The following is a 115,343-nucleotide window of genomic DNA, read 5'->3' as shown; positions in this document are numbered from 1 at the left end:
ATGGGTGAGCCTGTTACCTTGCCACTTTTATGTGCGGGAGGGCTGATGGCGGCCGGAATATGGCTTCATCTGATAGAACACCACGAACATTTGCACACTCACAAGCCGATCGAGCACGATCATGAACACATTCACGACGAGCACCATCAGCACCGGCATAATTTTGCTGTCATGCCCGGCGTCAAACATAGCCATAGACACAAGCACGAGCCTATAAGCCATACGCACGCCCATTTTCCCGACCCACATCATCAACATGATCATTAGGAGAAGCTCACGGGTAAGCGTACGAGCTTTGGACCAGTGCGCTTGAATGGTAGCGAAGGAGGGATTCGAACCCCCGACACAAGGATTATGATTCCTCTGCTCTAACCTACTGAGCTACTTCGCCCCACATTTCATCGCGACCCGTCAATGGTTTGCCTGCAAAGGAGACCGGAGGTGCGCGCTGTCATTCACTTCAAGCGGGTGACAGGGACGTGGGCGGATATATGTGGGGAGCAACAGCCTGTCAAGCGATCTTCTGGAGCAATCGCAGATGAATGACCAAACGGCCATATCGCGCTGCGGGCCTGTTGTGCTACCAACCACGCATCATGATTTTGCCAGCCTGCTGCGCAATTGCTCACATCCAACACTTGTCATCGTTTCCGGCTCCAGATAATGGATGCCGTCATGAACAAGGCTGAAAAGATGGCTCCACGGATTGCAGTGCTGGGTTGTGGTTATTGGGGCAGCAACCATATCCGTACATTAAAGAGCCTCGGTGCTCTTTATGCCGTCTCCGATCAGAACAGCGATCGCGCTGCGGGCTTTGCCGCCGAGCAGGGCGTTTTACACATCGAAGCCGACGATCTCTTCACTCACCCGGACGTAGACGCCATTGTCATGGCATTGCCGCCGCAATTTCACGCGGAAGCTGCAATCAGGGCCGTGACCAATGGCAAGGACGTGCTGGTTGAAAAGCCGATCGCCCTGACGGTGCCCGATGCGGAACGCGCCGTAAAGGCTGCGCACGACAATGGCCGCATCTTCATGGTCGGGCATGTGCTGCGCTTTCACCCCGCCTTCGAGAAATTGCTGGACCTCGTCAAGGCCGGCGACCTCGGGAAAGTGCGCTACATCCACTCGCACCGCCTTGGCCTCGGCAAATTCCATACGGAGAACGATGCGCTCTGGGATCTTGCCCCGCACGACCTTTCCATGATCCTTGCGATAACCGGCACGGAGCCGCTGGAAGTGCGCGGCGAGGGCGCTGCCGTGCTCGATCACCTCAGTGATTTCGCCCATCTGCATTTGAGCTTCCCCAACAATGTGCGCGGCCATCTCTTCGCCTCGCGGCTCAACCCCTACCGCGAGCGCCGCCTGGCCGTCGTCGGAACCAAGGCCATGGCCGTGTTTGACGATATGGAGCAATGGGACAAGAAACTCGCGGTCTACAAGCATTCGATTTGGCAGGACAACGGCCAGTGGGCTTCGACCACCGAAGAGCCGACCTATATCAAGGTCGCGCAGGGCATGCCGCTGACGCGGGAATGCCAGAATTTCATCGAAAGTATCCAGACGCGCGTTCAGCCAAAGACGGATGGCGAAGAGGCAATCCGGGTCTTGCGGATTTTGACGGCGGGAACTGTCGCGCACAATAAGAGCTGATAGCAACAAGCGCTTGTCGAGGGGCGAACCACGCATTGTGGACATGCAATCGCATTGCCCTGCGTTTCAAGCGTTGTTACAAGGCCCACGCCTTGTTAAAGGATGAGGCAAACTTTGAATGGCGGCCTCTGGCAGACCTCGAGCTGCCATTTTAAAGAGCTGGCTTGACCGTTGTCCGCGGCAGATTCGCGGCGACATTTGATATTGGAGCAATGATGCAGTTCATCGATCTCGGCGCACAGCGTGAACGGATTAGCGGCAAACTCGATGCGGCGATCGCTAAAGTCGTGCGCGAAGGCAAGTATATTCTCGGACCGGAAGTAGCCGAGTTCGAAAAACGCCTGGCCGACTATGTCGGCGTCGAGCATGTGATTGCCTGCGCCAATGGCACCGATGCACTGCTGATGCCTTTGATGGCAAAGGGATCGGTCCGGGCGATGCGGTGTTCTGCCCGAGCTTCACCTTTGCGGCGACAGCGGAAGTGGTGGCGCTTGCCGGCGCGGAACCGGTTTTCATCGATGTCGACGCCGACACCTACAATATCAATGTGGAGCAGCTCGAGGCAGCGATTGCCGCTGTACGCGCCGAGGGCCGGCTGCAGCCGAAGGCGATTATTCCGGTCGATCTGTTCGGACTTGCGGCCAATTACACGTCGCTTTCCGCCATTGCGGCGCGGGAAGGCCTGTTCGTGATCGAGGATGCGGCGCAGTCGATCGGCGGCAAGCGCGACAATGCCATGTGCGGCGCCTTCGGCGATGTGGCGGCGACGAGCTTTTATCCGGCCAAGCCGCTCGGCTGCTACGGCGATGGCGGCGCGATGTTCACCAATGATGGCGCGCTGGCGGAGGTGCTGCGTTCGGTGCTGTTTCACGGCAAGGGCGAGACGCAGTATGACAATGTGCGCATCGGGCTGAATTCTCGCCTCGACACAATCCAGGCGGCGATCCTGATCGAAAAGCTCGCCATTCTCGAAGATGAGATGGAAGCGCGGCAGGCTGTGGCGAAGCGCTATGCCAATGGGCTGAAGGATGTGGTCAAGGTGGCGCATATGCCGGAAGGCTCGCGTTCGGCCTGGGCGCAGTATGCGATCGAAACGAAGAACCGTGACGCGCTGAAAGCGCACCTGCAGGCCAACGGCATTCCGTCGGTGATCTATTATGTAAAGCCGCTGCATCTGCAGGTGGCCTACGAGCACTATATGCGCGCGCCAGGCGGTCTGCCGGTTTCGGAGACCCTGCCGAAGAACATTCTCTGCCTGCCAATGCATCCTTATCTTGGCACGGCCGACCAGGATCGCATCATCGGCACGATCCGCGATTTTCTTGGCGAGTAGGCGGACGCTGGTGCTGGCTTTCTCTCCCGCAAGGGAGAGAAAAAGGCGCTAGGCCGCCGCGTGCCCCTGCTGCGCCAGGCGCTTGAGCATGGCCTCCGCCTGCGGTGCGCGTTCAGAACGGCCAATGAAGCCGCCGCCGAAGACGCGGGCGGTATTGCTGTCGTCCGAATAGAGAACGCAGGCCTGCCCCGGTGCGATGCCGCTTTCGCCATCGACCAGTTCGACCCATGTTTCACCGTTGTGGTTGTGCAGGACGGCCGGGCGCGGCGGGCGCGTGGAACGGACCTTCGCATAAACCTCGACCCCGCCTTCCGGAATATCCGCCAACGGGCCATCGCCGAGCCAGTTGACGTTGCGCAAGAATACTTTGCGGGTTTCGAGCGCTTCGCGCGGGCCGACGACCACCCGTGCATTGGCTGCGTCGAGATGGATGACATAGAGGGGATCGCCAGTGGCGACACCGATGCCGCGGCGCTGGCCGATCGTGTAATGGACGATGCCTTCATGACGGCCGAGCACGCGCCCATCGATGTGAACGATATCGCCGGGGTTGGCCGCTTCCGGCTTGAGCTTGGAAATGATGTCCGAATACTTGCCCTGCGGCACGAAGCAGATGTCCTGGCTGTCCTGCTTGTTGGCGACGGTCAGACCAAGCTCCTCGGCAATGGCGCGGGTTTCCGGCTTGGTCAGTCCGCCGAGCGGGAAGCGCAGATAGTCGATCTGCTCCTGCGTCGTGGCAAAGAGAAAATAGCTCTGGTCCTTGTCGGTATCGACCGGGCGGAAGAGGGCGCGATGCGCACCATTGGCATGACTGCGGATATAGTGGCCGGTTGCCAGTGCATCAGCGCCAAGATCGCGCGCAGTCTGCAGAAGATCCGCAAACTTGACGGTCTGGTTGCAGGAAACGCAAGGGATCGGCGTCTCGCCGCTGACATAGCTCGCAGCGAACGGATCGATCACGGCTTCGCGGAAACGGGCCTCATAATCGAGCACATAATGCGGAATGCCAAGACGCTCTGAAACACGGCGCGCATCTTCGATATCCTGACCGGCGCAGCAGGAGCCGGCGCGGTGGGTCGATGCGCCATGATCATAGAGCTGCAAGGTGACGCCGACCACATCATAGCCCTGGCGTTTCAAGATGCCCGCCACGACGGAAGAATCCACGCCGCCAGACATGGCAACGACGATACGGGTGTCTTCCGGCTTTCCCGGCAGATCGAGATTATTCAGTGTCATAAGCGGATCCGGTTCTTTGCAGCGGCATAAAGGCGCAGCGCACTTGTCGGCTCTATATAGGTTATTGACCTTCGCTTGCCAACAGGAAGTCGCAACCGGGGCGCTTTTCTTGATCCGTGGGAAAGGCAGACTTTCGCTATCAAAACGCGGATAGTCCGGACGATGCGCCAAAGCTCAATGAAAATACTGCCGGTCCGTTAACTGAGGTTACCAGAGAGTGACCAGGCGTTTAGGCAATTGTTAAAGCCCTCACTGTAATGTCGGCTGCGATAGGTCTTGAAGTTTAGTGTAGAGAGTACAATGACCGATCTTGTTCGACCGAGAGTAAAATACGTAATCGGCCCGGATGGCAGCCCGCTGACCATCGCCGATCTTCCACCCGCGAACACGCGGCGTTGGGTTATTCGCCGCAAGGCTGAGGTGGTTGCCGCTGTGCGCGGTGGTCTTCTTAGTCTTGAGGAGGCTTGCCAACGCTACACTTTAACGGTGGAAGAGTTCCTGTCCTGGCAGTCCTCGATCTCCGATCACGGGCTGGCTGGTCTTAGAACGACCCGGATACAGCAATATCGTCATTAGATGATGGTGCAATGAGTGAGGAAAAGGCTGGTCGCGAGACCGGCCTTTTTCGTTTGCAGATCTATGCGGCAGTTTTTTCTTCCCGCGCGATGAAATGTGTTGCTACCGCCGACAATATTGCGGAGGCGGTGAAAAACCACAGGCCCGGCTGGGCGATCGCAGTTGCGAGCCCGCTGGTCTTGGCCCCGAAAATGACGAGGGCGACGAGCAGTACATCCAGCATCGACCATTTCGACAGGATAGTGATCCAGCGATGCAGAATATGTGTGGCGGCGGTCACTTGCGCTGCCGCCAGCTGCGCGACTGCCAGCTTGGCGATCGGCAGGATCACGGAAAACAGCGTCACGATAACGGCCAAAAGCCAGTCGCCGTCCCTCCAGAGGGTCGTGACAATAGCGAGGAGCGAAGGGTTCTCGTCGAAGAAATACAGCTTGCTGACATTCATCAGCGGCATGGTCAACCCGAGCGCAAGGGAGAAAGTGGCGATGAAGAGAAAGATGGGAATAAGAAATCTTGCCGGCATGCTGATCCCGAACCAAAGCTGATCGAGGATATGCATGGAGGAAACAATTGGTGCACGTCAAGGACGAACGATGGTAAGGACCGCCTTATCACATTCGCTTGTACCCGATTGACGCTTCCCATGGATGAAATCCATACTAGGGTTCTTGGGTGTGTCGATATTCACGCCATGGCGGCTGCAAATGGCGCTTTTCTGCGATCCGGGGCTCATGTATGGGAATGTACACTGCGCCCGATCGTCAAAAACCGCCATTTCCGCCTTGCTTGACATGAAACTCGACGCGTCCTTGAGCGCCGCCCCATTGCCGCCAGTTATTGAGAATATCTGAATTCTTGATGAATTGATCGACACAGAACATTGGATTGAAGCCCTTTATGCGTACCAAATTCGCCTTGCTGTTTGTTTTGCTGGCCTTTGTTTCCTCCGCCCAGGCGCTGGAGACCGGTTCGCCGCCAGTGCTGGCGCCGGTAGAGGACCAGGCGAAGGCTGCGCATCTGAGCGCGCAGATTCTGTCACATTACCACTATAAGAAGGTGCCTTTGGACGACGCCTTGTCTGCCAAGATCATCAGTCGTTACATAGAATCACTCGACCCGGAGCGCTTTTTTTCCTGCAGTCCGATATCGATCAGTTCATGGCCAGTAGGGATAAGATCGATGATGCCATTTACAGCGACGATCTGAGCATCCCGTTTGCCATCTTTAATGTGTATGAGCAGCGCGTCGTAGAGCGCCTGAGTTTCGCCCGCGAATTGCTCAATAACGGCTTCGATTTCAGTCAGAACGAAGACTATGTGGTCATGCGCGAAAAGGAGCCCTGGCCGAAATCCGAAGCGGAGAGCCGGGAATTATGGCGCAAGCGCGTGAAGAACGACTGGCTGCGCCTGAAATTGGCTGGCACGGCCGACGCAAAAATACGCGAGACCCTTGGCAAGCGGTATGGAAACTTGCAGGCACGGGCCTACAAATACCAGAGCAATGATGTCTTCCAGACGTTCATGACTGCCTACACGACCTCGATCGAGCCTCATACGGACTATCTTGGCGTAGCAGCGGCATCGGATTTCGACATTTCGATGAAGCTTTCACTGGTGGGTATCGGTGCCGTGCTCCAGGAGCGTGACGAATACACGACGATACGGGAGCTGGTGCCGGGTGGTCCGGCACAGCTATCGGGCCAGCTCGCGGTCGGCGACAGGATCGTTGGCGTGGCGCAAGGCAAAGACGGCACATTGGTGGACGTCGTCGGGACGCGCGTGAACGAAGTTGTAAAATTGATACGGGGCGAGAAAGATACGGTGGTCCGGCTGGATATATTACCCACGGACGCCGGGCTCGACGGCAAACATCGCCTGGTCACGCTGGTGCGAGACAAGATAAATCTGGAGAAACAGGCCGCCAATAAAAGCGTCAAGATCGTAAAGGACGGCGATATCGCGCGCAAAATCGGCGTGATTTCGCTACCCACATTCTACGAAGACTTCGATGCGCGGCGGCGTGGTGACAAGAACTATCGAAGCGCAAGCCGCGATGTCGCCAAGCTGTTGGATGAACTGGAGGAAGATAAGGTCGATGGCGTGGTTATCGATCTGCGCGACAATGGCGGTGGTTCGTTGCCGCAGGCCATCGAGCTGACCGGCTTGTTCGTGGGCAAGGGCCCGGTTCTGCAGCAGCGCAACGGCGACGGCGAGATCAAAGTAAATGGAAACACCCGTGGCAAGGCGCGCTGGACGGGTCCGCTTGCCGTTCTCATCAATCGCGGATCGGCCTCTGCTTCCGAGATTTTTGCCGCAGCCATACAGGATTACGGCCGGGGCGTCATTATTGGCGAACCGAGTTTTGGCAAAGGCACGGTTCAAACAGTGGTCGATCTGGATGAGGAGGCGCGCAATGCGAAGCCGGCGTTCGGTGAGTTGAAGATGACGGTAGCTCAGTTTTTCCGCATCAATGGCGGTACCACGCAGCTTCGCGGTGTGACGCCGGATATCAGCCTGCCTGGATTCGCGGACGAGGAAAAGCTGGGAGAGTCGAGCTATGACAATGCCTTGCCGTGGCTGCAAATCAAGCCAGCGGATTATTCGCCTCTCGGTGATATCAAGCAGGCGCTGCCAGAACTTCAAAGGCGCCACGATGCCCGATCCAAAAATGACAAGGATTTTAGCGATCTGGTGGAAGACGTGAACGAATTGAACGAGTTGCGCCGGAAGCGCGTAATCTCACTCAATGAGACCGAGAGGCGTGTTGAACGAGACCGTCAGGTAAACCGTTTGAAGGCGCGCGAGGCAGCTGAGGGCAAGGGTTCCGTGTCACCGGCCGATCTTGTATTCCAGGAAGATGGAATGCAGGCCAACGAGCGCAGCTTGAGCGCCGATATCGCGAGCGAGAAGGCACTGAAGGATGCTAAAGACGTCCTCCTGGACGAGACCGTGCATATTCTCAATGACGCATCAGAACTCCTGAAAATCCAGTCGGCAAAGAACAATTGAAACAACACGTCAGGCAGCGCGCCAAAGTTGAGCGCTGTGCCGCAATATGAAAGATAGTGCAACGATGGCAGGTCAGATCAAGATCGACAAGCAGGAGACGGAAAAGGGCGGGCGGTACGTCACGGTCGTGTCAGGCCACGAAGCCGAAATGACATTCTCGCGGGCGAGCCCGCATCTGATCATCGTCGATCATACCGCCGTGCCGGATGCGCTGCGCGGTCAGGGTGTTGGCCAGGCTCTCGCGCTGCATGCGGTGGAAGATGCACGGGCTGGGGGATGGAAGATCATCCCGCTCTGTCCGTTCATGCGCGCGCAATCGCTTCGGCATGCGGAATGGGCGGATGTGATTCAGCAACGATGAGGGCTTTTGATAATTTCGATCTGACGAGGATTCTGGGTTTCCCCGTGCTCGGAGAGAAACAAATCCGTTGCGTTCCGGTCCTCGCAATCTACACCAGCTGATTCTTCAGGCTCAAAAGCGCTCGGGCTAACCGATCATCGCGCGCCTGTCGGCAACGGGCATTTCTTCATCGCGCGGCTTGCCGTCCCGCTGTTCGAGCGCTTCAGCCTTGGCAAGTTCCGCTTCCGATTCGGCAAGCGCCGCTTCGGCGTCATCTTTCTGCGTTTTCAGATCGCGGATCAGAATCAAACAGATTGTCGCGGCGCTGGCGGGCAGCCTTGGCGAATGTCGGATAAGCGAAATGCGAAATGTCGGTGATGCCGGCCTTTTTTTCCTCGGACAGGATCTGCGCGTCCAATTCAGCAGCCATACGTTCGAACTCACCCATCATCAGATCGAGCTGACCGAGCTGGCGGCGCTTTTCCTTGACCTGAAAGAGCTTCAGCCGAACCAAACCTTCATGCGACTTCATACTCACTACCCCCTAAACGCTCATCCTGAGGCCGGTATTGTGATGTCACCAAAAGCATTGGCGAGGGTCACCCGGCTGGCGTTTTACCCGAATCACTTCGGGAAAATGAAACAAAAACTTAAAGGCTGCCCCGTCTGGTAACCTTTCCTTTACGTTCAGCATTAATCATACGCCTTAAGACTTAAAGCTCGGTAAACCGAAACCTGAAGTTTTTAGGAAGAGATTTTATCGAGTCGAATGAGTCGCTTAGACCCTGAACCTCAAGCTGTGCCTGATGGTTTTTGACTGGCGACTTGACCTTATGAATCAATGCTGTGCCCGCGATCTTTAATTTAAGAGTCAAAGGCACTTGCAAAGCGGAATTAGATTTTGTTAACCATTCGGTGGCAATCTTAACGTTATGGAAACGGCTTGTTTCGCGACCTGGCTTCGGGATTGCCCTGACTGAGGTTTATTGGGCAACCCATTTCAGCGGCGGGAAAAGGGGAATGATATGCGGGTTCTTTTAATCGAAGACGATAGTGCAACGGCCCAGAGCATCGAGTTGATGCTCAAGTCGGAAAGCTTCAATGTTTATACGACGGATCTGGGCGAAGAGGGCGTCGATCTCGGCAAGCTCTACGACTACGATATCATCCTCCTCGACCTCAACCTGCCGGACATGTCCGGTTATGAAGTCCTGAGGACCTTGCGCCTGTCGAAGGTGAAGACACCGATCCTCATCCTCTCGGGCATGGCCGGGATCGAGGACAAGGTTCGTGGCCTCGGCTTCGGCGCTGACGACTACATGACCAAGCCTTTCCATAAGGACGAACTGGTCGCCCGTATCCACGCGATCGTGCGCCGTTCGAAGGGCCATGCCCAGTCAGTCATCACTACGGGCGACCTGATCGTCAATCTCGATGCCAAGACGGTCGAAGTCGCAGGCCAGCGCGTTCACCTGACCGGCAAGGAATACCAGATGCTGGAGCTGCTCTCGCTCCGCAAGGGCACGACGCTCACCAAGGAAATGTTCCTGAACCACCTTTACGGGGGCATGGACGAGCCGGAACTCAAGATCATCGACGTCTTCATCTGCAAGTTGCGCAAGAAGCTCGATTCGGCATCGGACGGCATCAATTACATCGAGACCGTCTGGGGCCGCGGCTATGTGCTGCGCGAACCTGACGCGACAGAAATGCGCGAAATCGCCTGATCCATTCGTCGGGAACAATCAAAAGGCTCCGTATTGCGGAGCCTTTCGTGTTAGATCCAGATGTCGTTCCGGGCTGTACGCTCACCACCTTCGTGGCCGGTATTCAGGACTCCGCGCGGCTCGATCAGCATCAGCTTGACCTCCCTTTCGGCGAACGGCTTGTGCTCGACGCCCTTGGGAACCACGAACATTTCTCCGGCTTTCAAGCAGACGAAGCCGTCACGGAAATCAATGCGCAGCTCGCCGTCGAGGACGATGAAGGCCTCGTCTGTCTCCGGATGGTCATGCCAGATGAAATCTCCTTCAAGCCGCGCAATCTTGAATTGGTAATCATTGAGTTCAGCCACAACTTTCGGTAGCCATTGCTCTGAGAAGAGTCCGAACTTTTCGGAAAGGTTGATAGCACTGTAGGTCCTTGTGGCTCTGTTCGTCTGCATGATGCCTCCAGTTGGTTGAGTACCTGGAATTCTTAATCCGGCCTTGAAACCCGGGTCTTGTACGATTGTGCAAATCAGGAGCGAGGCATTCATCCGGAATTTTTGGCGCGCCGGAGCGTTCAGCCTGCAAATGCAATGAGATTTCCGCCGGGGTCCCTGACAATGAAGGTGCGCGCACCCCAAGGTTCGGCTTTCAACGTCTGGTGAAACAGAGCGCCCCGTTCCTGATATTCCAAGTAGAGAGACTTGACGTCGTCGAGCACGATTGTCGCCGAGAGCAAGTGTTGTTCGGATCTCAAGCGGGTATCAAAAACAGGACCTTCCACCTGCCGGAGATTGAGCCTGACGGCGTCTCGAGCCAATTGGCAATAATAAGGCGGTTCGCCATGGATGAAGCGGGTCTCGAAGCCGAGCACGATACGATAGAAGTCACAGGATGCCTCGATATCAGAGACAAAAAGCTGTGGCTCAACGATGGCGAGAAAGGGGCGTGATGCGTCTGGAACGGCTAAATCGGGCATGGTCTGGGTTCCTTTGTTCAGCGCCTCCCAATTTTCGAAATCGGCTTTCCTGGCAACAAGCTCCTGGGCCTCGCCGAGCCGGAAGGTCTGTTCCAGAATCTGATCATCGCTCAGGCTTCGAAATCGGGTCAAGAACATCCTGATCTCGGTTGCCACCGGATGATATCCATCGCGATGCCATCGCAGATAGAGCTTTGCTTGCTTTTTCAGGTTTTCCAAATTCCGCATGGGCGCGCACTACGTTCGACGTTGTCGTAGGCGGGCGTTGCCCCTCCGGCCGAAAGCCGATGCGCCCTACAGCAGCGGATCTACGCTACTGTGACGCAGACTGGTATGTCAAGATTCTGGAAGAGTGACCGTTCAACCCGTCATGGGTACCTGAGGGAGGATTTCGGCAATCGATGCGCGGTTGAATGGCTTCAGAAGATATCCGGCAGCGCCGGCGCGCTTTGCCCGCATGATCTTGGTAACGTCGATTTCGGGCAGGCAGAGATAGATCTTGCTGTTCTCGCCACCAGGCAAGGCACGTATCTGCGCGATGATATCTGTGGCAGGCATATCGGCCAGGGCGCTGTCCAGAATGATCAAATCGGGCATCTCGACGCTGCAGGCGGCAACCGTCTGAAAGCCGGTATCGGCCGTGGTCACGACGGTCGTGTCGCCGGCGATGAGACGACGCGCAACCTTCCTGACGACCGGCGATCCGTCAACGATCATGCAACGTAGCAATGGAAATTTCTCCTGCGCCATGAGGCCCATTTTTGCTGTTTCGGGCGGAAGACTAGCAGGCCCTGGGTGAACAAATACCCAAGGTTGATGGTAAATTTTGGCGCAACTTTTAAGAAAGTATCACGCGGCGGTGAAAACGATCTCTTCCGGCGAGGCATGGATCGAGATGGTCATTCCGGCTTCCTGCGCGAGGAGGAGCGTATAATACGGCTGCACGGCATGGGCATCAATCGGTTCTTCAGGGACCTTGCCGCTGTGAAGCTCGAGAAATTTCGGCGGCACGCGCAGCGTGGGTCCCCGTGACGTCAGGACGAAACGCGGTTGCGTTTCCGGAGTCTCCAGGACCACTGACAATGTGCCACCGCGCGGCAGCGCTGCGTTGGCGATCAGCACCAGATTGAGCAGGAGCTTCACCTTGTTCTTCGGCAGAAGCACGCGAGTGCCTTCCCAGGAAAATTCCGCCTTTTTCGCCCTTCATGTATTCGTTGGCAACGTTCTGGGCATCGCCTGTGTCGATCTGGACGCCGGCGGAACCCGCAGCGCCGAAGGCAATGCGCGCGAACTGCAGCCGTGCAGAAGCGCTCCGTGCGCTGGATTTGATCAGGTTCATTGCGTCTTCGTCGGCACCACCTTCCTCAAGGAGTTCAAGGCCGTTATTGATCGCGCCAACCGGCGAAATGATGTCGTGGCAGATGCGGCTGCTGAGGAGCGCTCCTAGGTCCGTTGCCGAGAGAATAACGGGCAATGTCATTGGGGAATCTCCTGAAATTTGTCTGGTTGGTTCAGGCGTTGCCGCAGAATCAGTACCTAACGCAGATCACTCTGATTTCTGATCCATTTGGATACATAGCCTGATCCCGATCGGCAAGAACGTCGTGGTAAAAGCGCCGAAAATGCTGAAATTCGTGCGTTTTTGCCAATCTTTGCAAGTCATTGAAATGCCAAGATCGATTCATAAACTTTTATACAAGGTTTAGCGCCTTAAATAGCGTTCAATTAGAAAGCAGGCGCAAGATCTGCACACATCCGTATCAGGCGTCAGGCAAAGAAGCGAACAGCCAAAAGGAATTATGATGGCGTCTCTACTCTTGTCTTTGAACCGTGGCTTTCTTCTCTTTCTGACCATCGTGTCGCTCGTTGTCGCGCAAGCGCAGACGGCGCGGGCGCAGGAAACCTATACGATGGAGGAGATCGTCAACTCCGGCCAAAGATTCTTCGGATCAACATCGGGCGGGCTCGCCACGGCTGTCGAAAAGGTGTTCCAGAGTTACGGCTTGCCCAACGGCTATGTCCTTGGCGAAGAAGGCTCCGGCGCGCTTATCGGCGGCCTGACCTATGGCGAAGGCTCGCTGTATACAAAGAATGCCGGTGACCACAAAACTTTCTGGCAAGGGCCGTCCATCGGATGGGATTTCGGCGGGCAGGGCTCGCGCGTCATGATGCTCGTCTACAATCTCGACGATATACAAAATCTGTATGGCCGTTTCGTCGGCGTCGCCGGTTCCGCCTATCTCTTTGCAGGTGTCGGTTTCAACGTGCTCAAGCGCAACCAAGTCTTGCTCGTGCCAATCAGGACGGGTGTGGGCGCTCGTCTTGGTGTCAATGTCGGCTATCTGAAGTTGACCCAGACGCCAACATGGAATCCATTTTGATCCATTAAGCCGATATTTGCCAACCAGGACGCGGGCTTATCGCCCGCGTCTTTGTGTTGGCCGGCTGGTCTGCTAATACACGCTGTACCAAAAAGGACGTTCTCCGCTCTAACAGGACCTCGATCGTGATCCAGTCTGCACTATATTTCGCTCTTGGATTTCTGAGCGCCGTCTTGCTGGCGCTGCTCGTTGCACCGCCAATCTGGCGCCGGGCGATGCTGATTACCCGCAGAAATGTCGAGGCAGAGACGCCGCTTACCCTCAACGAGATACAGGCACAGATGGATGGCATGCGTGCCGGACATGCAGTCGCCGAGCGCAAGCTGGAATTGACCCTTCAAGATGAAAAGGAAAAGGCAGCATTGCAGCTGGTGGAGCTCGGTGCAAGGGAACGCCTGGCACGCAATCTGAAGGCTGACCTCGCGGCGCGCGATGAAACCATTGCCGCGCTATGCGCCAGGCTTGCGGATCACGAACAGAATCTCGAGAAATCCACCAAGAACCTGTCCGGCACGGAAAAATCGCTCGAGCAGCGTTCGTCAGAACTTGAGCTCCTCAATCGCCGTATGTCAGAATCTTGCGATCAATTCCGACAGTCTGCAAATCGAATTGGCTGCGCAATCGACCCGGATCGAAAACCTGTCGGACGAATTGAAACAGGCGCGTCAGGGCAAACGCGACAGTGATGAGCAGCGGCGGAAGGTCGAAGCCGATCTGCAAGCCCTGCAGCATTCATCGGCGCAGGAAGCCAAACGCTGTGCTGAATTTGAGAAACAGGCGCACGGGCTAATGGCCAAACTGTCCGATACGGAAGCAAGGCTCTCCCGCCGCGAGAAGGAAATAGAGCGCATCAACGAGCGACTGCGCAAGGTGCTTGCCGAAGGACGCAAGCAAGGCTCGTCCGTCCTCGACGTGCCGCGTGGCAAGCAGGCGGTGGTCGAGGCCCAGGAGGCAAAACTCCTGCGAGAGGAGATGAACGCCCTGGCATCGCAAGTCGTTGCCATGGTCGCAAGACTGGAAGGACCGGCATCCCCGATCAATGAACTGTTGGCCAAGGCCGGCAATGATTTGCCTCGCGTCCATGACGAAAACGGCGAGTTGATCGTGAGCCTTGCCGATCGTATTCGCGCGCTACAAGCCGCGGCGTCCGAGGCTGGAAAAACGGCTGAATCGCGATAGGGCGATGCCTGAGGCAGTCGCGACATTCAGACTGTCGAAGCTGCCGGACATCGGAATTTTCACTGTTCGCAGCTGTTGCAAAAGCGCTTTGGGCAAGCCTTCGCCCTCGGTGCCAAGCAGCAGTGCCGTACGCGGTGAAGGCTCGGCGTCGTAGATGCTTGTTTTGCCCGACGGGCTGAGAGCAAAGAGTTCGAAACCGGCATGCCGCAATCCGTCTACGATCGTTTCGATCGATCCTTGCCGGGCAAAGGGAACCTTGAGAGCAGCTCCGACTGAAACACGGATCGCCTTGCGGTAGAGTGGATCACAACTGGTCTCGTCCATCAGGATGCAATCCGCCTCGAAAGCGGCGGCGTTGCGAAAGATCGAACCCATATTGTCATGGTTGGAAATGCCGCAAAGAACGACGACCAGAGCCTTTTCAGGCAGGGTTTCCACGAGCATTTGCAGCGAATGGGGCGCGCTGCGCCTGCCTACGGCCAGGATGCCGCGGTGCATCGGGAAGCCGGCAATCGCATCCATAGTTTCGCGCGATACGCAGAAGACGGGCACATCGGCCGGACAGCGCTGCAATTGCTCCGTGAGCCCTACGAGCCTGTTCTCCAGTATGAGGAGCGACTCTACTGCAAATGCCGGATTGGACAGCAGCACATTGAGGACGACCTTGCCTTCGGCGATGAAGCGGCCCGCGCGACCTACCAGATCGCGCTCGCGCACGTTGCGGTAAGGCGCAAGACGCTCATCGCCTGCTTCGGAGACCCGGGTTACCCTGCGCTCCAGCCACTGACAATCCGGAGACCCGGAAGATGTCATGTGGAGGGGTGCGAGGCGCCCAGCCCGGCCCGCGCTTCCCCGGCCATGCGTACCAGCGTCATATGCATATCCTTTGCCGAGGTCAGCGGCTCGGGGAAGAATATGCGCAGCACGTCATCTCCATCGGCCAAATCGAAACCGTCGGCATCGATGCCGGTCAGCCGCCAGTTACTGTCCGCCGCCCTGGCAAAAAAACGGGCGTAGAGCGCGATGGCATCCGCATGATCCCGGTTCATGTGTTCGACCGCACTTTTTTCGGCCGCCGCAAGCTCATCGTTTGCCGGGCTGAGGCTCAACCATTCACTTGCAGCCAGCTGATAGGCCCGGCCAAACCCGCCATTCAGTCTCACGTGATCCGGTTCGAGCCGGAAGAAGCGAAAATCGCCAAGGCTGACGTAAAGCTTTGATTTGGGCAGGTGAGACAAATAACGCCATTCAATGCGCGCATGCTCGGGCGCATCGCGCGATATCTCCCGGGCTCGCGCGGATATGGTCATGCGTGGGGAAGCGAGCGGATCGCCCTTGCCAGGTTCGCCAACCAGGAGCGAGCAGCGCGGATCGGCAAGAAGCGCCGGCGTGTGGGCGGCGAGGGCGGAAACAAGAATAATGGGCGCGCCGTCATGGTCGGTGGAGAGGCCAACGCGGGTGGCAATTGGATCTCCGGTCTGGGGATCCAGCGTGGCGATGACCGCGTGGCGGGCGGTACGCAGCAATGTGCGGGCCAGACGGATTGCGCCATCGTCAATCTCGCGCAAAACATCCTTATTTTCGGTCACGGCTGCTCCTTCATCCTGGCGTGCATCAGATTGATAGTTCGTCAGGGGAAAGCGAACAAGTTATTTGAAGGCGGCGCCGGAAGATCAGGCAGCGATGGAGCGATTGTCGCTGAGGCCGATATCATTCATGCAATCGGCGAGCAGATCCAGATCGACCGGGCCGATCGTGCAGAGAACCGGCGCGACTTCTTCGGCAGGAACCTGAAGCACCATCAACTCTCGCAGTGCCTCCATCAGTGATTCGCGGGTATCATACCGGGCAGCAGGCGTGCGCATCAGATTGCCTTTTGAGCGTGATCAGTTGCATCAAGCTTAAGGCAAATACGGTAAACAAATTCTTAATTTTGCCATTATTGAAAATTTTTGCTCGTGAACTGAATAAAATAACCTCATAATTTCAAACGGATGCTATCGTCATGTTGCACAATAATCATACTTGCCATTGTTTGGCCCCAAATGGGTTCATTCTGTGGGCACCTTCACCAGCAGGAACAACAGCGATGAGAATTGCTTCGTGATCGGCTTCGCTAAGTGGAAAATCCATTCTATTGCGGGCATTGTCGCAGCCGCCGGGCTTGTCAGTGGTTGTACACAGACCGGTCAACATTCCAGTAAGCTTACCGCCAATCTGACGTCGCGCACCAGCGGCAGCAAGACATATGCCTATACACCCAAGGACAAGGAATGCCTTGAACGGGCAATGTTCTTCGAATCAAACCGCTCCAGCCAGGACGGATTGCTTGCAGTCGGCACAGTGGTGATGAACCGGCTCGATTCCGGCAAATGGGGCAACACCATTTGCGGCGTTGTCGGCCAGAAGGGGCAGTTCGCTCCCGGCGTGCTTTCCCGTCCAATGAAATCTGCCGCCCTGCCGGATGTACAGGCAGCTGCAGACGCCGTCCTCAAGGGTGAACGCAATCCCAAGGTGAAAAACGCAATGTTTTTCCACACGGCGGGTCTCCGCTTCCCTTACAAGAACATGCACTACACGGTGGTGGCCGGCGGCAATGCCTTTTATGAGAAGCGCGACCGTTATCATACGGCCGAGATTGCTTCCAAGGACGCGAGCATTGCGATTGCCAATGCCTATGTAGCCAGCACAAGAATGGCCGGTGCAAAGTCCGCCAATACTGTTCTGGTTGCAACCGCATCGCAACCGGCACTTGCGACAACGTCAACACCGACTGGCGGACGTGTGACCAGCCGGCCCGTTCTCGTTGCGCAGGCGGACATTGCTCCGATGGCATTCGACACCACGAAGGTCGCCGTACCGATGGATCCGCCGCCTCAGGCGATGGATTACAGGTCGTCGACTGTGCAGACTGTGCAGGTTGCTCAGCCGGTACAGTCTTCGCAGACGACGACGCAGCCCGGCCTGATGGCTTATGAGGCGCCAAATGGCAAGGCTGTCGATGCGATCGGCCAGATGCTGCTGGCGCAGGATCGTCCAAACTCTCTCTGAAGATCGGGTATGATTGAGGGGGTTCGGGCGCCTAGCCCGAACCATTCACGGTACCAGGTAATGGTGGGCCCACTCGTTGTGGGGAACCATCTGGCCGATGGCATATTGAAACGTCAGGATCGTCATGTGGTCAGGCAAGGTCGAGCAGGTATAGGACAGATGATACCATTCGCCCTTGCTGCGGAACGCAGCGCCCGCTGAACGGATCTTATCGCCCTTGATCCTGGGCTCCTCAAAAGCATAGGCGACGAGTTCGTCCGGAACGAGCCGTGCCGGATCCTTGTGGATGCGTTCCATCGCCTCAAGATCGCAGCGCTGCTCCAGCCGCGTTTGCGGGTCGAGCCGTTCCAGCTCCTCGGCAGCGCCAGAATCCATGGCTCGGGCTGGGCTGGCCAAGGCGGCCGACAGCAAGAGGATCACGCTGATTATTCTCATTCCTGACCGGCTTTCAAATTACAAGGGATGCATCGGCATTGCTACCAACTTGCCGCGCTGGTTGAATCACACGCTGGCGCGCCCGCTAGATACCAATCGGATTGGGTCCAAATTATGAAAGGGCGGTTGTATTCAAGCAATGGCCTCTAGCCGGCAACTTTCCGTTCTTTATCGCCGTTGGCTTCAATAAAGGAATAGATGTACGAGAAGGATGGTTGCGACCGATTGGCGGGTTCGACCATGCCTGCGACACTGCCAAGGGTGGCGGCAAAATTGTTGCAATTGAAGCCGAACATCCTCCACTTCGGGGGATTGGCGAGGTTGGCCCGGACCTTTTCCAGCAACTGCTGGTATTGCGGTTCGGTCAGCGAAACGCGATAAGCGGCGTTTGGCGTAAAGCGGCAATCCTCAAAACTCGGGGCCAGGTCTGCTGGCACAGGCACTATTGCACCGCCATAAAGTCCAATCAGGCTACCTCTTGGAAACAGACCGATGTATTGGCGTGTGACCGGCTCGCCCTTGGCGTCCAGCCTGCCGAAGACCACATAGACATGACCACTCGGGATGCTGGACGAGAAACGCTGGCGAAATTCAATATAGGCCGGATCACCGGTTTTCTCGCGATTGGCGGTGAGCTTTGCGTCCGTACCATTGGGTTTTCCGTGGGCCGCGCAGGTAAGCTGTGGGATCTCCGGAACAGAGGTTGGTATGATTTTCGAATTGGTTGCCGCCATTGCCGGCTGAAAGACGGCCAAAGCGATTACCGTGAGGCCCGCCAATAATTGGTTGAACGGGGACGATGCGGCTTTTCGCACGATCAAAGTTCTTTCGATCCGGAATCAGTAGAGATAGGGCAGGACGCGCCAGGTGCGAGCGCGATATCGATGATATTCTTCTCCGAAAGCCTCTTCCATCATCGCCTCCTCCGGTCCTATGCGGGAGAAAAACAAAAAGCCAAAGCCAACGACACCGGCGAGACCTGCGACATAATTGGGCAAGAGCAGGGCCTGGGTCAATGCCATCAACCAGAAGGCTGTATACATCGGATGGCGAAGGTACTTGTAAATGCCGGTTGTGATGAGTTTGTGATCCTGCTTCAGTTGCAACGAAACGGACCACATCTGACCGAGCGCCTTGTGTGTCAGCCGAAAGAGCACGAGTGCGGTGACAGCGGCGCATATTCCCGCGACAAAAAGCAAAGGGCTCGCCGGGTACGACGCTGAACGCGGCTGGCCTGTAGCAACATAGATCAACGGGATGACGCCAAGGCCCGTGGCAGAGATGGCAAGACGAATGGTATCGGCGCCCTTCCTCCGGTCGATTGTCAGACTTGCCCGGCGTGCGCGCCGATCGAATGGACGGCGCAACAGATACCAGCCGGCCACAAAGGCCACCCAAACGACTTTTCCGGCGGTCACAAGTGAAATCATGATGCGGCAGGTTCAGATAATTTGAGTGGAAGAGGAGCAGAACGCTCGCAAGGGAGCCCCCCCTTCATCGCGATGTCGGCAAAATGCTCCGGCCCGCACAGGATGGCGTGCCAGGAATAGTGCGTGCGCCTTTCGACCCCAAAGACAAACTGGCGGTGCACCCTGAAAAAATCATGGCGAATAGCCTTGTATGCTTCATCGCAAAGCTGGCTGCGAAATCGAACCCTGACAGGAACAGGCGATGTGCCATTGGCAATCCCGAGATCGCGCACAGGGTCGGATTTGTAGAAATTCATCGGATCGGTTAGCGCCTGAACATCGACCCAGATAGTATTGCTACGCGCGACCGTCCCGACCTTTTGGCGTAGTGCCCGGGCGGCAGGGTGCAGCGCCACTTTCAGAAGGCTCGAACCAACGGTGAGAAGGCCGTAGTTTCTGGAAGCATCCTGACTGAGGGCAGCGTCAAGTATCTGGAGCGCGCAAATCGCGCCGAGGCTGTGTGCGGCTACAAGGATTTCGGTGTTTGGCGGTGTATTACCGATACGAGCCGCAGCATCGGCGACGACTTTTTCCACTCTGGCCAAGACTTCGGGCCGCCGTCGACGCGCCATATCGTGAGCGAATGCCCAATCATCCATAATGAGCAAGAAGTGCATTTTGCTGGCCGCAAACCAGAACAGCGCGACCACGGAGAGGAACGAAAGGATAAGCGGGATGATCGGTCCGTCCGGGCCAATAGCGGTAGCGGCGCTGCCAATACCGTATGATAATGCGAGGATGATTGCGATCAGAACGATCGGGTACAGGAAAAACAGAGCATAGCGCCAGCTGGTCGCGACAAAGCGGAAGAATGTTCCCGTCACAATGAAGTCGAGGAGTGCCACGATCCCGCTCAACAGCCGCACAAGCGGATTGCGCGACGCATAGAACATGGTGATGTCGCCGAGGCCATAGAGAATGAAATCCGTTCTCGTCGTCCAGTTTTCACCGGAGGACGTAAGACTGAATTGACCCGTAGCTACTGCATCACCGGCTGAAGAAACATCGAGTGGAGCAGTCTCGGCCATTTGAATATCATAGACCGGCGCCGTTTTTTGCGCCTCGCGCATGAAGCGCCGGTGATGTGCCTCGACCGGCATGTGTTCAAAGCCTGGCAGTAAAATTACGAGACGCTCGGCAACGGACATTTGCCACCTTTCAGGAACCGGTGAATTCGGATCAGTGATCAGCGCAATAGCTCAGCAAGAACGAGTTTAGATGGCCGATGTTAACAGAAAATAGCCGGCAACGCATTCCGGTCACTTCATACATCCGGGGTTCTATTTCGGCGCCATGCGAATTGCGCCGTCGAGCCTGATGGTCTCGCCATTCAGCATCGGGTTTTCAATAATATGCAGCGCCAGTGCCGCATATTCCTCGGGCTTTCCGAGCCGGGAAGGGAAGGGGATGGAGGCTGCAAGCGAGATCCTGTACCTCCTGCGGCATGGCAAGCAGCATTGGCGTGCCGAAAATTCCCGGTGCGATCGCCATGACGCGAATGCCGAAACGCGCAAGTTCGCGGGCGGCGGGCAGGGTGAGGCCGGCGATGCCTGCCTTCGAAGAAGCGTAGGCGGCCTGACCGATCTGGCCGTCAAAAGCAGCTACAGAGGCGGTCGAGATGATGACGCCGCGTTCGCCTGTTTCCAAAGGTTCAAGCTTTGCGGCCACATCGCTGACGAGGCGCAGCATGTTAAACGAACCGATGAGATTGACTTCGATCACGCGGCGATAAAGTTCAAGATCATGCGGACCGTCGCGGCCAACGATGCGGCCGGCATTGGCAATACCTGCACAATTGACAAGGACGCGCGGTGAGCCGAGTTCATCGACGACCCGTGATACGGCTTGCTCGGCATCGCCAGCGCTCGAGACATTGCAGGCGAGGGCAAGGCCGCCGATCTCGTCAGCAAGTTTCTGTGCCGCTTCGAGATTGATATCGAAAAGCGCAACCTTGGCGCCTTTTTCGGCCAATGCCCGTGCGGTGGCAGCCCCGAGACCCGATCCGCCTCCTGTTACAATGGCCGTCTGGCCCTGAATGTTCAAAATGCCACTCCTTGTGCTCTTTCATGTCTTCTTGCATGAGTTTTGGCGCATATCCAGACAGAGAACCGTTTTTGGGCACCAGAATTCGTCTTATTCGCGGCAATTTGAAGACTGATCGATACCGCATACCGGAAGTCAGTGGACGAATTTTTAGTGGATTTCACCATTTTTTCTTTCTGGTGGGAGATTTTCCCCAGAATCGACAATTATGCGGCCTTTGACGGGTTGACTGCGAATAAATCTGCTTGCATTGCGACATTGCAAAGGCTTCCATGCAATCTTCGTTGCAGGCATGGGGGCCTGCAACACAAAAAAACCTCTGAAGGTGGAAAAAATGAATACCTACAAGAAACTCCTTGCGGCCAGCGCGCTCGCATTGATGACCAGTGGGCTGATGGCAGGTGGAGCCTCGGCCAAAACCTTTGTTTTTTGCTCGGAAGCTGTCGCCGGAAGGGTTTGACCCCGGCCTTTACACGGGCGGCAATACTTTCGACGCAGCAGCGCATACAGTTTACAATCGCCTGCTTGAATTCAAGCCCGGCACGACGGAGCCGGAAGCTGGTTTGGCCGAGAGCTGGACGATTTCCGACGATGGCCTGCAGTACACGTTCAAGCTGCGTCCGGGCGTCAAGTTCCAGACGACCGAATACTTCACGCCGACTCGTGAACTCAACGCCGATGACGTGATCTTCTCATTTGAACGTCAATGGAAGACGGACAATCCGTGGCACAGCTATGTTACGGGCACCTCCTGGGAATATTTTGCCGGCATGGGTTTCCCCGAACTGCTCCAGTCGATCGAGAAGGTCGACGACATGACGGTCAAGTTCACGCTCAAGCGCAAAGAAGCGCCGTTCCTGGCCAATGTGGCGATGCCATTCATCTCGATCCTTTCCAAGGAATATGCCGACAAGCTTCAAGCCGATGGCAAGATGAACCAGATGAACCAGATGCCGGTAGGCACGGGTCCATTCATCTTTGTCGCCTATCAGCAGGACGCGGTCATCCGCTACAAGGCCAATCCGGACTATTGGAATGGCAAGCAGAAGATCGATGATCTGGTATTCGCGATCACAACCGACGCATCGGTTCGCTACCAGAAGCTCAAGGCCGGCGAATGCCACTTGATGCCTTATCCGAACCCCAGCGACGTGGCGTCAATGAAAGCCGATCCACAGCTGAAGGTGATGGAGCAGGAAGGCCTCAATGTAGCCTATCTGGCCTACAACACACTCGTCCCGCCGTTCGACAAGGTTGAGGTACGTAAGGCACTCAACATGGCGATCAACAAGCAGGCCATCGTCGATGGCGTGTTCCAGGGGCTGGCGACTCCAGCCACAAATCCGATCCCGCCAACGATGTGGTCCTACAACAAGTCGATTGAGGACGACAAATACGATCCGGAAGCAGCCAAGAAGATGCTTGCCGATGCGGGCGTGAAGGATCTTTCGATGAAGATCTGGGCGATGCCGGTTGCGCGGCCATACATGGTCAATGCACGCCGCGCTGCCGAGTTGATGCAGTCCGATCTTGCGAAGGTTGGCGTCAAGGCCGAGATCGTTTCCTATGAATGGGCCGAATATCTCGACAAGTCCAAGGCCAAGGACCGCGACGGCGCTGCCATTCTCGGCTGGACCGGCGACAATGGTGATCCGGATAACTTCCTTGATACCTTGCTTGGTTGCGACGCTGTCGGCGGCAACAACCGCGCGCAGTGGTGCAACAAGGAGTTTGACGACCTGGTGACCAAGGCCAAGGAGACGACTGACCTGGCGGAACGCACCAAGCTCTACGAGCAGGCGCAGGTCGTCTTCAAGAAGGATGCACCCTGGGCAACGCTTGATCACTCGCTCTCGCTCGTGCCAATGCGCAAGGGTGTTGAGGGCTTCCATCAGAGCCCGCTCGGTGACTTCGCCTTCGACGGCGTCGACATTGTCGAGTAACAAGCGATAAGTGGTATGAAAGGCGCCCGTCTGGCGGGCGCCTTTTTTTGCTTCCGTGCGAAAACAGTAATAAGAGCCGGAAAGCAGGGCCGCGTTGCGGCAAGAGGGTACGACATGTTCAAATTTTTTGTAGGGCGCGCATCGGTCATGATCCTGACCTTTATCGGGGTTTCGATCATCGCCTTTTCGTTCATTCGCATGCTGCCGGGCGATCCGGTGGCGCTGCTTTCCGGCGAACGCGTTATGTCACCGGAGCGGCATGCCGCGATTTCGCATGAACTCGGCTTCGACCGGCCGATAGTCATCCAGTATCTCGACTATCTGTGGGGTGTCATGCGCGGTGATTTTGGCACGTCGATCGTAACCAAGCAGCCGGTTCTCGACCAGTTCTTCCAGCTATTCCCCGCAGCGCTGGAGCTTTCGCTCTGCGCAATCACCTTTGCGGTTCTGCTGGGGATACCCGCCGGTGTGTTTGCGGCAATCAAGCGCGGCTCGTTCTTTGATCAGGCAATCATGGGGACTGCGCTGATCGGCTTTTCCATGCCCATTTTCTGGTGGGGCCTGCTCTTGATCATGCTTGTCTCCAATACGCTGCATTGGACGCCGGTGTCGGGACGCATATCTCTAATGTTTTTCTTTCCGTCGGTCACGGGCTTCATGCTGATCGACTCGCTGATTTCCGGACAAGCGGGCGCCTTCAAATCGGCGATCAGCCATTTGATCCTGCCAACAATCGTGCTCGGCACGATCCCGCTCGCTGTCATCGCGCGTCAGACCCGCTCGGCCATGCTCGAAGTATTGTCAGAAGACTATGTTCGCACCGCTCGCGCAAAAGGCCTGTCGCCACTGCGTGTCATCGGCATTCATGCGCTGAGAAACGCCATGATCCCGGTCGTAACGACCATCGGTCTGCAGGTCGGCGTTATGCTGGCTGGAGCGATTCTGACCGAGACGATTTTCTCCTGGCCGGGCATTGGCAAATGGCTGGTCGATTCCGTCAGCCGCCGTGACTACGCAGTTATCCAGGGTGCCCTGCTTATCATTGCCGCCACCATTATGTTGGTTAACCTTGCGGTCGACCTGCTTTATGGCCTGATCAACCCGCGCATTCGCCACTAAAGGATTTAGGGTATGGCCGAAACAACCGTTCATGGTGGCTCTTCCACCGATTCGTCGCTCCGGCGGCGCCTGTTTGAGTTCTGGTACTATTTTTCCGAGAACCGCGGCGCTGTCATGGGGCTGAGCTTTTTCGTTCTGCTGGTCTTCGTCGCTCTGCTGGCCCCATGGATTGCGCCGCACGGACCGGCCGATCAGTACCGCGATGCCGTGCTTCTGCCGCCATTCGGCCAGGAGGGCGGGAGACTGACCTACCTGCTCGGCACAGATGCCGTTGGCCGGGACATCTTCTCGCGTCTGATCTATGGTGCCCGCTATTCATTGTTCATCGGCGTCATCGTTACCACCATCGCGCTCGTTGGCGGCATTTTTCTTGGCGTCATCGCCGGTTACTTCCGCGGATGGGTCGATACCCTAATCATGCGGCTGATGGATATTATCCTCGCCTTCCCGTCATTGCTCCTGGCGCTGGTTCTGGTTGCGGTCCTTGGACCGGGTCTGGTCAATGCGATGATTGCGATTGCACTGGTGTTCCAGCCGCATTTCGTGCGGCTCACCCGTGCCGCTGTCATGGCCGAGAAGACCCGTGACTATGTCGTCGCGGCCAAGGTGGCCGGTGCCGGTCCGCTCCGGTTGATGTTCAAGACGATCCTGCCCAACTGCATGGCGCCGCTGATCGTGCAGGCAACACTGTCCTTCTCCAATGCGATTCTCGATGCTGCGGCGCTCGGGTTCCTGGGCTATGGTGCGCAGCCGCCAACGCCGGAATGGGGCACCATGCTTGCCGATGCCCGTGAGTTCATTTCCAGTGGTCATTGGTGGGTGGTAACCTTCCCCGGCCTTGCAATTCTCATTACGGTGCTCGCTATCAATCTCATCGGTGACGGGTTGCGCGATGCCCTCGATCCCAAACTGAAGAGGAGCTGAGATGGCGCTTCTTGAAATCAAAAACCTCTCGGTTGGCTTCGATACGAGCACGGGCCAGTTCATGGCCGTGCAGGGTATCGATCTTTCGGTCGATGCCCGCGAAGTGCTGGCAATCGTTGGCGAATCCGGCTCGGGCAAATCCGTGGCCATGCTTGCCGTGATGGGCCTGTTGCCGAAGTCAGCGACGGTGACGGCCGACAGCATGACCTTTGACGGGCACGACATGCTGAAAATGACCACGAAGCGGAAGCGCGAAATCGTTGGCCGTGATGTCGCCATGATCTTCCAGGAGCCGATGGCAAGCCTCAATCCTTGCTTCACCGTCGGTTTCCAGCTGGAGGAGGTCCTGCGCTTCCATATGAAGATGGATGCAAAGACACGGCGCAAGCGTGCAATCGAATTGCTGCAACAGGTGGGCATCCCAACGCCGGAAGAGCGATTGAGCTCCTACCCACACCAGATGTCCGGCGGCCAATGCCAGCGGGTCATGATCGCCATCGCCATCGCATGCAATCCGAAATTGCTTATCGCAGACGAGCCGACCACGGCGCTGGATGTGACCATCCAGAAGCAGATCCTCGACCTTCTCGTCAGCTTGCAAGCCAAATACGGCATGGGCCTGATCATGATCACCCATGATATGGGCGTGGTCGCGGAAACCGCCGATCGCGTCATTGTTCAATACAAGGGCCGCAAGATGGAGGAGGCTGATGTGCTTTCCCTGTTTGAATCGCCCAAGAGCCCCTATACGCGCGCTCTTCTCTCCGCCCTGCCAGAAAACGCGACAGGCGACCGCCTTTCGACAGTTGCGGACTTCATGAAAAACGAAGCGGCGATTTCAGGAGCTCCGTCATGACAGAGATCGTGCTCGAAGGGCGCAATATCGTTCGGGATTACCATGTCGGTGGCAGCTTCTTCGGGAAAGCCAAGACCGTTCGCGCCGTCAAGGGCGTGAGCTTCACGCTTGAGAAGGGCAAGACGCTTGCCATCGTCGGGGAAAGCGGATGCGGCAAATCCACTCTCGGACGTATATTGACGCTGATCGACCCGCAGACATCTGGCGAATTGCTGATCGACGGCAAGGCCATAAACATAGCAAAAGACCGCGTTACATCCGAAATGCGCCGCAAGGTGCAGATCATTTTCCAGAACCCCTATGGCTCGCTCAACCCGCGCCAGAAGATTGGCGAAGTGCTCGGCGAACCGCTGTTGCTCAATACCAAGAAGACTGCAGCCCAGCGGCGCGACCTTGCCATGGAAATGCTGGTGAAGGTTGGTCTCGGACCGGAACACTACAATCGCTATCCGCACATGTTCTCCGGCGGGCAGCGCCAGCGTATCGCTATTGCGCGCGCACTGATGCTGAGCCCGAGCCTGCTGGTGCTCGACGAGCCCGTTTCGGCGCTGGATCTTTCGGTTCAGGCGCAGGTCCTCAATCTGCTGGCCGACCTGCAGGACGAGTTTAACCTCACCTACGTCTTCATCAGCCATGACCTGTCGGTGGTGCGTTATATCGCCGATGAGGTGATGGTGATGTATTATGGCGAAGTGGTCGAATATGGAACGCGCGACGAGGTGTTCTCCAATCCGCAGCACAGCTACACAAAGACGCTGTTTGCCGCGACACCGAAATCCGACGTCGAGAGCATCAAGGCGCGCCTCGCCAAGAAGAAGGTAGCTGCCTGAGGAGGATCACCGTAAGGGTCTGCTGCGGCGGTGATTTGACGCGATTTTCGGCGTTTCCGGTGCTCACGTGGTTTATGTACGCTGCGCTCCGGTTCTCGAAAACCACGCCAGCTCTCACCGCAGCGACTTCCGAAACGGACTCTTGGATAATTGAAAGAATATCATGAGCAAAAAGCAGGCGATTTCGACAGCGCCGAAGGACGGCAGCAAGGTTCAGATTTTCTGGACCGATGAGGATGGGCAGGAGAACAGAATCCATCGGGCAGTATCGCTCTCTGGACCGGCTGAAAGCCACCGGTGGACAGTGGGACGAAACCGATGCCGGCTGGTGGATCTTCACGGATTCCAATACGCAGAAGAAGGTCGCACCGCACTCATGGCAGCCGGCCGGCAAGGCCGGCGAAGATGAGGGCGATGGCAGCGACGAATAGAGCGCAATTTTCTTTAGTGTCTCTGGTGCTTTAGCAGGCCTCGCACAATGTCGTCGGCAGAAATCATGCCAAGGATCGTGCCCTTGTCGACAACGCCAACATCTCCATTGTTCTTCGCCACCGCCTGCATGACTTCGCGGACCGGTGTCTCCGGTCGTGCGGTCGCAGCAAAGGGCCGGTCGGCAGAACGCGAACGGTCAAGCGGCACCATGATATCGCCGGCGGTCAAAACCCCGAGCGGGTTCATGTTGGCGACAAAATCCGCCACATAGTCATTGGCGGGATTGAGCAGGATGTCCTGTGCCGTACCACACTGGATAATCCGACCGCCCTCCATGATGGCAATACGGTTGCCGATCTTCATCGCCTCATCGAGATCATGGCTGACGAATACGATCGTTTTCTTCAAACGCTCTTGCAGGCTGAGAAGCTCATCCTGAAGGCGGGTGCGGATCAGCGGATCGAGCGCAGAAAATGGTTCGTCCATGAGAAGGATCGGCGCGCCAGTTGCGAAGGCGCGGGCGAGTCCGACGCGCTGCTGCATGCCGCCGGAAAGTTCGCCAACCTTGCGCTTGGCCCAGTCCTTCAGATTGACCAGTTCCAGCTGCTGTTGCACTGCCTTGGCGCGTTCCTCCTTTGGAATGCCCGAGAGCTCAAGGCCGAAACCGACATTCTCTTCCACCGTGCGCCACGGCAGCAAACCGAATTGCTGAAACACCATCGATACGAGATGCTTGCGCAGGTCGCGCAGCGTTGTCTTGTCGGCTTTCCCGACATCGATCGATCGCCCGCTATTGTGGACCACGACGGAGCCGCGCGATATCGGATTAAGGCGATTGATGGCGCGCAGCAGGGTCGACTTTCCCGAACCGGACAGTCCCATGAGAACGACTATCTCGCCTTCGGCAATGGTGATCGAGCAATTGTGCACGCCCAAAACATGGCCGGTTTCGGCCTGGATGTCGGAGCGGCTCTTGCCCTGATCGGCAAGCGAGAGAGAGTCGTCGGTTTTCTTGCCGAAAATGATACAGACGTTTTCCAGTGTGATCGCGGTCATTCACCTGGCTCCTTGCCGGGACGGAAGATACGGTCGAGCACGATGGCAACGACCACGATGACAAGTCCTGCCTCGAAGCCCAAGGCGGTGTTGACCGAGTTGAGCGCACGAACAACGGGAACGCCAAGTCCGTCCGCGCCGACCAGCGCGGCAATTACGACCATGGAGAGCGACAGCATGATGGTCTGCGTGAGGCCGGCCAGAATTTGCGGCATGGCGTAGGGAAGTTCGATTTTCCACAGGAGCTGACGCGACGACGCGCCAAAGGCCTCGCCTGCTTCAACCAGATGCAGCGGTGTCGATGAAACACCAAGATGGGTCAGGCGGATGGGGGCGGGGAGTACGAAGATTGCAGTTGCCAGCAGGCCCGGGACCATGCCGATGCCGAAGAAGACGATCGCGGGAATCAGGTAGACAAAGGTCGGCAGTGTCTGCATCAGGTCGAGAACCGGCCGGATGGCCGCGTAGAATTTTGGCCGGTGCGCGGCAATGATGCCGATCGGAACGCCGATGCCCATGCATAGAATGCAAGACGACAAGACGAGTGTCAGCGTCTCCATTGTCTCCTGCCAATAACCCTGGTTGAGGATGAAAAGGAAGCCAAGAACCGTCAGGACGGTGACACCGATGGAACGCCGGAGCGCATAGGCGATGGCGGCGAAAATCGCGACCATGATCAGCGGATGCGGGTACTTCAGAAGGAACATGAGTCCATCGATGAAACCCTGCATGAGCGTCGCCAGACCATCAAAGAACCAGGCGAAGTTGTTCGTGAGCCAATCGACGATACCCTTCGCCGTCCTGCCAACCGGAATCTTGTCTTGCGTTAACCAGTCCAAGCGGAACTACCCCTCTGTCGGAATGAGCGGAGAAAGCCGTCCGGCCGGTAAACCGGGCGGCTTATGTTCTTATGTCTTTCAGCCGGCGTAGCTGCGTATCGTGCTTTAGAGCCCCAGCGCCGACTTGACCGCGGGAAGGCCTTCCTTGCCGTCAAAAGTTGTTACACCGGCAAGCCAGGTATCCAGGATTGCCGGATTGGCCTTCAGCCATTCAGATGCTGCCTTTGCGCCGTCCTCGCCGTCGTCGAGGATCTTGCCCATGATCTCGTTTTCCATCTGCAGGTTGAACTTGAGATTGGTCAGGAACTTGCCGACGTTCGGGCACTCAGCCGTGTATCCGGCGCGAACATTGGTATGGATAATTGCGCCGCCAAAATCCTTCCCGAACACGTCATCGCCGCCGGAAAGGTAGGCGAGCTTGAAGTTCGTATTCATGGGGTGCGGTTCCCAACCAAGGAAGACGATCGGCTTTTCGCTCTTCGTCTGTTTGGCCACCTGCGCCAGCATGCCTTGCTCGGACGATTCGGCCAGTTCAAAACCCTTGAGCCCGAACTGATCTTTCGAGATCATGTCGAGGATCAGCCGGTTGCCGTCGTTACCGGGCTCGATGCCATAAATCTTGCCGTCGAGATCGTCCTTGAACTTGGCGATATCCTTGAAGTCCTTAAGGCCCTTGTCGTAGAGATATTGCGGTACGGCGAGGGTATATTTCGCACCGGTCAGATTGGGGCCGAGATCGTCGACGGTCTTGTTCTCCAGATAGGGCTTGATGTCCGCAGCCATGGTCGGCATCCAGTTGCCCAGAAATACATCAATGTCCTTTTTGCCGAGCGAGGCATAAGTCACCGGCACGGAAAGTACCTTCGTGTCGGTCGAATAACCGAGACCTTTCAACACCTCGCTCGTCGCGGCCGTAGTCGCCGTGATATCCGTCCAGCCCACATCGGCGAGATCGGACTGTCTTGCAGCTCTCCGGCTCGGCGGCAAAAGCGGTGCCTGCCGAAAGCACCAGGGCGAGCGATATGGTGAGTTTGGATAGTGCGTTCATCGTTAGTTCTCCCTCTCCGGGTTTTCCCGGTCGATACTTGCAAGAACCAAGCACCAAATCGGCAGGCATTCAAGCATAGGCGCGCATAAATCCAGTCAAATAGCGACAGTTGTTGAAATTCCGACAAAAGTTACGGACAAGGACTACGAGAGGCTTCATGTGCCGGCTCAATTCTGGTTAAAGCACGCTATGGCAAAACTCTACTTCAGCTATTCGGCGATGAATGCCGGAAAATCCACGCTTCTGCTGCAGGCTTCCTACAATTATCAGGAGCGAGGCATGCGGACGATGCTGTTTACCGCCGCACATTATGCCGAGAACGGGGCTGGAAGAATCACCTCGCGCCTCGGCGTCAGCGCGGAGGCAGAGCTTTATCACGAAAGCGACATGCTGTTCGAGCGAGATCGCTGCAACGCATAGTGAGAGCGAACTAAGCTGCGTGTTCGTCGACGAGGCACAGTTTTTGACCAAGGATCAGGTCTGGCAGCTGGCGCGTGTTGCTGACCGGCTCAATGTTCCGGTCATGTGCTTTGGACTTCGCACCGATTTTCAGGGCAAGCTTTTCCCGGGATCATCCGAGCTCCTCGCTATTGCCGATACGCTGCGTGAAATCCGGACAATATGCCATTGCGGTGCCAAGGCCACCATGGTCGTGCGGCGTGACCCGGAAGGCAAGGCGCTGATCGAGGGTGATCAGGTGGCGATTGAGAAATCAGTTTATGTCTCGCTTTGCCGCAAGCACTGGGAAGAAGAAACCGGACGGATTTCAAAAACCTCCAATTGATCCACTGACACGCGCCGGATGCAATAATCTGCGCTCCGGTGTCCATGATCCCAAACGCTCGGGCTGACCGTCAGACTGAATTCTCAGCGGGGCGCCCAGGTCTGTTTCAATATATTCTGACAAATATAACACTGGATATCTGTCGCGTCGCGTTATATTCAGAAAAATATCTCGAACTAACCGGAGGCTGGGTATGGGCATTCATCGTCGTCAATGGATCAAAATGGCTTTTGCTGGACTCGCGGCGGCATGGTTCGGCCTGTCGCCGACAGCAGCACCAGCACAGGCAGCTGAAAAGGTCACCGTGTTCGCGGCGGCCAGCCTCAAGAATGCTCTCGATGACATCACTGCGGCGTGGGGGCAAGAAACCGGCAAGGAGGTAACAATTTCCTATGCCGCGAGTTCGGCTTTGGCGAAGCAGATCGAGTCGGGTGCGCCAGCGGATATCTTCATCTCGGCCGATCTGGACTGGATGGACTATTTGGCGAAGAAGCATCTCGTCAAAGAGGACACGCGCAAGAATCTTCTCGGCAATCGCATCGTTCTGGTTGCATCGAAGGACAAAACCGAACCGGTTGATATTAAAAATGGTTTCGAACTTGCAAAGCTGCTTGGCGATGGTCGCCTTGCCATGGGTGCAGTTGACTCTGTTCCTGCAGGCAAATACGGCAAGGCTGCCCTGGAATCCCTCGGTGTATGGTCGTCAGTTGAGACCAAAGTTGCCGGAGCCGAGAGTGTACGTGCCGCACTGCTGCTCGTGTCACGCGGGGAAGCGCCGTATGGCATCGTCTACCAAACCGATGCGGCCGCGGACAAAGAGGTTACAATCGTCGGTACTTTCCCTGAAGACAGCCACAAACCGATCATTTATCCGATTGCCATTCTGGCCGAGAGCAGGAATGCCGATGCGGTGTCGCTGTTTGACTACATCAAATCGGAGAAGGCTGTGCCATTCTTCGAGAAGCAGGGATTCACTGTGCTCGAATAGGGCAATGGACGCGCGGGGCGCTGTGTTTTGAACTGGTTGTCACTGAGCAATGAAGAATGGACCGCCGTTCATCTCACACTGCGCATTGCCTCTGTCGCGATGCTCGTCAGTCTGCCTTTTGGCATTCTCGTCGGCTGGTTGCTGGCGCGGGGGCAATTCTGGGGCAAATCGATCCTCAACGGGCTCATTCACCTGCCGCTGATCCTGCCGCCTGTCGTCACCGGGTTCATCCTGCTGATCCTGTTTGGCAGGCGGGGGCCGATCGGCGCTTTCCTGGCGGAGCACTTTGGTATCGTCCTCTCCTTCCGCTGGACGGGTGCGGCGCTCGCCTGTGGGGTCATGGGCTTTCCGTTGATGGTGCGCAGCATCCGGCTTTCGATCGAGGCGGTGGACCGCAAGCTCGAAGACGCGGCGGGAACCCTCGGCGCGAGCCCCCTGTGGGTTTTCACGACAGTGACGCTGCCGCTGATCCTGCCGGGCATCATCGCCGGGATGATCCTTTCTTTCGCCAAAGCCATGGGCGAGTTTGGCGCGACCATCACATTTGTCTCCAATATCCCGGGGGAAACGCAGACCTTATCTGCTGCCATCTATACCTTCACCCAGGTGCCCGGCGGTGACGCCGGCGCGTTTCGCCTGACCATCATATCCGTCGTCATTTCCATGGCGGCGCTGATGGCCTCGGAATTCATGGCTTATCTCGTTGGGCGCAGGGTGGATATCGAATGACCCTCGTTTTTGAATCACGTCATGCGCTCGGCAGGTTTGTCATCGATGCTGCCTTTACCTCCAATCGCGGCGTCACGGCACTGTTCGGGCAGTCCGGTTCCGGCAAGACGTCGGTCATCCGAGATCATCGCCGGTCTGACGCGGCCTGATCAGGGAAAAGTCGAATTCGACGGCACCGTACTCGTGGATACGCGGAAGGGCATATTTGTGCCCAAGCACCAACGCCGTTTCGCGACTGTGTTTCAGGAAGGGCGGCTGTTCCCACACCTGACAGTCCAGCAGAATCTGAATTATGGCCGCTGGTTCGCCCCAAAACCCGAACGTGCGGAAAGCTTGGCAAAGATCGTAGATCTGCTCGGTATCGGGGGATCCTGCACCGGCGTCCGGAGAAACTGTCCGGAGGGGAAAAACAGCGTGTTGCCATTGGCCGCGCATTGTTGTCGTCACCGCGCCTGCTGCTGATGGATGAACCGCTCGCCGCGCTGGATGAAGCGCGGAAGATGGAGATACTTCCCTATCTCGAAACCCTCCGCGACGAGCTCGACATTCCCATTGTCTATGTCAGCCATTCAGTCGCGGAAGTCGCCCGGCTTGCTGATCACGTCATCGTCATGAGCGATGGCAAAGTGGCTATGGCCGGGACAGCTTCAGTCGTTTTGAGCCAGCCTTCCATTTCAATCGCCGCCGGTCGCAGGGAAGCCGGTTCGCTCATGGAAGGCAGGGTCGAGCATTACGATATGCGGCACCGTCTTGCGACCATCGCATTCAAGACGTCGAGAATTTATGTTTCGGGTGCCGAAATTGCCGAAGGAAAGTCAGTTCGCGTCCACATCCTGGCCAAAGACGTGATGCTCTCGACTGTCCGGCCGGAACAGTTGAGCGCGCTCAACATCCTCGAGGGGAAAATCAGCGCGATCAACTCTGACGAGGCGTGCACGGTTGACGTTCAGGTTGATTGCGACGGGACGCTGGTTTTGGCGCGGATTACCGAATTATCTTGCAAGAGGCTTGGCCTCCTGGAGGGAATGCATGTCTTCGCGATCATCAAGACGGTTGCGCTGGAACCTTATTGATCGCCCGTTGCTTGTTTCGCGCGATTGGCATCGAGCCAGCCGAGATCATCTGCCACCGCTGTTTCGATTTTCTCTTCCATCGCCCGAAAGCGGCTGAGCAATTCCTCGCCGAAGCCTGTAACGACCGCACCGCCGCCCTGCTTGCCGCCACGCTGCAGATCTACGACCGGAAGCGAGAACATGCCGTTCATCGCGCTGACCAGCAACCAGGCCCGACGATAGGACATGTTCATCGCACGGCCTGCAGCTGAAATGGAACCGGTCGAACGAATGTGTTCCAGCAGCTGCATCTTTCCGCGACCGATTCTTTCCCCGTTTGGAAAATCGATGCGAAGGACCGTTTTCAGGTCACTTTGTGAGGATGTGCCCATTGTCATGACCGCGTTGTTATATTGCCGAAATCATCTATAGCAAGGCCCCCGATGATGTACATCGGCATGGACTACACTGGTCTATTGAAAACGCCAAAGCTCGAATTCTCCGCATGCAAGTTTACCCTCGGACCTTTCATTTGCCAGAAGGCTTTTTTTCGCACAGTGGCGTGTCTATATTCGCACAGCGCGGCAGGAACTAATTTTTGGGAAATAGGGGTAGAGGGTGATGGCGAGTTTGCAGAGTTTTGATTCCGAGATCGAAAAGACCAGGACGATGGTCAATGAGATGCGGACGAAAATAGATCAGTCCAGCGTTGTTCTCGACAAATTCGCCAAGGCCGATGAAAAAATCGGCGCCTCTGATTTCGACATCGAAAACGCGCGCATCGCCGATGTACTACGCCAGCAAAAAGTGATGGAAGGCAATATTGCCGAACTGATCATCGGGCTTGAGGATGCCACCAATGTTTTCGGCTCGGAGTTCGAAAGCATGAAGGGCTTTTCCGGCTGGGAAAAATTCGTCGGCGTCTTTTCGAAGCAAAAGGCGCAGCGCCTGCGGTCAGACCGCGTCCGCAATATGTCCCTTGCAGGGAACCTGCAGGAGCTTCTTTCCAAATCGGATCGCATCGTCGGAATCCTGAAAGAACAGAAGGCCGTTCTGGATGAGCGCTACAAAACCTCCGAGACGAGCCTTGCCACGGTGATCGAACGCCGCAAGACGACTATTGCGAGATCTCGAAGCGGCCCAGAAGCGCATAGAAGAACTCAACCCGCTGCTGCTCGACATCGAAAACCGCATTGCGGCTTCCACCGATCAGGGCACACGCACCGAGCTCGAAGGCCAGCGGTCGAAGCTTGCGACCGAATATAATGAGCGCCAGGCCAAGGAACAGGAGCTTCTGGCGGAAAGCCAGACACTGGAACGCTACACCTCAATGTTCCAGACCTTTGTCGATTCGCTCAACAACCAGATCGCGGCACAGAGCACCCTGATCAACAAGCTCGCCATCGACACCGAACAGCGCATCGTGCTGTACAAGGCGCTGGAAGATTCGTTGAAGACAGCAGCGCAGCAGGATGTGGCGCACAAGATCAACACGCTTGGCAGCAAGGTGGATACCGCGGCGGAAGAAACCATGGCGGGTGTCGGCGCGGCAGCTCAGAAACATATCGGCGATCTTCTTGAAATGCACGAGAAGAACATGGTCAGCTCGCAGGACATCCAGCGCCGCAAGAAGCTGGCCGATGATGCCTTCTCGCGCCGGTTCTCCGAAGTCCTCAAGAAGCACAATTCTGCCGATTACGCTAAAAGCTAATCGATGACCGACAACACAGATATGGCAGCAGCAGAACGCTATTTTGGCGCCATCCGCGCTGCGCTGGATGGGCTGGGCGTCTTCCTGAACAATCAGGACTCGCCATTCTACAAGCATGATCTGGTTGCGCAGACTGTATCGGAGTACTTGCAGCGGCTCGATGCTTCTTTCGAATGCTGGCGAAACCGGCTCGGTTTTGCCGAGCGCTTTCGCATTTCGAAAGCGGAAAGCGGATTTCCGGTTTTCCAGAACGTTCTCGAGCTCGAGAATGACAAGAAGGACGCCAAGGAGAGGCTCGCCGCCATTCCGCCAGCAGAAGCGCTGCGCGGCGAGATGGCGGATTTCATTCTGCGCAACCGCGAATTCCCGCGCGATCTGCAAAAGACAATGGCAGAGCGGATCTATCTGGAAGCCGTCAATCAGGGTGAAGTCTTCTCGCCTTTCCTCCTGCCCGTGACCATACGGGTTTCGGTCAATCCAAAGACGCTGCGGCCATTCTACGTGGTGCATTGGGGAGCATTTGACGGGGCGTCCAATTTACCGTTGATCTACATGGCCATCATAGAGGATTCTTCGGAAAACATGGTGGAGACGCTGGTCGACAAGGACGGCAAGCTCAATAACAAAGTGAGGATTCCTCTCCCTGTTGGCGGCCTGCTCAATCCAGACCTTGCCCGCCGCTTCGATGATTTTGCCGCGAAGAACTCCGCCTATTCGTTGTCGCCTGTAACCATTGCGACGAGCCTTGATCAGGATTTTCCGGAACTGCATCCGAAGCAATTGCGCCGGGTCGTGCTCGGACCATTCTATACGGCCGGGATCACCGAGCATAACCAGAAGGTCGCCGATGTGCTTGAACAGGTGCGCGAGCCGGAGGATGCCTGGCTCTTGACCTGGACATTGCAGGAGGTTTTTTCCAAGGCCGAAAAGCCTGGCAAACGCGGGCTATGGTCGTCGGAACCGGCGCGCGAGGAATTCCATATCAATACCGATGATCTCGAAGCGGCGCGGCAAGGTGTCAGCCATTATGAGAAACACGCACTTGTACCGCATGAAGCCTATCAGGCGCTCTATGCCTCAGGTGAGGCGGCAGAAATTTTCAAAGGCTTTGAGACGCATATCCTGTCCAACGGCCAGGTGATCAGCGGCATTTGAGACCGATTTGAGGAGGAAAGAATCATGGATATCGGTCTGACCACGATTGAGGAAAAGGACATCGTCAAGCATCTTGCCGTTGCGCAGGCAATGGTGACGCGTTTCATTTCCCTGGATGCCGGCGACGCGAAATCGGGAACCGGGATTGCCGGGACCGGCCGGCGGTTTGTCCCGACTGTTTCCTCCGGCGGCTTGCGCAAGACGCGCGAAGTCGAGCTGACCAAGACGATCCAGACCGTGCGGCCAGACGATCAGATGCTCTCCATTGCCCAGCATACACTGCTGTTTCGGGCACGGCGCGGTGTAGCGATCGCGTTGGCGATCGGCGACGTTTTTGGGCGCCATAGCGATCTTGAAGCTTTGATGGCACGCAATGCTTCGGCTCCATTGCAGGGTGAAGATGCGAGCCATTTCAAACGGCTTCTTTCCGCCGCGTCCTATGTGGGCGCCTTTGCGCTTGCAGCCTATCTCGCGCAATTGATCGAGTCGGACTCCGAGCCAGCGAACGATATTGCGGCGCCGGAATTCCTCTTCGACACGACGCAGGATGCGCTGAAATCCGTGATCGCCGGACTCGACCGGGCAATTTCCGGCGCGAGCGATGAGCAGGCGATGCTGTCGCGTGCCAAGGCCTACTCGGCGCTGGCGATAGACGGGCTCTTGCAGCGCAAGGGCCGTTTCGACGGGCTCGGCAGCTTCGAGGATATGCATCTGCGGCTCGACAGCGATGATTTCACACTCGACGGATTTGACGTCGCGCCGTCGAAGAAGCGTACGCCGCTGGTGATGACATTCAAAAAGCCGAATGAGGTCGTCGGCAACCACATTGCCAAATATCAGGCGTTGAAGCTTTCGAAGATGCTGATGGCCTATGATTTCGACCGGCAGCTCAATCCCTTTGTTGAGCTCGGCGGGTTCCTCTTCACCTTTATCGGCGATGGTGCACCGGGTACGGGCAAGACCACACTGATCCAGATGATCGCCGGGCTGGTCAATGATTATTGTCAGGTCGCAGGATACGCCTTCCATTACGAGAATTTTGGTGTCGACCAGATTTCGTCCTATCAGGGTAAATCCGGACAGAATTGCAAGCAGTTCGTTACCAATGTACTCAATCCGCGGGTGATTGGTTTCGGCACGATCGACGATATCGATCAGGTGGCGGCAAAACGTTCCGACGACCGTGCGTCTTCTGGACAGCACGAAATCACCGGTGTGCTTATGGAAGCCTTTTCCGGCGCATCGACTGTCGTGCGCGGCAATTGCTCGTTCGGCATGTTTTCCAACTATCCGGAAAACGTCGATGACGCATTGCGGCAGCGTGCTGGCGCGCGCTGGCTCGTGAACGGCCCGCAGACGCGCGACGACTATATCGACATTTTCACGCTGCTGGCGGGCAAGAACCACAAGATCCCGCTTGGCGATCACAAGCTCTACGAGGCTCAGCAGATCGAAAGGGCGGTGGAGACGGCCTATGGCGAACTGTCGAAGCCGCAAGAGGAGGGACTGAAGGCCGTATACGACCGCTTCATCAAGGAGAATGGCGAGCCGGAGACGCTGGCCGATGTCGGCACCTATCTGCATATGATCAAGGAGCGAGAGCCGCGCTTCACCGGCCGGGCCATCAAGAATGTCACGGATGCGATCAAGATGCGGGCTATGGATGTGGAATTGCCGGATGAGTGGTTTGAGAAGCCCGAAATGTTCATGCACAAAAGCTATGATGACAAGAAGGCGATGATCGAGGAACTGCGCAAGCCATTTACGATGGAGATGGTGCTGCAGGAAACCAACCGCTACGCGGATTCGGAATTCCGCTATGCGGACAAATCCGATGATGCCGCCGTGGACAAGATGGTCCGCGATGCGAGACTGCGCGAACGGGCGGTGCGGGAAGTAGAGGGGCTCAAGGCCAAGGGACAGTGGGACGCCTGATGGACCTTCTTTACGAAAACGATCTGATCTACGGGCGCTTGCTGACGGTCGACCAGCCGCACCTGATCGAGCGCTATAACCGGGCGCTGAAATCCTTCGGGTTTCCTGCGACAAAGCTCAAGAAATTCGACATTGACCGGACCGGCTTTTCGCCGGAAATCGCCAAGGAACTGAAAGACCGGTCCTACCTGGATCCAAATGGCGTCAACCGGCGCTTCATCATTCTAACACCGGCGCAGGCTGACCTGCCGGTCGTGCACACACAATTCTCCAATACATCGCAGCTGATGTATGAGTTTTTCTCCAGCAATTCCCGGGCGATCAATGCGTTGACGATCAAGGATGTGCTCTACGGCGAGATCGAGGATTCGGTTTCGGTTGTCAGCGACATCGAGGATTTGCTGTCGATAAACCAGGTCGAATTCCGGGTCCTTTCGGCTGAGAACGTCATGGGGCAGGCCGCGGAACTGCGGCTGCTGGTCGACCGGCTGGAGAACGAGCCGGACGCCTGGCGCAACAATGAACTTCTCAACCGCATGGTGGAACTCGCCAAGATCACCGGCGACATACGCGAGAATTCGCTGGTGCCGGACAAGGTCATGTTCCGGCACCGCGCCTTCTGGACCAGCCATTTCGGCGGTACGTATATATTCGTCGACGATAATACCACCACGGTTATCGGCGACCCGTCGGCACCGGGGTTCAGGCGTTCACGCCCCTGGCAAGTCAATTACATTTCCATCAAGGATGCCGAGCAGGTCTTTCAATTTCTTGCCTCCACCTCGCGCATCGAATTGCCGCGCGCCTCATGGATCGAGCAATCCGGCTATCTGGAAAATCGCGGCGAGATGATCATCCGCCACCTGATCCAGGCACTGGAACCCGAACGGGACCTGACCAATATCGACCGTATCTGGCTGCAGACATGGATCCACGCCAATGCCGCCCTGATCAATCATGACGGCACCTGGCCGTTCCTCAATGCGGTCAAGCGGGAGATCGGCCAGACCGGCCAGCTCAACATGGCCGAGATCGATCCCAAGCGCCGGTTCCTTGTCGTCCGCGCGCTGCCCCGCCATCCGGATGCCTGGCTGGTCAACCATCTGATCAGCGATTTCGTGCCGTGGGATTTCCTGTCACGCTATGTCTTCAACAAGCCGGGATTTTTTGCGGACTATGAAAGCTGGAACCCGCCCTATCAGCAACATGTCGTCGAGACTCTGAAGACGATGTATTTGAACGACAAGGAAGGGCTAAGGAAGCGGTTGTATGGATTTAATGAGTGAACAATCAATAGCGGGCACGTTGTCGATATTCCCGAAACAACCTATGTGAATGACCAAGAGGGCTGCTGAGGCGGCCTTATGGACTTGAACAGCGAAGGAAACAGAATGCTCGAGCCCGTGATCAATTTCTTCAGCCGGATTTTTTATTACATTGGACGCGGTATCGGCTTTCTGGTCGGCATCATTCTGTGGCCGTTCCTTTGGCTCGGCAGCTGGTACGGGCAGCGCGGCATTGTCCTCAAGGCTGTTCTCGGCGTAGTGGCGCTCGTGTGGCTCGGCCTCTACGGCTATTTTTTCTACAACACGCAGGCTTGGACCAATTTCAACCCCGACTACATTTCGGTCTATGATTTCAAGAACCGCAATGTGCCTGCGGGCGAGCCTGTCGCCGCGCAGGCGGCCGGAACGCCCGCGAAAAGCTGCGCCCGGTCGGCCATTGTCGAGGTGACGGCGGATCTGACGGATTTCAACGTCAACCAGAATGCGTGGATTTCATCCATGCTGCTCTATAAACTCGGTTTCTTCGGTGTCGACTGGGACAATACGCCATTTCTCGATAACAAGGCGTCGTTCCAGCGCGGCATCAATTCCGCGGTGCGGCGCACGGCGGTTGAGCTGGTCGATACGCTCGGCCGCGTTCGCGGCACGTCGCAGATCGATGCCGATCTGCAGAAGGCACGCGGCAATCTGCAGTTCACCGAGGATGCCTGGTACTTCGGCGTCAACCCGTTCGGACCAAAAACGCCGACGCCGAGCTATTACCGTTCGGCCGTCAGGGATTTGCGGACTTTCAATTCCAAACTCGAGAACTGCAACGCCATATTCGATGCCCGTGCCGATAATCTCATCCAGTTCATTGACCGTATTGCCAATGATATCGGCGCGACCTCGGCCATTCTGAAGGATCGCTCGGAGAACAATAATTATGGCTGGTTCGATACCCGCGCCGATGACCGGTTCTGGTTCGCCTATGGCCAGCTTTATGCGTATTACGGCCTCATGAATGCGGCCCAGGTCGATTTCAATCAGGTCTTGCAGGAAAAACATCTGACACCGCTTTGGGACGGTATGGATGGCCAGCTGCGCGCCGCATTGAATATCAAGCCGTGGATCATCGCCAATGGCAAGGAGAGCGGCTGGCTGTTGCCGAACCATTTGACGACGATGGGTTTTTACATTCTGCGCGTTCGCTCGAACCTGATCGACATCAAGCAGGTGTTGCAGCAGTAGGCGGCGTCAATGCAGCCTGCCGGTCACACCGGCAGGCTCGACGTTTCCTTGACCTCTTCCATGACTGCGTAGGTATGGGATCTCGCGTACGCCTGGCAGGGAGAGCAGTGCGTCCGAGAGAAAACGCCGGTAATGTTCCATATCGGCGACACGCGCCTTGATAAGATAATCGAAACCGCCAGCAACCATATGGCACTCCATGACATCCGGATTTCGGCGCGTTGCCGCCGCGAAGGTCGCAAAGACGTCTGGCGTCGTCCGGTCGAGCTTGATCTCGACGAACACAAGCATTGCACGATCAAGCTTTTTAGGCGACAATTTTGCCGTGTAACCAAGGATATAACCATCACGGGTGAGACGCTTGACGCGCTCGGTCGTTGCGGTTTGTGACAGGCTGATACGTTCGGAAAGTTCCGTGTTGGTAAGGCGCCCGTCCTTTTGCAGCTCGCGCAAAATCCTGCGATCGAGGCTGTCCAGATTCTTCATCACTAAATTATTCCCCATTCTTAGTTTTTTGCGCCAATTCCCTCACATTCATTGGTGAGAAGAACCATATGGAATAGATTATATGGGAAAAATCAATAAGGGGAAGCCTGATGACCGTTCAATTGCCAGCGACTAATGATTTTTCTGCACCCTATGCAGTCGATGACCAGCAACTGGTCGCATCGCTGCTGAAGACGATTGCCCTTCCGGAGGATGTGAATCGCCGCATCGATGCGCGCGCCAGCAAGTATATCGCGACCATCCGCAAGGAAGCGAGCGGCATCGGCGGCGTTGAAGACTTCCTGCGCGAATACGGGCTGTCGACGCGCGAAGGCTTGGCGCTCATGGTTTTGGCAGAGGCCCTGCTGCGCGTGCCGGATGCCGCAACGCAGGACAAGCTGATCGAGGACAAGCTGAAGCAAGGCCACTGGTCCGAGCACGAGCCGAGCGGCGATACCTGGTTCGTATCGGCCTCCGCCTGGGCGCTTGGTCTATCGGCAAAGGTCATCAAGCCGGGCGAAACGCCGGAAGGCGTCATTTCCTCGCTGGTCAAGCGAATTGGTCTACCGACCGTACGCACCGCGACCAAGCAGGCCATGCGCTATCTTGGTCATCACTTCGTCCTTGGTGAAACGATCAAGGATGCGCTCAAGCGGGCCAGCACCAACGAGGCCAAGGGTTACCGCCACTCCTTCGATATGCTCGGCGAGGGTGCCCGCACCCGCAAGGACGCGCGCGGCTACTTCAAATCCTATTCCGACGCCATTGACGCCATTGGTCGTGCGACTGGCAACAAGAAGCTGCCGGATCGCATGGGCATTTCAGTCAAACTCTCGGCGCTGCATCCGCGCTACCTCGCCACGCATCACGACGAGGTCATGGCGGAACTGGTACCCGATCTGCTGGCGTTAGCGCAGAAGGCAAAATCCTATGATCTCAACTTCACTGTAGACGCTGAGGAAGCTGACCGGCTGGAACTGTCGCTGGACGTGATCGACCGCGTTTTCGCTGACGCCTCGCTTGATGGCTGGGACGGGTTCGGTCTTGCCATTCAAGCCTATCAGAAGCGTGCCCTCGATGTGATCGATCATATCGACCGGCTCGCCGCACGCCACAACCGCAAGATGATGGTCAGGCTGGTGAAGGGCGCTTATTGGGATACTGAGGTGAAGCGGGCGCAGGAACGCGGCCTTGCCGATTACCCGGTATTTACCCGCAAACCCGCGACCGATGCTTCCTATCTTGCCTGCGCCAAGCGCATGCTCGATGCACGTCCGCGAATATTCCCGCAATTTGCCACGCATAATGCGCTGACAGTCGCGATGATTCTGGAAATGGCAGGCGCCGACAAGACTGGCTTCGAGTTCCAGCGCCTGCACGGCATGGGCGAAAGCCTTTACAAGCAGATCACCGAAAAAAATGACAAGATCGCCTGCCGCATCTACGCGCCGGTTGGCGGCTACCGCGATCTTCTGGCCTACCTCGTGCGGCGCCTTCTCGAAAACGGCGCAAACTCCTCGTTCGTTTCAGTCGTGGGCGATAACGATATACCGATTGCCGACCTGCTGATCCGTCCGGCCGACAAACTCAATGACGGCAAGGGGTACAGGCATCCGCATATTCCGCTCCCATCGAAGCTCTATGGCAAGCGCACCAATTCTTCAGGCATCGAACTGGGTGATCGCAAGGAACTGGCCGCACTTCTCGGTGGTATCGCCAAGGCGCCGCGCAGCGTCAATGCGATCCCGTTGATCGACGGCGTAAAGGTTCACGGCAAACCCCAGAATGTCGTCTCGCCGGTGAATGGTTCAACTGTTGGTACCGTCGTATTTGCCACGGCTGACGAAGCTGCAAAGGCTGTCGGTATTGCTCGCAAGGGTTTTGCGTCATGGTCGCGCCTGCCGGTGGATACACGGGCGAGGGCGCTGGAAAAGGCGGCTGATCTGCTGGAAGAAAATCGCAATCAGCTTCTGGATCTTCTATCGCGCGAAGCCGGTAAGACCATCGATGACGGTATCGCCGAAATCCGTGAGGCCGTTGATTTTTGCCGCTATTACGCCGCCGAAGCACGCCGGCAGTTTGGGGTCGACAAGGTCATGCCCGGGCCAACGGGCGAGGACAACAAGCTGCGGCATCGCGGCCGGGGTGCCTTCGTTTGCATCAGTCCGTGGAATTTCCCTCTGGCGATTTTCCTCGGGCAAGTGACAGCAGCATTGGCGGCGGGTAATACCGTTGTGGCCAAGCCCGCGGAGCAGACACCGCTCATCGCTTACGAGGCCATTCGCATCCTGCATCAAGCCGGGGTGCCGAAGGACGCCGTGCTCTATGTCCCGGGCGATGGCCCGGTTGGCGCGGCCTTGACGTCACATGCGGAGATTGCCGGCGTTGCCTTTACCGGTTCGACCGATACGGCTTGGGCTATCAACCGGACATTGGCTGCGAAGAAAGGACCGATCGTCCCGCTGATCGCCGAGACCGGCGGTTTAAATGCGATGATCGTCGATGCAACGGCATTGTCCGAGCAGGTCGCGGATGACGTGGTCATGTCGGCGTTCCGTTCGGCGGGGCAACGCTGTTCGGCACTGCGCATTCTCTATCTGCAGGAAGATATCGCGGACAACATGCTCGAAATGATCGAGGGAGCAGCAAAGGAACTTACCCTTGGCGATCCGGCACTGCCTTCGACCGATGTCGGACCGATCATCGACGAGGCACAGCGCGATATGCTCTCGAACCACATCGCGGCGATGCGCAAGAGCCAGAAGGTGCGCTATGCAGGCGAAGCGCCCAGGGAGGGCCTGTTCTTCGCGCCGCATATCGTGGAGCTTAACCGGCCGGATGCATTGGAACGCGAGGTATTCGGTCCCGTGTTGCATGTGGTTCGCTGGAAGGCCAAGGACCTCGACAAGGTGCTCGACCAGATTGCCTCGACGGGTTACGGCCTGACCTTCGGCCTGCATACGCGCATCGAAGCCACGGTGACCAAGGTGATCGACCGGCTCGATATCGGCAATGTCTATGTCAACCGCAACACGATCGGCGCGGTTGTCGGCACGCAACCCTTCGGCGGATCGGGCCTTTCCGGCACCGGGCCAAAGGCCGGGGGGCCGGCCTATCTGGCGCGCTTTGCGCTGGAGCAGGTGGTTTCCGTCAACACGGCCGCTGCAGGTGGAAACGCGAGCCTTATCGCCATGGGCGAATAGGCGTTGCCGGATTACGCTGCAGCTGGGGATAGTCAGTTCGGGCTATCCCCATTTGGCTTGTAGAATGCTATTTGACGTACTTCCGATACGGGGGAACGTCGATGGCTATCGTCAAATCCGATATTGAGATTGCGCGCTCGGCGGCGAAAAAGCCGGTGCTTGAGATCGGCGCAAAAATCGGCATACCGCCTGAACACCTTGCGCCCTATGGTTATGACAAGGCCAAGCTTTCGGCAGAATTTATTCGCTCGAAGCAGGGCGGCAAGGATGGCAAGCTTATCCTGGTGACGGCCGTCAGTCCGACTCCGGCTGGCGAGGGCAAGACCACTACGACCGTTGGACTTGGCGACGGGCTCAACCGCATCGGCAAAAAGGCAATCGTCTGCATTCGAGAAGCATCGCTCGGTCCCTGTTTCGGCACCAAGGGTGGCGCCGCAGGTGGCGGCTATGCGCAGGTGATCCCGATGGAAGATATCAACCTGCATTTCACCGGCGACTTCCATGCGGTCACCGCTGCGCACAATCTGCTCGCGGCGATGATCGACAACCATGTCTACTGGGGCAATGAGCTCAATCTCGACACGCGCCGCATCACCTGGCGCCGTGTCATGGACATGAACGATCGGGCCCTGCGCGACATTGCCTCATCCCTTGGCGGCGTCGCCAACGGGTTCCCGCGGGAATCGGGATTCGACATCACGGTGGCTTCCGAAGTGATGGCAATCCTTTGCCTGGCTACGGATCTGAGCGATCTGGAACGACGGCTGGGCGAAATCATCATCGGCTACCGCTTCAACAAGACGCCGGTTTATGCCCGCGATCTGAAGGCAGACAGGGCCATGGCCGTTCTGCTCAAGGATGCGATGCAGCCCAATCTTGTGCAGACGCTGGAAAACAATCCGGCATTTGTGCATGGAGGGCCCTTTGCCAATATTGCTCATGGCTGCAATTCAGTCGTCGCGACCACCACGGCCCTGAAGCTTGCCGATTATGTGGTGACAGAAGCGGGTTTCGGAGCTGATCTTGGTGCAGAGAAATTCTTTGATATCAAATGCCGCAAGGCGGGGCTGAAGCCGGCCGCAGCGGTTATTGTTGCCACGGTGCGCGCCATGAAGATGCATGGTGGCGTTGCAAAGGATGATCTGGGCCAGGAGAACATTGCCGCAGTCAAAGCCGGCTGTGCCAATCTCGGCCGCCATATGGAAAATGTCCGGCAATTCGGCGTGCCAGTGGTCGTTGCCATTAATCATTTCACCGCCGACACCGAAGCCGAGATTGCAGCCGTGAAGGGGTTTGTCACGGCGCATGGCGCGGAAGCAATTCTGTGCAAGCACTGGGCGCAAGGCTCAGCTGGCATTGAAGATCTGGCGCACAAGGTTGTCGCCTTAGCTGAAAGTGGTTCAGCGCAGTTTTCACCGCTTTATGAAGATGAGCTGTCGCTGTTCGACAAGATCGAGACCATCGTCAAGCGCATCTACCGCGGTGCCGAAGCGGATGCCGATGCAAGCGTGCGCGAACAGTTGCGCCAGTGGGAAGATGCCGGATATGGCAACCTTCCCGTGTGCATGGCCAAGACCCAATATTCATTCTCGACGAACCCAAGCCTGCGCGGCGCGCCGGTCAATCATGTGGTGCATGTGCGGGAGGTGCGTTTGTCTGCCGGCGCCGGATTCATTGTGGCAATCTGCGGTGAGATCATGACTATGCCGGGCTTGCCGAAGTCGCCTTCCGCCGAGCGAGATCCACCTGAACGGCGACGGGGTAATCGAGGGCCTTTTCTGAAAGCTGAGCCAAAGCTGCATTTTTGCTGTTGCAAGCGGCGGCGCATGCCGCTAACAATCACCGCCATGAACACACGCATTCTTTCAAATGGCTGGTGGTGGGCTCGCTGATAGCGGCCACGCAGCTTTTTGCATGTTTGTGAAAAGGAACAGGGCCGCAACGGGTTTTCCGGGCGGCCTTTTTGTTTGACCGTCCGATGCCCAACGCATAACCCCAAAATCATCTTCGATTTTTGGAAAGGGTTATGCGCAGATTCACGGTGCTACTGCGTCCCTTCAGCGTCCACTGGACGCACGGCGCAGTAGAGCCAGATGCAACGAATTGGAGATGAAGATGCATAGAATTGAGGGCGACGTGGAAATATTCGATACCGCAGGCGGTGTCACGATTTCCCGGTCACGCATTGCGACGGCCTATGCCAGCGCGATCGACAGTTACGTGGATGCTCTCGACGAGCGGCGCGGCGCAGTTTTCTCGTCCAATTATGAGTATCCGGGCCGCTATACACGCTGGGATACGGCCATTGTCGATCCCCCTGCCGTTATCACCTCCAATGGCCGCCACATGACCATCGAGGCGTTGAACAAGCGCGGCGAGGTTCTGCTTGCGCCTATCAAGAGAGCAATTGCCACACTCGGGGAAGTGTCCATTACAGCCGCAAGCGCGAGCAAAATCGAGCTTGAAATTGCGTTGCCGAACCGCCCGTTCACGGAAGAAGAACGTTCCCGTGTCCCTTCCGTCTTCACGGTGCTGCGAGCCGTCGTGGCGCTGTTCTTCACGGAGGATGACGCCAACCTCGGTCTTTACGGCGCATTCGGCTACGACCTGGCCTTCCAATTCGATCCAATCCAGTACAAGCTTAAGCGGCCGGACGATCAGCGGGATATTGTGCTTTATCTGCCAGACGAAATTCTGGTTGTCGATCATCATGCCGCCAAGGCATGGCTCGACCGCTACGAATATGCCTTTGAGGGTTCCTCGACGGAAGGTTTGCCGCGCGATACCGCTGTGGAACCCTTCAAGCCGACAGACGCAATTCCTGGCCGTGGCGACCACAATCCCGGTGACTACGCGGAGCTCGTGAAGAAGGCGAAAGACAGCTTCAAGCGCGGTGACCTTTTTGAAGTCGTGCCTGGACAGACCTTTTACGAGCGCTGTGAAACCAAACCGTCGGTGATTTCACGGAGGCTGAAGGCCATCAATCCGTCGCCCTATTCGTTCTACATCAATCTTGGAGATAACGAATATCTGGTCGGCGCGCTGCCGGAGATGTTCGTGCGCGTGGTAGGGCGCCGCATCGAGACCTGCCCGATTTCGGGAACGATCAAGCGCGGCGAGGACGCGATTGCCGATAGTGAGCAGATCATCAAGCTCTTGAACTCGAAGAAAGATGAGTCCGAGCTCACCATGTGCTCGGATGTGGACCGCAACGACAAGAGCCGCGTTTGCGAGCCGGGTTCCGTCCGGGTGATCGGCCGCCGCCAGATCGAGATGTACTCGCGGCTGATCCACACGGTCGACCACATCGAAGGGCGGTTGCGCGAAGATATGGACGCCTTTGACGGCTTCCTGTCGCATGCCTGGGCGGTGACTGTAACCGGTGCGCCAAAACTATGGGCCATGCGATTCATCGAAGAAAATGAGCGGAGCCCGCGTGCATGGTACGGCGGTGCAATCGGCATGGTCAACTTCAATGGCGACATGAACACCGGCCTGACGTTGCGCACCATCCGCATCAAAGAGGGCATTGCGCAAGTCCGTGCCGGTGCCACCCTGCTTTTTGATTCAGTGCCTGAAGAGGAAGAAGCCGAGACAGAGCTCAAAGCCTCGGCAATGATCGCTGCCGTGCGCGATGCGCACAAAAGCAATGTCCTGCCGGAGGAGCGTGCAGTGGCCCGCGTCGGGGAGGGCTTGTCGATTCTTCTCGTCGATCACGAAGATTCCTTTGTCCATACGCTGGCGAATTATTTCCGCCAGACTGGCGCAACGGTCACCACGGTGCGTACACCGGTGCCGGAGGAGGTCTTTGACCGCATCAAGCCGGATCTCGTCGTGCTTTCACCCGGACCGGGCACGCCGCAGGATTTCGACTGCAAGGCAACGATAAAGAAGGCGCGCAAACGCGAGCTGCCGATCTTCGGCGTTTGTCTCGGTTTGCAGGCACTGGCTGAAGCCTATGGCGGAACGTTGCGCCAGCTGCATGTGCCGATGCATGGCAAGCCTTCGCGCATCCGGATCACCAAGCAAGGCAAAATCTTCTCTGGCCTGCCCAAGGAAGTGACCGTCGGCCGCTATCATTCGATTTTCGCTGATCCCGTTCGCCTGCCGGACGAGTTCATTGTAACCGCGGAGACCGAAGATGGTGTCATCATGGCGTTCGAACACAAGAGCGAACCGATCGCCGCCGTGCAATTCCATCCGGAATCGATCATGACACTCGGTCACAATGCTGGTATGCGCATGATCGAAAATGTCGTGGCGCATCTGCCACGCCGCGCCAAGGAACGAGCAGCCTAGCATGAGTGAAGACACCACAGTTCAGCGGCTGGCTTTCTGGTCGATCTTCATTGGAATGACCGTACTTGCGCTGAAATACGGTGCCTATTACGTCACCGGCTCTGTCGCGCTTTATTCCGATGCGCTGGAGTCGATCGTCAATGTGGTGGCTGCGATGGCTGCGTGGTGGGCAATCCGTGTCAGTTACAAGCCCGCTGACCAAAATCATCCTTTTGGGCACCACAAGGCCGAGTATTTCTCGGCGGTGCTCGAAGGTGTGCTGATTGTTGTGGCCGCACTGTTGATTCTGCGCGAAGTCTGGCTTGCCTGGGAGACGCCGAGGACACTGGATCAGCCCTGGCTTGGTCTTGCGATCAATGGCGGGGCAACGGTCATCAATGCATTCTGGGCATCGTTGCTCATCAACCGCGGGCGAAAGCACCGATCTCCGGCCATGCAAGCCGACGGCAAGCATATTATGACCGATGTCGTAACATCCGTCGGCGTGTTTGCCGGCCTGGCCGGCGCAGTCATGACCGGCTGGACCATCCTCGATCCGCTGCTTGCGGTCATCGTGGCGCTGAACATCCTATGGCAAGGCTGGAGCGTGATCGGCAATTCGGTGCAAGGCCTGATGGATGTGGGTGTGGCGACCGAGGAAACCATGCGTATTCGTGACGTTATTTCCGCCAATGCGGGGGGCGCGCTGGAAGTGCATGACCTCAAGACACGCATTGCCGGTAGAATGACCTTTATCGAGTTTCATCTTGTAGTCGAAGCAAACATGAGCGTCGGCGATGCACACGTTATTTGCGATCGCATCGAAAACGCCCTGATGGCGCAGATCCCGGATGCCAGCGTGGTGATCCATGTAGAACCGGAAGACGAAGCGAAACTGCCGCTTGGCACGGCCGCCGTTCCATTCGCCTGAGTTTCCATTGTTTGCCGGAAGCGGAATGGGATTGTATCGTCTCATCGTCAAAATCGATGCAAGCCAGCAACAAATTGTAACGGATTATTTCAGCCGGTCATGATTTCGTTACAATTTTGTTGACATAGATGCAGGGCTGGGTCACATGTGCCTCAGCAATGCAATTCTCCACTATTGATGCGACGCCGGGGGCGTACGTCAGGGGACAGTAAATTTGGCGAGACGCATCAAGTCCCGAAATTGAGGATCGAGCGCCAATAGGCATGGCAGCGCCGAGCGGACAACCGCGGCTGTTTACAAGCTTAGTTAACCTTAAAGCAAACGATATCCGGATAGTATCCTTTGCTCAAAAACTGCCAGGATTAACTTATGGGTAAACCGTACTTATATGCACTGATTGCAGGCCTTTCTCTCTTCACTGCGGCGCATCCTGCAAGCGCGCGCAGCACAGCCGATTGCGACAAGCCGCAGTCCGCAAAAACGCAAGTTTTATCAGACACGGTTGATCCGCTGCCGGATGTCGATAAAAATGACAGCGTCGACGCTTGCACGCAGAAGAGCAAAGTGGTCTCGCAGGTGCCAGCAAAGGTCGCGCCCATCAATATCGTTGCAACAGGCGGTGCCAGTATTTTGAAGAAAGCGATCAAAGGCGATATTCTTCCCCAGAGCGAAGGATCGCTCTACGAAGATCTAGCATTCAAGTACCGTATCTACCGTCCCGAAACACCAAATGGCGATACGATGGTCCTGTTGCATGGCTCCGGCCAGGACGAGACCAGCCTTGTTTCCTTTGGTTCAAAAATAGCCCCGAACGCTGTGCTGTTCGCCGTGCGCGGACGCGTTATACAGGATGGATCGAGCCGCTGGTATCGCCGCCTGACGCCCGTCAGCTTTGACCAGAAAGACATTCGCTCCGAAGCAAAGGCTTTTGCCGAATTCCTGAAACAGGTGACCCAGCAATACAAGATTGACCCGAACCGCACGACCTTCCTCGGCTATTCCAACGGTGCCAACCTGGTCAACGCAGTGATGATGCTTTACCCGGATTTGGTAAAACAGGCCGTCCTGTTGCGTTCCATGCCGGTGTTGACCGAAACATCCGAGGCAAATCTTGCCAATGCACGGGTCCTGACAGTATCGGGCGCATCGGACCGACTCTATGCACCATATGCGCCTGCGCTCGAGGATATGTTGAGATCGCATGGCGCTCGCGTAGAAGCCCGTTCGATAAAGTCCGATCACGGGCTCGGGAAGGACGATGTGAAGGTCGTCAGCGAATGGCTGTCGGGAGCAACGGCTCAACTCAATAAGAATTGAACCTGCGATCAGATAGAGATCGTATTCGGCACCAATCCACTTGCATCCGGTCAGACAGTCGTTTATTTGTCTGACCCATGAAAACGCGCCCGACACATAAGTCCTTCGGCCAGTCTGCTTTTGCAGGCCTGACGAATCGCGCACTTCTCCTTCCGCTTCTCCTCGACCTTATCGGCGACCGCCGGGCTCGTTAAGAGGAGCGTCCGGCGGTCGAAATTGCCGCCTGGCTGTCGCTCCTTATCCCTTTACAAGACAAATGTAACGCCTAAGAAGAGTGCCGGGATCGCGAGGGAACCTATTCGCATCCGGCCGGAAACGAGAAGCAAATGACTGACATGATCGTCCCCGCAAAGACTATGGGCAAACAGAACGCGGGCATGCCCGATGCTGCCAAGAAGTACGAGCCCTATCCAATTGTCGACTTGAAAGACCGGCAATGGCCTTCCAAGCGTATCGAAAAAGCGCCTATCTGGTGCTCGGTCGATCTGCGCGATGGCAATCAGGCGCTGATAGACCCCATGGGGCATGACCGCAAGGTGCGCATGTTTGCGCTGTTGCTCGATATGGGTTTCAAGGAAATCGAAATCGGCTTTCCGTCAGCCTCGCAGACGGATTTCGATTTCGCCCGCTGGTGCGTAGAAGAAGGCAATTGCGGCCCGGACGTTTCTCTGCAGGTATTGGTACAATGCCGGCCGGAGCTGATTACAAGAACCTTCGAGTCGCTGGAAGGCGCACACAAGCCGATTGTGCATTTCTACAATTCCACCAGTGAATTGCAGCGCCGCGTGGTGTTCAACAAAGACGTCAATGGCATCAAGACTATCGCTACCGACGCTGCCAAGATGATCACCGACATGGCGGCAAAGGCAGGCGGCGGCTACCGCTTCGAATATTCGCCGGAAAGCTTCACCGGCACTGAACTGGACGTTGCGCTGGAAATTTGCAACGCGGTGACGGAGATCGTCAAACCAACGCCTGACAACAAATTGATCATCAACCTGCCATCGACCGTCGAGATGTCGACCCCGAATATCTATGCGGATCGCATCGAATGGATGTGCCGCCAGCTTGACAATCGCGAAAACCTGATCATTTCGCTGCATCCGCACAACGATCGCGGCACGGGCGTTGCGACGACGGAACTCGGACTGATGGCTGGCGCAGATCGTGTGGAAGGCACCTTGTTCGGCAATGGCGAGCGGACCGGCAATGTCGATATCGTTACGCTGGCGCTGAACATGTTTACACAAGGCGTAGATCCCGAACTCGACTGCTCCGATATTAACCGGATGAAAGAGGTCTATGAGTATTCCAATCAGCTGGTGATTCCGGAACGTCATCCCTACGTGGGCGAACTGGTCTACACGGCGTTCTCCGGCTCGCATCAGGATGCGATCAACAAGGGCATGAAAGCGATCAAGCGGGCCAACAAGACCCTGTGGGAAGTGCCTTATCTGCCGATCGATCCACAGGATGTCGGCCGCAGCTATGAAGCGATCATTCGCATCAATTCGCAATCAGGCAAGGGTGGCATCGCCTATATTCTCCAAGCCGACTATGGCTTGAACCTGCCGCGCGGCATGCAGGTGGAATTCCGTGAGGATATCCAGCAAATTACCGATGTGGAAGGCAAGGAGATGCCATCCAGGCGGATCTACGAGCGTTTTCAGGAGCTCTATGTCGAACAGCCCGATGCGCGCCTGAAATTCGTTGATCACCACACCTATCCCGACACTGAGCACAAGGGAATACGCATACTTTCTGCAGAGATCACCGATCGTGGTGAGACCAAGCGCATCGAGGGCAGGGGCACGGGACCGGTCGATGGTTTCATCGACGCACTTTCGCACTATCTCGGCATCAGGCTGTCGGTTGTGAATTATTCGGAGCATTCGCTTCAACACGGATCCGACGCCGCTGCCATCAGCTACATGGAAATTGAACACCCGGGCGGTAAAATCTTTGGTGCGGGCATAAACAAGAATATCGTGACTGCCTCGCTGGAGGGAATTATCTCGGCGGCAAACAGGATTATCGGAAAGTGAAGAAAGGCCCTTCGGGGTCTTTCTTTTTCTGCGGACGATTTCATTCCGGACAAGTTTCTGATGCAATGCCTGGCGCATATGGTTAATGATGTCGCTACAATTGCTACCCCTGTTCCGGAAACGCTCATGAGCGAGATGCGAGAAAAGATTAAAACTGCCGACAATCGTCACAAGCTCGCCGACGCCATTCGTGGTGCTCAGGTCGCCACGGCGGATCGCGGCGACGTTGTCATCGACATGAAGGAAGCCGATCTCGCCCGGATCGAAATTCTCGCTCAGGATCTCAAGGCCGTTTTTGACGAAGTGCCTGCCGATGATCTGCAGTGGGACTTCGCGGTCTCGAGTGGACTGCAGCCGCGATTATGGATTGACGCTACGTCACATGTGATGATGGCCCGGGATCGACGGACATATCGTTTTGTCCGCGATACCCGGCTCGGACGGATTGTGCTGGCGGAATCAACGGACGTCGGGCCGATTTCCGATGCCGTAACCAACTACATCGCGGAGCGCATCGTCGAGCGTCAGAAGTTGATGGAAGGTGAACGGATTAGCCTTCGTCCCGCAAATGTTTCGATGGAATCAACTGAGAGGAGGCATTCCGGTACGTCGTCAGCATCGATGGCTCCGCGCCCCTCTGTTTTCAGTAACGCTGTTACGATCATGACGTGGTTTCTGATCGGCGCGCTGGCAGGTGCCGGTGCGCTCCTCGCCTTTTTCTGGGATCGGCTGGCGCAGTTCTTTTGAACGCTACACAGACGTAAGGACTGCTCCGACCGTCAGGTCATGCTCTCGAATTGTGCGTATGGTCATATGCTCGTCGACAATTCCGCGCTCCACCATCTGGCAGGACCAGCCCGCATTCGTTTTTGCAATCGCAAACAAATTGAACGCGGCTGGCGGGCGGTGATTTTGATTTCCTCCGAAACCCTGGCTTGCCGACGGAACGCAGATCACGGGGATTTTCCAGCTTGGTCCCTCAATCTCGTAGCGGGTCGCGAGGTGCGTGTGGCCGTGAAGGATCAGTTCGCCGCCATGCTTGCGGACCGTGCGCTGAAAAAGACCAATGCCAAGCAACCTCTTATGCGAGGGCGCAGCGCCGCGTACCGGCGGGTGGTGGATCATGATCACTCGAAACAGACCACGTTCACCGGTTTCGTCGAGAATTTCCCCCAGTTTTCGCGCCTGCCGTTCACGTATATCGCCAGTTGCCATAAAGGGTGCCGTTGCGCGTGCCGATGAGACACCAATCAGCGCAACAGCTCCGCGAACCCGCAAATAGGGAAATTCGACGGGACTGTTTGCGGACGCCTCGCGATCCCCACGCATCCATGGCGCCCAGAACCGGCGCGTTTTCTTCAGCGCGCCTGGCACATAGGCGTCGTGATTGCCGGGAACAACCGAAACATCAGCAGGATCGCCGAGCGTTTTCAGCCAGCGCTGTGCCGTTTCGAGTTCCTCATCCAAAGCGAGATTAACCAAGTCGCCTGTCACGGCGATATGATCAGGCGCCTGTGTCTTCATATCGGCGACAAGCGTATCCAAGGTACCGCCGGTCATCGAGTCTTTGCGGTTGGAACGCCAGTTGATGTAGCCGGTTATACGCTTGGAAATCAGCTCGCGCAGGGTTAGCGCCGGAAGCGGCGACAGGTGAATATCGGAGATATGGGCGAGACGGAACATTATTTCAGCTTTATGGGAGTACGCAGGCGAAATCCAGTGATAGAACCGTCGCACAAAGCCGAGGTTCCGCTCAAGGTTATACGGAATGGTTGAAAAACGATCAAAATGGCGTCACCGCCTGTTTCATACCTATTTTTTGCTTCGCCGTCCGATGACGCTGGGTGCACGGGGTGTTGTCATCGATGAGGGCGAGAAGTCGGTGTTTCTCATTCGCCATACCTACGTGCCTGGCTGGCAATTTCCCGGCGGGGGTGTTGAGCCTGGTCACACTGTCGAGCAAACCCTGGCCAAGGAATTGATGGAAGAAGGCAATATCGAGCTGACGGGCCGGCCTCAGCTCTTTGCCATCTACCACAATGCCCATGCATCGAGGCGTGATCATGTCGCTCTTTATGTCTGCCGCTCCTTCCGGCAAACCGCCCCCTTCTTATCCAATCGTGAAATTGCCGAGGCAAGATTTTTCAGATTGGATGCTCTGCCGGACGACATAACACCTTCAACCCGGCGCCGATTGGCTGAAATCCTGAACGGTGCCGAAGTGCCGCTCGCCTGGTAGCAATCAGAAGCGGTCCCGGTCGTGCGGCAGGGTCAAGTCAAGTTCGGGTCCAATCGGGATTATCCCAGTTGGATTGATTGTCTTGTGGCTACCATAGTAGTGCGCCTTGATATGCTTCAGGTTGACCGTTGGCGCGACTCCCGGCACCTGATAGAGGTCGCGTGTGTAGTTGGACAGGTTCGGATAATCGGCTATGCGCTGGCGGTTGCATTTGAAGTGTCCGACATAGACCGGGTCGAAGCGCAAGAGGGTGGTGAACAGCCGCCAATCGGCTTCTGTTATCTGGTTGCCTACCAGATAACGTTGTTTCGAAAGCCGCTCTTCGACCTGATCGAGCGTGTCGAAAAGCTGGCTGAAAGCTTCCTCGTAAGCTTCCTGTGTCGTGGCAAAACCGGCACGATACACGCCATTGTTGATGTTAGGGTAAATGAGTGCGTTGATCGCTTCGATCTGTCTGCGCTGGTCTTCGGGATAGAAATCAATTGAAGCATCGCCGAAGTCATCGAATGCCGAATTGAACATGCGGATAATCTCGGATGATTCGTTCGAAACGATAAGATTTTGCTGCTTGTCCCAAAGGACCGGCACGGTTACCCGCCCAGAATAGTTCCGGTCTCCGCGTGAATAGACCTCGTGCAGGCGCTTGTAACCGAAGAGATGATCAGGCGTGGAACCGTCTTTCTCATAGAAAGTCCAGCCTTCAGCTCCCATATAGTGATCGACCACGGACACCGAAATGACGTCCTGCAGTTGTTTCAGCGTACGGAAGATCAACGTGCGATGGGCCCAGGGGCAGGCATAGGAAACGTAGAGGTGGTAACGGCCAGACTCAGCCTTGAAGCCCGCTTTGCCGGTCGGTCCGGCGCTGCCATCGGCGGTAACCCAATTGCGAAACTGTGACTCGACTCGGATAAAGCGCCCGCCACTATCCTTGGTATCGTACCATTGGTTGTGCCAGACGCCATCGATCAATAGGCCCATATCATTGCTCCTTGCCCTCACATGAGGCTGCCATCAGGGGGAATTTATTATCCTGTCTTTTACCTAGACTTTAATCTTCGCCCATCCAGTACGAGCGGAGTGAACAGAGCGTCACTTTTTGCTCATAAGATTCTGAATTTCGGTTTACGTGGTGCTGGTTTGATGTTAGGCGAACGAAAAAGGAGACTTTTGTGGCAGGAATTCTGTTCATCCGACGATGAAACCCGAACCGGCGCTGATTGCGCGGCGGAAGTTCCTGTGTTGGCCAACGGTCCCATCATGGTCCAAGGCGATTGTCCACTCCTTTAAAAAGATACCCAGCATGCTGACCCATGTCGTGACGTACACGCCGGAAGAACCGGTGCATGATTCTGCCATCGAAGACATCAATAAAGAGGCCTTCGGACCTGGAAGGTTCACCCGTGCCGCCTACAGGATCCGCGAGGGCGGGCCGCATGACCGCAGGCTTTCCTTTGTCGCGCTGAATGGCGAGCATGTGATCGCGTCGGTCCGGTTTACGCCAATCATGATCGGCATAACACCAGCACTGCTGCTTGGTCCTCTGGCGGTGCGGCCAGCCTGGAAAAACAAGGGAATTGGCCGGGCATTGATGCGCACCGGCATGGAATCTGCGCGAATTGCGGGACACAAGCTCGTCATCCTCGTTGGAGACGAACCCTACTACGCGCCATTTGGATTTCGTGCTATTCCGGGTCATCAGATCGAGATGCCTGCTCCCGTCGATCCCGCTCGGTTTCTTGCTTGTGAACTCACACCTCGTTCGTTGCTGAATGTTGAGGGAAAAGTGCGTCATGCGTCCGTGGCGGACGGTTGAGTTATTTTCCCTCGCGATACCACATGCCGCCAAGGACGAGGATCATTGCGGCAAGACCAAGAAAACCTGAAAACAATGGCAGCCGCGTAACACTCTTGAGCACTGTTTCATTTGTCGGACGCAAGCCGATCCAGTTGTCTCCGCTGGCGTTAGCCATACCGCGGGAGGCGACAACGTTGGGTACTTCGATCGAGTTCTGGTCCGTAGTGGGGCGCAGACGGCGCGTGCCGCCGCCGGTCTGGCGCGCGAGCGGATCGAGTTTGGCGGTGGTCGAAACATTGTCAGTAAATTCCGGCGCATCCACTGGTCCGACATGGGCGAGTGTCGTCAACTCGCCGTTGGCCACCTGATAGAGACCAATTTCATCGGTCGGGACAGAAGCGGTGAACACACCCGGCTCGGTTTCGGTAAGTGGGATGGATTTCGTCTTTCCCGACGGTGTAATTATACTCGCTGGGTCGGCGACCTTCTTCATGGTCTGGCGATGGATTTCAAGATTGCGGCCACTGCCCTTCGCGGTAAGAGCTTCTTCTTCGAGTTCCGGTTCTTTCATCAGCCAATGGGCAATACGGCGGTAGAGTGCTGCATGGGGCCCGCCACCCTCAAACCCGCGCGCCCAGAGCCAGCCCTGATCGGAGAGAAACATTCCGACGCGGCCTTCGCCCATACGATTGAGCACCAGAAGCGGCCTCTCACCGGCATTCATGATGACCGAACCTTCCGGCGGATTTACATCGATGACACGGAACCAGCGGCTCCAGTTCGGCGGTTCCTGTTCGCTGCCTTCGAGCCCGCGCGTGACCGGATGGCGTTTGCCCTGGTCGCTCAAGCGTGGATAGAAAGCCCGTTCTTCAATATTCCCCGTTGGTGTTGCCGGAAGCACCGACAGCAGGGGTGTATTGGCGATAGACATATTGCCCGCATATTCGGGGCCAGCGGCAATAAGCAAGGCTCCGCCCTTTTGGACATAATCATTGATGTAGTCGTAGTAGAGCAGCGACATCACATCGCGGTGCTGATAACGATCGAAAATGATCAGATCAAATTCACCTATCTTGTCAACGAAGAGCTCTCGCGTCGGGAAGGCGATCAGCGCGAGTTCGGGTAGCGGGGTCGAGTCCTGTTTTTCGGGCGGGCGCAAAATAGTGAAATGCACCAGATCAACCGATGCATCAGATTTCAGAAGGTTGCGCCACGTGCGTTCGCCATTATGGGGCTCGCCCGAGATGAGAAGTACCCGCAGGTTTTCACGAATCCCGTCCACCATCGCAACAGCACGATTATTGACCTCAGTGAGTTCGCCTGGAACGGAATCCACCGTTATCTCAACGATATTGATACCGGCGCGTGAAAGCGTCACTTCCATCGGCATTTCCTCGCCGACGATGGCATCTGTGTTGGCTGTTTCTGTGCCATTGACCCGCACACGCACCCGAACGCGACTACCCGGGGGGCTCGTTCGATGCCGTAACCTTATACGCCATTTGCTGTGGCTTGCCGGTCAAGCCAAAGCGCGGTGCGCGAACGAACTGAATACGCCGATCGATTTCGCCGGGCGTGCCGGTTATAAGACCGTGGACTGGCGCATTGAAACCAAGGCCAGCCGGATCTCGGCGGGATGTCATGAACCTGGCCGTCCGTGATCATGATCGCACCGCCTATGCGTGAAGGCGGCACATCACGAAAAGCACTATTCAGGGCCTGGAACAGCCGTGTCGATACCGCGTCGTCATTTTCGCTGGCACGGCCCGTCTCGACGGTTCGAACGTCGAACTGCGGCAGACGGGAAAGGGCTGTCTGCACCTGTTTGAGTGCCACATCCGTATCGGCCCTGCGGTTGCCAATGTCCTGGCTTTGACTGCGGTCGGCGATCACAGCAACGACACTTTTCAATGGTTCGCGTTCTTCATTCACGACGATCGGGTTGAACAGAGCCATCGAAAATGCCGCGACGGCCAGCAGTCGGAGCAAACTGCCACGTTGACGAAAGTAGATGCCAACCAATGTCAGGACGAACATCGGGACCAGCAACAAGACCAGTAGTGCGGTTGACACCAGGGGCTGGAAATCCAAGGACAGATACATGGCGCTCAGTTCCCCAACCGTTCCAGGAGATCGGGCACGTGCACTTGATCAGATTTGTAATTTCCGGTCAGCATGTACATCACGATATTGATGCCAGTACGATAGGCATAGGTGCGCTGTATGAGATCATTGGGTACGGTCGGCAATAATGGCGAGCCATTGGCATCGATCGCCCAGGCTCCGGCAAAATCATTGCCCGTGATCATGATCGGGGTGACACCATCGCCCGCGCGAACGGGCCGGTCGGCGCGAGCTTCTGTTGACAATGAGGCCTGCACCCACAGCGGGCTGCCGCGGTAACGACCCGGAAAATCCTGCAGGATATAGAAAGACTTGGTCAGAACATGATCGCTGGGCACCGGTTCGAGCGGCGGGATGTTCAGCCCGGCTAGGATTTCGCGCAATCTCTGGTTGGACGGTGTCGTCGCATTCTCAAAGCCGATCGCTGCCGCATCCTGGTCCCGCGTGTCGAAGAGAACTGTCCCACCCTGCTGCATATAGGCATCGATTTTGGCAATGGCCTCGGGCGAAGGCATCCTCGCGGAGGAATCGACCGGCCAGTAAATGAGCGGAAAGAATGCAAGTTCATCCGTTGCGGGATTGACGCCGATTGGCTCTCCCGGCTCTAGCGCCGTGCTTTCGGAGAGTGCCTTTGACAGGCCTGACAAGCCTGCCTTGCTGATATCATCGATCGCGCTGTCGCCCGTAATCACATAGGCGAGGTGGGTGACATTGATCGCCTCGAGGATGGTTTGATCTCCGGGTTTGCTGTCATTTTGCTGGGCATGCGCGGGGGATGGTCCAAATGCGATAACGGCAGGGAGCAGCAAGACTGCCAAAGACGCAGCGGCTGTGGTGCGGAAACGCCTGCGCAGGTGGCCACCGAGCCAAAGGAACGCGATCGCATCGAAGTGCCAACATTGATGCAGCCAGTGCGAACAGGGGCCCCCGCAGCTGTACGGATTCATCGACCGCGTAACGCGCTGTCGTCACCGGAATTGTCAATTCAGGTCTCGCCAACGGTTTGATCTCGCCGTCGGGCTTGAAGAGGTTGAGTGCCGACATCGCGTCCTCTACGCCGTAAAAGCCGGGTGGATTGTCGAAACTCACCTGTGGGTTTTGACCAGCTCTGGCTATGAGAGGTCGCGTGTCGCCGCCTGGAGGTGTGAGCGAACCTTCTGCATTCAGAGTAAGATAGGGCGGAAGTGCGCGCGAAACATCGGCGCCGTTTGAACCTGCGATGGGCCCAGCATTGCGAGAGAGCGTAACGATGCGATGCAGCATATCGACAAAGCTGCCGCTGATTGGCAGGTTCGACCAGGTGGCCTCAGGCGTGACATGGAAGAGGACCAACTGTCCGCGTTTGCGAAGTCTCGCCAGTCACGAGCGGAGTACCGTCGGCGAGATTGGCCCAGCTTTTGTCGTAGAGGTCTGAAGACGGCTCTGCCAGCACCTGCCGCGTCACGGTAACGTCCTGCGGTGTCGGTAGGCCGGCGAAGGGACCGTTCTCCGGGAAGGCGGCTACCGGCTGTGATTCCTTCCACGATAGGGCGCCGCCCAAGGACCGTTCGCCCTTGCGCAGGATTACAGGCAACAAAGGATCTTCTTCGCTGCCCCCCGCCAGACGTGGCCCAGCGAACCGGATCAGAGTGCCACCATTGTTTACCCAGTCGGACAGGACCTGTTCGGTTTCAGGCGGCAACTTGCCGATATCCGCCATAATGACAACCGATGGTTTCTGCTCAAGAAGTTCCGGCACAGCCCGCACGAGCTCTGCATTGCGCGGTCGCAGGAGGTCGGCGAAAGGTTCAAGGGCGCGCGATATATAGTAGAGCGGCGAAAGAAGGGGTTGTGACAGATCGGCTTCCGACCCGGACAGCAAGGCCACACGCCTGCGCTTGTTGTTGTCATCGATCAGGTAGGTTGCACCGGCCTGAGCAGTACCGTCGATACGCAGGGTGTGGAAATCATTGCGCAGCTCGTATGGGGCGTTGATGACGGCCTGGCCGGTAGCCTCGCCAGCAGAAAAGATCAGACCGGTTTCGGCGATGCGCCGCCCTTTTTCATCAAATGCGCCAATCGTCACTGCGCCCTGTCCGCGCTCATTGCTTGGACGTACCGCATGCACGGTCAAGCCGTTGGCGTTGTTCTCGGCCTGGCGAATAGCTGCGAGCGAGGTTATCGAAGGTTGATACCAGATCAAGGATGCTATTCCTGCGTCTTCGAGTGATTTCAACGCTTCAGCCGCCTGAGGCGTATCGATACCATCGTTGAGGTACGCAACGCGCGTGCCAGATACGTTTGCGAGTGTTGTTCTCAGCCGAGCGAATGCACCGGCGCGATCAACCGGGATTGGCCGGACGGCCAATGCGCGCACCCGTTCCAACGCCGTGCTGGCATTAAACGGACCAATATCCGTATTTGCTCTCTCAGCAGTCCCGAGAATGTAGATCAGCGCCCCGGATTGCTCCGCATCGCCAATCAATCGCTCAGCGGTTTCCTTGCGCGCATCCCATTCCTCATTTGAAGACCAACCGTTGTCGAGAACGATCGCAACGGGTTCCTTGCCCGTCAATGTTTCGGGGCGCGGGTTCCAGACAGGCTCCGACAAAGCGAGAATGACAAGCGCGGCAAGCAGCAGGCGCAGGAGGGTCAGCCACCAGGGGCTCTTGTTCGGAGTCTCTTCCTTCTTCAGGAGTTGCGCCAGGATCCTAAGTGGAGGAAACACTTCCCTGACCGGCCGTGGTGGGGTTATCCGCAGCAACCACCAGATAACAGGAAGGACAACCAGAGCTGCAAGAATGGCGGGAGCGCCGAAGGCCAGCGGAAGGGCATTCATGAGCCTCCTCCCTGATAGCCTATGCTGGCGGTCATGTTCATATGCACTGTTACGAGCGCTTCGGAAGCAAGGTGATCGGTACGGTTGATGGTGTAACTCCAGCCAATCCGCTTGCAGAAGGAACTCAACGTTTCACGGCGCGCGTAGAACAGACGCCGATAGTCTTCCGCGTAGTCCTGGGCGCGGCCGAAGGTCAGTGACGCCCCGGTCTCCGGATCAACGAATTCCGTCCGTCGCTTATAGGGGAAATCTTCCTCAGCCGGGTCGTAAACTTCGATCAGATGAGCGCGCGCACCATCGTGAGCCAGTTTCTGCAAAATGCCCAGCGTCTCTTCGACCGGCTCAAGAAAATCACTGACAAGCACCACGTCGGAAAACCGGCGTACTTTGCTGAGGTCAGGTTTGGCGGGCAGGCTTGTTGCGTGGGAGAGCAAGGTTGCCAGGCGTTCCGCGCCGTTTCGGGCAGAGGATGGATCTGTTATATCGGGAAAGCCGATGCGCTCTCCGCTGCGCGACAGAAGTTCTGCCAATGCAAGAACCATGACGAGCGCACGCGACTCTTTCGACACATGTGCCTGTTCTGATTTGTAGAGCATTGAAGGAGAGGGATCAGCCCATAGCCAGACGGTGTGGGCCGCTTCCCATTCCTGGTCGCGGATGTAGGTACGGTCATCGCGGGCCGACCGGCGCCAGTCGATGCGCGATACTGCTTCACCCTCTGTGTAGGGTCGAAACTGCCAGAAACTTTCGCCGACTCCCCTCTTGCGGCGACCATGCCAGCCGGTATTGACGGTATTGAGGATGCGGCGCGCTTCGACCAGAAGATCAGGCAGCAAGGCGGCACGCTGGCGGGCTCGCGCAAGGGCGTCGCCCGTCTCGGTCCGCTGAACTTGCGTGCCGATTGCTGGCATCAGAGAGCAACCTTGGTGATGTTGCCGATGACGTCACGTACGTTCATTCCGTCGGCTCGCGCGGCAAAAGTAAGCGCCATACGATGCTGCAATACCGGCTCGGCAAGCGCTTTGACATCGTCGACCGATGGGGCCAGGCGCCCATCATAGAGGGCACGGGCGCGGGCGCAGAGCATCAATGCCTGGCTGGCCCGTGGACCGGGACCCCAAGAGATGAATTTCTTCGCAATCTCATTATCGGCGCCCGGACGGGCAGAGCGGACAAGCTTGAGAATGGCATCGACGACGCCTTCAGGTACCGGCATACGCCGGATAAGCTGTTGCATCTCGCGGAGGCGTTCCGCATCAATCGTTCTTTCCGCCACGGCCTCGGATGTACCGGTCGTTTCAAGAAGGACGCGTCGCTCCGCTTCGATTTCCGGATAGAGAATATCGATCTGCATCAGGAACCGGTCAAGTTGCGCTTCCGGCAGCGGGTAAGTGCCTTCTTGCTCGAGCGGGTTCTGCGTTGCCAGCACATGGAAAGGCTGCGGCAAATCATGGCGCTCGCCTGCGATCGTCACATGGTACTCCTGCATGGCCTGCAGCAGCGCCGATTGTGTGCGTGGTGATGCGCGGTTTATTTCGTCGGCCATGAGCAATTGAGCGAAAACCGGACCTTTGACATAACGGAAATAACGTTTGCCGTTATCGTCCTGCTCCATGATCTCAGAACCGAGAATATCTGATGGCATGAGGTCGGGAGTAAACTGAATGCGGCGATCGTCAAGGCCAAGCACCGTTCCCAGCGTTTCCACCAGCTTTGTCTTTGCCAGGCCCGGGACGCCGACCAAAAGAGCATGCCCACCTGCCAGAAGTGCCACGAGTGTTCGTTCGATGACACTTTCCTGACCGAAGATGACCGTGCCTATGCCTTGTCTTATCTTCGCAATATCGGCCAGCGCTTTCTCTGCCTCGGCGATCATGGCCTTGGGGTCGGACGGTACCTCAGGTTTAATCATGGTCATGGATTCACCTCACCGCTGGTATCTGATCAGAGTCTGTCTTAAATGACTCTAAATCACTATGACATGCTGACAAGCGGTCCAACGGTGACTATTTCGTGACGTATACAGAAAAAAGGTCGGGCCATGGCCGAGAGAGAAAGCACTTTGCGCGATGCTGCGGGACTTGAAGCGTTGATTTCCCGCGCCGCGGCATCGGGCAAGGGCCTGCCGCCGGTCGACAAATGGAACCCGGATTTTTGCGGCGATCTCGACATGGAGATCAAGGCGGATGGGACCTGGTTTTATATGGGAACGCCGATCGGACGACAGCCTCTGGTACGCCTGTTCTCGACCGTTCTGCGCAAGGATGCCGACGATAAGACCTATCTCGTAACGCCGGTCGAGAAGGTGGGCATTCGGGTCGAGGATGCGCATTTTCTTGCCGTCGAAGTAAATGTATCCGGCGAAGGGGATGATCAGACCATGACGTTCCGGACCAATGTGGGTGATATCGTCGAGGCAAGCGCGGAAAACCCACTGCGTTTTGTCGTCGACGAGACCAATGGCGGTCTGAAACCGTACCTTCTCGTCAGAGGGCGCCTTGAAGCTCTTCTTGCTCGCCCGGTGATGTATGAACTGGTCGGTCACGGAGAGGATGTTACTATCGACGGTGAAGTCATGTTTGCCGTCCGATCGAAAGGCAAGGTTTTTCCGATCATGCCCGCGGTCGATCTGGAAAAGCAAAGCCTATGAGCCAGTCAAAAATACTGGAAGAGGGCTTTTCTGCCAGGGCTTTCGCGCAGCGCGTGGCACTCAAGGGCAATGAAACATTGGATGAGGACCACGGTGACCATCTGCTCAATCCCGGGCTCGATGCCGTGATCGCGGCAAATCCATTGCGTGATGCGGCTGTGCTGGTACCGATTGTTGATCGCGGCGACGAGGCGAGTGTGATCCTTACCTTACGCACCGCCAACATGCGCAAGCACTCCGGCCAGGTGGCTTTTCCGGGCGGTGCGATCGATCCAGAGGACGACTACGAGCCGGAGAAAGCAGCGCTGCGCGAGACTCATGAGGAAATCGGGCTTGAAGGCCGGCATGTGGAACTTATCGGTCGTCTGCCGCGCTACCTGACGACGACCGGCTATTCGATCACGCCGGTGCTTGGTCTTGTGCATCCGCCATTTGAATTGACGCCGAACCCGGATGAGGTTGCAGACGTATTCGAGGTGCCGCTGTCATTTCTGATGAATCCGGCTAACCATCGTCGCGAAAGCCGGATATGGCAGGACAAGGAACGCTTTTACTACACAATGCCATTTGGCGATCGCTTCATCTGGGGCGTTACCGCCGGGATTATCCGCACGCTTTATGAAAGGCTCTATTCGTGAGCACAATCTCGATCGCGAACACGGCCCCCTGGATCAGGGACAAGTCCTTGCAGAAACTGCTCGGGGTTCTGTCTGCCGGAGGCGAGGGGGCACGCGTTGTCGGTGGCGCAGTGCGCAATACGTTACTCGGCCAGCCCGTTAGCGATCTGGACATTGCAACCACCTGCCTTCCGGAAGAGACATTGCGGCGTGCGAAAGAGGCCGGCTTCAAGGTTGTTCCGACTGGCATCGGTCATGGAACGATTACGGTTATCGCCCAAGGGCGCCCCTACGAAGTCACAACTTTGCGCGCCGACGTCGAGACCGATGGCCGGCATGCAGAAGTGGCATTTGGCCGCGATTGGCAGGTGGATGCGGAACGGCGTGATTTCACCATCAATGCGCTTTATGTCGAGGCTGACGGCACGGTCATCGACCTTGTGGGTGGAATTGCCGACATCGAAAACGGGACGTTGCGCTTTATCGGCGATCCGGAGCAGCGAATCCGGGAAGACTATCTGCGCATCTTGAGGTTTTTCCGGTTTTTCGCCTGGTATGGAAAGGGCAGGCCCGAAAGCGAGGGCCTGAAGGCATGCGCCCGGCTGAAGGATGGTCTGGCCAGACTTTCGGCTGAACGAGATCTGGTCTGAGCTGAAAAAACTGCTGGCGGCACCGGATCCCTCGCGTGCACTCCTGTGGATGCGGCAGGCGGGTGTGCTTACCGCGGTTCTGCCGGAAAGCGAAAAGTGGGGGATCGACTCGATCCACGGTCTGGTGAAAACAGAGCGGGATCTTGATTGGGACGTCGATCCCATGCTGCGGCTGGCGAGCATTATCCCGCCAAATGCCGAACGCACGACCGAACTGGCATCGCGGCTGAAACTCTCCAACAGCGAGCGTGAGCGGCTTGAAAACTGGGCCAACACGATGCCGCCGCAACCGGAGATTTCCCAATCTGGATTTGCGAAGAAACTCTATCGCAGTGATAGGCAAGGCATGAGCGATCAGCTGCGTCTCGCTTTGGCTTCCGCGCGTGCAGGCGCTTTGGAGGATAACGCAGCAATGATGCGCGCCGGGCATCTATCAAAACTGCTGGAATTTCTTGAACGCTATGAGAAGCCGAAATTCCCATTATCCGGCGGCGATCTCGTTGCCGCCGGCTTCGACAAAGGTCCAGAGATCGGCAAAGTACAACGCGCACTGGAGAATGAATGGATCGAGTCCGGATTCAGTCTCGGCCGCGACGCATTGCTTGCAAAGATTCCCGATTATACGGGGAAGGCTTAAGGTTCCTGGCTCAGATCAGGCTGCGCGGCCCTTTTCAGGCTGAATGTTCGCCTTGATCGTATCGAGCATGTGCTCGCGAATGACGGTTTCGCCGTGAGTCTCGCGAAGATGCTCTGTGGCGCGGCGGATAATCTCAGCTTCGGTGTCGTGACGTGTGTGCCACTGGCAACCGGGAACAATGCAATGAAGTTCTTTCATGGCTTCTCTCCCTGTTGTGAGCCCGCAAAACGTGTGCCTGACGCGCTCGATTCATCGGGCGCGATTTCGCCGCGCCAACACGGATCATAACGCATGACGTCGAAGATTGATCCCCAAAAATATCCTACTAGGGCCACTTAACGGTTGGCGGCATGGACGAAAGAATGGATTCGACATTGCCGCCGGTCTTCAAACCGAAGATCGTGCCGCGATCGTAGAGCAGGTTGAACTCGACATAACGGCCCCGGCGAACGAGTTGCTCCTGCCGATCGGTATCGGTCCAATCTTTGTTGAAGTTTTGTCGTACGAGGTAGGGATAGACAACGGAAAAAGCCCGTCCAACATCGCGTGTAAAGTTGAAATCGGCATCCCAGCCCCCAGCCTCTTCGGAAGAGTGCAACCAATCGTAGAAGATGCCGCCCGTACCGCGGGGCTCCTTGCGATGGGGAAGATAAAAGTATTCGTCGCACCAGCTCTTGAATTTATCATAGCTGGCTACCGCAGAATGCTTGTCGCACACGAACTTCATCGCCTTATGAAACGCCATCGTATCAGGGTCTTCCTGGGTGCGCTTGCGTTCAAGTACAGGTGTCAGATCCGCACCACCGCCAAACCACTGCCGTGTCGTCACGACCATGCGCGTGTTCATGTGCACCGCCGGCACAAACGGACTTTGCGGGTGCGCGATGAGCGAAATGCCTGAAGCCCAGAACCGGGGATCCTCGTCGGCGCCAGGTATCTGCTTGCGGAATTCCTGGCTGAACTCGCCGTGCACGGTCGAAATATGCACCCCGACCTTCTCGAATACACGGCCATGCATGACGGACATGATGCCACCACCGCCCTTTCCCTCGTCACGTTGCCAGGGTGTCTGCTTGAAGCGTCCGGGCGTACGGTCGGAGAACGGTCCATCCAGTTCATCTTCCAGCTGTTCAAAGGCCGCGCAAATCTTGTCGCGCAGTTCCGAAAACCAAGCAGTAGCCGTGTTTTTCTTGTCTTCAAGCGCTTCTGGGAGAATGGCGGGAATATCTGGACGGTCCATGGCAAAGAATCCTTTTTGTAGCGGACAGTATCACACCAACCGAAAGCCAAAAGGAAGGGAAGTTTACTCAAATACTGAATGCACAAAAAATGACTCGTTTTCCGTCCGAACACTCCCTAATCTCTATTGGTGTAGGGTTCAGTGAGGGATACGAGATGGTCTCCAAAGCACCCCGATCGCAATTTCCAAAGCCGCCACTTGATGGCTTGCGCAAGAGATTGCAGGAGAGCCGCGACGGCACCAGCCAGCAGCGTGGTGCTTTCGTTCGCGAGAGTTTCAGACTGCCACGCCTCGCGGCGCGGGAGAAGGCGCGTGAATGGTTCGAGCAGTACCCGAAGGCCGCCTACTGGACTGAAATAGAAAGTTGGTATGAACGCCCGGGGGACATCATCGAGTTTACGATGCGCCGATTGCCGAACGCAGACTGAAATTTGAAAAATCAGAGATTCAACAATAAAATTGATGATCTTCTTCAGAAAATTGATCAGTTTGATGAGAAATCGTCGTCCTTTTTAAAAATCTATGAGATTTTCTATCGTTAAAGCGGAATTTCAAGCAATCGTTGCTGACAGCCTTTTGCAAAGCCAGTAGAACTCTGCCAGCACCGGAGAATCGTCCGGACGCACAAGAAAAATCAAGGAGGATACTATGCGCTTATCGTTGATATCTGGCGTGGCGTTTGCCGCTGTTATGGCGATGACGTCGTTTGCCAAGGCCGACATCGTGGTTGGCATTATCGCACCTGTCACCGGACCGGTCGCAGCGTATGGCTTGCAGGTAAAGAACGGCGTCGAAAGTGCTGCGGAAGCCATCAATGCCGCAGGCGGCATCAAGGGCGAAAAAAATCGTAACGAAGATTTTTGACGATGCGGGCGAGCCCAAGCAGGGCGTATCGGTGGCCAACCAGGTCGTTGGCGAAGGTATCAAGTTCGTGGTCGGTCCGGTGACGTCGGGCGTCGCCATGCCGGTTTCGGATGTTCTGGCTGAAAACGGCATCGTGATGGTCACGCCAACCGCGACCACCCCGGACCTGACGACGCGCGGCCTTGAAACCGTGTTCCGCACATGCGGACGTGACGATCAGCAAGCGGACGTTGCGGGCAAGTACATTCTCGACAATTTCAAGGACAAGCGTATTGCCATCGTCTATGACAAGACCCCTTACGGTACCGGCATCGGTAACGGCCTCAAGGCCGTGCTTAACAAGGGCGGTGTCACCGAAGTTGTCTTCGAAGGCATCAATGCTGGTGAAAAAGACTACAGCGCGCTTGTTACGCGTCTGAAGTCTGAAAAAGCCGACGTGATCTATTTTGGTGGTTATCACGCTGAAGGCGGTCTGATTGCCCGCCAGTTGAACGACCAAGGTATCAAGGCGCAGCTGATTGGCCCTGATGGTCTGTCAAATACCGAGTACTGGGCAATCGGCGGAGAGGCTGCTGCAGGTACGCTGTTTACCAATAGTGCAGATCCGACAAAAAATCCTGCGGCTTCGAAAGTCGTAGAAGCACTTCAAGCCAAGAATATCCCGGCGGAAGCTTTCACACTCAACGCTTATGCAGCGTTGCAGGTGATCGCAGGCGGCATCGAAAAGGCCGGTTCCGCTGAACCAACGGAAGTTGCGGCAAAGATCAAGTCGGGTGAGGCGCTGCCAACGGTCGTGGGTGACCTGACCTATTCGAGCACAGGCGACCTGACCACACCGGCCTTCGTCTTCTACAAGTGGGAAGGCGGCAAGGCTGTTCAGATCGACTAAAACGCAGCCATACATGGAGAAGTCCGCCGGTCAGAAATGCCCGGCGGACTTGCTTTTCAGAGTTGGAACTGCCGGAGCGCTTCTCCAGCAGCAATGGCCGCCGAAAGGGCGATATTCAAGGAACGCGCGCCTGGGACCATCGGGATGATCAGCCTTGCATCCGCAGTCTGATGCACCTCATCCGGCACGCCCGCCGATTCGCGACCTAGCAGCAGAATGTCTCCGGGATGAAATCTGAATTGCGTGTAGGGCTCGGCCGCTTTCGTCGAAAACAGGAGCAGACGGCGTTTTTCAGTCAGCCTCCATTGCTGGAAATGGGTCCAGTCGGCATGGCGCGTGAGAGCGGCCTGTTCGAGATAGTCCATCCCGGCCCGCTTCAATGAGCGGTCCGAAAGGTCGAATCCTGCAGGCTCAATGATGTCGACCGCGATACCAAAACATGCAGCCATGCGCAGGATAGTGCCTGTATTGCCGGGAATATCGGGCTGGTAGAGCGCAATGCGCAAGTCAGGTGGTGCTTCGGTCAATATCGCGTGCTCCGTTCGCAACACCTTCGCTGCGGAAGGTTGAACGTATGAGATTGGGGTCTCGCCTTTTGCGTTCATAATAGGTATAGGGGACGTACCGCAACGCTAACTTTGGAGGTGTCGATGCCAGAATATTCCCGACTTCTTCCAAACCGGATGGTCTCCGGTGCCGTTGGTGGTTCTGTGTCTACTATTCTCGCGTAGTTTCTCTCATCTCCTGACACAAGCCGCAATCGTTTGTTCTCACGTTTGCAGGTTCTGTTCCATGTTCGTCTTGACCAAACTTCAGCAAGCCGATTTTGCGGTCTGCAACCATGATCACGATATGCCCCACATGAGGTTCGATGATGTTTCGCTGGTTTGAAGAGAGGCTTGAGCCATTCCCGTCTGCTGAGCCTGGCGAGCCACCCAAGAGCTTGGTGGCCTTTTGCCTGCACTATACCAAGGGTGTCTGGCCGTGGATTGCTGTTATGGCTGTCTGCACATCTCTCATCGCTGTTCTCGAAGTGTCGATGTACGGGTTCCTGGGCGGTATTGTCGATTGGCTCTCGAACCACTCACGCGAAACATTTCTTGCTGATGAAGGGTGGAAGCTCGCATTGATTGCGGGTGTCGTACTTGTCGTAATGCCGGGGGGTCGTTCTCGTCGATTCGCTGGTCATCCATCAGACTTTGCTCGGCAATTATCCGATGCGTATCCGCTGGATGGTGCATCGCTATCTTGTTCGCCAGTCGATGACTTTTTTCCAGGATGAATTTGCGGGCCGCATTTCCACCAAATTGATGCAGACGTCCCTCGCGGTGCGCGAGACGGTGATGAAGCTGCTCGACGTTCTCAACTACGTTATCGTCTATTTCAGCGGAACCCTGATCATTGCCGCCGCGGCTGATTGGCGGCTCATGATGCCCTTTCTGGTATGGCTGGCGGCCTATGTCAGCCTGATGTGGTATTTCATCCCAAAACTACAGGTGGTCTCCAAAAAGCAGGCGGATGCGCGATCGACAATGACCGGGCGGATTGTCGACAGCTATACCAATATCGCCACCGTCAAACTCTTTTCCCATTCCAAGCGCGAGGAAGGCTATGCCCGCGAGGGCATGCAGGATTTCTTGAGTACCGCCTATACCCAGATGCGTATGGTGACAGCATTCCATGTGGGCCTCTATGCGATAAACTGCCTGTTGCTGTTCTCGGTTAGCGGCATTGCCATCTGGTTGTGGCTCGGCTCGGCGATCTCCGTTGGTGCGGTGGCTGTCGGAATTGGACTGGTGCTTCGTCTCAATGGTATGTCGCAATGGATTATGTGGGAAATGTCGGCATTGTTCGAGAATATCGGCACAGTTGAGGACGGCATAACCTCGATCTCACTGCCCCGTCTTGTGACGGACGTTCCCGATGCTCCAGAACTGATCGTGAGCGCTGGCGCCATCACTTTCGATGCGATCGGCTTTCATTACGGCAAGGGCGCAGGTGTCATTGACCGCCTGTCGCTAGACATTCGGCCCGGCGAAAAGATTGGGCTCGTGGGCAAATCGGGCGCCGGCAAATCGACACTGGTCAATCTGTTGTTGCGGTTCTACGACCTCGAAAGCGGACATATACGTATCGATGGCCAGGATATTTCGCAGGTCAAACAGGACTCACTGCGGGAACACATCGGTATGATCACACAGGACACCTCGCTGCTGCATCGTTCGATCCGGGATAACATTCTCTACGGCCGGCCCGATGCATCCGACGAACTGATGTATCAGGCCGTAAGGAATGCGCAGGCCGACGGATTTATCGAAGCGGCGAACGATCCGAAGGGCAGGCGTGGTTTCGATGCCCATGTCGGTGAACGAGGTGTCAAACTTTCCGGTGGTCAGCGCCAGCGTATCGCCATAGCGCGGGTCATGCTGAAAGATGCACCGATCCTGATCATGGACGAAGCAACCTCCGCGCTCGACTCCGAAGTGGAAGCAGCGATCCAGGACAACCTCTATCGGCTCATGCAGGGGAAAACCGTGATCGCGATCGCACATCGCCTGTCGACCATTGCGGCGCTCGACCGGCTGGTGGTGATGGACAAGGGCAGGATTGTCGAAAGCGGCAGTCACGAGGAGCTTATTGCAGCTAATGGCATCTACGCCGGCCTGTGGGCAAGGCAGTCGGGGGGCTTCCTTGGTCTCGACGATCAGGAAGCAGCCGAGTAATCAGAGTTCAATACTGCAAACTTACTCAAGTTTAATTTGACGGCCAGCGGGACTCGCTCAAAGGTGTTTCGCTGGCCGTCGATGCGTTTCAAAGCGGTGCATACTTCATCAAAGCCACAGGAGATTCCAACATTGATGTGGGTTGAATGACACGTCTTTTCCGCCTGTTCGAGAGCTGGATCGATCCTTACGCAAACCCGCCGGCCGATCGAGTGCCAAACCAGTCACTGGCTTTCATGTGGTTTTACGTCAGGCAGGAAAAATACGTATTTCTCGCCATGCTTGTCTGCGGCGGCCTGATCGCGCTCTTCGAGGCCGGTCTGTTCTGGTTTGTCGGAAAAGTGATCGACATTCTGTCATCAGCTGATCGTGCGCAAGGCTGGCAGGGTCTGATCGACGGGCATGGTGTCGCGCTTCTCCTCATGCTTCTGGCGGTATTTATCGGGCGGACGCTTGTTCTTTCGCTTGCAGCGCTCGTCGAGGAGCAGGCCATTGTACCGGGCTTCAACAATCTCGTGCGCTGGCAGGCGCACAGTGTTGTCTACCGCCAGAGCCTTTCGTTCTTCCAGAATGATTTTTCCGGCCGCATAGTGACTAAGGTCTGGGCGGCTGGTCAGGCGCTTGGCGATTTCATGGTTACGCTGCTGCAGGCTGTATGGTTCAGTCTGGTCTACTGCGCGACAACGCTGTTTTTGATTGGCAGACTTGACTGGCGCCTGGCTTCGGTCGTTGGACTATGGCTGGTCGTCTTTGGATTCACCGCACGCTACTTCCTGCCGCGGGTGCGCCGGGCCGCGAGGGAAACTGCCGAAACGAGTTCTCTCGTCATGGGGCGTCTCGTCGATGGCTACAGCAATATCCAGACGCTGAAGCTGTTCGGAACAACGCAGCGCGACGATGCCTACATGCGGCGGGGGATGGACCGCTGGCTCGCTGCGATCATGGCGCTGACGCGCGGTTTGAGCGGCATTCGGATTTCGCTCGCTGCAACGAGCGGTGTGATGATCTGTGCCGTTGCATCTCTTTCCATTGATCTTTGGCTGGCCGGGGAAATTTCCTCGGGTGAGGTGGCCTTTACGCTCGGCCTTGTCCTGCGTCTGAGCATGCTTTTGACTCGCATGATGGCCAATCTGAATGGGCTTCTGCGAAACTTCGGTACGATCCAGAATTCCATGGAGCTCTTGGCAAAGCCCGTTAGCGTCTTAGACAGCCCCGATGCTTCAGAACTTGTCGTCACGCATGGGGCAATCAGGTTTGAGAGCGTGCGTTTTCACTATGACAGTTCCAGGAACGTTATCGAGGATCTTTCTCTGAATATCCGTCCTGGCGAGAAGATCGGCCTTGTGGGGCGTTCGGGTGCCGGCAAGTCAACGCTCGTTAATCTGCTGCTCAGGTTCTACGATCTCGAAGGCGGCCGTATCCTTGTCGATGGCCAGGATATCTCAATCGTCACCCAGGATTCGCTCCGCGCCCATATCGGTATGGTAACGCAGGACACGTCACTGCTGCATCGCTCGGTGCGGGACAACATACTCTATGGGCGACCGGACGCCTCGGACGAAATGATGCGGCAGGCCGTCGTCAATGCGCAGGCCGATGCGTTCATTGATGGTCTGAGTGATCCAAAGGGACGAACAGGCTTTGACGCGCATGTCGGTGAACGCGGCGTCAAACTTTCGGGTGGCCAGCGTCAGCGCATCGCCATCGCTCGAGTGATGCTGAAGGATGCGCCGATCCTGATTCTGGACGAAGCGACATCGGCGCTCGATCTCGGAAGTGGAGGCTGCAATTCAGGATAGCCTCTACCGTCTGATGCACGGCAAGACAGTCATCGCCATTGCACACCGCCTATCGACCATTGCGGCACTCGACCGGCTGGTAGTAATGGATCAGGGCCGGATTGTCGAAAGCGGGACGCATGATCAGCTTATTGCTGCCAATGGCATCTATGCGGGTCTTTGGGCGCGGCAATCCGGTGGATTTATTGGTCATGAGTGATACGGCTGCCTATCCCTGCGACATCCTGCCCTTGTGGCCCTGTCAGGCTGGACAAGCCGAAGGGACATGCTTAGAAACCACGCAATATGCTGGGGATTCCACGGGGCTCATTTTCTTGGGCCTGTCTTCTATTATGCTGACATAGTGGATTCTCCCGCTGCGTTGTTATTCGGAAAGGAACAGGCCCCGTGAGCGCACACGATACGACCGAGCCGACACGGCGTGACTTCCTCTATATTGCGACAGGTATGGCCGGTGTGGTCGGTGCAGGTGCCTTTGCTTGGCCCTTCATTGATCAAATGAGACCGGACGCATCTACGCTGGCAGTCTCGTCTATCGAAGTTGATGTTTCGGCTGTTCAGCCGGGTATGTCCCTGACGGTCAAGTGGCGCGGCAAGCCGATTTTCATTCGCAATCGCACGCCCAAGGAAGTCGAGGAAGCCAAGGCTGTCGAGCTGAGCCAGCTGAAAGATCCGATTGCGCGCAATGCCAATCTGCCAACGGATGCCCAGGCCACAGATGCTGATCGTACCGCTTCCAAGGACAAGGAAAACTGGTTGGTGATGGTGGGTGTCTGCACCCATCTTGGCTGTATCCCCCTTGGTCAGCAGGGTGATTTTGGTGGCTGGTTCTGCCCTTGTCATGGTTCGCACTACGATACGGCCGGTCGCGTTCGCAAAGGGCCAGCGCCCGAGAATCTGCCTATCCCGCCACTTTCATTCATTTCCGATACCGTCATCAAGATCGGCTAAGGTTCCACGGGGAGACACGACATGAGCGGTGGACATTCATCCTATACGCCGAACACTGGTATCGAAAAGTGGATTGACGCGCGGCTGCCGTTGCCACGTCTGATGTACGATTCATTCGTTGCGTATCCAGTTCCGCGCAATCTGAACTATGCCTATGCATTCGGTGGCATTCTGGCACTTATGCTGGTTTCGCAGATTCTCACCGGTGTCGTCCTGGCGATGCATTATGCTGCCGATACGGGCCTTGCATTTACATCCGTTGAAAAGATCATGCGCGACGTGAACTCCGGATGGCTGCTGCGCTATCTGCATTCCAACGGCGCTTCGATGTTCTTCCTCGCCGTTTATGTGCATATCTTCCGCGGCCTTTATTACGGTTCGTACAAGGCGCCCCGCGAACTGCTCTGGATTCTCGGTGTGATCATCCTGCTCCTGATGATGGCGACCGCCTTCATGGGCTATGTTCTGCCATGGGGGCAGATGTCCTTCTGGGGCGCCACCGTTATTACTGGTTTCTTCACGGCATTTCCGATCATTGGAGATCCGATCCAGCAACTGCTGCTTGGTGGCTTTGCCGTGGATAATCCGACGCTCAACCGTTTCTTCTCGCTTCATTACCTGCTGCCCTTCATGATCGCAGGCGTCGTTGTCCTGCACGTCTGGGCATTGCACGTGACCGGCCAGACCAATCCGACAGGTATCGAAGTGAAATCGAAGACCGATACAGTCGCCTTCACCCCTTATGCGACCGTGAAGGATGCGTTTGGACTGGTGCTGTTCTTCATCCTCTTCGCCTATTTCGTATTCTATCTACCGAACTACATGGGGCATCCGGACAACTACATTCAGGCTGACTCTTTGAAGACTCCAGCGCACATCGTTCCAGAATGGTACTTCCTGCCGTTCTACGCCATGCTGCGCGCCATCACCTTCAACATCGGGCCGATCAACTCCAAGCTCGGCGGCGTCCTGATCATGTTCGGTTCGATCGCTATCCTGTTCATCGTGCCCTGGCTCGATACATCAAAGGTCCGGTCAGCGGTTTACCGCCCGTGGTACAAGCTGTTCTTCTGGGTATTCGTAGCCAACGCCATCATGCTTGGCTGGCTCGGATCGCGTCCGGCCGAAGGCCTCTACACGCTCTTCTCGCAGGTAGGGACGGCATATTACTTCGGGTTCTTCGTCGTCCTCATGCCGTTGCTCGGTCTGATCGAGACACCACGTCGATTGCCGAATTCGATCACCGAGGCGGTGCTTGCGAAAAACAAGAGCGGTGGTCAGCCGGCAGGTATTGCCGCTGCTCCGGAAACCAAAGGCTGAGAATCGTGAAGGGCTCAAAGGACTTCCCCATGAAAAAAATCCTCCTCGGTCTCGCAGCTGCCGGTCTTGGTACAATGTTGGCTTTCGGTGGTGCTTACGCCGCCGAAGAAGCTCACAATGCGGCCGAACCGACGCATTTTCCGATCAAGAAGCCAGCCGAACTGGACTGGACCTTCGCCGGTCCATTCGGTCACTACGACAAGCAGCAACTGCAGCGCGGTCTGAAGATCTACAAGGAAGTGTGCTCCGCCTGTCATTCGATGAATTTGGTGCCATTCCGTTCTCTCGAAGAGCTTGGTTACACCGAAGCACAGGTAAAGGCATTTGCCGCGGAATATGAAGTGCCGGATGCGCCCAATGCGGATGGCGAAATCGTCAATCGCAAAGCCATCCCGGCCGACCATTTTCCGTCGCCCTATCCTAATGCGCAGGCCGCCGCAGCAGCCAATGGCGGTGCTGTTCCGCCAGACTTTTCACTCATCGCCAAGGCGCGCGCAGTCGAGCGTGGCTTCCCACTTTTCCTCGCCGACATCTTCACGCAGTACCAGGAAGGTGGTCCGGATTATATCCATGCGCTGCTGACCGGTTTCGGCGAAACGCCGCCGGAGGGTATGCAGATACCCGAAGGTACGCACTACAACCCATACTTCATTGCCGCCAAGTCGCTTGCGATGGCTCAGCCTTTGCAGGACGGCCAGGTAACCTATGATGATGGTTCTCCCCAGACGCTGGCTCAGTATTCCCAGGATATCTCGGCGTTTTTGATGTGGGCGGCCGAGCCTCATCTGGAAGAACGCAAGAAGACCGGTTTCCGCGTCATGATCTTCCTCGTTCTGTTTGCGGGATTGGTTTACGTGGCCAAGCGCCGGATCTGGGCTGACGTTGAGCATTGAGCTCTGATCAAACTCGGAATTTGGAAGGGGCGCTCGGCGCCCTTTTCTTTTGAGAGACAGGAACGCTAGATAGCGAGAATCTGTCATTGGCACGAAGGAGCGATCAGATGGATTCCACATTGAAGCAAACGCTGGTCGATGCCATCCGCAACATACCCGATTATCCCAAGCCCGGGGTGATGTTCCGAGACATCACAACGCTGCTCGGCAATGCGCGCGCCTTTCGCCGCGCGGTAGATGAACTTGTGCATCCCTACGCCGGCGGCAAAGTGGCCAAGGTGGCCGGCATCGAGGCCCGGGGTTTCATTATTGGTGGAGCAATGGCACACCAGCTCTCGTCGGGGTTCGTTCCCATACGCAAGAAGGGGAAGCTACCGCACGATACGGTTAGCATCGCCTACAGTCTTGAATACGGCGTGGATGAGATGGAGATGCACCGGGATGCAATCGTACCTGGAGACAAGGTTATTCTGGTCGATGATCTCATCGCGACGGGCGGGACTGCTGAGGGCGCTGTGAAGCTTCTGCAGCAGATGGGCGCCGATATTGTCAGCGCCTGCTTCATCATTGATCTACCGGACCTGGGCGGTCGCAAAAAGCTTGAAGCACTTGGCGTGAATGTGCGTACGCTGATCGCTTTCGAGGGCCATTGACTTATGGCAGGGCAATCAGCGCAGCACTGTCGAATTCCAGAACCTTGTCGCCCTTCTGATTATAGGCTGCGGAGGACATCTGCATCATCCACCAGCCAGGGCGCGACTGGAGCGCTCGCATACCATTCAATGTTCGAGTGAATCGGATTGTGTCGCCGGCGTAAACCGGCTTCAGCCATTTGAGGTTTTCGAATCCTGGGGATGGGCCAAATTGCGGCGGTTGCTCGCCGCGCTGAATTGCTGATTGAACCTGGGTCTTCATGTCTTCGACATTCAAACGCATCCAGACAGCTGTGGTGTGCCAGCCCGAGGCGCAGAGGGACCCAAAGTTGCTGTTTTTTGCCGCATCAGCGTCGACGTGAAAGCGCTGTGGATCATATTTCTTGGCGAAGGCGACGATCTCCTCGGCCGAGAATGTGTATGTACCGAGATCCCGCTCAACGCCGATGAATTTGTCGATCTCGCGACTCATGATGCGATCGGCTCCCGCAGTGAAAACATGGCGGTGTGCTCCAGTTCGCAGACGAGTATATCGTTCTGATTGAAGACTGCATGGTACAGCTTGACGAACCCGAGCGACGGCTTCGACTTTGACAGGCGCCGGTCGAGAACGGTCGTCTTTCCGGTCAGCGTATCACCAGCTAGAACCGGCTGCTTCCATTTGACGTAGTCGATCCCCGGTGCGCCTTGCGATGTAGAATCCAACAGATATGCGCGCGCACAGCATGCGCATGAACATCGAAGCCGTGTGCCAGCCGGATGCAGCAAGCCCACCGAGAATGCTCGCCTTACCAGCGGCCTCATCGAGATGGAACGGCTGCGGGTCGAACTGGCTGGCGAAATCAATGATTTCCTCTGCCGTTACGATTTTGGAACCCAGCGGCCATTCGCTGCCGACGATGAAATCCTCATAGGCATATTTGGGGGAATGCTCGCTCATATCGTGCCGAGACCCTATGTATTGAACCTGAACAGCATGATGTCGCCATCCTGGACGATATACTCCTTGCCTTCATCGCGCGCCTTGCCAGCTTCCTTTGCGGCCACTTCGCCGCCGAGCTTGACATAATCATGGTAGGCGATCGTTTGCGCGCGAATGAATCCGCGCTCGAAATCCGTGTGGATGACCCCGGCAGCCTGCGGTGCTTTGGATCCACGCTCGACAGTCCATGCGCGTGCTTCCTTCGGTCCCACAGTGAAATAGGTGATCAGGTGCAACAGCTTGTAGCCGGCGCGGATCAACCGGTCGAGACCCGGCTCATCAAGATTCATCGCCTCCAGATATTCCTTGGCTTCCTCATCCGGCAGTTGAGCTACTTCCGCTTCGATCGCTGCTGATATCGTTACGGTTTCAGCGCCCTGGCCAGTCGCCATTTCGTCCACTGCTTCGGTATATTGATTGCCGGTCGCTGCATCGCCCTCCGCGACATTGCAGACATAGAGCACTGGCTTGGATGTCAGAAGATTAAGCGATTGCAGGATGGCAAGGTCTTCGGCGGCAATGCCGTTCAGCATGAACCGGACTGGCTGCCCGTCCTGAAGCAGCCCAAGTGCCTGTTCCATGACGGGCAGCACGGTCAGCGCTTCCTTGTCCTTGCTGCTGGCGCGCTTGCGGAACTGGACGATGCGGCGTTCGAGGCTTTCGAGGTCAGATAGCATCAATTCGGTTTCGACTGTCTCGGCATCCGACACAGGATCAATTCGACCTTCCACATGGGTGATATCATCGTCCTCGAAGCAGCGCAGGACATGGACGATCGCGTCGACTTCGCGGATATTTGCGAGGAACTGATTGCCGAGGCCTTCGCCCTTCGAGGCGCCGCGTACCAGGCCGGCGATATCGACGAAGCTGATGCGGGTAGGAACGATGTTGGCAGACTTGCCGATCTTTGCGATCGCCTGCAGGCGCGGATCGGGCACGGCGACTTCGCCCGTATTCGGCTCGATCGTGCAGAACGGATAGTTCGCAGCTTGGGCGGCGGCGGTTCTGGTCAGGGCGTTAAAAAGCGTCGATTTACCAACATTTGGCAAGCCAACGATGCCGCATTTGAAACCCATAATGTGCGATCCTTATTCTTTCTTACCGAAGAGTTTGTTCAGCATGTCGGCCATCGGGCCGGATTTTGGAATGTTGACGGCAGGCTTTTGGCTGCGCGCTTGCCGGATATGGCTTTGACCGGCGGATTTTGCAACAGGCTTTTCGACCGTTTCAGTCGTCGTCTTGGCGCTATTGCCCACAGCCAGGGCCATGCGATTCATGAAACTGGAATCGTCCTTCTTGACGAGAAGCCCGGCATTGACAGCAATCGCGTCGAGCAGCGGGTCCAGCCACTCGCGGTCGGCTTTGGCAAAATTACCGAGGACATGATCTCGAAACCATTTCCTTGACACCAGGGTGGCCAATACCGAGCCGTACGCGGCGATATTCCTTACCGCAGTGCGCATCGATCGACTTGATACCGTTGTGACCACCTGCACCCCCGCCTGTTTTCACGCGTACCTTGCCTGAGGGCAAGTCGAGTTCGTCATAGATGACAACCAGGTCGCCAAGATCCAGTTTGTAGAAGCGCAAGGCTTCGCCGACGGCTTGGCCTGACAGGTTCATGAAGGTCTGGGGCTTGATCAGGATGGTCTTTTCGCCGTCGATCATACCGTCGGCGACAAGTGCCTGGAACTTATTGGTCCAAGGCGAAAAATTATGGCGGCGGTGTATCTCATCCGCCGCCATGAAACCGATATTGTGCCGGTTTGCAGCATATTGGGAGCCCGGATTGCCAAGACCTGCGATAAGCAGCACGCGCCTAGCTCCCAATAGTCAGAGAGACGATTACTCGCCTTCTTTTTCTTCGGTTTCGGTGGTTTCCGCAGCAGCTTCAGTGACTTCTTCTACTTCAGCGGCGTGGCCAACGATGGTGGCGATGGTGAAATCGCGATCCTGAATGACCGTCGTGACACCCTTTGGCAGGGTCACAGCGGAAATGTGAATCGAGTCACCGATCTGCAAGCCGGTCAGATCGATATCGATCGCGTCCGGAATGGCGTTTGCTGGAGCATGAAGCTCAACATCGTGACGAACGATATTGAGAACACCGCCGCGCTTGATGCCGGGTGCTGCGTCTTCATTGTGGAAGTGGATCGGTACATGCACGTTGACGACCGACTTGGCCGATACGCGCAGGAAATCAACGTGTACTGGCTTGTCACTGACAGGATCAAGCTGGAAGTCCTTCGGAAGGACCTGAATCGACTTGCCATCGAGAAGGATGTTGGCAATCGTCGTCTTGAAACCGCCGCCGTGAATCTTGTAGTACAGCGTCTTGTAATCGAGGGTAATCGAGATTGGCGCCTGCTTGTCACCATAGATGACTGCTGGCACTTTACCGTTGCGGCGAATTTCCCGGGCGGACCCCTTACCGACCCGTTCGCGCGCCTCGGCCTTGAGCTCGTATGCTTCGCTCATGGCATTTCCTTTCGAGGTTCAAATCTGGAGTGTTCTTTGAGGCCGATGGTCGGCTGTCCAAAAAACATGAAGCGGCCCATTATGACCGCCCCATCCCGCGTTGCCTCCAAGGGTGTCTACGCGGATGGCGGCTCTATAACGGAAAGACGGCCATTGCGCAAGTTGCTTCACCCGAAGCCAGCGCGCCATTGTCTGCAATATTGCTGCAGATTGTTTAGTCGAACAGACTGGAGACGGATTCTTCCGATGCCGTGCGCGAGACCGCTTCGCCGATCAGATCGGAAATCGACAGCACGCGGATATTGTGCGCGGCTTCGATCGCTGGGGTTGGCTGTATGGAGTCGGTGATAACCAGTTCCTTGAGCTTGGAGCCGCCGATACGGGCGACGGCGCCTCCAGACAGGACGCCATGTGTGATATAGGCAGTCACACTTGTGGCGCCTTTCGCCAGCAGGGCCTCGGCGGCGTTGCACAGAGTGCCGCCGGAATCGACGATGTCGTCGAACAGCAGGCAGTCCTTGCCGCGAACATCGCCGATGACATTCATGACTTCCGACTCGCCCGGGCGATCGCGGCGCTTGTCGACAATGGCGAGTTGGGCGTCGATGCGCTTTGCCAGCGAGCGGGCACGAACGACACCGCCAACATCGGGCGAAACGACCATGACGTTTGAAGTGCCGTAATGAGCGCGGACATCACGCGCGATGACCGGAACGGCATAGAGATTGTCGGTCGGAATATCGAAAAAGCCCTGGATCTGGCCAGCGTGCAGGTCGAGGGTGAGGACGCGGTTCGCGCCGGCTTCAGTGATCAGATTTGCAACCAGCTTGGCAGAAATAGGTGTGCGCGGACCAGGTTTGCGGTCTTGGCGCGCATAGCCAAAATAGGGAAGCACGGCTGTGATGCGTTTTGCCGATGACCTGCGGAACGCATCGATCATGATGAGCAATTCCATCAAATGATCATTCGCTGGGAATGATGTCGATTGCATCACGAAGACGTCTTCGCCGCGGACATTCTCTTGAATTTCGACAAAAATCTCCTGGTCAGCGAAGCGCCGAACGCTGGCCTTTCCGAGTGGAATGTTGAGATATTTGGCGACAGATTCGGCGAGAACACGATTGGAATTGCCCGCGAAGAGTTTCATGCCGTATTTTCCTCACGTCTTTTTCAGAGCGTCAGCCAAGTAAAGGATATGGCGGGCCTTTTACTGTGCTTGACGCACATTGCAAGCGCGCAAGCAAGATTCATGCACAATTCAACGGGAATATCGCGCAAAACGCGTAAATATGTCACGTCTTGGCGCCGGATACCCATGACAGATAGCCTTGTATTGCCTTGTCAGCAATCCCTTCCATGGTCTTGGGCGGGACTGAGCTCCACGGATCAGCACCGCCTCCTGGAACCTTTTCCTGGCCCTGGATGCGGTGAAGGCGCGTCCCCGCGGGATCAAGCACATCCCATACATAGATGATCGTCGTCTGATTGCCGTCGGGGAGGGCAGAGAAGTAGCCTTTCATAATATGGGTATTATCTGTATCGGCAGCCGTGCCAAGCGTGATGCCCTTTTCCTTTGCGAGCGCTGACAGCCGCTGCGACAGTGGTGTAGCAGCTGCAATCGGCGCACCCACGATAGGTGCAAATCGCAATTTTGCCGTGCGAAGCGTGCCAGGCGCGGTTGGTGTAGCGGCCTGAGTCGTTCCAGATGCAGTGACTGTGCCACTGGCGGGTGCGTTTGGTGTAGCCCCTGCTGGTGCGCCCGGTGGTGCTGGTGTTCCTGGTGCAGGCGCTGTCTGGCTACCTTGGGCCGTTGTCAGATCAGATTTGGTAACGCCAATCGGGGATTCTGAGCTATTGCACGCGGTGAGTGCAAGCCCTGCCAGAATGGCGACTGCGCATGTCATTGAGTTACGCGATATCATCTTCACTCAAACCCCGTCATGAGCCACCTGTTAGTCCACTTAAGAAAATAGAAGCAGACAAAAGTTTTATTTTACGATCAAGTCAAGAGGCTGGCGAGAAAGCGGCTCCGCATCACCATTCGTCGTGAGATATGTCCGGCCAAGGGTCATGGCCGTGCTGGTATCTGAATCCATGATGATCATGTGGGCAAATAGTGTCATATCGGGCTGAATCCGTTCCGGATTGCTGGAATAAAACATCGGCATATCCATCCATGACGGCGTAAAGCGCGCGCCGACAGAATAGCCGCAAGCGTTGAGGCGGTGGCGGGTCAGCTCGTGGCTCTCCATAACCTTGGCATGTGCGTCGAAGACATCGCCGAACGTGGAGGCAGGTGTCATGGCAGCTTCGACGGCAAGCAGCGCTTCATGGGCCGCTTCATAGAGTTCCTGATGGCGTTTCGAAGCCTTGCCTGTGAGTACAGTACGCATCATGGGGGCGTGATAGTGGCGATAGACGCCGGCCCATTCCAATGTCAGCTGATCATTCTTGGTCAACTTGCGCCGGCCGGCCTTATAGCGGCACAGAAGCGCATCTTCACCGGAGCCGATGATGAACTCATTGGCCGGATAGTCGCCACCGCCGATGAATATCGCCGATTGCATGGCGGCGAGAATAGCACCTTCGTCGGCACCCGCCTTCGTCAGCTTTACCGCGGCATCGAGGGCTTCATCACCCAGTTCAGCAGCCTTGCGGCTATATACGATTTCTGCAGGGCTCTTCAGAACACGCAGCTTGTCGACAATACCCGAAATATCGACGAGCTGTCCGAATGCGGTGAGCTGTTCGTCCAGCTTCCGTCCGTTGGCCGCGGTCAGCCCATGGGTCTGATATTCAATGCCGATGCGGCACCCAAGCAGATCGAGATCATTCAGGATTTCGCGCAAATCTGCTGCGGGATTGGCATTGTCGCGGTCGGCCCAAACAATGATGTTCTCGATGTTGGAAGTCTGGCGCGCTTGCCGCAGATCGGCGGAGCGGGTCATCAAGACATTGCTGCCATCGGCCTTCACGACGAGACACTGGAAGAAGCAAAAGCCGAAGGTGTCGTAGCCGGTAAGCCAATACATGCTTTCCTGCGCAAACAGCAGGACCGCATCCAGCTTCTGCTCGGCCATCACTATCATAAGCCGGTCGCGGCGCGCGGCAAATTCTTCCGGTTCGAAATGAAGGGCCATATTGTTACTCCGTGATAGTGATCGCCGAGATCTGGCGGCCGTAGTCCGGTTCCTTGCGATGGGTCGTCCGGCGGTAGGAGAAGAACTGATCCTCATCTGCATAAGTACATGCCTGTAGCGATGAGGCGTTCACCCCGGCACGATCGAGTCTCGTCATGATAAAAGCCCACAGATCGAACATCTTGTGGCCATCCTTGATCGAGTCGCGAAAGTAACCCTTGTATGCGGGATCGGTTCGAATAAATTGGTCATAGAATTCGCTGCCAACTTCGTAATTGTCGGGGCCGATCGTTGGGCCGAGAACAGCATGTATTCTATCACGTTGCGCGCCAAGGGCGATCATTGCGTCAATTGTGTTTTCAAGCACGCCGCCGATGGCGCCCCGCCATCCGGCGTGGGCGGCACCGACGACTTTGGCTTCAGTGTCGGCAAAGAGAATCGGTCCGCAATCGGCTGACAATGCGCCAATGACGATGCCGGGAGTGGCTGTGACCATCGCATCTGCGTCCGGTCTGTCGCCGGCAAATGGAGCCGTCACGGTGACGACGTCAGGGGAATGAACCTGATGCACTGTCACGAGGCGCGACAGTGGCGCACCGAGCGATTCCGCGACCCGCCGGCGGTTCTCCTTGACATGATCCTGATTGTCGTTCGAACCGCTACCGACATTCAATCCACGATAGATTCCGCCTGAAACGCCACCTTTGCGGGTGAAGAATCCGTGAGCGATTCGATCTTTTTCGGGTGATCCCAGCAAGGTAGAACGCAGTGGAGCTGGTTTGTCGGATGTGGTCATGCCGGATGCCTTTCAAGGCTGCGGATGGTGGTTGAGCAATCGATTGAAGTCAATTGCCTGAATGTCATTTCGCTTCGAACGGGAAAGTATGGGTGGCGGGATCGGTCACGCACAATACCTTGAACAGTGTCCCCATTTGTTCAGGTCCGGCGAGCCGTTCAACGTCGCCACGGATTTGGTCTTGAAAAGCGGCTGGTTTGCCCCGTCCCAGCGCACCGGCTCGATCAAGCAATCCCATTGCAAGCAAAAATTCGCCTTGGCTCATGGCGCTCGTCTTGCAGCCTTCTGCACGAGCGGCCTGAGCCAGGCTGTGGAAATCCACGTGGGTCGTAAGGTCTGCCGCTCCTGGGATATGCAATACGTCAACAGACGAATGTCGGCTCAGAGCTTGCAATGTATCGCCAAAACCTGGTTGCAAATGGCCATAGTCAAACAGGAGAGCTGCTCCGCGTTCGGCGTGGATCCGCTCGGAAATCTCCTGCATCATGGCGCTGCGGGCCGGGGCTATTTCGAAGATACTGCCCTCTGGCGCGATATTAGCAGCTGGCGGAAGCAGAGCCTGGTCGATCGCGCCAGATCCCGCAGCAAAGACAAGATTCTTTCTGGCATCGAAAGTGCAAGCGTGCGTTCGACAAAACGGCCCTTTATCTTGACATATTGGCGCGAAGGAATGGCATCGAATAGCTCGTTTGCGATGAGAACAAGGGGCCCAGGCCCAATCTGGCGGAGCTGCTTGGTCCAAACAATCGCATTCGAGTGTTTGCCGAGTGCCGATTGTTGGATCTGGGTCAACCGATCACTGATCTCCACCATGTGGATCTTCGCAGCAGTCATGAAATCCGGTGCCAGCTTTATGGCTGTACGAATCAGGTCTTTCATCAGCGTGCCGCGTCCGGGGCCCATTTCACAAAGGACGAATTCGCTTGGGGCGCCGAGCGCCTGCCATGCGCTGACACACCATACGCCAATTAATTCCCCGAAAATCTGGCTGACTTCTGGCGCTGTGATGAAATCCCCGTCTTTCCCGAACGGTTCGCGCGTGGTGTAGTAACCGGCATCGCGGTCGAAGAGGCACATCGCCATGTAGTCCGCAACGCTGATCGGTCCGGTGGCTTCTATCTGGCGGATGATGCGTTGCTTCAGATTCATCGTCCGGTGGCAACCTCGGGATTACGAGCCGATAATATGAAGGCGAAGCCGATCATCACCATGGGAATGGAAAGCACCATACCCATGGTCAGCCACCCGCCAAAAAGATAGCCGATTTGTGCATCCGGCTCGCGGAAAAACTCAACGAAGATGCGGGAGAGACCATATAGAGTGATGAAGGCGCCGCTGATGAAGCGCGGGCTTTTCAGCTTCCGCCCATAAAAGATCAAGAGTGCGAGGGTTGTAAAAAGAACAATGCCCTCCAGGGCTGCCTCGTAGAGCTGGCTCGGATGGCGGACGAAAGGTCCGCCAGTTGGAAAGATCATGCCCCATGCAACGTCGGTTGGGCGTCCCCAGAGCTCGCTGTTGATGAAGTTTGCCACCCGGACAAGACCAAGGCCAACCGGCACGCCGGCGGCGACGGTGTCAAACATACTGTAGACATTGATCCTACGCGACCGGGCAAAGAGTATCATCGCCAGAATGGTGCCAAGCAGACCACCATGGAACGACATGCCACCTTCCCAGACTTTGAATATGTCCAGCGGGTTGGAGACATAACGAGCAAGGTCGTAAAAGAGGATGTAGCCCATGCGACCGCCAAGGACGACGCCAAGTGCCGCCCACAGGACAAAATCGTCAAGGTCCGCAGGTTTCATCGGTGGCGTGTTATTCGCCCAAAGGCGAGGCTTGCCGATCAGTTTCTTGCCATACCACCAAGCAAAGAGAATCCCGGCCACATAGCCTAAACCGTACCAATGGACTGACAGTGGGCCGATAGAGAAAAGCACAGGATCAATATCCGGAAATGCGATCGCGGCAAATGTCGGAAGAAGGATTTCGCTCACAAAGGCACTCCAGTCGTGATTGATGATCGGCGGGACCATGCGCGAGGGCATGAAGAGCGTCAAGTTGCCTCTCCGGTAACATTTGCATGCGGACGATCCAATGCCCAACTTGCTTGCAATCACACCGGACGGCGATTATCTGATTGGGAACCGGCGCATATCCTTGAAACTGGAAGAGGTTTCGACAAGGATGTGCGCAATTCAAGGTGCTACTGCGTCCTTTATGCACAAAGGGAGCACGGCGCAGCAGAGGAGGTACCGCCATGACCAATGGATCAAATCGCGTTCTTGATGAACTGGCAAAGCTTGTAACAGACGCCGCGGGAGCGGCACAGGGCGTGCGCCGCGAGGTCGAAACAGCGTTCCGTGGCCAGGCAGAACGCTTGCTCAACACGATGGATGTGGTGCAGCGCGAGGATTTCGAGGCTGTGCGCGAAATGGCAATCCGCGCCAGGGCGGAAAACACGGCGCTCCTGGCCCGTATCGAGGCGCTGGAAGCTCTTGTAGGCGCAAAAGAGAAAGCTCCGGGCGATACTTTGGAAAAGCCTGCTGCGTCTGGTGGCGGCCGTACAAAGAAGACGTAATTTCCGAATTGTTACCGGCGGGTTTGGTGGACTTCGGTCCGGCGCATCAACGCGTTTCGGACCGAAGATCACGGAATGTCAAAGGGTCACGACAATCTTCCCTAGTTGTTCATTTGACTCCAGAAAGCGATGCGCCTCTACGATCTGGTCGAACGGAAAAATTCTGGCAATTACTGGCTGTAGCGAACCGGATATCAACCCATCGACAATGAACGTCTTGGCGGCCTCCAACCGTGCCGGATCCCGGACGATCTCATGGATGAGGTAACCGCGCAGCGTCAGACTCTTGCTCAGCACGGTGAACAGCGGGAAGGGGGTAGGATCTGAGCCCAAGCCGCCGTATTCGATGAGAATGCCACCCCGTGACATTGCAGCCGTCAGCGGCTCGATTAATGGGCCGCCAACTGCGTCGAACACAACCCGTACGCCCTCAGTGCCGGTGATTTCCCTTAGCCGGGCCTCCAGATCATCCTCCGCTGAAGCGATGACATGCGCTGCACCTAACTCGATCAAGGCCTGCTTCTTAACACACGTCCGTGTGACCGCGATCGGGGTCGCGCCAACCAGGTTGGCAATCTGGATCGCGGCAAGGCCGACACTGCTGGATGCGGCGGTAATGACGACAAAATCCTCCCTGCGGAGTTGGGCAATATCGATCAGCGCCCCGTAGGCCGTGACATACTGCATCCAGACGGCTGCCGCGCGTTCCCAGCTCAGTGACGGCGGATGCCTAACAACGATCTCGACAGGAAATGTCGCAAGCTCACCATAGGCTGGCCAGCGGACCATCGACAGTGGCGGAACAACGCTAACGGCGTCGCCCAGTGCGAAACCGTGCACGTCTGCGCCCACCGCCTCGACGATGCCGGCCGCCTCAAGGCCAAGACCGGATGGCAATGGCGGCGGCTCGATATACGAGCCCGAGCGCATCAAGGCCTCGGCGCGGTTGAGGCCAAGCGCCTTGACGCGGATTTGAATCTCGCCGCGGCTGGGCGGGGAAACATCGACGTTTTCAATGCGCAGGACCTCGGGACCACCATGCTTATGAAAGCGAATAACGCGCGTCATTGCCATAACTCCAAAAGATTTTGACATAATAAGCTATAGCTGCTGGCATTATTGCAATAAATTGGCTTGTATGAAGAACAGTCGAAACCAAGAGTTTTGAATATGGATCGCCTTACAAGTATGGCCGTATTCGTTAAAGCTGTGGACCTGGGCTCGTTCGCGGGGGCCGCGGCCGCACTCAATCTGTCCGGACCAATGGTTGGCAAGCACGTCCAGTTTCTGGAACAGCGTCTCGGCGTGCGACTTATCAACAGGACCACCCGCCGCCAAAGCCTGACAGAGTTCGGACGCGCTTATTATGAACGCTGCCGGGTGGTGCTCGCGGAAGCCGAAGCAGCGGATGCGCTGGCGTCCGACCACCTTTCCGATCCCTGTGGAAGGCTGCGTGTCACCATGCCGGCATTATTCGGCAGGCGCTGCGTTGCGCCCATCCTGCTGAAACTTGCACAGCAATATCCCATGCTGGAACTTGATCTGTCGTTCAATGACCGCATCGCTGACCTGGCTGAGAATGGCTATGATCTTGCCATCCGCACCGGCAGTCTGGAGGGCAAGGCCGGTATGATCGCGCGCCGCGTCGCACGCCAGCGCATGATCGTTTGCGCGTCGCCATCCTATGTGGAGATGTACGGCCGGCCACTGGAGATCGCGGCGCTCAGCACACATCATGCGATCATCTACAGCCGCTCAGGCCGTGTACGCCCATGGCTGTTTCCCCGCAATGATGCGCCTCCAATGGAGGTCTTGCCAATCAGCCGGATACGGCTCGACGACATGGACGCTATCGCCGATGCTGCAACCGCCGGCATGGGGCTCGCCTGGCTGCCGCGCTGGCTCATCAGGGAGCGCATTGAGGCGGGCACACTAATCCCAATGTTACCGGATCAGCCCGAATTTCTTTACGACTGCTACGCCCTATGGCTGCAGACACCTCATTTGCCGCTGAAGGTTCGCCTTGCTGTCGATGCGTTGGCGGCCGCATTGCCCGAGTTCATGACATGAACAGACGCGATCGGTCCCGCTGCTCCACGGATTTCGTGATATTTTCACGCCACATGATTTACTGGGTTTTCGAACCCAATTTTCAGTCAGGCGTTGCTGCTTTTCGCCAGCTGTTGTTCGCCTGCTGCGATCGCCTCTTCTTCTGTTTCGTACGGTCCTACCTTTGGGCCCTGTTCGCCACCAGTGGTGATCACATAATACCATTGTCCGTCATCATTCTTTTGGCTTGCGGACACAGTCGTACTTGTTTCGCTGGACATCGCCGGTCTCCTTTGAGTTGGCAAGAACATCAGTCTAGATGGTGTGGATATCGGATATATGACGGACATTTCAGGATCGCCACCGCGCGATTGTCACCGAGCAAGAACGCTATTTTTTGGGGCAATCAAAATCGCCGCTTCCCGAGCTTGGACCTCCGCGCGAAGGATGCTGCGGTCCTTGCGGGTATTTTCTTGATATTTCCACCGCCCAATCCGCAATCCCCAAAATTAATCTTAAGAATTTATCAACAGGTGGAAATCGCCGAAAATCGTTTTCTTAGAGTCAGTTAAAGGCAGGTTGTGAATCCTTTTGGGAGCGTCTGTCCACACCCATTCTCGCCATTCGATCAAAAGGGGACTGGCGCTCGGACTCAGCATCAATACACTGAAATTACAGCATGATTCGTTTCTAGGATCATGTAGCGGTTATTCTGGTTCTTAACCGTGGTCCGGTTGGTGCGTTCTTCCTGCCGGTGAGTTTTCAAGCGTTTGTGTCATTCGGGTGGGTGCGCTGTGCTCCCGCAGCGTCATATGAGATTCGATTTAGCAGGTAGTGGCGATGAGCCTTCTGGAAATAGAAATTGCGCGCGATTTGCATCCGGTTGATGTGATTGAGCATGTAGCCCACGCCAACGAATGGGCGTTCGAGCGCACTGGGGAAGATGAAATTGCCATCACTGTCGAGGGGAGCTGGACCGACTACCAGATTTCCTTTTCGTGGATGGAGGATTTCGAAGCGCTGCATCTGGCTTGCGCCTTTGATATTGCCGTGAGCGAGCCGCGCGTCAATGAAGTGATGCGTTTGCTGTCACTCATCAACGAACAGCTACTTATGGGCCATTTTGATCTTTGGCGGCAGGAAGGAGCGGTCATGTATCGCCAGTCGCTGCTGCTCTCGGGTGGAGCCGAGCCGACGAGCAAACAGGTCGAAGTGCTGCTCTCCAGCGCTTTGGACGCCTGCGAGACCTATTTTCAGGCTTTCCAGTTCGTTGTCTGGTCAGGTTCGACAGCCCGGGAATCGCTCGACAGTATACTGTTCGAGACGGTAGGTTCAGCCTGAGCGAAACCAGATCAATTCAACGGTTGAGTTTATGACCATCAGTTTTAACGATTTTGAGAAAGTGGATATTCGCGTCGGCACTATCGTCGAGGTGGAAACCTTCCCCGAAGCACGTAAGCCTGCGTTCAAACTGAAAATCGATTTTGGAGACGAAATCGGCATCAAGAAATCCTCGGCGCAGATTACGAAGCATTATACGATGGACCAGCTGCAGGGCCGCCAGGTCATGGCAGTGGTGAATTTCCCACCGCGCCAGATCGGGCCATTCATGTCGGAAGTTCTGACCCTCGGATTTCCGGATGAGGAAGGAGCTGTTGTCCTCGCTGCCATAAGCAAGCCCGTGCCGAATGGCGGCAAGCTGTTCTAGAATCTCCTGCGAATAGCTACACCACTGAATCAATTCCCCTTGGAATTGTGCCAATGGCGTAGCTTTGTCAGCGCTCGGGTGGAGCTGACCTGACGCTAAATTGTCTTCGCTACCATCTCCTTGGCGATATAGTCCGCCTGCCGGATCGCGAGACTGACAATCGTCAGCGTCGGATTTTCTGCACCGCCGGTTGTGAACTGGCCGCCATCCGAAACAAACAGAAATTGCACCGCCCAATCGTCCAGCACTGGTTGGTGAGCGAGCCGCGTAAGGCCTGATTGACCCTGATTGCGACTATGCCGGTATTCGGACGACCGCCCGCAAACCACCTTTCGGGCTCTCATCGAGTGAGATGTCGCCGCCATGGCTGCGGGCAATGTCGAGTGCGATGGCGAGGCCCAACCCGGTTCCGCCTGCATCCTGGTTGCGTGCTTCATCCAGCCGGAAGAAGGGTTTGAATACTTCATCGCGCATTTCCTTTGGGATGCCGGGGCCATCGTCGTCAATGGTGATTGTCAGCCAGCCCTCGCGATGATCGGCGGTGACGGATGCGTTGGTCGCATAACGGAACGAATTCGAGACAAGATTGGAAATAAGGCGTGAGAATGCGTTCGGGCGGACCTGAATTTCTGGCTCGCCCCGGATGCTTGACTCAAATCCGCGCTCCAGCAACGCACCTTCTTCCTTCAGTTTGGCAAAGAAGCGCTCCAGATTGAAGGTTCCCGTCTCTTCTTCGGCCTCACTGCGGGCGAATGCCAGATAGCCTTCCAACATGGACTGCATATCCGCGATATCCTGCTCCATGGCATCGGTATCGACTTTGTTACCCACCAGGGCGAGTTGAAGTTTAAATCGGGTCAGGATAGTGCGTAAATCGTGGCTGACACCGCTGAGCATAGTCGTGCGCTGCTCAATCTGCCGTTCAATGCGTTCGCGCATGACGATGAATGCCGCACCAGCACGGCGTACCTCTTCAGCACCACGCGGCTTGAAGTCGGGTGGCGGTGCGCGCCCCTTGCCAAAGCTGTCGGCCGCCGTCGCGAGTTGCTGTATCGGTTTGATCTGGTTACGAAGAAACAGGATTGCAATGGCAAGCAGGACAAGCGCAGAACCCGCCATCCAGACAAGAAAAATCAGGGTGTTTGATGCGTAAGCCTGACTTCGGCGGGCAAATACGCGCAAGACCTTATCCTCCAGCTGGATACGGATCTCTACCAGGTCGGAATCACCAATCGTATCGATCCAGAAGGGACGGTTGATCTGCCTGGTAATCTCCTCACCCAAGATGCTGTCAAGAATCGAAAAGAACGGCTTGGGACCAGGTGCGGGCAGCGGATCAGCCGGGAGAATCGAGATATTGAGCGCCAGTCTCTCACGCGAGATCCGGATCAGATTCTCGTAGCCCGGGTCTTGGGGATAGGTGTCCATGAGATCGATGATACCGGCAATGTCACGAACCACCGCTGTGGACAGGCGTTGCGTAACAGTTTGCCAATGGCGCTCCATGAAGACAAAAGCGATAACGGACTGGAGTAGTACCATTGGTGCGATAATGATGATCAGCGAGCGCGCATAGAGCCGTTTTGGCATCCAATGCGCGAGCCATCGCGTCAGCTTCCGCCATGGGGCAAGGAGGGTGCTTCGCTTGCGCCGCCAGTGGCGCTTTCTGACTGCCAATGCGCGTTTTGCGGAGTCGGTCGTTGCCATCTTGTCGGTATCCGCTTGCGCACTCGGTTCATAGCGTGGTGTAGATCTTGTCTTGCTACTCCACGCTCAGTTTATAGCCGACGCCGCGCACCGTCTGCAACCAAACAGGATTGGCAGGATCGTTCTCGATCTTGCGGCGCAGGCGGTTGATCTGCACATCGATCGTACGCTCGCCGACATCGCCTTCCTGCCCAGTCAACTCATGGCGTGGTACCGTTTCCCCGGCCCGTGCCGCGAAAATAGCCATGATATCCTGTTCCCGATCCGTCAGGCGGATCAACTCCCCTGAGCGCTTGAGTTCACGTTTGGCGATTATAAACGTATACGGGCCAAATACGATCTGCTCGATCTTCGCCTGCGTAGCGGGGGCACCTCGCCGCAGGATATTATTGATCCGGAGAATTAGTTCACGCGGATCAAAAAGGCTTTGGCAAGTAGTCATCCGCTCCTGCTTCCAGTCCGGTGATGCGGCTGTCGGTTTCCGATAGAGCGGTCAGCATGAGGATCGGGACAGTCTTTTCCTTGCGCAACGACTGGGTCAGGGCGACGCCGCTCTCCCCCGGCATCATCACGTCAAGAATGAGAAGATCAAAATCGATTCCCGCAAGCTTACGGCGAGCGTCGTCTGCGTTGGCAGCCACCGTAATGCGAAAGCCGCTGCCGGTGAGATATTGCGACAGAAGATTTCGAATTCGGGTGTCGTCATCAACAATGAGCAGATGTGGCGCATCGTCTGAAAGTGGAAGTTCGTCACTCACCAATGTCGGTCCTCTTTTTTCGGGCATTCGCTTTCGTGCCCCTGTTCATCGAAACGAGTGGCAGGGTCCGCATGGTTCTACCCTGCCTTCGGTAAACTGTCGATCTGTTGCCATTGGGCGGGGTTCACCATGGCCTTAAGGAAATGCTCAATGATGATCCGATCAGAATGACCGATTTGATCCAATGCACTGGTAATGCGGCGTGATTGCGGTGCCGCAAGCTCCAGTGCGAGGTCGCGGCCCTTTGGTGTCGGGTAAAGTTCGCGCTGGCGCCGGTCCCGTGGACCGGGAATCTGGACGACATGGTCTGTGTCAATAAGTTGCTTGAGTACACGGGCAAGGCTTTGCTTGGTAATCTGAAGGACATCCAGCAATTCCGCCACCGTCATCCCGGGTTTACGGTTTATGAAGTACAGAACGCGATGATGCGCCCGGCCAAATGAAAGCTTCTCCAGGATCATGTCCGGATCGGCGGTAAAGTCACGGTATGCAAAGAAAAACAGCTCAATGATGTCGAGTTCTCTCGCATCTTTCTTGGTCAGGGCTGTCTCGATATGTCTATCTGGTGTATAAGATTTCATGCAGGGTTCCCGCTCTTGTCCGAAAATTATGTCAGTCTTATTGACTTAATTTTAGACTGCTGATAATTTTTGGCAAGCTGTTGGCTACATTTTGAATTAAACGAAAAGCCAATAAGTGTTTCTGGGACATTTTCCTTATTGAAACGCCTATTGGTGCCGTGGGCAATGTACACCAATTGGTAATCGGGACCAGTTAGTGCAGGCTCAAACCCGCAAAATTATCAGGAATCAAACGCCTGGAGGAAAACATGGCATCCGTTCCATTTGATCAGCTTGAAGGTTACATCTGGATGAATGGCGAATTCGTTCGCTGGGCGGATGCAAAGATTCATGTGCTGACCCATGGCTTGCACTATGCTAGCTCAGTCTTCGAAGGGGAGCGCGCCTATGGCGGCGAGATCTTCAAGCTTAACGAGCACACCGAACGCTTGCACGAATCGGCAAAGATTCTTGGATTCAAAATACCTTTCACCGTTGAAGAGTTGAATGAAGCAAGCCGCAAACTTCTGGCCAAACAGGGATTCAAGGATGCCTATGTCCGTCCGATCGCGTGGCGGGGCAGTGAATCGATGGGCGTCGCGGCCCAAGCGAACAAAATCAATGTCGCGATAGCCATCTGGCAATGGCCAAGCTATTTCGATCCAGCACAGAAACTTAAAGGCATCCGCCTTGACCTTGCGGAATATCGCCGTCCAGACCCTAAAACAGCCCCATCCAAGTCCAAGGCCGCTGGCCTTTACATGATCTGCACGATCTCCAAACACGCCGCCGAAGCCAAGGGCTATGCTGACGCCCTGATGCTCGATTGGCGTGGCCAAGTTGCCGAAGCAACCGGTGCCAACGTGTTCTTCGTCAAGGATGGCGTCATTCACACGCCGACGCCCGATTGTTTCCTCGACGGTATTACGCGCCGCACAGTTATCGATCTGGCAAAGCGCCGTGGATATGAAGTTGTCGAACGGGCCATAATGCCGGAGGAACTGGAGAGTTTCGAGCAGTGCTTCCTTACAGGCACTGCCGCTGAAGTTACTCCAGTTTCGGAAGTCGGCTCGTATCGTTTCACGGTGGGCGAAATTGCTGTCAATCTGATGAATGATTATGCTGCTGAAGTAATGCCAAAGAAAGCAGCTGCGGAGTGATCGAAAGTAGAATGCAAAATAGTCTTGGATACCTTCGAATAGAGGTATCAAGCTGTTTGACATTGCTTAAAACTTAGTCAACATGAGACAGGTCAGGCATGAGTCTGGCTTGAAACGTTGACGGGGTGTCAATCATGGAAGCGCTTCTTCCTATTATTATCCAGCTTATCTCGGGTGGTGTCGGCGGAAATATTGTCGGCGGCCTTCTAAAAAACCTGAGCCTCGGCACAACAGGCAATACTGTTGCCGGCGGTATTGGCGGACTTATCGGTGGTTATTTGACGCAATTCCTCGGTTCCGGTGGTGCTGAAGTCGTGGCAAATGCAGCAGCATCGTCGGGTCTGGATCTTGGCTCGATCATCGGACAAGTCGCCGGCGGCGGTGTGGGCGGCCTTATTCTGACTGCGATTGTTGGGGCAATCAAGAACTCTATGGCCAAGACCTGATCCTATCGGAAAGCAAACGATTTCGAGGGCGGTCCATGACCGCCCTTTTCATTTGAGTGCACTTTGCAGTAGATACTAAATAAGATTGATCTAGCATGGGACTATCGTGAAATGGGACAATTGCAGGCCGGTATTATTCCCGTTACGGCGTTCCAGCAGAATTGCACGATCCTTTTTGACAGTGACGACAAGCATGGTGTTCTCATCGATCCAGGCGGGGACAATGATCAAGTCCTGAATGCAATCCAGTCAAATGGCATCGTGGTTGAAGCCATCTGGATTACGCATGGCCATATCGATCATGCGGGCGGGGCTATGGACATGAAGGATGCGCTTGGCGTCGACATCATCGGGCCGCACGCAGCGGACCGTTTTTTGTTGGATAGTCTGGAAGCAAAGGCCTTGCAGTATGGCATTGCGGACAAGGTTCGTAACTGCACCCCGGACCGGTGGTTGAACGACGGTGATACGGTGTCGTTTGGTTCGCATGCCTTCGAAGTCCTGCATTGTCCGGGCCATGCGCCGGGCCATGTCGTTTATTTCAACCGGGTGGCCAAGTTTGCCCATGTGGGCGATGTCCTGTTCAACGGATCGGTGGGGCGTACGGATTTGCCGGGTGGCGACCACGCCGCCTTGATCAACTCCATCAAGACAAAGCTGTTGCCGCTCGGAGACGATATCGGATTCATCTGCGGACACGGGCCTGGCGGGCGTTTTGGCGAAGAGCGCCGCACTAATCCGTTCCTGCAACCATAAAAAAACCGCCGGTCTCCCGGCGGCTCGTCGAAGCTATCCAAGCAACATCAGTTGGCATTGCAGAAGTAGTCGCCTCCATCATACCCTCGGAATGTGCCGGTTTCCGGGTTGAACGAGCGATATCGATCTGAGCAATAACGGTACCATTCACGGGACCATGGCTCCAGAGAACCGTAGTAGCGTGGTGCCTCACGATATACGCGAACAGGCGCGGCACGGTAAGCCGGGCGATAGCCATCGTCATAATCGCGGTAAATAACTTCCGGTTCACGCGGTTGGGCAAGGACACTGCCGAGTACGGCGCCGGCCGCAAGGCCGATTGCGCCGGCCGCCAATGCGTCGCCGCCGTTGTCGTGGTGGTGATGGCGGCGCCAGCGCCAATCGTCTGCCGATGCTGAGCTGAGGGGTACCATGACCGTTGCAAGAGCGGCGGCTGCAAGGACGGCAATTTTCGTGCCTTTGTTCATTTGTGCCTCCTTTGAAGCATCCTTGGCGAAGCGATTATATGCTTGCCTGATAGTGTTGGGCTGGACTTAGGTGAGGGCGCCAGCCGTGGTGTCTGTTTTATCCGCATGAGCATGAATGCAAGCTGAACGGACATCGCAGGAATTCATTCCACGTCACTCCTGACGGGAAGAGAAAGCACACACAAATTCAGCAAATCCAAGGCAGCGAAGCGCAAAAGCTTCAACTCGGCGACTGGCCACTCGGGCGCGCCACAAAATTTAAGGAACGGAAATCCCCGATTCCTGACCGGGGATCTTTCTGACGGTGTTAGCCGCCCAGTATTATTCAGTGACCGAGATATTGACGGCCTTTGGTCCCTTGCCGCGACGATCAGGCTCGGTATCAAAGGACACCTTCTGATTGTCTGCGAGACCTGTGAGTCCGGAAGCTTGAACGGCGGAAATATGAACGAAAATATCCGCTGCGCCGTCATCCGGCTTGATAAAGCCAAAGCCTTTTTCACTGTTGAAGAATTTGACCGTACCGGTCTGTGCCATGCTTCGTTCCTTTTCCTTACTTACCGCGTTCCCCTCCGGGTTTGCGGGATTGGTAGAGCCGTCTTCTGTGAGATACATCCAACGGAAATCATGCAGGCAGTTCTCGAATTCAGGAAAGGAGCCGATCATTGCCGAGATTTCTCCCGACCCGGTATTCTTGCGGTTCCGGCGCGCCGTTCTTCCAGTCTTCCAGTGTTCGCAAATGCCCGAACACATTGAGACTGCTAGAATAAGTGTTTTTTGGCAAGCAAAAGTTTTTCTATCATTTAGACGACTATAACGAACGACATTGCAGCCTACATACTTAGGAGTAGGAAATTTCTTTAGGCATTCCCGATGGGGTACCTTTCGACATCATGGAAATTGCGTGAGCCTGGCCCCATCCTTGACTGCTATCGATTGCGCAGCACGATGCAGGCGCCCCCGGCATTATGCAGCTGGGCACAGATTTGATTGGCTTCGTTTCGGCTGTCTGCACCGATGCGTACCGCATAGATACCACGCCGTCCCAAGGCGGAACGGTAGCGGCTGATCACTGGTTCATGCTGGTTCAAAATGGCTGGAAAGCTTCGGCGCAAGCGCTGAAGCTGACCGACAGCGGCCGAACGGCGGAAGTTTCCGGCAATCTGGATACCCCACGGCTTGGGCTTGATCTGAGCCATGGCAATCGTGGAAAAGCGGACAATGGGCAACTGGCGGCACGCCGCATCGAAACTGAGCTTGGCGTTGAGGGGGCGTGCGTTTATTTCGGTTCCAGCAGCAAAATCGTCTGCCGAATGCCCCGTAATGTCGAGGACATATTCTTCCGTTTCGAGTGGGAGAAAGCCGCCGCTGGAAAGCCAATTTGCCACGCGCGTCGGGCCAGCATTATAAGCCGCAGCTGCCAGACCCCAATTACCGAATGATCTGCGGAGGTCCTTCAAAAGCGCAGCGGAGGCTGGTAGTGCCTTGGCAAAATCGAAGGGATCGTCCAGATTTCGCTCCTTGGCGGTCTCGGGCATGAACTGCGCGATACCTTGAGCACCAACAGGGCTTGTCGCCGACACGTCGAAACGGCTCTCTTTCCAAATCAACCTTGCAAAAAAATCACGTGGGACCCCATGGCCATCGGCCTGAGTCGCGATGGCTGCGCAGATTTGGCCAACGGTTGGCACCGGTGGCTGCACTGGCGTTGAAACGGACGGATTGTCCGCAGACCACGCATTGAGCGGGGGCATGAGGACGAATGCTGCCATCAAGCTGAGCCGTCTGAGCCTGTTCACTCCGTAGTCATCCCCTACGTGCACCTGCGCACAGGCATAAAGCACAGCGATATTTCTGATAAGAGGTATAGCGCAATGATTCCATTGTTTTGATCTGATTGCGCAAGGTTTGAATGAAGGGAGATGTGATGCAAGCGAAGCCGAGGAATTTCCTGAGAATTGGTGCGATAATGGCTGTGGCGGTCATAGCCGCCAATTGTACCGTTTCGGCAGAGGATAGCGGGCCGCACCATCCGCGGCCAGAGCGGCCGCAGATTTGTACACGCGAATATGCGCCGGTTTGCGGCGTTCGTAATTCCGAGCGCCAGACATTCGGCAATGCTTGCGAAGCACGTTCCAAAGGTTATCGTATTATCGGTTCTGGGAAATGCAGTTTTCAGGACAGACCGGACAGCGGCTGGGACGGACGGCCCCATAGACCCGAGCAGCCCCGCATGTGCACACAGCAATACGCGCCCGTATGTGCCCGCCGCGGCAATTCCGTCCAAACTTTTGGCAATACCTGCGAGGCTGGCAACGCGGGTTACCAGGTGATTGGCGAAGGACGCTGTTGATATGCCTAATTCCATTACAACAATCGGCTTCGACGCAGATGACACACTCTGGCAGAACGAACAGTTCTTCCGGAGCTCGGAAATGCACTTTACGGATCTATTGTCTGCTCATGTCGAGGTTGCCGGCCTGTCCGAGCGATTACTTGCCATCGAGAAGCGTAATCTCGATGTTTATGGATCTGGAATCAAGGGATTCACACTCTCATTGATCGAAACGGCAGTCGAAGTAACGGAAGGTCAGGTTCCAGCTTCGGTCATCGCCGAGATTCTGGCCGCCGGTCGGGAAATGCTGCGTCATCCGGTTGAAACTTTACCGCATGTGCAGGAAACGCTGGAGCAACTGGCCGATCAATATCGACTCGTGCTGATCACGAAGGGCGATCTGTTTGATCAGGAACGCAAGCTGGCGCAATCGGGGCTCGGTGATTTCTTCGATGCGGTGGAAATCGTCAGCAATAAGCACAGAGAAACGTACGAACGGATTTTCAGTCGTCATGGCGATGGTGCGGAACGAGCCATGATGATCGGCAACTCGCTGAAATCCGATGTGGTTCCGGCGATAGAGGCTGGTAGTTGGGGCGTGTTCGTACCGCACGAATTGACATGGGTACTCGAACATGTCGATGCGCCAGTTGCCGAGCCGCGTTTCCGGGAGATCAGGCATCTGGGAGAATTGGTACCGCTTCTGGTAGAGATCGATTGATTATTCAGCGGCGTGCTGTTCTGGTGTGACTTCGTCGGGACCATTCGGATCACCGGCTGCTGTCTCACGGCCGAGATCCGGAAAGGCGACGACGCGGTTGCCGGTGAAATCGGTGCGAACGACAATCAAGCCCTGTTCTTCGAAATAGGTGAGAAGCCGTCGGGCTCGCCTGGCCGAATGCGTGCCATAGGCGCGGGCCAATGTCGCATCCGACGGGCAGGGACTATTTGTGACCGCAGCTTGCGCCACAATGAAGAATACGCCCTGAACATCGTCGGGCAGGGCCTTTGACAGCTCCAGCGCCTGCTGCCATGGCTCGCTTTGCGCCGTTTCTCCGTCAATACCAGCCCGAGCGACCGCTAGTCTGCGACGAAACTCGGGAAGTGCCAGTGCTTCGCCCGGTACACGGCGAATACGGCAACGGACGAGAAAGTCCTGGTAGAGGACGGCATCAGTGCGGAAGGAAGCGTCGGGATCATTCAGCATTTCATGCATCACTGAATCGATCCGATCATTGCGCTCCGCTTGATCAATCTCCGGAAAAAGCGTCAGCGCAGGAGCTTCGGCTTGTACGAGGGCTTTGGCTTGCGTGAGCTGATTCAAAATGTCGGCAGTGGGGGTCGGTATTGGCGGAGGAGGCGTGCGGCGGACAATGGCACGCCGCTCTTCCGGTGCCGGCGTGAAGATCAAATCGTGGGCGTCTTCACCCGGCTGAGGCAGTGGCGTCAATTTTGGGCTCGATGACCGGGCAGAGGTCTCCACCGGTCCGATTGTGACGGCCAGTGGCTTGCGTGAAAGCGCTGGTCCCAACGCAACGAAATGACCGCGCGCCAGATCACGAAATTGTTCTGCTTGGCGCCGTTCCATCCCAAGAAGGTCGGAAGCACGGGCCATGTCGATGTCGAGAAAAGTGCGTCCCATCAGGAAGTTGGATGCTTCGGCGGCCACGTTCTTGGCCAGCTTGGCCAGACGCTGGGTGGCGATGACACCGGCGAGGCCCCGCTTTCGGCCGCGGCACATCAGATTGGTCATGGCGCCGAGGGAGAGCTTACGCGCCTCGTCGGAGACTTCTCCGGCAACGGCTGGCGCAAAAAGCTGCGCCTCGTCTACAACGACGAGCATCGGATACCAGTAGTCCCGCTCAGCATCGAACAAGCCGCCGAGAAAGGCCGCAGCACAGCGCATCTGTTGTTCGACATCCAGCCCTTCGAGGTCAAGTACGACGGAAACCCGGTGCTGACGAATACGCGCGGCAATACGGGTCAGCTCATTCTCCGTACGAGCGCCATCGACAACCACATGGCCGTACTTGTCGGCCAGCGTGACGAAATCGCCCTCCGGATCGATAACACATTGCTGCACCCACTGGGCGCTTTGTTCAAGCAGGCGGCGCAACAGGTGCGATTTGCCTGATCCAGAGTTGCCTTGGACGAGCAGGCGGGTAGCCAGAAGCTCTTCCAGATCGAGCATGGCTTTCGCGCCGGCTGGCGCCGCTCCCATGTCGATATCGACCTTCATCGTTTCTCCAAGCGTTCGAGTGATTCCACGCGCGAGGTGGCGCGCGCGGAATCCTTAGCATCCCTTTGCTGTTCAGGAGAAGGCCATGCGGCACTTCCAGACGGAAACCCACAGCTGGTTTGGCATCAGCTTTGCCGAAACAATGCGCCGAATTCCTTCATGCGCCGCACGACATATTCCGGATCCATCAGCAAGTCGGGGAGATAGAGGCCGGGTTTGACCGGTTCACCGCCATGCAGACCAAGAAGACGTTCGATACCTAGTGCGACATGCAGCGCCGTAAGCGGAGCCTGACCCTCTGGATGGACGATATCAAGACGCTGGTGCACCTTTTCGCCAGTCAACAGATCGCCACTGGTCTCGACAGCTATCTCCGTGGAAAAAGCGTTGCCCCGTCGTCTGCTCGCAGACACGCCATAGACAAGATCGAAACGTACGGACTTTGCGTCAGTTGCGGTGGCGAGGCTGAGTACGTCAAGCGGCGAGTACGCGTTGGCTTCGACGTCCGTGCCGTCTATATCGGTATATCGCCGTGTGGCTGCTTCCCCTTTGATCCAACGCCAATGTCCGTCTTTGAGTTGCAGGGGATTGGGTGCGGATTGCGTGAGCCGCTGATAATCCGCAAAAGCTGCGGGGCCGCCCATGTCCTCTTCGTCAAGCACGACAGTGATCGTGATATTGTCGATGGTACGAAAATCACGCGCGACCTGAAGTGCCGGGAAGGTTGCGGCACCCGCCAACCAGTTGCTCGCCATGAGGATTGGGGCACGTCCGGGGTTGCGTATGGCCAGTGCCATTTCCGGTCCGACCTCGAATACCCCGCTGGAAACACTTAGATATGGCAAGCCATGGGCCTGTGCATATTTCATGCTGTTAAGCGTTTCATCCTTCACGAAGACGGCAACCGCGCTATAGCCAGTCCCTTCTCCCTGGCCGAGATCGTTGCGCTCGAGATCAACCTTGACAGCGAAGGCATTGCCGACGACTTCGGCAATGTTTTGCGCCCTGTTGGTATCGCGGCCGCCGATAGCAATCGGTAGATCCGGGTGAAGCTGGCGCAGGATCTGCGCGGCTTTTGCTCCAACGATACCCGAACCGCCGATGATCAGAACAGGTTTTGTTTCGAGTAATGACATGACCTCGACTCCTTCTTGAAACTGGACAATGGTGAATGCGAGGGGCGATTCCACTCGCTCCTTGTATTATTACTAATAGTAGGTTACTAATAGTAATAATACAAGGGCCTCAATCCGGAATTCTGACGTTCATGAAGGGTCGAGCCGTATGGCGACAGTTTCAGCTAAGAAAATGCCGAAGGCTCAGAGACGTAATCAGCTTTTGAGTACGGCGCTTTATATAATTCGGGAGCAGGGTACGGATGCTCTGACGCTCGGCTATCTGGCCGAGCGGGCTGGCGTGAGCAAGCCCATTGCTTACGAGCATTTCGGGACCAGAGCTGGCCTGCTGATTGCCCTTTATGAGCAATTGGATCAGCGGCAGGTTGACGAACTTGTTGCTGCGATCGAGGAAACGCCAAAACAGCTTGACGACATTGCACGCGTCATGAGCGATGCGTATATGGCGTGCTACCGTTCTATTGGCCCTGAATGGTCCGCGATATCGGCAGCACTCAAGGGCGATGAGGCGATGGAGAGATTTCAGGCAAGCCTGATCGACGGCTACGTCGACCTGTATTGCAAAACCCTGTCGCCCTATGCTGCTTTGCCTGCGATCGAACTTCGTTTGCGTTGTGTAGGAATTGTCGGCGCAGCAGAAGCGATTTCGAAGGAGATGATGCGCGGCAATCTCGACGAAGCGTCGGCTGCACGTGTGTTGCAATCGCTAATTGTCAAATGGCTTTCCATCTGAACTCCACCATCGGCGTCAGTCTGCCTACTGCTGCACTGGGCTACTCTCGTTGCGCGTCGGCACCAATAGTGCCGTGATCAGACACCAAACACCCGCATCAAATCAATGGCGCGGATGAGAGGTCGAGAAGCTCGAGTTTGCCACCTGCAAGTCTTTGCTTCGTCCGGGCATTTGTCAGCAATTCATGTGGCGCACCAAGGGGGATGGCGCTCACTTTGTCGAGCCGGTCGATATGTTCCGCGGTGAGGACAAGCGACGCGGCAGCGAGATTGTCGCGCAGCTGCTCGACGGTTTTGGGACCTATAATCGGCATCACACCTTTGGCGGCAACCCAGGCAATGCCGACATGGCTGGGGGCTGCGCCGATCTCATCGGAAATCGCCAGCAATTCGTCGATAATCGCGGTTCGCTGCGGGCTGTCTTCGTGCTGGATAACGACCCCGAGGCCCGTAGCACGACCTTCTTCGCCCCTACGGTACTTGCCCGTGAGCAATCCTCCTCCAAGCGGCGACCAACCAACCGTACCCAGCCCGAAGCCCTTCGCCATCGGTAGCAATTCACGTTCTGCGCTGCGTTCCACGAGACTATATTCCGTCTGGAGACCGGCCACCGGTGTCCAGCCGCGCAGGGATGCGATGGTCGCGCCACTGGCAATGCGCCAAGCCGCGAAGTTGGAGAAACCGGTGTATATGATCTTGCCAGCCCGGACGAGGTCGTCGAGACCGCGAACGATTTCTTCAATCGGCGTCATTTCATCGGACATGTGCACCCAGAGCAGGTCGATGCGGTCTGTCTTCAGCCGTTTCAGACTGGCTTCAACTGCCTGGATCATGGATTTACGGCTGTTACCGACGGCGGAAAGACTGGGATCCGCCGATGCGCCATGCGAGTATTTAGTAGCGAGCACGAAGCTATCACGCTCCGGGGCGATGAATTCTCCTATCATGCTCTCCGACTGACCAAACTGGTAACTGTCCGAAGTATCGATGAAATTTCCCCCGGCTTCGGCATAGCCGTCGAAGATTGGCCGCGCGATGTCGGGTGTGGAACCATAACCCCAACCGGTACCGAAATTTCCAGTGCCCAATGCAAATTCCGAAACGCGGAGACCAGTGTGATTGCCAAATAGCTTGTAGCGCATGACGTATTCTCCCTTTCGCTGCTGCCTGCCGCAGTCGAACTTAAATGATGATCATAATGATTGACTATAGATGACGGTCATCATATAAAAAGTCAACAATGTTTTTGAGAGGGTCGTTGCATGCGTGTCAGTCGAGAACAGGCAGCCAAGAACCGGGAGCGGATCATTGATATTGCCAGCCGGGAATTTCGCGAGAAGGGTTTCGATGGGATCGGCGTGGCAGACGTTATGAAAAGTGCAGGTCTGACACATGGCGGCTTCTATGGCCATTTCGCATCCAAGGATGACCTTATCGCGGAGGCCTGCGCCGCTTCAATGGATCGGTCGGCCGAAAAATGGTCGCAGCTTGCTGAAACATCGCCGGACGAAGCCTTTGCGGCGATTGCAAATTCCTATTTGTCGAAGGCCCACCGGCACTGGCCCCTGATATCGCCCGACAAAGCGGGCCTGTGCGCAAGCGTTTCAGCGAGGGGATAGGTACCTTGCTTGACATCCTTGCCAAGGCAATTCCGGGACAATCCGACGCGGCCAAGCGTGAGAAAGCCCTGACCACCATGGCGGGTCTTGTAGGCACGCTGGTCCTGTCGCGTGCCGTTGACGATCCTAAATTTGCCGATGAAATTCTGAACGCAGGGCAGGCGGCCTTCGGATCCGGCGAAACCGCCCAATAGATCCAAAAACTACCGCCCAGGACGTCCTGTCTTGCCTGGACGGCGCTTTTTACGTGCGTCGCTCGCATCTTCATAGGAACCCGCGCCAGTTCGTTCACGACGGATGATCGTTTGATCGTTCCGGTTCGTGCCTGTAAATGCCGGCTTTTCGGGCACATTGCCGATAACGGGCTTTTCCGTGCGTCCAACCGTCATTTCATCGAGCGAGTTCTTGCGGAACACACCCGGTCCAAGCGGACGGGTGGTGTCGCCGCCCATCTCGTCGAGATGCGGTTTGCGGAAAAGCGCGGAATCCTTGTCATTCTCGTCCGTCACCACGCGGTGCATGGCGCGGCCGGCATTGTGCCTGCCCTTGGTGCGGCCCGTGACCGGACTTTCCATCTCGACTTCGCGCGCCATCGGATCATCCGAGATAGCCAACTCCATCTCGCGCAAACGCTTGATTTCATCGCGTAACCGGGCCGCGACCTCGAAATCGAGATCATCTGCGGCGTCGCGCATCTGCTTCATCAGATGTTCGAGATGGGCTTTCAGATTGTTGCCCATCATCGCGCCGGATTCAGCAAAATCAGAAATATCGGCGCGAACGTGGTCGCGTTCATAGACGCTGTTAAGAATATCGCCGATGTTCTTCTTGATGCTGGCGGGCGTGATGCCATGTTCGGTGTTGTAGGCCTCCTGCTTCTCGCGGCGGCGATTGGTTTCCGCCATCGCACGCTCCATCGAACCCGTGACATGATCAGCATAAAGGATGACCTTGCCGTCCACGTTCCGCGCCGCCCGGCCAATGGTCTGGATCAATGAGGTTTCAGAACGCAGGAAGCCTTCCTTGTCCGCATCGAGAATAGCGACAAAGCCGCATTCCGGAATGTCCAGACCCTCGCGCAGCAGGTTGATACCGACAAGCACATCGAATGCACCAAGGCGCAGATCGCGCAGAATCTCAATACGTTCGAGAGTGTCGATGTCCGAGTGCATGTAGCGAACCCGGATACCCTGTTCGTGCAGGTATTCGGTCAGGTCTTCAGCCATGCGCTTGGTGAGAACCGTGACAAGTGTGCGATAGCCCTTTGCCGAGGTTTCACGGATTTCACCAAGAACGTCGTCAACTTGAGATTTGGCTGGGCGTACTTCCACTGGCGGATCGATCAGGCCAGTCGGGCGGATGACCTGTTCGGCGAAAACACCGCCGGACTCTTCCATTTCCCAAGTGCTCGGCGTAGCAGATACCGCGACAGTTTGCGGGCGCATGGCATCCCATTCCTCAAACCGCAAAGGTCGGTTGTCCATGCAAGAGGGCAGGCGAAACCCGTACTCAGCCAGCGTTGCCTTGCGGCGGAAGTCGCCTTTATACATGGCGCCGATCTGCGGAACTGTCACATGGCTCTCGTCGATGAATACAAGGGCGTTGTCGGGAATGTATTCGAACAACGTTGGTGGTGGTTCGCCCGGTTTGCGGCCGGTGAGATAGCGCGAGTAGTTTTCGATGCCGGCGCAAGACCCTGTTGCCTCCAGCATCTCCAGGTCGAACGTGCAGCGCTGCTCCAGCCGTTGCGCTTCGAGCAAGCGTCCGGCTGCATTCAGTTCGACAAGGCGATGTTTCAGTTCCTCCTTGATCGACTTGATGGCCTGGTTGAGCGTCGGGCGAGGGGTCACGTAGTGCGAGTTGGCATAGATTTTCACCGAGCGCAGGTCGCCGGTCTTCTGGCCAGTGAGCGGGTCAAATTCGGTGATTGCCTCGATCTCGTCACCGAACATGGAAATGCGCCATGCCCGATCTTCCAGGTGGGCAGGAAAGAGTTCGATCGTGTCGCCGCGAACCCGGAACGAGCCACGGGTGAAATCCATCTCACGCCGCTTGTATTGCTGCGCCACCAGATCGGCGAGAAGGGCGCGCTGGTCCAGACGGTCGCCGATCTTCATTTCGAAGGTCATGGCCGTATAGGTTTCGACTGAACCGATACCATAAATGCACGAAACCGAGGCGACGATGATGACATCGTCGCGCTCTAACAGGGATCGGGTGGCTGAGTGGCGCATCCGGTCGATCTGTTCATTGACCGACGATTCCTTCTCGATATAGGTGTCAGAACGCGGCACATAGGCTTCCGGCTGGTAATAATCGTAATAGGATACGAAATATTCCACTGCATTATTCGGGAAGAAAGATTTGAATTCGCCGTAAAGCTGGGCCGCCAATGTCTTGTTCGGCGCCAGGATCAAGGCGGGCCTTTGCGTTTCCTCAATCACCTTGGCCATGGTGAAGGTCTTGCCCGACCCGGTGACGCCAAGCAGAACCTGTGTCTTGTCATTCTCTTTGATCCCATCAACGAGATCATGGATAGCGGTCGGCTGGTCGCCGGACGGTGTGAACTCCGTTTCCATCCGTATCTGGATACCGCCTTCGGATTTTTCCGGACGGGCAGGCCGATGCGGAGCCCAAGCGGTTCCATTCTTGAACAGCGGATTTCCGCTTTCGATCAGGGCGGAAAGGGCTGCAACGGTGGCGGTGGCCCCGCCGGGCATGATGCTGCCTGCGTCTTCCAATCCGATATCGAGCCCAGCCACGGGATTAAGACCTGCAGCGGCGCGTGTCTTCGGGTCGGTCGAGCCGCCAATAGAGGTGCCGCGTGAAGTGCGCGACGCGCTGGATTGGGTGCTTCCGGCCCTGGCTGGCCTTGGGGCTTTCGGCTTGGCTTTGACCGTCTCTTCAGTGATCTGCTTTGCCCAGTCACTGATTGAACCGGATAGCGGTGAGCCTTCCAGTTCGGGTTGAGGCGCTTCGCCGAAACCGTCAGCGTTATATTTGTCAGGAGATTTAACCATAGGTTGAATATGGGAGGAGTCCGGTGAAATGGAAAGAGTGGAGTTTTGAAAAGTGCCGGACCTTGACATGCTCCTGACACAAGGTTGTCAGGAGCATGTCCGATGCACCGATTCATCACCAGCGCTCAAATATATGTTCGCGATGGTAGCGGAGAAAATCGGGGTGAGGGTGGTGGATGTCATTCTTGGGCAGATCGATTTTCCCGGATTCATTTATGAGCCTATCGATCGCCGAATAATTATAGCGAGATGATCTGATGATCTGGTGGTCGCTACCGATTGAGATCAGACCCTTGTCGAACATCCAGTGTATAGTCCGCAAAAGCGCGATGCCGTTAATGACAGAATCCGGACCGGAATCCTTGACGGGTTTGATGTGGGCGCATTCAATCTCATGACTGCCATCGGGCGCAGGCAGGGAAATCCCTGTCATCGCGCATTTCCATTCGTATGCTTCCCCCACGAGCTTGCTGAAGACCCGGTCTCGAAGAATGCGCGAGGTCAGGAATCGGTCCCGTTCCAACGGTTCAGGAGGATCCTCAGCAAAGCCGGAATAGGTAACTGGGGGAATGGCGCATTCTTCTAACGCCGAGAATCCATCGAATCCCGCTTCCACAATGCGGTTATATTCCTGACCTGACAAGGCACGAACTCGCTGTTGGTTCGCATGCTTGTTCAAACTGCCATCCGACTCCAACATGCTTTTTTCATAATAGAATTTGCGATCGAGCTGAGGGTCAAATACGCTGAAGGGTACGCTTGGGAACTCGGAATAATATTCGAGGGTTGCATCGGAATAACCCGGGGCATCAAGTGTTGGATGCACTGAGACAACGCGTGCTCTGGCAAAGTATCCTGCCGGTCTGCCTCCCCGTTCGCCAGCGCGCCGGGCAGGCTGGTAGTAGATAATCCAATCGTTCAGGGCGCTGTAGACAATGTTTAAGTGTTTATTCTCAAAACAAAACCGCTCGTGGATGGGGCGATGGTACTCTTCTTTCGATCTGATCTGGAATATTGCAGGCATTCAGCCGGTGTTCACCTGTTGAAACTTGGATCTGTTTCAACATGGAGATACCCGGTGGGAAGGGAAACTCACCCGGAATTGCATTTTACATCCTCATTCAATCTGCAATAGCAATCGAATTGTTTCAGCCGTAGCGAAGCTTCAGACCAAGGATGGTGAGAATAAGCAGCAGCGTCGTTCCGTTCGCGGCTACGACCGGCCAGGAACTGATCATCATCCCATACACCAACCACAGGAAAACACCCAAAACGAGCGAGACATTGGTGACGAGCGAAATGCTCGCTGTATCTCGATGCCGGACGATCCTGATGATCTGCGGGATCCAGCACAGGGTGGTAATCACGGCAGCAAGGCTGCCGATAAGCTCGATATGGAGAGGCACGGATCGATCTTTCAAAAGGGGAGGAATGCAATTGATATATGAGCGGATTCTTCTGAAAAATATAGCGGAATCATGACGCAAAGTTCGTGCGCGAACAATTTATTTTTTGCGCGCTATCATGTTCTATCGCCGCGCGCCCAGCAGCCGCGCCGGAAGGTAAATTACCAGCGAAGCTGCGCCGGTAATGGCTGAGGTGCCGTCGGCCAGGATGGCTTGTCCGGTCGGGGTCTCATCTCCTTGGAGGATCTCGCCGCGACAGCTGCCCGCTGCGGGACATTGCCATGAGCGTTGGAGAGCTGGCGAAGACGCCGTGCGACCCGCCATCGAGGGACGAAGCGTCCAAAACCAGAATGCCGAGTTTCTGCAGCATGGGGATGCTGGAGCCATCGCCGACGCGCGCATGGCCGCCAGTGATGCGGCCCGATACGTTCAATGCGCGGTCCGCACGCGAAACAAGGACGACAAACGGTCTTGGTAATTTGCCGATGTCCGCCACTTGCGACTGAAATACGTCGACGTCGATATCGGGTGCTGCAAGCATCACGCCGGACAAACGACGGAGCACATCGTGATGACCTGTCTCTGCAAGCTTGGTGAGCGCTTCCATGACGACAAACGAGCCCATCGAATGGCCAACGAGCAAGACTCTACTAGCCTTCGCCTTGGTGAGAAGCTGCAGGAGCTCGGCCAAACCCTCGCGGCCGTAAGTTGCACTGTCACGGTCATAAACATACAGACCCAGCGCCGCAGCCGACGGCCAGGAATAGTGGACTGCGACGGCGGGAAGGGCGTAGTCATAAGCGATCTGGGCCTGGCGAAAGACGCTGTCGGCGAAATTATTGTTATAGCCGTGGACAAAAATGAAGATTTCGCGCTTTTCGGCAGGCCGTCTTGCAAGCTCCGCGTTGATCCTGTCGATGAAGATCTGTCGGTTGTCCAAAGGCTGGAAAGTGGTTGCCGCAAAATGCCGGGCCGGATTTGGCTTGCTGTTCGATTTTTCCACCTCTCCGTTCTTATGATTGGGGGGAATGCCGATATCGACGCGCGCAAAGTTCAAGGACGGCGAACGTTTCGATGTGTAGGGCAGGGACAAGTCGCCCGAACGCTCACGGCTGGTCGCAACGAAAACGGGTATAATCGCTTTCGGGCCGGTCTTGTCGTTGACAAGCGGTGCTGGAACCGCGGCACTTGATTTGACGACGTTTTCGGGTTCGAGGCCAAGAACAGCGCGCCCGCCACAACCGGCGAGCATAAGCATGACAAGAAATAACGCTGACAAGCGCGAAACAGTCATGACTTCAACTCCGAACCGCAGTCGCCACGATTTAGAAACAGCATTTAGCTGATGCTGCAACCCAAAAGCGATCACGGTGGCCCGGTAGCCTACTCGCGTGACAATTTTTCAACATCTGTCATCTTGCACACTCTCAGACAACCAGGGGGTCGCGCGCCATATTGAGATGAAGCTCATGCCCCAAATACGCGTTGGCTTCGGCCACGGGTTCATTCAGTTCCACACCAAGGCCCGGCGCCAAGGATGGGATGACATAGCCATTTTCCCAGTGGATGGGCTTCTTCAGGATCTCGGCGTGGAAGCCACTGAAAGCCTGGATACATTCGAGAATAAGGAAGTTCGGGCTGCACGTAGAAATTTGGATGTTGGCCGCTCCAATGATCGGCCCGCAATAGAGATGCGGCGCAATCTGTGCGTGAAATGTCTCGGCCATGCCCGCAATCTTCTTGGCCTCAAGAATACCGCCGACACGGCCAAGATTCATCTGCAAGATGTTGGCTGCCCTGTTCACCAGCAAGCGCTGAAACTCATACTTCGTCGTTAGCCGCTCTCCGGCAGCGACGGGAATGGACGTGTGCTGCTGCACATAGCCCATATTCTCCGGCATATCCGGCGGTACCGGTTCCTCCAGCCAAAGTGGATCATAGGGTTCGAGCCGCTTTGCCAGCCGTACCGCGCTGGTCGGCGTCATTTGACCATGGGTGCCAAACAACAGATCGGCCTTGGAGCCGACGGCCTCGCGCACGAGACGAACGAATTTTTCGCCAAGATCGAGCTGTTCAAGCGACAGTTGACGGGGATCGAAAGACGTATAGCGAGCAACCGGGTCGAATTTCACCGCGGTATAGCCTTGCGCGACATATTCGGCCGCGCGCTCTGCCGAGGCTTCAGCGTTCCAGTAAATTGCTGAGGTCTCTCCCAATTCCGGCTTCGGATAGAGATAGGTGTAGCTGCGCAACCGCTCATGAACCCTGCCGCCCAGCAGTTCGTAGACAGGTTTGTCGGCTTCCTTGCCGATAATGTCCCAGCAAGCCATTTCGAGCGCGGAAACCGCACCCATGATCGTCACATCAGGGCGCTGAGTGAAGCCACCAGAATAGGCGCGGCGGAAAAAACGTTCAATGTGGTGGGGGTCTTCGCCGATGAGCCAACGTTCTGCCAGATCCTCAATGACCTTGCGCATTACTTGCGGACTGATGGTCGAATTGTAGGCTTCACCGTAGCCGACAACGCCGGAATCGGTCGTGAGTTTGACAAAGAGGAACCAAGTGCCGCCAAAGGACGGCGGTGGATTGCTGACCACGAAGGTTCTTACGTCGGTAACTTTCATGGCATCCTCCTGAAGTTTGTCGCAAGGGTAGACTAGGCCAAGCCTGGGGGAATGCCGAAACCGCGCAACGACCCGCGATGTCGGGATTTCGACAGTTCTTGCGTGAGCCCCTTTTCAATCCCGTTGCCGCATCGCATCATAGGCTCGACTGCAACCACCAATGGAGACCGCAATTGACCGAAGAGACGAAGCCTACTGGCGAATTGACGCTACGTACACTCGCCATGCCGGCCGATGCCAATGCTGCCGGAGATATATTCGGCGGCTGGGTTATGGCGCAGATGGATCTGTCCTGCGGCATGCGGGCGGCGGAACGGGCGAGGGGGCGTGTGGTTACGGCAGCAGTCAAGGAAATGGCCTTCGCCAAACCGGTCAAGATTGGCGATACGCTGTGTGTCTATACGCATATCGCTCATGTCGGGCGGACGTCGATCACGCTCAAGGTCGAGGCCTGGGCACAGCGCTATCTCTCGGATCTGATGGAACTCGTTACCCACGCCGATTTTGTCATGGTCGCGCTTGATAAGAGTGGCAAGCCGACGCCAGTGCCGACCGAGATCTGACCTAGCCTTGGCTGCCAATCATATATTTATCCCAGAATCCGGCTGCGGCTTCAGTCTGTTCGACAATATCGATCCAAAGGCCCGAAGGGTCATGAAAACCAAAACGGCGCTGACCGAAGGGCTCATCCGTAAGGGGATACTCTATCTCGAGGCCGGTGGCACTGATCGTTTCAAATGCAGCCTTGGCGTCATCAACCTGTAGTTCAAAACATATGCCCTTGCCGTTGAAATTTTCCGGACCGGGCGGTGCGGATGGGTGATCCGGACTCATAAAAGCGATCGAAGCGGACTGGTCTTCCGTCGTGAGCCAGGAGATCCACGTGCTGTCAAAGCCGCTGATGAAACCCATATGACGAATCCAGAAATCACGGCATGCTTCCTTGCGATGGGTGACGATGATCGGATAGCGGTCGGTAAAATGCATGGTGTCCTCCCGGGATTACGAATCATCGCATTAAACAAGCCTCGAAAAGCCGGTGGCAAGTAGTGTTTGTCAGGAGACTGACATTGGGGCACGTTCCCATTTTAGTTGTGAAATTGCGACTACAGCAATCAAGACCTGACCGGCTTTTGGTCTTCAAGGGCCTGACATGGTTCGTTGAATGCCGCGAATATGGCTGCAAGCCTGGCGCCGCGCGGCATTAACGGCAGGCTCGGTGGCCGCTTCGGCGTTGCATCAGGTCGAAATGGAAATGATCACGGTGGAACCTGTCATAGCCAGGGCCGAGCACGGTGGTGAAATAATCGCATGCGTCGGAGCGAACAGTATTCAGGAGGCCCCGTTGCCGAAAGGCAAAGAGGCCCGGTTTCTGCACCTTGATGTCGCGACCACTATTGAGCGTAATCCTGGCAATATCGAGCGCGTTGCCCTTAGAGTGTTCCGACATGGCCCTTCCACGTTGATTGCTCATGGTGCGGCAGGAATAACTCGATGCCTGATGAATCGTATTGATCCCCGAGAGGTAGCGCAGCCGCGTCGAAGGCGAGAGATCGCCCTTGACCCAGCGAGCGAAGGCAAGTGTCATCTGGCAGTTTAGTGTCGCGCTCGGCTTCAGTTTAATCCGCCCACTCGAGAATCCACTGACCGTGAGCGGATGGTCTATACGGCATACGCCCCCGTCGTTGATCGGTTCGCGTTCCTGAAAGACAACGCCAAGCCGTTTCAGCTGCGTGCGACAGGCGACCTCGCTTCCTGGCAGGGCCAGGGCACTCTCACCGCGGGCAATGGGGTCGCGAATACCCCCGGGATAACCATAGCTTTCGGCATCATCGGAAGCCGGTTCTGATTCCGGCAAGGAATAGGGTTTCGGCTCGGCGGCCGGCGGGGTGTCTGGTACGACTAGCGTATCCGGCTGCTGTCCGGCGTCCGGCACGGATAGGACTTCGGGCTCTTGTGCGGTGAATTCTCCTGATTGCGGGGTGGATAGTTGTTCGGTTTCCTCACTCGCCACTTGCTGGCTCTCCTCGCTCGCCAGCGATTGATCAGCCACGGATGTGTGCGTGCCATTGCCCACATCGACCAGTGGACGCCTGACATCACCCATGCCACAGGCGCTGAGCGCCGCGCAGATACACAGAACCAGAATGGTTGAAAGGCGCTTCAAGTGCAAAGCGGACGACAACGCAAAACTCATGTCACCACATCCC

97 protein-coding genes, 1 tRNA gene and 22 pseudogenes (1 of these 120 running past the window's edge) are annotated in these 115,343 nt (G+C 56.3%); 59 read left to right on the top strand and 61 right to left on the bottom strand.

Annotated elements, in window-relative coordinates:
• Window positions 1-267, top strand: partial view of a DMT family transporter gene (locus N8E89_RS03145; RefSeq protein ID WP_315975673.1) — the 3' portion only. 801 nt of this gene lie to the left of the window's left edge; 267 of the gene's 1,068 nt are visible here — the last part of the coding sequence; its start codon lies off the left edge, out of view; the stop codon is at window positions 265-267.
• Window positions 268-314: 47 nt separating this feature from the next.
• On the opposite strand, the gene N8E89_RS03140 is transcribed toward N8E89_RS03145, so the two are convergent.
• Window positions 315-391, bottom strand: a tRNA-Met gene (locus tag N8E89_RS03140).
• Between the two features lie 302 nt (window positions 392-693).
• Here N8E89_RS03140 and N8E89_RS03135 point away from each other — a divergent pair.
• Window positions 694-1,653, top strand: a complete 960-nt coding sequence (locus N8E89_RS03135) for a Gfo/Idh/MocA family protein (protein WP_106664273.1) — start codon at window positions 694-696, stop codon at window positions 1,651-1,653.
• 95 nt (window positions 1,654-1,748) lie between these two features.
• On the opposite strand, the gene N8E89_RS03130 is transcribed toward N8E89_RS03135, so the two are convergent.
• Window positions 1,749-2,021: a hypothetical protein gene (locus N8E89_RS03130; protein WP_262261996.1), complete on the bottom strand. Its 273-nt coding sequence runs from the start codon at window positions 2,019-2,021 to the stop codon at window positions 1,749-1,751.
• Here N8E89_RS03130 and N8E89_RS03125 point away from each other — a divergent pair.
• Window positions 1,905-2,986 (top strand): annotated as a pseudogene (locus N8E89_RS03125) (DegT/DnrJ/EryC1/StrS family aminotransferase). The gene N8E89_RS03130 and the pseudogene N8E89_RS03125 sit on opposite strands and share 117 nt — an antisense overlap.
• A gap of 48 nt (window positions 2,987-3,034) precedes the next feature.
• On the opposite strand, the gene mnmA reads toward N8E89_RS03125, so the two are convergent.
• Entirely contained in the window at window positions 3,035-4,225 is a 1,191-nt protein-coding gene (gene mnmA / locus N8E89_RS03120; RefSeq protein WP_210203748.1) for a tRNA 2-thiouridine(34) synthase MnmA, read from the bottom strand.
• A 300-nt stretch (window positions 4,226-4,525) separates the two neighbouring features.
• Between mnmA and N8E89_RS03115 the strand changes: the two genes are divergently transcribed.
• Window positions 4,526-4,801, top strand: coding sequence for a CtrA inhibitor SciP (locus N8E89_RS03115; RefSeq protein WP_081816000.1), 276 nt, complete (start codon window positions 4,526-4,528; stop codon window positions 4,799-4,801).
• 61 nt (window positions 4,802-4,862) lie between these two features.
• Here N8E89_RS03115 and N8E89_RS03110 read toward each other — a convergent pair whose 3' ends face one another.
• Window positions 4,863-5,324, bottom strand: a complete 462-nt coding sequence (locus tag N8E89_RS03110) for a paraquat-inducible protein A (protein WP_262261100.1) — start codon at window positions 5,322-5,324, stop codon at window positions 4,863-4,865.
• Between the two features lie 374 nt (window positions 5,325-5,698).
• Between N8E89_RS03110 and N8E89_RS03105 the strand changes: the two are divergent.
• A pseudogene (locus N8E89_RS03105) lies at window positions 5,699-7,809 on the top strand (carboxy terminal-processing peptidase).
• Window positions 7,810-7,873: 64 nt separating this feature from the next.
• Window positions 7,874-8,170: a GNAT family N-acetyltransferase gene (locus N8E89_RS03100; RefSeq protein WP_113172108.1), complete on the top strand. Its 297-nt coding sequence runs from the start codon at window positions 7,874-7,876 to the stop codon at window positions 8,168-8,170.
• Window positions 8,171-8,296: 126 nt separating this feature from the next.
• Here N8E89_RS03100 and N8E89_RS03095 read toward each other — a convergent pair.
• Window positions 8,297-8,681: pseudogene (locus tag N8E89_RS03095) on the bottom strand (flagellar export protein FliJ).
• Between the two features lie 493 nt (window positions 8,682-9,174).
• Between N8E89_RS03095 and ctrA the strand changes: the two are divergent.
• The gene (gene ctrA, locus N8E89_RS03090; protein WP_099998139.1) at window positions 9,175-9,876 is read left to right on the top strand and encodes a response regulator transcription factor CtrA; all 702 of its coding nucleotides are present in this window, start codon (window positions 9,175-9,177) and stop codon (window positions 9,874-9,876) included.
• Window positions 9,877-9,926: 50 nt separating this feature from the next.
• On the opposite strand, the gene N8E89_RS03085 is transcribed toward ctrA, so the two are convergent.
• The 4 genes and pseudogenes from N8E89_RS03085 to chpT all read right to left on the bottom strand — a co-directional run bounded on the left by N8E89_RS03085 (window position 9,927) and on the right by chpT (window position 12,314).
• The gene (locus tag N8E89_RS03085; protein ID WP_262261099.1) at window positions 9,927-10,313 is read right to left on the bottom strand and encodes a cupin domain-containing protein; all 387 of its coding nucleotides are present in this window, start codon (window positions 10,311-10,313) and stop codon (window positions 9,927-9,929) included.
• A gap of 119 nt (window positions 10,314-10,432) precedes the next feature.
• Window positions 10,433-10,972 carry a VOC family protein gene (locus N8E89_RS03080; RefSeq protein WP_315975680.1) on the bottom strand — a complete coding sequence of 180 codons (540 nt, stop codon included), beginning with the start codon at window positions 10,970-10,972 and terminating at the stop codon, window positions 10,433-10,435.
• A 222-nt stretch (window positions 10,973-11,194) separates the two neighbouring features.
• On the bottom strand, window positions 11,195-11,563 hold the full coding sequence (locus tag N8E89_RS03075) for a response regulator (RefSeq protein WP_106664269.1): 369 nt from the start codon (window positions 11,561-11,563) through the stop codon (window positions 11,195-11,197).
• Window positions 11,564-11,683: 120 nt separating this feature from the next.
• A pseudogene (gene chpT, locus N8E89_RS03070) lies at window positions 11,684-12,314 on the bottom strand (histidine phosphotransferase ChpT).
• Window positions 12,315-12,636: 322 nt separating this feature from the next.
• On the opposite strand from chpT, the gene N8E89_RS03065 reads away from it, so the two are divergent.
• The 3 genes from N8E89_RS03065 to N8E89_RS03055 all read left to right on the top strand — a co-directional run bounded on the left by N8E89_RS03065 (window position 12,637) and on the right by N8E89_RS03055 (window position 14,394).
• Window positions 12,637-13,215, top strand: a complete 579-nt coding sequence (locus tag N8E89_RS03065) for a DUF1134 domain-containing protein (RefSeq protein WP_106664085.1) — start codon at window positions 12,637-12,639, stop codon at window positions 13,213-13,215.
• Window positions 13,216-13,340: 125 nt separating this feature from the next.
• Complete coding sequence (locus tag N8E89_RS03060) at window positions 13,341-13,901, top strand: hypothetical protein (RefSeq protein WP_262261097.1); 561 nt, start codon at window positions 13,341-13,343, stop codon at window positions 13,899-13,901.
• On the top strand, window positions 13,867-14,394 hold the full coding sequence (locus N8E89_RS03055) for a hypothetical protein (RefSeq protein ID WP_262261096.1): 528 nt from the start codon (window positions 13,867-13,869) through the stop codon (window positions 14,392-14,394). Before N8E89_RS03060 ends, N8E89_RS03055 begins: the two co-directional genes overlap by 35 nt.
• Here N8E89_RS03055 and N8E89_RS03050 read toward each other — a convergent pair.
• The 3 genes from N8E89_RS03050 to N8E89_RS03040 all read right to left on the bottom strand — a co-directional run bounded on the left by N8E89_RS03050 (window position 14,347) and on the right by N8E89_RS03040 (window position 16,259).
• Entirely contained in the window at window positions 14,347-15,207 is an 861-nt protein-coding gene (locus N8E89_RS03050) for a TrmH family RNA methyltransferase (RefSeq protein ID WP_262261095.1), read from the bottom strand. The genes N8E89_RS03055 and N8E89_RS03050 overlap by 48 nt on opposite strands.
• Window positions 15,204-15,983 (bottom strand): HugZ family pyridoxamine 5'-phosphate oxidase, encoded by a 780-nt coding sequence (locus N8E89_RS03045; protein WP_262261094.1) that lies wholly within the window; start codon window positions 15,981-15,983, stop codon window positions 15,204-15,206. Before N8E89_RS03045 ends, N8E89_RS03050 begins: the two co-directional genes overlap by 4 nt.
• An 84-nt stretch (window positions 15,984-16,067) precedes the next feature.
• Window positions 16,068-16,259, bottom strand: coding sequence for a hypothetical protein (locus N8E89_RS03040; protein ID WP_113172114.1), 192 nt, complete (start codon window positions 16,257-16,259; stop codon window positions 16,068-16,070).
• A gap of 238 nt (window positions 16,260-16,497) precedes the next feature.
• On the opposite strand from N8E89_RS03040, the gene N8E89_RS03035 reads away from it, so the two are divergent.
• Complete coding sequence (locus tag N8E89_RS03035) at window positions 16,498-17,445, top strand: cell wall hydrolase (protein ID WP_262261093.1); 948 nt, start codon at window positions 16,498-16,500, stop codon at window positions 17,443-17,445.
• Between the two features lie 45 nt (window positions 17,446-17,490).
• Here N8E89_RS03035 and N8E89_RS03030 read toward each other — a convergent pair whose 3' ends face one another.
• The 5 genes and pseudogenes from N8E89_RS03030 to N8E89_RS03010 all read right to left on the bottom strand — a co-directional run bounded on the left by N8E89_RS03030 (window position 17,491) and on the right by N8E89_RS03010 (window position 21,392).
• Window positions 17,491-17,880 carry a DUF930 domain-containing protein gene (locus N8E89_RS03030; RefSeq protein WP_113172116.1) on the bottom strand — a complete coding sequence of 130 codons (390 nt, stop codon included), beginning with the start codon at window positions 17,878-17,880 and terminating at the stop codon, window positions 17,491-17,493.
• Between the two features lie 146 nt (window positions 17,881-18,026).
• On the bottom strand, window positions 18,027-18,695 hold the full coding sequence (locus tag N8E89_RS03025) for a hypothetical protein (protein WP_262261092.1): 669 nt from the start codon (window positions 18,693-18,695) through the stop codon (window positions 18,027-18,029).
• A gap of 24 nt (window positions 18,696-18,719) precedes the next feature.
• Window positions 18,720-19,298, bottom strand: a complete 579-nt coding sequence (locus tag N8E89_RS03020; protein WP_262261091.1) for a protein-S-isoprenylcysteine O-methyltransferase — start codon at window positions 19,296-19,298, stop codon at window positions 18,720-18,722.
• An 8-nt stretch (window positions 19,299-19,306) separates the two neighbouring features.
• Window positions 19,307-20,497 (bottom strand): hypothetical protein, encoded by a 1,191-nt coding sequence (locus N8E89_RS03015; protein WP_262261090.1) that lies wholly within the window; start codon window positions 20,495-20,497, stop codon window positions 19,307-19,309.
• Window positions 20,498-20,629: 132 nt separating this feature from the next.
• Window positions 20,630-21,392: pseudogene (locus N8E89_RS03010) on the bottom strand (3-hydroxyacyl-CoA dehydrogenase).
• A 334-nt stretch (window positions 21,393-21,726) separates the two neighbouring features.
• On the opposite strand from N8E89_RS03010, the pseudogene N8E89_RS03005 reads away from it, so the two are divergent.
• From N8E89_RS03005 to N8E89_RS02980, 6 genes and pseudogenes are all read left to right on the top strand, one after another.
• Window positions 21,727-23,335: pseudogene (locus N8E89_RS03005) on the top strand (ABC transporter substrate-binding protein).
• A 114-nt stretch (window positions 23,336-23,449) separates the two neighbouring features.
• Window positions 23,450-24,454, top strand: a complete 1,005-nt coding sequence (locus tag N8E89_RS03000; RefSeq protein WP_262261089.1) for an ABC transporter permease subunit — start codon at window positions 23,450-23,452, stop codon at window positions 24,452-24,454.
• 12 nt (window positions 24,455-24,466) lie between these two features.
• The gene (locus N8E89_RS02995) at window positions 24,467-25,378 is read left to right on the top strand and encodes an ABC transporter permease subunit (RefSeq protein WP_106664072.1); all 912 of its coding nucleotides are present in this window, start codon (window positions 24,467-24,469) and stop codon (window positions 25,376-25,378) included.
• A 1-nt stretch (window position 25,379) separates the two neighbouring features.
• Window positions 25,380-26,234: an ABC transporter ATP-binding protein gene (locus tag N8E89_RS02990; RefSeq protein ID WP_113172120.1), complete on the top strand. Its 855-nt coding sequence runs from the start codon at window positions 25,380-25,382 to the stop codon at window positions 26,232-26,234.
• Window positions 26,231-27,064, top strand: a complete 834-nt coding sequence (locus N8E89_RS02985; protein ID WP_106664070.1) for an ABC transporter ATP-binding protein — start codon at window positions 26,231-26,233, stop codon at window positions 27,062-27,064. Before N8E89_RS02990 ends, N8E89_RS02985 begins: the two co-directional genes overlap by 4 nt.
• A 236-nt stretch (window positions 27,065-27,300) precedes the next feature.
• Entirely contained in the window at window positions 27,301-27,495 is a 195-nt protein-coding gene (locus N8E89_RS02980) for a hypothetical protein (protein ID WP_410010330.1), read from the top strand.
• A 13-nt stretch (window positions 27,496-27,508) separates the two neighbouring features.
• On the opposite strand, the gene choV is transcribed toward N8E89_RS02980, so the two are convergent.
• The 3 genes and pseudogenes from choV to N8E89_RS02965 all read right to left on the bottom strand — a co-directional run bounded on the left by choV (window position 27,509) and on the right by N8E89_RS02965 (window position 30,439).
• Window positions 27,509-28,552 carry a choline ABC transporter ATP-binding protein gene (gene choV / locus N8E89_RS02975; RefSeq protein ID WP_262261088.1) on the bottom strand — a complete coding sequence of 348 codons (1,044 nt, stop codon included), beginning with the start codon at window positions 28,550-28,552 and terminating at the stop codon, window positions 27,509-27,511.
• Window positions 28,549-29,391 carry a choline ABC transporter permease subunit gene (gene choW / locus N8E89_RS02970; protein ID WP_262261087.1) on the bottom strand — a complete coding sequence of 281 codons (843 nt, stop codon included), beginning with the start codon at window positions 29,389-29,391 and terminating at the stop codon, window positions 28,549-28,551. Before choW ends, choV begins: the two co-directional genes overlap by 4 nt.
• A gap of 105 nt (window positions 29,392-29,496) precedes the next feature.
• Window positions 29,497-30,439 (bottom strand): annotated as a pseudogene (locus tag N8E89_RS02965) (choline ABC transporter substrate-binding protein).
• A 189-nt stretch (window positions 30,440-30,628) separates the two neighbouring features.
• Here N8E89_RS02965 and N8E89_RS02960 point away from each other — a divergent pair.
• The 4 genes and pseudogenes from N8E89_RS02960 to modC all read left to right on the top strand — a co-directional run bounded on the left by N8E89_RS02960 (window position 30,629) and on the right by modC (window position 34,013).
• A pseudogene (locus N8E89_RS02960) lies at window positions 30,629-31,223 on the top strand (thymidine kinase).
• Between the two features lie 193 nt (window positions 31,224-31,416).
• Window positions 31,417-32,211 (top strand): molybdate ABC transporter substrate-binding protein, encoded by a 795-nt coding sequence (gene modA, locus N8E89_RS02955; RefSeq protein WP_262261086.1) that lies wholly within the window; start codon window positions 31,417-31,419, stop codon window positions 32,209-32,211.
• A 27-nt stretch (window positions 32,212-32,238) separates the two neighbouring features.
• Complete coding sequence (modB, locus tag N8E89_RS02950; protein ID WP_106664064.1) at window positions 32,239-32,940, top strand: molybdate ABC transporter permease subunit; 702 nt, start codon at window positions 32,239-32,241, stop codon at window positions 32,938-32,940.
• Window positions 32,937-34,013, top strand: a pseudogene (gene modC / locus N8E89_RS02945) (molybdenum ABC transporter ATP-binding protein). The gene modB and the pseudogene modC overlap by 4 nt, the downstream one beginning before the upstream one ends.
• Here the strand turns inward: modC and N8E89_RS02940 are convergent.
• Window positions 34,007-34,384: a winged helix-turn-helix domain-containing protein gene (locus N8E89_RS02940; RefSeq protein ID WP_262261085.1), complete on the bottom strand. Its 378-nt coding sequence runs from the start codon at window positions 34,382-34,384 to the stop codon at window positions 34,007-34,009. The pseudogene modC and the gene N8E89_RS02940 overlap by 7 nt on opposite strands.
• A 229-nt stretch (window positions 34,385-34,613) precedes the next feature.
• Between N8E89_RS02940 and N8E89_RS02935 the strand changes: the two are divergent.
• From N8E89_RS02935 to N8E89_RS02915, 5 genes and pseudogenes are all read left to right on the top strand, one after another.
• Window positions 34,614-35,703: pseudogene (locus N8E89_RS02935) on the top strand (hypothetical protein).
• A gap of 3 nt (window positions 35,704-35,706) precedes the next feature.
• Window positions 35,707-36,858 (top strand): hypothetical protein, encoded by a 1,152-nt coding sequence (locus N8E89_RS02930; protein WP_106664060.1) that lies wholly within the window; start codon window positions 35,707-35,709, stop codon window positions 36,856-36,858.
• Window positions 36,859-36,882: 24 nt separating this feature from the next.
• Window positions 36,883-38,793 carry an AAA family ATPase gene (locus N8E89_RS02925; protein ID WP_262261084.1) on the top strand — a complete coding sequence of 637 codons (1,911 nt, stop codon included), beginning with the start codon at window positions 36,883-36,885 and terminating at the stop codon, window positions 38,791-38,793.
• Complete coding sequence (locus tag N8E89_RS02920; protein ID WP_262261083.1) at window positions 38,793-40,079, top strand: DUF6638 family protein; 1,287 nt, start codon at window positions 38,793-38,795, stop codon at window positions 40,077-40,079. Before N8E89_RS02925 ends, N8E89_RS02920 begins: the two co-directional genes overlap by 1 nt.
• 105 nt (window positions 40,080-40,184) lie before the next feature.
• Window positions 40,185-41,309 (top strand): DUF2333 family protein, encoded by a 1,125-nt coding sequence (locus N8E89_RS02915; RefSeq protein WP_106664058.1) that lies wholly within the window; start codon window positions 40,185-40,187, stop codon window positions 41,307-41,309.
• A gap of 23 nt (window positions 41,310-41,332) precedes the next feature.
• Here the strand turns inward: N8E89_RS02915 and N8E89_RS02910 are convergent.
• Window positions 41,333-41,795 (bottom strand): annotated as a pseudogene (locus tag N8E89_RS02910) (Lrp/AsnC ligand binding domain-containing protein).
• 110 nt (window positions 41,796-41,905) lie between these two features.
• Between N8E89_RS02910 and putA the strand changes: the two are divergent.
• The 7 genes and pseudogenes from putA (at window position 41,906) to N8E89_RS02875 (ending at window position 54,316) form a co-directional block, all read left to right on the top strand.
• On the top strand, window positions 41,906-44,998 hold the full coding sequence (gene putA, locus N8E89_RS02905) for a bifunctional proline dehydrogenase/L-glutamate gamma-semialdehyde dehydrogenase PutA (protein WP_262261081.1): 3,093 nt from the start codon (window positions 41,906-41,908) through the stop codon (window positions 44,996-44,998).
• A gap of 101 nt (window positions 44,999-45,099) precedes the next feature.
• Window positions 45,100-46,780, top strand: a pseudogene (locus N8E89_RS02900) (formate--tetrahydrofolate ligase).
• A 333-nt stretch (window positions 46,781-47,113) separates the two neighbouring features.
• Window positions 47,114-49,297: an anthranilate synthase gene (locus N8E89_RS02895; RefSeq protein ID WP_262261080.1), complete on the top strand. Its 2,184-nt coding sequence runs from the start codon at window positions 47,114-47,116 to the stop codon at window positions 49,295-49,297.
• 1 nt (window position 49,298) lies between these two features.
• A complete protein-coding gene (locus tag N8E89_RS02890) occupies window positions 49,299-50,207 on the top strand; it encodes a cation diffusion facilitator family transporter (RefSeq protein WP_113172128.1) in 909 nt (302 codons plus the stop codon).
• A 369-nt stretch (window positions 50,208-50,576) separates the two neighbouring features.
• Complete coding sequence (locus N8E89_RS02885; protein WP_106664052.1) at window positions 50,577-51,524, top strand: alpha/beta hydrolase; 948 nt, start codon at window positions 50,577-50,579, stop codon at window positions 51,522-51,524.
• A gap of 326 nt (window positions 51,525-51,850) precedes the next feature.
• A complete protein-coding gene (leuA, locus tag N8E89_RS02880; protein ID WP_410010329.1) occupies window positions 51,851-53,569 on the top strand; it encodes a 2-isopropylmalate synthase in 1,719 nt (572 codons plus the stop codon).
• Window positions 53,570-53,695: 126 nt separating this feature from the next.
• A complete protein-coding gene (locus N8E89_RS02875; RefSeq protein ID WP_113172129.1) occupies window positions 53,696-54,316 on the top strand; it encodes a hypothetical protein in 621 nt (206 codons plus the stop codon).
• A gap of 3 nt (window positions 54,317-54,319) precedes the next feature.
• Here N8E89_RS02875 and N8E89_RS02870 read toward each other — a convergent pair whose 3' ends face one another.
• On the bottom strand, window positions 54,320-55,252 hold the full coding sequence (locus tag N8E89_RS02870) for a metallophosphoesterase family protein (protein ID WP_113172130.1): 933 nt from the start codon (window positions 55,250-55,252) through the stop codon (window positions 54,320-54,322).
• 85 nt (window positions 55,253-55,337) lie between these two features.
• Here N8E89_RS02870 and N8E89_RS02865 point away from each other — a divergent pair, with 85 nt between their 5' ends.
• Window positions 55,338-55,808: an NUDIX domain-containing protein gene (locus tag N8E89_RS02865; RefSeq protein ID WP_106664049.1), complete on the top strand. Its 471-nt coding sequence runs from the start codon at window positions 55,338-55,340 to the stop codon at window positions 55,806-55,808.
• Window positions 55,809-55,811: 3 nt separating this feature from the next.
• Here the strand turns inward: N8E89_RS02865 and N8E89_RS02860 are convergent, their stop codons facing one another.
• Window positions 55,812-56,789 (bottom strand): glutathione S-transferase family protein, encoded by a 978-nt coding sequence (locus tag N8E89_RS02860; protein WP_106664048.1) that lies wholly within the window; start codon window positions 56,787-56,789, stop codon window positions 55,812-55,814.
• Window positions 56,790-57,111: 322 nt separating this feature from the next.
• Here N8E89_RS02860 and N8E89_RS02855 point away from each other — a divergent pair, with 322 nt between their 5' ends.
• A complete protein-coding gene (locus N8E89_RS02855) occupies window positions 57,112-57,624 on the top strand; it encodes a GNAT family N-acetyltransferase (RefSeq protein ID WP_106664264.1) in 513 nt (170 codons plus the stop codon).
• Window position 57,625: 1 nt separating this feature from the next.
• Here N8E89_RS02855 and N8E89_RS02850 read toward each other — a convergent pair.
• From N8E89_RS02850 to N8E89_RS02835, 4 genes and pseudogenes are all read right to left on the bottom strand, one after another.
• A pseudogene (locus N8E89_RS02850) lies at window positions 57,626-59,703 on the bottom strand (hypothetical protein).
• 11 nt (window positions 59,704-59,714) lie between these two features.
• Window positions 59,715-62,548, bottom strand: a pseudogene (locus N8E89_RS02845) (DUF4159 domain-containing protein).
• Window positions 62,545-63,459 (bottom strand): DUF58 domain-containing protein, encoded by a 915-nt coding sequence (locus N8E89_RS02840; RefSeq protein WP_113172133.1) that lies wholly within the window; start codon window positions 63,457-63,459, stop codon window positions 62,545-62,547. Before N8E89_RS02840 ends, N8E89_RS02845 begins: the two are co-directional and overlap by 4 nt.
• Entirely contained in the window at window positions 63,459-64,466 is a 1,008-nt protein-coding gene (locus N8E89_RS02835) for an AAA family ATPase (RefSeq protein ID WP_106664044.1), read from the bottom strand. The genes N8E89_RS02840 and N8E89_RS02835 overlap by 1 nt, the downstream gene beginning before the upstream one ends.
• A gap of 123 nt (window positions 64,467-64,589) precedes the next feature.
• Here N8E89_RS02835 and N8E89_RS02830 point away from each other — a divergent pair, with 123 nt between their 5' ends.
• The 3 genes and pseudogenes from N8E89_RS02830 to N8E89_RS02820 all read left to right on the top strand — a co-directional run bounded on the left by N8E89_RS02830 (window position 64,590) and on the right by N8E89_RS02820 (window position 67,102).
• Window positions 64,590-65,198: a DUF1285 domain-containing protein gene (locus N8E89_RS02830; protein WP_262261079.1), complete on the top strand. Its 609-nt coding sequence runs from the start codon at window positions 64,590-64,592 to the stop codon at window positions 65,196-65,198.
• Window positions 65,195-65,836 (top strand): CoA pyrophosphatase, encoded by a 642-nt coding sequence (locus tag N8E89_RS02825; RefSeq protein WP_106664042.1) that lies wholly within the window; start codon window positions 65,195-65,197, stop codon window positions 65,834-65,836. Before N8E89_RS02830 ends, N8E89_RS02825 begins: the two co-directional genes overlap by 4 nt.
• Window positions 65,833-67,102: pseudogene (locus N8E89_RS02820) on the top strand (CCA tRNA nucleotidyltransferase). The gene N8E89_RS02825 and the pseudogene N8E89_RS02820 overlap by 4 nt, the downstream one beginning before the upstream one ends.
• Window positions 67,103-67,117: 15 nt before the next feature.
• On the opposite strand, the gene N8E89_RS02815 reads toward N8E89_RS02820, so the two are convergent.
• Entirely contained in the window at window positions 67,118-67,300 is a 183-nt protein-coding gene (locus tag N8E89_RS02815) for a DUF1059 domain-containing protein (protein WP_106664040.1), read from the bottom strand.
• A gap of 127 nt (window positions 67,301-67,427) precedes the next feature.
• Window positions 67,428-68,342, bottom strand: coding sequence for an oxygen-dependent coproporphyrinogen oxidase (gene hemF / locus N8E89_RS02810; protein ID WP_262261078.1), 915 nt, complete (start codon window positions 68,340-68,342; stop codon window positions 67,428-67,430).
• Window positions 68,343-68,497: 155 nt separating this feature from the next.
• Here hemF and N8E89_RS02805 point away from each other — a divergent pair, with 155 nt between their 5' ends.
• Window positions 68,498-68,770 carry a hypothetical protein gene (locus N8E89_RS02805; protein ID WP_106664038.1) on the top strand — a complete coding sequence of 91 codons (273 nt, stop codon included), beginning with the start codon at window positions 68,498-68,500 and terminating at the stop codon, window positions 68,768-68,770.
• 220 nt (window positions 68,771-68,990) lie between these two features.
• A pseudogene (locus tag N8E89_RS02800) lies at window positions 68,991-70,095 on the top strand (ABC transporter substrate-binding protein).
• Window positions 70,096-70,151: 56 nt separating this feature from the next.
• Here the strand turns inward: N8E89_RS02800 and N8E89_RS02795 are convergent.
• Window positions 70,152-70,622 (bottom strand): tRNA (cytidine(34)-2'-O)-methyltransferase, encoded by a 471-nt coding sequence (locus N8E89_RS02795; protein WP_245448734.1) that lies wholly within the window; start codon window positions 70,620-70,622, stop codon window positions 70,152-70,154.
• A gap of 347 nt (window positions 70,623-70,969) precedes the next feature.
• Between N8E89_RS02795 and N8E89_RS02790 the strand changes: the two are divergent.
• The 6 genes and pseudogenes from N8E89_RS02790 (at window position 70,970) to N8E89_RS02765 (ending at window position 78,434) form a co-directional block, all read left to right on the top strand.
• Window positions 70,970-72,818, top strand: a pseudogene (locus N8E89_RS02790) (ABC transporter ATP-binding protein).
• Window positions 72,819-72,964: 146 nt separating this feature from the next.
• Window positions 72,965-74,816, top strand: a pseudogene (locus tag N8E89_RS02785) (ABC transporter ATP-binding protein).
• 248 nt (window positions 74,817-75,064) lie between these two features.
• Complete coding sequence (gene petA, locus N8E89_RS02780; protein ID WP_410010353.1) at window positions 75,065-75,568, top strand: ubiquinol-cytochrome c reductase iron-sulfur subunit; 504 nt, start codon at window positions 75,065-75,067, stop codon at window positions 75,566-75,568.
• A 21-nt stretch (window positions 75,569-75,589) separates the two neighbouring features.
• The gene (locus N8E89_RS02775; protein WP_106664032.1) at window positions 75,590-76,888 is read left to right on the top strand and encodes a cytochrome b; all 1,299 of its coding nucleotides are present in this window, start codon (window positions 75,590-75,592) and stop codon (window positions 76,886-76,888) included.
• 29 nt (window positions 76,889-76,917) lie between these two features.
• On the top strand, window positions 76,918-77,781 hold the full coding sequence (locus N8E89_RS02770; RefSeq protein ID WP_113172139.1) for a cytochrome c1: 864 nt from the start codon (window positions 76,918-76,920) through the stop codon (window positions 77,779-77,781).
• Between the two features lie 107 nt (window positions 77,782-77,888).
• Window positions 77,889-78,434: an adenine phosphoribosyltransferase gene (locus N8E89_RS02765; RefSeq protein WP_113172140.1), complete on the top strand. Its 546-nt coding sequence runs from the start codon at window positions 77,889-77,891 to the stop codon at window positions 78,432-78,434.
• Window position 78,435: 1 nt separating this feature from the next.
• Here N8E89_RS02765 and N8E89_RS02760 read toward each other — a convergent pair whose 3' ends face one another.
• From N8E89_RS02760 to lgt, 11 genes and pseudogenes are all read right to left on the bottom strand, one after another.
• Window positions 78,436-78,906 (bottom strand): MaoC family dehydratase, encoded by a 471-nt coding sequence (locus N8E89_RS02760; protein ID WP_113172141.1) that lies wholly within the window; start codon window positions 78,904-78,906, stop codon window positions 78,436-78,438.
• Window positions 78,903-79,374, bottom strand: a pseudogene (locus N8E89_RS02755) (MaoC family dehydratase). The gene N8E89_RS02760 and the pseudogene N8E89_RS02755 overlap by 4 nt, the downstream one beginning before the upstream one ends.
• A gap of 14 nt (window positions 79,375-79,388) precedes the next feature.
• Entirely contained in the window at window positions 79,389-80,492 is a 1,104-nt protein-coding gene (gene ychF / locus N8E89_RS02750) for a redox-regulated ATPase YchF (RefSeq protein WP_262261077.1), read from the bottom strand.
• A gap of 12 nt (window positions 80,493-80,504) precedes the next feature.
• Window positions 80,505-81,231: pseudogene (gene pth, locus N8E89_RS02745) on the bottom strand (aminoacyl-tRNA hydrolase).
• A gap of 30 nt (window positions 81,232-81,261) precedes the next feature.
• Window positions 81,262-81,894, bottom strand: coding sequence for a 50S ribosomal protein L25/general stress protein Ctc (locus N8E89_RS02740; protein ID WP_106664025.1), 633 nt, complete (start codon window positions 81,892-81,894; stop codon window positions 81,262-81,264).
• A gap of 214 nt (window positions 81,895-82,108) precedes the next feature.
• A complete protein-coding gene (locus N8E89_RS02735) occupies window positions 82,109-83,041 on the bottom strand; it encodes a ribose-phosphate pyrophosphokinase (RefSeq protein ID WP_099998201.1) in 933 nt (310 codons plus the stop codon).
• A gap of 145 nt (window positions 83,042-83,186) precedes the next feature.
• Window positions 83,187-83,816, bottom strand: a complete 630-nt coding sequence (locus N8E89_RS02730; RefSeq protein ID WP_106664024.1) for a hypothetical protein — start codon at window positions 83,814-83,816, stop codon at window positions 83,187-83,189.
• 66 nt (window positions 83,817-83,882) lie between these two features.
• On the bottom strand, window positions 83,883-85,034 hold the full coding sequence (locus N8E89_RS02725; RefSeq protein WP_262261075.1) for a M24 family metallopeptidase: 1,152 nt from the start codon (window positions 85,032-85,034) through the stop codon (window positions 83,883-83,885).
• Window positions 85,035-85,038: 4 nt separating this feature from the next.
• Window positions 85,039-85,830: a peptidoglycan editing factor PgeF gene (gene pgeF, locus N8E89_RS02720; RefSeq protein WP_106664022.1), complete on the bottom strand. Its 792-nt coding sequence runs from the start codon at window positions 85,828-85,830 to the stop codon at window positions 85,039-85,041.
• A 64-nt stretch (window positions 85,831-85,894) separates the two neighbouring features.
• A pseudogene (locus N8E89_RS02715) lies at window positions 85,895-86,979 on the bottom strand (class I SAM-dependent methyltransferase).
• Window positions 86,976-87,866, bottom strand: a complete 891-nt coding sequence (gene lgt, locus N8E89_RS02710; RefSeq protein ID WP_410010352.1) for a prolipoprotein diacylglyceryl transferase — start codon at window positions 87,864-87,866, stop codon at window positions 86,976-86,978. The pseudogene N8E89_RS02715 and the gene lgt overlap by 4 nt, the downstream one beginning before the upstream one ends.
• A 224-nt stretch (window positions 87,867-88,090) precedes the next feature.
• Here lgt and N8E89_RS02705 point away from each other — a divergent pair, with 224 nt between their 5' ends.
• Entirely contained in the window at window positions 88,091-88,411 is a 321-nt protein-coding gene (locus tag N8E89_RS02705) for an accessory factor UbiK family protein (RefSeq protein WP_262261074.1), read from the top strand.
• A 78-nt stretch (window positions 88,412-88,489) separates the two neighbouring features.
• Here the strand turns inward: N8E89_RS02705 and N8E89_RS02700 are convergent, their stop codons facing one another.
• On the bottom strand, window positions 88,490-89,479 hold the full coding sequence (locus N8E89_RS02700) for a zinc-dependent alcohol dehydrogenase family protein (RefSeq protein WP_262261073.1): 990 nt from the start codon (window positions 89,477-89,479) through the stop codon (window positions 88,490-88,492).
• Window positions 89,480-89,581: 102 nt separating this feature from the next.
• On the opposite strand from N8E89_RS02700, the gene N8E89_RS02695 reads away from it, so the two are divergent.
• Window positions 89,582-90,481 carry a LysR family transcriptional regulator gene (locus N8E89_RS02695; RefSeq protein ID WP_262261072.1) on the top strand — a complete coding sequence of 300 codons (900 nt, stop codon included), beginning with the start codon at window positions 89,582-89,584 and terminating at the stop codon, window positions 90,479-90,481.
• Window positions 90,482-90,567: 86 nt separating this feature from the next.
• Here the strand turns inward: N8E89_RS02695 and N8E89_RS02690 are convergent, their stop codons facing one another.
• Window positions 90,568-90,741, bottom strand: coding sequence for a hypothetical protein (locus N8E89_RS02690; RefSeq protein WP_162707068.1), 174 nt, complete (start codon window positions 90,739-90,741; stop codon window positions 90,568-90,570).
• A gap of 559 nt (window positions 90,742-91,300) precedes the next feature.
• Here N8E89_RS02690 and N8E89_RS02685 point away from each other — a divergent pair.
• Window positions 91,301-91,801 (top strand): type III secretion system chaperone family protein, encoded by a 501-nt coding sequence (locus N8E89_RS02685; protein WP_100001028.1) that lies wholly within the window; start codon window positions 91,301-91,303, stop codon window positions 91,799-91,801.
• A gap of 31 nt (window positions 91,802-91,832) precedes the next feature.
• Window positions 91,833-92,168, top strand: coding sequence for a tRNA-binding protein (locus N8E89_RS02680; RefSeq protein WP_262261071.1), 336 nt, complete (start codon window positions 91,833-91,835; stop codon window positions 92,166-92,168).
• A gap of 95 nt (window positions 92,169-92,263) precedes the next feature.
• Here N8E89_RS02680 and N8E89_RS02675 read toward each other — a convergent pair whose 3' ends face one another.
• The 4 genes and pseudogenes from N8E89_RS02675 to N8E89_RS02660 all read right to left on the bottom strand — a co-directional run bounded on the left by N8E89_RS02675 (window position 92,264) and on the right by N8E89_RS02660 (window position 95,214).
• On the bottom strand, window positions 92,264-92,398 hold the full coding sequence (locus tag N8E89_RS02675) for a hypothetical protein (RefSeq protein ID WP_410010393.1): 135 nt from the start codon (window positions 92,396-92,398) through the stop codon (window positions 92,264-92,266).
• A gap of 64 nt (window positions 92,399-92,462) precedes the next feature.
• Window positions 92,463-93,758 (bottom strand): sensor histidine kinase, encoded by a 1,296-nt coding sequence (locus tag N8E89_RS02670; protein ID WP_262261804.1) that lies wholly within the window; start codon window positions 93,756-93,758, stop codon window positions 92,463-92,465.
• 172 nt (window positions 93,759-93,930) lie between these two features.
• Window positions 93,931-94,660, bottom strand: a pseudogene (locus N8E89_RS02665) (response regulator).
• 50 nt (window positions 94,661-94,710) lie between these two features.
• Window positions 94,711-95,214, bottom strand: coding sequence for a MarR family winged helix-turn-helix transcriptional regulator (locus tag N8E89_RS02660; protein WP_106664015.1), 504 nt, complete (start codon window positions 95,212-95,214; stop codon window positions 94,711-94,713).
• A gap of 248 nt (window positions 95,215-95,462) precedes the next feature.
• On the opposite strand from N8E89_RS02660, the gene N8E89_RS02655 reads away from it, so the two are divergent.
• From N8E89_RS02655 to N8E89_RS02645, 3 genes are all read left to right on the top strand, one after another.
• Window positions 95,463-96,353, top strand: coding sequence for a branched-chain amino acid aminotransferase (locus N8E89_RS02655; protein ID WP_113172150.1), 891 nt, complete (start codon window positions 95,463-95,465; stop codon window positions 96,351-96,353).
• Between the two features lie 134 nt (window positions 96,354-96,487).
• Window positions 96,488-96,799 carry a hypothetical protein gene (locus tag N8E89_RS02650; RefSeq protein WP_106664013.1) on the top strand — a complete coding sequence of 104 codons (312 nt, stop codon included), beginning with the start codon at window positions 96,488-96,490 and terminating at the stop codon, window positions 96,797-96,799.
• A gap of 111 nt (window positions 96,800-96,910) precedes the next feature.
• Complete coding sequence (locus N8E89_RS02645; RefSeq protein WP_106664012.1) at window positions 96,911-97,555, top strand: MBL fold metallo-hydrolase; 645 nt, start codon at window positions 96,911-96,913, stop codon at window positions 97,553-97,555.
• 47 nt (window positions 97,556-97,602) lie between these two features.
• On the opposite strand, the gene N8E89_RS02640 is transcribed toward N8E89_RS02645, so the two are convergent.
• From N8E89_RS02640 to N8E89_RS02630, 3 genes are all read right to left on the bottom strand, one after another.
• Window positions 97,603-98,022: a BA14K family protein gene (locus N8E89_RS02640; protein ID WP_262261070.1), complete on the bottom strand. Its 420-nt coding sequence runs from the start codon at window positions 98,020-98,022 to the stop codon at window positions 97,603-97,605.
• 321 nt (window positions 98,023-98,343) lie between these two features.
• Window positions 98,344-98,559 (bottom strand): cold-shock protein, encoded by a 216-nt coding sequence (locus N8E89_RS02635; protein WP_099998216.1) that lies wholly within the window; start codon window positions 98,557-98,559, stop codon window positions 98,344-98,346.
• A 392-nt stretch (window positions 98,560-98,951) separates the two neighbouring features.
• On the bottom strand, window positions 98,952-99,794 hold the full coding sequence (locus N8E89_RS02630; RefSeq protein WP_410010351.1) for a transglycosylase SLT domain-containing protein: 843 nt from the start codon (window positions 99,792-99,794) through the stop codon (window positions 98,952-98,954).
• Between the two features lie 140 nt (window positions 99,795-99,934).
• Here N8E89_RS02630 and N8E89_RS02625 point away from each other — a divergent pair, with 140 nt between their 5' ends.
• On the top strand, window positions 99,935-100,375 hold the full coding sequence (locus N8E89_RS02625; RefSeq protein ID WP_315975672.1) for a Kazal-type serine protease inhibitor domain-containing protein: 441 nt from the start codon (window positions 99,935-99,937) through the stop codon (window positions 100,373-100,375).
• A gap of 1 nt (window position 100,376) precedes the next feature.
• Window positions 100,377-101,078 carry an HAD family hydrolase gene (locus N8E89_RS02620; protein WP_262261069.1) on the top strand — a complete coding sequence of 234 codons (702 nt, stop codon included), beginning with the start codon at window positions 100,377-100,379 and terminating at the stop codon, window positions 101,076-101,078.
• On the opposite strand, the gene N8E89_RS02615 is transcribed toward N8E89_RS02620, so the two are convergent.
• Complete coding sequence (locus N8E89_RS02615) at window positions 101,079-102,596, bottom strand: helicase HerA domain-containing protein (protein WP_262261068.1); 1,518 nt, start codon at window positions 102,594-102,596, stop codon at window positions 101,079-101,081. It lies immediately after the preceding gene.
• A gap of 125 nt (window positions 102,597-102,721) precedes the next feature.
• Window positions 102,722-103,732: a Rossmann-fold NAD(P)-binding domain-containing protein gene (locus N8E89_RS02610; RefSeq protein ID WP_262261067.1), complete on the bottom strand. Its 1,011-nt coding sequence runs from the start codon at window positions 103,730-103,732 to the stop codon at window positions 102,722-102,724.
• Window positions 103,733-103,934: 202 nt separating this feature from the next.
• Here N8E89_RS02610 and N8E89_RS02605 point away from each other — a divergent pair, with 202 nt between their 5' ends.
• A complete protein-coding gene (locus N8E89_RS02605; RefSeq protein ID WP_262261066.1) occupies window positions 103,935-104,465 on the top strand; it encodes a TetR/AcrR family transcriptional regulator in 531 nt (176 codons plus the stop codon).
• Window positions 104,466-104,562: 97 nt separating this feature from the next.
• On the opposite strand, the gene N8E89_RS02600 is transcribed toward N8E89_RS02605, so the two are convergent.
• A complete protein-coding gene (locus tag N8E89_RS02600; protein ID WP_262261065.1) occupies window positions 104,563-105,606 on the bottom strand; it encodes an aldo/keto reductase in 1,044 nt (347 codons plus the stop codon).
• A gap of 120 nt (window positions 105,607-105,726) precedes the next feature.
• Here N8E89_RS02600 and N8E89_RS02595 point away from each other — a divergent pair, with 120 nt between their 5' ends.
• Both N8E89_RS02595 and N8E89_RS02590 read left to right on the top strand, forming a co-directional pair.
• Window positions 105,727-106,083, top strand: a complete 357-nt coding sequence (locus N8E89_RS02595) for a TetR/AcrR family transcriptional regulator (protein WP_262261064.1) — start codon at window positions 105,727-105,729, stop codon at window positions 106,081-106,083.
• Between the two features lie 5 nt (window positions 106,084-106,088).
• On the top strand, window positions 106,089-106,277 hold the full coding sequence (locus tag N8E89_RS02590; RefSeq protein ID WP_262261063.1) for a hypothetical protein: 189 nt from the start codon (window positions 106,089-106,091) through the stop codon (window positions 106,275-106,277).
• Between the two features lie 9 nt (window positions 106,278-106,286).
• On the opposite strand, the gene uvrB is transcribed toward N8E89_RS02590, so the two are convergent.
• The 5 genes from uvrB to N8E89_RS02565 form a co-directional block, all read right to left on the bottom strand.
• Complete coding sequence (gene uvrB / locus N8E89_RS02585) at window positions 106,287-109,103, bottom strand: excinuclease ABC subunit UvrB (protein WP_106664003.1); 2,817 nt, start codon at window positions 109,101-109,103, stop codon at window positions 106,287-106,289.
• Window positions 109,104-109,218: 115 nt separating this feature from the next.
• Window positions 109,219-110,127, bottom strand: coding sequence for an HNH endonuclease (locus N8E89_RS02580; protein WP_106664002.1), 909 nt, complete (start codon window positions 110,125-110,127; stop codon window positions 109,219-109,221).
• 124 nt (window positions 110,128-110,251) lie between these two features.
• Window positions 110,252-110,509, bottom strand: coding sequence for an SWEET family sugar transporter (locus tag N8E89_RS02575; protein WP_262261062.1), 258 nt, complete (start codon window positions 110,507-110,509; stop codon window positions 110,252-110,254).
• 229 nt (window positions 110,510-110,738) lie between these two features.
• Window positions 110,739-111,803 (bottom strand): alpha/beta hydrolase, encoded by a 1,065-nt coding sequence (locus N8E89_RS02570; protein WP_315975671.1) that lies wholly within the window; start codon window positions 111,801-111,803, stop codon window positions 110,739-110,741.
• Between the two features lie 133 nt (window positions 111,804-111,936).
• Complete coding sequence (locus N8E89_RS02565) at window positions 111,937-113,133, bottom strand: mandelate racemase/muconate lactonizing enzyme family protein (protein WP_262261061.1); 1,197 nt, start codon at window positions 113,131-113,133, stop codon at window positions 111,937-111,939.
• 224 nt (window positions 113,134-113,357) lie between these two features.
• Here N8E89_RS02565 and N8E89_RS02560 point away from each other — a divergent pair, with 224 nt between their 5' ends.
• Window positions 113,358-113,696 carry an acyl-CoA thioesterase gene (locus tag N8E89_RS02560; protein WP_162707074.1) on the top strand — a complete coding sequence of 113 codons (339 nt, stop codon included), beginning with the start codon at window positions 113,358-113,360 and terminating at the stop codon, window positions 113,694-113,696.
• Window position 113,697: 1 nt separating this feature from the next.
• Here the strand turns inward: N8E89_RS02560 and N8E89_RS02555 are convergent, their stop codons facing one another.
• Window positions 113,698-114,120: a VOC family protein gene (locus N8E89_RS02555; RefSeq protein ID WP_106663997.1), complete on the bottom strand. Its 423-nt coding sequence runs from the start codon at window positions 114,118-114,120 to the stop codon at window positions 113,698-113,700.
• 217 nt (window positions 114,121-114,337) lie between these two features.
• Window positions 114,338-115,330 carry an extensin-like domain-containing protein gene (locus tag N8E89_RS28960; protein WP_315975670.1) on the bottom strand — a complete coding sequence of 331 codons (993 nt, stop codon included), beginning with the start codon at window positions 115,328-115,330 and terminating at the stop codon, window positions 114,338-114,340.
• Window positions 115,331-115,343: the final 13 nt, after the last annotated feature.

It is taken from the genome of Phyllobacterium sp. A18/5-2, assembly GCF_025452215.1.
In the GTDB taxonomy this organism is placed as follows: Bacteria; Pseudomonadota; Alphaproteobacteria; order Rhizobiales; family Rhizobiaceae; genus Phyllobacterium; species Phyllobacterium sophorae.
This window is presented reverse-complemented; position numbering and strand designations above follow the sequence as displayed.

Bases quoted from the DNA above. Each gene is read 5' to 3' on its own strand.
- N8E89_RS03135 (WP_106664273.1), top strand. From the start codon at position 694: ATGGCTCCACGGATTGCAGTGCTGGGTTGTGGTTATTGGGGCAGCAAC.
- N8E89_RS03130 (WP_262261996.1), bottom strand. From the start codon at position 2,021: ATGCTCGACGCCGACATAGTCGGCCAGGCGTTTTTCGAACTCGGCTAC.
- mnmA (WP_210203748.1), bottom strand. From the start codon at position 4,225: ATGACACTGAATAATCTCGATCTGCCGGGAAAGCCGGAAGACACCCGT.
- N8E89_RS03115 (WP_081816000.1), top strand. From the start codon at position 4,526: ATGACCGATCTTGTTCGACCGAGAGTAAAATACGTAATCGGCCCGGAT.
- N8E89_RS03110 (WP_262261100.1), bottom strand. From the start codon at position 5,324: ATGCCGGCAAGATTTCTTATTCCCATCTTTCTCTTCATCGCCACTTTC.
- N8E89_RS03100 (WP_113172108.1), top strand. From the start codon at position 7,874: ATGGCAGGTCAGATCAAGATCGACAAGCAGGAGACGGAAAAGGGCGGG.
- ctrA (WP_099998139.1), top strand. From the start codon at position 9,175: ATGCGGGTTCTTTTAATCGAAGACGATAGTGCAACGGCCCAGAGCATC.
- N8E89_RS03085 (WP_262261099.1), bottom strand. From the start codon at position 10,313: ATGCAGACGAACAGAGCCACAAGGACCTACAGTGCTATCAACCTTTCC.
- N8E89_RS03080 (WP_315975680.1), bottom strand. From the start codon at position 10,972: ATGTTCTTGACCCGATTTCGAAGCCTGAGCGATGATCAGATTCTGGAA.
- N8E89_RS03065 (WP_106664085.1), top strand. From the start codon at position 12,637: ATGGCGTCTCTACTCTTGTCTTTGAACCGTGGCTTTCTTCTCTTTCTG.
- N8E89_RS03050 (WP_262261095.1), bottom strand. From the start codon at position 15,207: ATGACATCTTCCGGGTCTCCGGATTGTCAGTGGCTGGAGCGCAGGGTA.
- N8E89_RS03040 (WP_113172114.1), bottom strand. From the start codon at position 16,259: ATGCGCACGCCTGCTGCCCGGTATGATACCCGCGAATCACTGATGGAG.
- N8E89_RS03030 (WP_113172116.1), bottom strand. From the start codon at position 17,880: ATGAGAATAATCAGCGTGATCCTCTTGCTGTCGGCCGCCTTGGCCAGC.
- N8E89_RS03015 (WP_262261090.1), bottom strand. From the start codon at position 20,497: ATGTCCGTTGCCGAGCGTCTCGTAATTTTACTGCCAGGCTTTGAACAC.
- N8E89_RS03000 (WP_262261089.1), top strand. From the start codon at position 23,450: ATGTTCAAATTTTTTGTAGGGCGCGCATCGGTCATGATCCTGACCTTT.
- N8E89_RS02995 (WP_106664072.1), top strand. From the start codon at position 24,467: ATGGCCGAAACAACCGTTCATGGTGGCTCTTCCACCGATTCGTCGCTC.
- N8E89_RS02990 (WP_113172120.1), top strand. From the start codon at position 25,380: ATGGCGCTTCTTGAAATCAAAAACCTCTCGGTTGGCTTCGATACGAGC.
- N8E89_RS02985 (WP_106664070.1), top strand. From the start codon at position 26,231: ATGACAGAGATCGTGCTCGAAGGGCGCAATATCGTTCGGGATTACCAT.
- N8E89_RS02980 (WP_410010330.1), top strand. From the start codon at position 27,301: ATGGGCAGGAGAACAGAATCCATCGGGCAGTATCGCTCTCTGGACCGG.
- choV (WP_262261088.1), bottom strand. From the start codon at position 28,552: ATGACCGCGATCACACTGGAAAACGTCTGTATCATTTTCGGCAAGAAA.
- modA (WP_262261086.1), top strand. From the start codon at position 31,417: ATGGGCATTCATCGTCGTCAATGGATCAAAATGGCTTTTGCTGGACTC.
- N8E89_RS02940 (WP_262261085.1), bottom strand. From the start codon at position 34,384: ATGGGCACATCCTCACAAAGTGACCTGAAAACGGTCCTTCGCATCGAT.
- N8E89_RS02930 (WP_106664060.1), top strand. From the start codon at position 35,707: ATGACCGACAACACAGATATGGCAGCAGCAGAACGCTATTTTGGCGCC.
- N8E89_RS02925 (WP_262261084.1), top strand. From the start codon at position 36,883: ATGGATATCGGTCTGACCACGATTGAGGAAAAGGACATCGTCAAGCAT.
- N8E89_RS02920 (WP_262261083.1), top strand. From the start codon at position 38,793: ATGGACCTTCTTTACGAAAACGATCTGATCTACGGGCGCTTGCTGACG.
- N8E89_RS02915 (WP_106664058.1), top strand. From the start codon at position 40,185: ATGCTCGAGCCCGTGATCAATTTCTTCAGCCGGATTTTTTATTACATT.
- putA (WP_262261081.1), top strand. From the start codon at position 41,906: ATGACCGTTCAATTGCCAGCGACTAATGATTTTTCTGCACCCTATGCA.
- N8E89_RS02895 (WP_262261080.1), top strand. From the start codon at position 47,114: ATGCATAGAATTGAGGGCGACGTGGAAATATTCGATACCGCAGGCGGT.
- N8E89_RS02890 (WP_113172128.1), top strand. From the start codon at position 49,299: ATGAGTGAAGACACCACAGTTCAGCGGCTGGCTTTCTGGTCGATCTTC.
- N8E89_RS02885 (WP_106664052.1), top strand. From the start codon at position 50,577: ATGGGTAAACCGTACTTATATGCACTGATTGCAGGCCTTTCTCTCTTC.
- leuA (WP_410010329.1), top strand. From the start codon at position 51,851: ATGACTGACATGATCGTCCCCGCAAAGACTATGGGCAAACAGAACGCG.
- N8E89_RS02875 (WP_113172129.1), top strand. From the start codon at position 53,696: ATGAGCGAGATGCGAGAAAAGATTAAAACTGCCGACAATCGTCACAAG.
- N8E89_RS02870 (WP_113172130.1), bottom strand. From the start codon at position 55,252: ATGTTCCGTCTCGCCCATATCTCCGATATTCACCTGTCGCCGCTTCCG.
- N8E89_RS02865 (WP_106664049.1), top strand. From the start codon at position 55,338: ATGGTTGAAAAACGATCAAAATGGCGTCACCGCCTGTTTCATACCTAT.
- N8E89_RS02860 (WP_106664048.1), bottom strand. From the start codon at position 56,789: ATGGGCCTATTGATCGATGGCGTCTGGCACAACCAATGGTACGATACC.
- N8E89_RS02855 (WP_106664264.1), top strand. From the start codon at position 57,112: ATGCTGACCCATGTCGTGACGTACACGCCGGAAGAACCGGTGCATGAT.
- N8E89_RS02840 (WP_113172133.1), bottom strand. From the start codon at position 63,459: ATGCCAGCAATCGGCACGCAAGTTCAGCGGACCGAGACGGGCGACGCC.
- N8E89_RS02835 (WP_106664044.1), bottom strand. From the start codon at position 64,466: ATGACCATGATTAAACCTGAGGTACCGTCCGACCCCAAGGCCATGATC.
- N8E89_RS02830 (WP_262261079.1), top strand. From the start codon at position 64,590: ATGGCCGAGAGAGAAAGCACTTTGCGCGATGCTGCGGGACTTGAAGCG.
- N8E89_RS02825 (WP_106664042.1), top strand. From the start codon at position 65,195: ATGAGCCAGTCAAAAATACTGGAAGAGGGCTTTTCTGCCAGGGCTTTC.
- N8E89_RS02815 (WP_106664040.1), bottom strand. From the start codon at position 67,300: ATGAAAGAACTTCATTGCATTGTTCCCGGTTGCCAGTGGCACACACGT.
- hemF (WP_262261078.1), bottom strand. From the start codon at position 68,342: ATGGACCGTCCAGATATTCCCGCCATTCTCCCAGAAGCGCTTGAAGAC.
- N8E89_RS02805 (WP_106664038.1), top strand. From the start codon at position 68,498: ATGGTCTCCAAAGCACCCCGATCGCAATTTCCAAAGCCGCCACTTGAT.
- petA (WP_410010353.1), top strand. From the start codon at position 75,065: ATGGCCGGTGTGGTCGGTGCAGGTGCCTTTGCTTGGCCCTTCATTGAT.
- N8E89_RS02775 (WP_106664032.1), top strand. From the start codon at position 75,590: ATGAGCGGTGGACATTCATCCTATACGCCGAACACTGGTATCGAAAAG.
- N8E89_RS02770 (WP_113172139.1), top strand. From the start codon at position 76,918: ATGAAAAAAATCCTCCTCGGTCTCGCAGCTGCCGGTCTTGGTACAATG.
- N8E89_RS02765 (WP_113172140.1), top strand. From the start codon at position 77,889: ATGGATTCCACATTGAAGCAAACGCTGGTCGATGCCATCCGCAACATA.
- N8E89_RS02760 (WP_113172141.1), bottom strand. From the start codon at position 78,906: ATGAGTCGCGAGATCGACAAATTCATCGGCGTTGAGCGGGATCTCGGT.
- ychF (WP_262261077.1), bottom strand. From the start codon at position 80,492: ATGGGTTTCAAATGCGGCATCGTTGGCTTGCCAAATGTTGGTAAATCG.
- N8E89_RS02740 (WP_106664025.1), bottom strand. From the start codon at position 81,894: ATGAGCGAAGCATACGAGCTCAAGGCCGAGGCGCGCGAACGGGTCGGT.
- N8E89_RS02735 (WP_099998201.1), bottom strand. From the start codon at position 83,041: ATGAAACTCTTCGCGGGCAATTCCAATCGTGTTCTCGCCGAATCTGTC.
- N8E89_RS02730 (WP_106664024.1), bottom strand. From the start codon at position 83,816: ATGATATCGCGTAACTCAATGACATGCGCAGTCGCCATTCTGGCAGGG.
- N8E89_RS02725 (WP_262261075.1), bottom strand. From the start codon at position 85,034: ATGGCCCTTCATTTCGAACCGGAAGAATTTGCCGCGCGCCGCGACCGG.
- pgeF (WP_106664022.1), bottom strand. From the start codon at position 85,830: ATGACCACATCCGACAAACCAGCTCCACTGCGTTCTACCTTGCTGGGA.
- lgt (WP_410010352.1), bottom strand. From the start codon at position 87,866: ATGGTCCCGCCGATCATCAATCACGACTGGAGTGCCTTTGTGAGCGAA.
- N8E89_RS02705 (WP_262261074.1), top strand. From the start codon at position 88,091: ATGACCAATGGATCAAATCGCGTTCTTGATGAACTGGCAAAGCTTGTA.
- N8E89_RS02700 (WP_262261073.1), bottom strand. From the start codon at position 89,479: ATGACGCGCGTTATTCGCTTTCATAAGCATGGTGGTCCCGAGGTCCTG.
- N8E89_RS02695 (WP_262261072.1), top strand. From the start codon at position 89,582: ATGGATCGCCTTACAAGTATGGCCGTATTCGTTAAAGCTGTGGACCTG.
- N8E89_RS02690 (WP_162707068.1), bottom strand. From the start codon at position 90,741: ATGTCCAGCGAAACAAGTACGACTGTGTCCGCAAGCCAAAAGAATGAT.
- N8E89_RS02685 (WP_100001028.1), top strand. From the start codon at position 91,301: ATGAGCCTTCTGGAAATAGAAATTGCGCGCGATTTGCATCCGGTTGAT.
- N8E89_RS02680 (WP_262261071.1), top strand. From the start codon at position 91,833: ATGACCATCAGTTTTAACGATTTTGAGAAAGTGGATATTCGCGTCGGC.
- N8E89_RS02670 (WP_262261804.1), bottom strand. From the start codon at position 93,758: ATGCCAAAACGGCTCTATGCGCGCTCGCTGATCATCATTATCGCACCA.
- N8E89_RS02660 (WP_106664015.1), bottom strand. From the start codon at position 95,214: ATGAAATCTTATACACCAGATAGACATATCGAGACAGCCCTGACCAAG.
- N8E89_RS02655 (WP_113172150.1), top strand. From the start codon at position 95,463: ATGGCATCCGTTCCATTTGATCAGCTTGAAGGTTACATCTGGATGAAT.
- N8E89_RS02650 (WP_106664013.1), top strand. From the start codon at position 96,488: ATGGAAGCGCTTCTTCCTATTATTATCCAGCTTATCTCGGGTGGTGTC.
- N8E89_RS02645 (WP_106664012.1), top strand. From the start codon at position 96,911: ATGGGACAATTGCAGGCCGGTATTATTCCCGTTACGGCGTTCCAGCAG.
- N8E89_RS02640 (WP_262261070.1), bottom strand. From the start codon at position 98,022: ATGAACAAAGGCACGAAAATTGCCGTCCTTGCAGCCGCCGCTCTTGCA.
- N8E89_RS02635 (WP_099998216.1), bottom strand. From the start codon at position 98,559: ATGGCACAGACCGGTACGGTCAAATTCTTCAACAGTGAAAAAGGCTTT.
- N8E89_RS02630 (WP_410010351.1), bottom strand. From the start codon at position 99,794: ATGGCAGCATTCGTCCTCATGCCCCCGCTCAATGCGTGGTCTGCGGAC.
- N8E89_RS02625 (WP_315975672.1), top strand. From the start codon at position 99,935: ATGAAGGGAGATGTGATGCAAGCGAAGCCGAGGAATTTCCTGAGAATT.
- N8E89_RS02620 (WP_262261069.1), top strand. From the start codon at position 100,377: ATGCCTAATTCCATTACAACAATCGGCTTCGACGCAGATGACACACTC.
- N8E89_RS02615 (WP_262261068.1), bottom strand. From the start codon at position 102,596: ATGAAGGTCGATATCGACATGGGAGCGGCGCCAGCCGGCGCGAAAGCC.
- N8E89_RS02610 (WP_262261067.1), bottom strand. From the start codon at position 103,732: ATGTCATTACTCGAAACAAAACCTGTTCTGATCATCGGCGGTTCGGGT.
- N8E89_RS02600 (WP_262261065.1), bottom strand. From the start codon at position 105,606: ATGCGCTACAAGCTATTTGGCAATCACACTGGTCTCCGCGTTTCGGAA.
- N8E89_RS02595 (WP_262261064.1), top strand. From the start codon at position 105,727: ATGCGTGTCAGTCGAGAACAGGCAGCCAAGAACCGGGAGCGGATCATT.
- uvrB (WP_106664003.1), bottom strand. From the start codon at position 109,103: ATGGTTAAATCTCCTGACAAATATAACGCTGACGGTTTCGGCGAAGCG.
- N8E89_RS02580 (WP_106664002.1), bottom strand. From the start codon at position 110,127: ATGCCTGCAATATTCCAGATCAGATCGAAAGAAGAGTACCATCGCCCC.
- N8E89_RS02570 (WP_315975671.1), bottom strand. From the start codon at position 111,803: ATGACTGTTTCGCGCTTGTCAGCGTTATTTCTTGTCATGCTTATGCTC.
- N8E89_RS02565 (WP_262261061.1), bottom strand. From the start codon at position 113,133: ATGAAAGTTACCGACGTAAGAACCTTCGTGGTCAGCAATCCACCGCCG.
- N8E89_RS02560 (WP_162707074.1), top strand. From the start codon at position 113,358: ATGCCGGCCGATGCCAATGCTGCCGGAGATATATTCGGCGGCTGGGTT.
- N8E89_RS02555 (WP_106663997.1), bottom strand. From the start codon at position 114,120: ATGCATTTTACCGACCGCTATCCGATCATCGTCACCCATCGCAAGGAA.
- N8E89_RS28960 (WP_315975670.1), bottom strand. From the start codon at position 115,330: ATGAGTTTTGCGTTGTCGTCCGCTTTGCACTTGAAGCGCCTTTCAACC.